Here is a 115,343-nt window from a genome sequence, read left to right as displayed (position 1 = left end):
TCAGGGGATTCGTTCTATGCTGGCAGACATTATTGAAGACGAGGGGTTAGGGGAGGTCGTTGGGGAAGCGGAGGATGGTTCCTACGTGAATAGCGGCCTGCTGGAGCTGAACCGGATTGATGTATTGCTGATTGACCTGCTAATGCCGCTTCGCGACGGCATTCAGACCGTACGTGCACTCGGTGATCAATTTAGCGGAAAAATCATTATGATTTCGCGGATTGAATCCAAAAACATGATCGGTGAGGCGTACTCGCTCGGTATTGAATATTATATTGCCAAGCCCTTGAATCGACTGGAAATTATTGCGGTTATCCAAAAGGTGACCGAACGCCTGCGCATGCAGCAGTCCATTACAGATATCCAGCGCACACTGCAAGGACTGTCGATGTTCACATCAAATGGTCCATCAGCGACAATGGAACCGACCCGAAACATTGTCAGCTCAGGGCAGTTTCTGCTCTCCGAAATGGGAATGATCGGCGAAGCCGGAAGTGTAGATTTACTGGACATGCTGGAGTACCTGGACCAATATGAGGAGGAAACAGGCAATCTTTCCCCGTATCTATTCCCCTCGCTAAAAGATATTTTTGCTAATATTGCGTCCAAACGGTTAGGAGAGTCAGCCTCAGCAATCGAGCTGAGCAAGGAAATCAAGGCATCGGAGCAACGTGTCCGCCGCGCCATTTTCCAGACATTAAGCCATATTGTATCGCTCGGGCTGACCGATTATACCCATCCCAAGTTCGAAAATTATGCATCCAAGTTTTTTGATTTTACAGAAATCCGCAAAAAAATGCTGGAGCTGCAAAACAATGTAGAGCCTTCCCTGTCCCAAGCCCGCATTAATACGAAAAAGTTTGTGCAAGTGCTCTATATGGAAGCCAAACGACTATTGCATTAAAAAAAAAGCACCTGCATCTCCCCATGTGGCTATCATCACACGGAGATTAATAGGTGCACATTTTGATGATTTAAATGTCCCTTGATTCGAGACTCTTACTCTGCTACTCCATAGCTTCCAAGAAGCCTACACCATCGGACAACAGACGTTTTAGAACATTTAGCTCCTCCGGGCTGTAGCGATTTAAAAATTGAAGTAACCGATGCTGTACCTCAGCATGCAGCCGCTCATGTACAAGAAAGAGCTTTTTTCCCAACGGGGTTAGCCGAAAATAAATTTCTTTCTTGTTGTCGTTCAGCTGGGTTCTACGAATCCAGCCTTCCTTGAGCAGCTTGGTGCTCACTTTTGAAACGGTACCTTTGCTCAGTTCCATTCGTTCAGCTAAGGTTGTAACATTGATCGGCTCATGCCTCCCGATACAATCCAGAACATGCACATCCGTCATATTGAGCGAAGTCATTCCATTAAATTGCTCCTGAATTTCTTCGAGAAAGGTCATGCTCTCTCTCTGCTGATGCTGCTCCCACTGGTGATTCATCTTAATAAGCAAATCATAGACATGCTGAACCGTTGTTGCCTTCTCCATACGAACAAGTAGTCACTCCTTTGGCGATACTCCTCCTTTCATTATAGCCCACATTTGTTTCACTGGAAACAATATGGTCATGTCATAACTAAACCCTTTCCCCTTTATATCAATGTGACAATGCCATCCTTAATCACACTCGATATGTCCGTTTGTTTCACCGAAATGGCCCAAGCGATATACCCATCAGGACGAATGAGAACCGTATGCACATCCCTCCATCCAACGGGCAATTCATCGGCTACGGCTTCGACGTATGAAATATGTGAAAGTGAGATATGGCGCAACTCATTCGATATCTTAGTATCCTGTGCAAGATGGAGCAGCACAAACCGTCCTTCATGTAAAAGATCGTAAGCATACGATGTCATTCCATCAGGCAACCACAATTCAAAATCAGCAAACCGTTTCCCGTTCAGTGGATGCTGCGGTACATTGCCAGCCGCTGGATAACATACATCCAGTGCACTAATTTGCTCTGCCATAGAGCGATTAATTTCCGGATGGCGGAACCATTCCTCGTGTAATTGGCGGTGTGCCAATACAGCAGGCGTAAAATCCAATAAGCGGGTCTGAACCTCGGTATTCCGCAAAAACTGCGTATTAACCGGATAACGTTCGTCATGATAGCTATTCAGCAGTGTGTCTGGAGCCCAGCCACGAATCACTCCGGCCAGTTTCCATCCCAGATTTGCCACCTCTTGCAAGCCAACATTCATTCCCTGTCCACCTGCTGGGAAGTGAATATGTGCCGCATCACCTGCTAGCAGGATTCTCCCTTTGCGATAGGTCTGCGCCTGCCGCGTTGCATTCCCGAATCGAGATAACCAGCGAGGATTGGATACGCCGAGATCTGTACCGAGCAGATCATACAGTCCTGTCTGCACTTCTTCCAGCGTCACAGGCACGTCCTTCGGAATCTCCATCATTCGTGGTGTAGTCAAAATAACCCGATAAATATCTGGATACACGGGGGCAATCATCACCCCACCTCGTTCACTATATTCGGAATGCACGCCACTTTCAGGCGGATTGGCTAGCTCTGCATCCGCCAATATAGCGGTCAGAGTCGTATCCGTGCCCGGAAAAGCAATCCCGGCTTGTTTCCGCACGATACTGCCGGCTCCATCCGCTCCTACGACATAGGTAGCCGTCATCACCGCTACATTGGCTTGTGGTCCAGATGTGCATACACTCACCACCTCCACACCCTGCTCCTGCTCCTGCTCCTGCTCCCGCACAGATACCACTTCCATGCCACGATGAACGACAACTCCCAGCTTGAGCGCATGCTCCTCGATCACCTGCTCTGTAATCACCTGTGGAATAAACAACGTATAATTAGAAGAACTATCAAGCACAGAAAAATCCAAGCGGGTATTCAGCATGGAAAAATGACCCGTACGTATAGGTCTGCCGAGCTTCATAAACCGCTCCTTCAATCCACGCATATCAAACATCTCAAGCGTTCGTGGATGTAGCGTAAGCGCACGTGACTGGTCACTAGGCTCCTCTAAACGTTCAATTACACATACGCTTACTCTTGCTAATGCCAACTCCGCAGCGAGCCACATTCCAACAGGTCCGCCGCCCACTACAATCACTTCGTAATTCATGTTCACACCCCTATCTAACTGCTTTATTTCCAACACCTAATTGTTTCACATGAAACAATATATACACACGTAAAGCTCCCCTTAACATTTCCGCATATATTAAACAATCCATTAAACTTTCGTATATTGTTTCATAAGAAACAATATTATTTTAATTTAATTGAGAACATTTATCAACTACTTTATTCTAACGATTTCTGTTCCTTAATCTTAAATCATGCACTCATTTCCATTTCATAAAATATAATTGTATAATCGTTAAATGAAACTAAGCTAGAACAAACTCTCCATAGAAGGGATGATTATACATGTCGGATGCCAACCAATTATTCGGTCAAGCGCTGGTTGAATCACTGGTCGGGGAACGTGGACACATTCGAGTCGCTCGCGCCCTGCCGGACATTGACGTCGAACTGGCAGGGAAGAAAAATGCAGAAATGCCCTACAGCATTTATCAACTGCTGAAGCATATGATTTACTGGCAGCAATTTATGTTGGAGCATCTGGAAGGGCGGAAGCCCCAGCTTCCGGGCGATGTCATGGAAAGCTGGTCCCAAGAAACTGGACCGCAAAGCGAAGAAGCATGGCAGGCTGTTATTAAAGAATTTCTACAGGGTATAGATCGGGCTGTGCAAATTGCCGAAACTGCGCAACTGGATGAATCTCTGGCTCATTTCCCAGGGGAAACAAAAGCAGGATTGTTGCGGAATATCGCCTCCCATAATTCATATCATCTGGGTGAAATTGTACTGCTGCGCCGCATTTATGGAGCTTGGCCACCACCAGGAGGCGGCTTTCCTGCATAAAGCGCGCTCATGGACCGTTTTAGCATTAATATTCCCTTTTATTACAATATGATGTTGGTCTTGATTGTAAGAAAAAGGCCACTTGCATAAACAAGTGGCCTCCTTTTGGGTCATCACAGCTCCAGCTCGACTGCAATCCCAAAATGATCGGATACAACGGGTCCTGTTTTTCCATTCAGTACAACCGTTGAGGATTGAACCTCTACTGCCTTACTGGAGAAAACATAGTCAATACGGAGTGGCTCCGCATTACTTTCCCAGCCAGCAATAGCTTTGATAACCGTGTGTCCTGCATCACGTACAGCAGCGTTCGAATAGGTGTCTGACCAACCGGATTGCATTACATAGTCATATCCCTCTCCGCGCATTTCAGCCGCGTTGTTAAAATCCCCCATCACAAACACAGGAGCCGGAGCTAAAGGATCGAGCAATTCGATTGTACGATCCCATAGTCCGCGGAAGGATTCCTCATCTTTCCACCAGTTGTAATGCCCACTGACAAACCAGGACTGCACTCCGTCCACCACAGTCTGAATGCCCACAATTTTACGCGAGCGGTAGTTGTCGTAATCCTGTATTGAGGAAACATATTCGCTCACCGTAGCTGTAATCGGTGTTTTGGACAGAATCGCCAAACCCTCGTCATATTTGGCAAAGCCAACATGCGCGGGAGCCCACGTCCAGTGATAAGCATCGGATAATAGACCGTTCAGCACATAAGCATAGTTATCGCGTTTAATGACAACTTCAGGGTCTGCACTATAGTAAGCGGCCAAATCATCCACTGACAATGGAGTCTCTTCTATAGACTGGTTGACTTCCTGCAAAGCAATGACATCAAACTGCTGCTCATTAATAAAAGCAGCCAATTGCTTCAGCTTATCGTGTTGGTTTTCTTCCATCCAAGCATGTGCATTTAAGGTTAACAATTTCAAGCTAATCACCTATTGAGTATGTCTTGTATATCTGATTTAAGCACATCGGCCTTTGGCCCGTAAACCGCCTGTACTCCATTATCTACTTTAATTAAGCCCAAGGCGCCTAACGCTTTCCACGTCTTTTCATCCCCAACGGCTTCTGTATCCTTCACCGTTACACGCAGTCGGGTCATGCAAGCATCCACCTCGACAATGTTCTGCTCACCCCCAAGTGTCTTGATGATATCCGCAGCCAGTTGATTTTGAGTTGAAACCGCTGCCAAACCATCGCCTTTTGTACTCTCTGCTTCGGAAGTCGCTTGAGGCTCTTCATCTGTATAATTCCCCAGTCTTCCTGGCGTAGCCATTTTGAATTTGCCGATCATAAAATAAGCGATAAAGTAGGTTGCTACCGCAAACACTACACAAGTCAGCACAAAGTTAATGATATCTTGCACCAACCCTGCATTTATAGACAATGGCAAGCGAGTCAGCAGCTCAATCATACCAAACGAATGTAAACGCAAATGTATAATATCAGCCATTCCGAAAGCAATACCGGTAAGAATAGCATAAACCACATACAATACAGGCGCCACGAACATAAACATGAATTCCAGCGGCTCCGTCACCCCTGTTAAAAAGACGGCTGCTGCTGCTGAGAAGATCATCGACTTGTACTTGCCGCGTTTATCTTTGTCTACACGTCGATACATTGCTACTGCCAACCCCATAAGGATGCCCGCTCCGCCGATCATTTGTCCTACCTTGAAACGGGCAGGCGTCACGCCTCCCAGCAAGTTGTTGTAGGCTGCCGGATCCGTACCACGAAGCGCACTGAGATCACTAGCCCAAGCCAGCCACAGCGGGTCTTGCCCAGCAACAACGCTTCCTGCTCCAGAACCCGTGAGCACCGTGTAAACGCCACCAAGTTGAGTATAGTTAATAGGAACGGTCAGCATATGATGAAGACCAAAAGGAATCAACAGTCTCTCCAGTGTACCATAGACAAACGGCGCTATAAAAGGAGCCGACTCTCCCGAAGTCGCCAACCAGACGCCAAATTGGTTAATCCCTCCTTGGACAAATGGCCAGACAGCAGACATGATCAAACTAACGATTACGGACCATAAAATCACAACAAACGGAACAAAACGCTTACCGTTAAAAAACGCCAGAGCATCAGGAAGCTTACGGTAATTATAATATTTATTAAACACCACGGCCCCGACGAAGCCAGATATAATACCGACAAACACACCCATGTTGAGTGCAGGTGCCCCCAAAATAGAGGTGAAATAACCACTAACCGGAATCGTTGCACCGAAGAGGGTATGGGTAGTTGCTCCCTCTTGGGTTAGCATCTTCGACGATACGCCCAAAATCGTTCCTGTTGAAATATTGATGAGAACAAAGGCAATTAAAGCCGCAAAAGCTCCACCCGCTCGCTCCTTAGCCCAAGAGCCACCAATCGCCACGGCAAATAGAATGTGTAAATTGTTGATGATGCCCCAACCCAGATTCTCCATGACCCCGCCGACAGTCACCCAGAAATGAATATCGCCAGCCAACATCGCCACTACTTTACCCAGTGAAATCATAATCCCGGCTGCTGGCATGACAGCAACAACCACAAGAAGTGCCTTCCCAAGCTTTTGCCAAAAATCAAATGATAGAAGTTTTTTCATGCTCGTTCAGTCTCCATCCCTTATAGTATGTATAGCATGGGTAGTGCTCAATAAAAAAATTATGCAATCGGTTGCACGATTATTATAATGATATCGCTTTCTATTGGCAATACCCTAGTTATAAATATCTTGGTGAATGATGATAGAAATACTCGAAAAAGCCGCTAATTTGTTGAAATTGGAGCAATATCGTATGATAGAACATAATATTTTCTGCTTGAGATAGCAAAAGGAGACGAAGACGATGGCAGTAACCATCAAAGATGTCGCAAAACGTGCTAAAGTTGCTACTTCCACCGTATCCCGTGTCATTCAAGACAGCCCCAAAATCAGCGAAGCCACCAAGGCACGCGTCCGCAAAGAAATGAAGGCGCTTGGCTATGAACCTAACTATTCCGCTCAAAGCCTGGCTAACCGTGTCACACAGTCGATAGGCATTATTATGCCTGAATCGGACGTGGCGATCTTTCAGAATCCTTTCTTTCCAGAAAGCCTGCGCGGGATCAGCGAATGGGTAAACGAGCACAACTATACACTGTCGATTGTCACAGGCAAAACGAGTGATGAATTGCTATCCCGCGTAAAGCTGATGACCCGGACCGGACGCGTTGACGGCTACATTGTCCTGTACTCCAAGCAAAAGGACAGCATCGTGGAGTATCTTCATAAAGAAAAAATCCCCTATACCGTCATCGGCAAGCCTCAGCAGTTTGTCAGTGAAACCACCCATGTAGATAACGATAACTACCAGGCTGCCAAGGATGTGGTCACGTATTTGACGGGGCTGAATCATGAGCGCATTGCTTATGTTGGCGGTGACCAGGAACACGTCGTGAATCTTGAAAGACTCCGAGGCTACCAAGATGCGCTACGAGAAGCGGGCTTGCCTCTACCGGAGGAATACGTGGTCAGGGAGCCTTTTAATCTGGGGGATATGCGCACGCTATTGCAGGCTACCCCGCCGCCTACGGCGATGATCGTTAGCGACGACCTTGTAGCCATGTCCGTACAGAAAATGCTTGCTCAGTTAGGCGTATCCATGCCAGAGCAGCTGTCCATGGTGAGCTTTAATAACCTGATGCTGGCTGAACTGATGAATCCCCCTCTTACTTCCGTGGATATTGATATCTTCAGCCTTGGTTATCAGGCTGCCAAAAGTCTGATCGAAAAAATTGAAGACCCGAAAGAATTGACCAAGCACATCATTGTCCCCCACCGAATTGTAGAGCGCAAATCAAGCCAGACACTATGAATCTCTAAGAAATGAACAAGAACTGATTTTGTGGATATCCATAAAATCAGTTTTTTTGCGTTGACAGGGCAAGCGGTTGCACTATATACTGAACTCGCTCATATATTGGTTCCGTTCAAACAACGATCTCATTTTCCGAGAGGGGTACGCAATCATGGTTTACAACCGATTATTTGACGTAGATAGTTGGAAGCTGACAACACACACTCTACATAGCACACACATGCGATTACAGGAAAGCTTAACGTCCATAGGCAACGGCTATATGGGCATGCGCGGCAATTTTGAAGAAGCTTATTCAGGTGATCATCATCAGGGGACGTATATCTCCGGAATATGGTTTCCTGACAAAACCAAGGTAGGCTGGTGGAAGAACGGCTACCCTGAATATTTCGGCAAGGTCATCAATGCCATGAATTTCATCGGCATCCGTCTGATTGTAAACCAAGAGGAAGTGGACTTATTTACGGCACACATCAGTGATTTTGTGCAGGAGCTGGACATGAAGCAGGGAATCCTGCGGCGCGCTTGTACTGTGAACGACCAGGTTCGTATCACTACAGAGCGTTTTCTGAGCGTTACTACACGTGAATTATGCCTGATTGATTATCAGGTCGAAAATATAAGCGATCAGCCTTTAAGCATTGAGCTTGTTCCTTATTTGGATGGCAATACGAAAAATGAGGACACCAACTATGACGAGGTATTTTGGCTGGAAGAAGCCCGTGAGGTTCAAGAGCAGTTCATCAGCCTGTCCGCAACGACGATAGATAATCCCTTCGGTATTCCGCGCTTTACCGTAAACGCTACCATGGGTATTGTCACCGAGGGACAAGATGAGCAGACGACGGAAGAGGGCTTTTTGTATGCTGCACGCCATTATCTATACAACGTCTTACCAGGTGACCGTATCCAACTGCAAAAAATTGTAGCCGTCACCACTTCACGCGATATGGAAAAGGATGCATTGATTCCGCAAGGTGAACGCATCGCTGTAGAAGCTGTGAACAAAGGCTACACCTCTCTTAAGCAAGAACATATCGACGCTTGGGCCAGACGCTGGGACAAGGCAGATGTTGAAATTGAGGGAGATACGGAGGCGCAACAGGGAATACGCTTTAACATTTTCCAGCTGTTCTCTACGTACTACGGTGAAGATGCCCGTCTGAATATCGGACCGAAGGGCTTTACGGGCGAAAAATATGGCGGTGCCACCTATTGGGATACAGAGGCATATGCCGTACCTATGTATCTGGCGCTTGCCGATCCGGAGGTAACGCGAAATCTGCTGCTGTACCGTCATCAACATCTGGAGGGTGCCAAGCATAACGCAGCCCAGCAAGGGCTTCGCGGGGCACTGTATCCTATGGTCACTTTTACAGGCGTGGAATGCCATAACGAATGGGAAATTACCTTCGAAGAAATCCATCGTAACGGTGCAATTGCCTATGCCATTTACAATTACACCAATTATACGGGGGACTTGACCTATCTGCATGACTACGGAATCGACGTACTGGTCGAAATTAGCCGCTTCTGGGCCGATCGGGTTCATTTCTCCAAGAGCCGTCAGCAGTACATGATCCACGGGGTTACCGGGCCAAATGAATACGAAAATAACGTTAATAACAACTGGTATACCAATACGCTGGCTGCATGGGTTCTAAAATATACGTTGTCGGTCTTGCCTCAAATCTCGACTGAGAAATCGCAGCGCCTGGCAGTTACAGCCGATGAGCGTGCACATTGGCAAGATATCATCAACAACATGTACTATCCTTATGATGAAGAACGTGGCGTCTTCGTACAGCACGATACCTTTATGGATAAGGATTTGCAGCCTGTATCCGCTTTGCATCCTAGCAATCTGCCACTTAATCAGAAATGGTCATGGGATAAAATCCTGCGTTCCTGCTTCATTAAGCAAGCGGATGTACTGCAAGGGCTCTATTTCTTTGGAGACCAGTTCACGCTGGAGGAAAAAGCGCGCAATTTTGCATTTTACGAGCCGATGACCGTTCATGAATCCAGTCTGTCTCCTTCGATTCATGCCGTACTGGCCGCTGAACTCAAAATGGAGGATAAGGCAGTCGAAATGTATAAACGGACGGCTCGTCTGGATCTGGATAACTATAATAATGACACCGAAGACGGACTTCATATCACTTCCATGACAGGAAGCTGGCTGGCGATTGTACAGGGATTTGCCGGGATGAGAACCTATAATGAAACACTCAGCTTTTCCCCTTTTCTGCCGAAGGACTGGAACAAATATACGTTTAAAATCAATTATCGCGGCCGCTTGCTAAGTATTCTCGTACAGGAGAGTGAAGTAGTCATTACCCTGCTGGACGGAGAACCGCTGACACTGGAATTGTATGGACAGCCGACGCACATTACCAGCGGGCAGCCGTTAATGGCGAGCAGTGCTTCATAAATGAACCAACCAGGGAGGTAAGCAAATGAAGGCAGTCATTTTCGACTTGGACGGAGTCATTACAGACACCGCTGAATACCATTTTCAGGCATGGGGCAGCTTGGCGGAAGCGCTCAGCATCCCTTTTGATCGGGAATTTAATGAACAGTTAAAGGGAATCAGCCGTACGGAATCGCTCGACAAAATTCTGGCACGTGGTAACCTGTCCAATACGTTTTCAGAAGAAGGCAAGCAAGACCTGGCCGTACGAAAGAACACCGAGTATCAGCGGCTCATCTCGGCTTTAACTCCCGCAGATGTCCTGCCGGGCATTCAGGCACTTCTGAAGGAGCTTCGTGAAGCAAAAATTGGCATCGCGCTGGCCTCTGCGAGTAAAAATGCAGCGTTTATACTGGATCGGCTGGAGCTGGCACACTATTTTGATAGTGTGGTGGATGTCACAGCCATTCGGAATGGAAAGCCTGACCCGGAAATTTTCCTCGCCGGAGCTGCGAATCTGGGCGTTCGACCTGCCGACTGTATCGGCATAGAAGACGCACAGGCTGGCATTCAGGCGATCAAGAGCGCCGGGATGTTCGCGGTCGGTGTAGGCACGCCTTCACAAATGCAAGAAGCCGATATCGTAGTAGCGACTACAGCCGAGCTTTCTTTGAGCATGCTGGAGGAACATTTTTACGAGTTTAAAAAATGATCGCATTCTGAATTAAGTTCATATGACGTTATATATGACTAGAGACGAACACCATGAGGTGTTCGTTTTTGCTTTTGCCAGAAAAAAGGACTAATGAATATTTATCACTATTTTACACATATTACATGCATATCATGCATTAGGCTTTTTGAAGGGGGAAGCATAATTAGTGGCAAGATCACTCGAGGCAAAATTAGATTATCTTGAAAAGACTCTGGGTCATCTTCCTGATATCGTCTTTAAAAAAATGAATGTGGGCCAGACGGGAATTCATGTCATTATGATCTATCTCTCCGGTATTGCGGATATAAGTCTGATTAACGAACAAATCGTCAAGCCGCTTATTTTAACTGGAATCCGTGAAAACCACTCCCCAGTTAATCCTGAGAAAATAAAGGAGGAGTTGATACAGCAGACAGCATTTACGATCAATATGAAAGAAGGGACAGACCTTGAGACGTGTGTAAGCAAAGTGTTATCGGGCGATACTTGTCTGATGATCGAAGGAACGGACGATGTTTTTTTTGCTTCTACAGGCAAATTCCCTTCGCGAAGTGTTGATGAACCCAGCACCGAAACTTTGGTAAGAGGGCCAAGGCAGGGCTTTATTGAGGATTTGGAAAGCAATCTGGCAATGGTTAGACGACACATCAAAGATCTCAGTTTTAAAATTGACAAAATAACTATTGGAAGAAGATCTTCTCGGGCATTAGCAATCTTGTACATATCAGATATCGCAAATCCAGAGCTAGTGCAAGAAGTTAAACGAAGAGTTGAAACGATTGATGTGGACGATGTTTCCGATACTGGGGTTATTGAGCAATGGATTGAGGAAAGTTCATTGTCTCCGTTCCCACAGATTCAAGCCTCTGAACGCTCGGATAAAGCTATAACGGCTTTAATGGCAGGGAGAGTTGTCATTATGCTAGATGGCACCCCCTTTGTCTTAATTGCTCCCATGACCTTCTGGATGTTGGCTCAATCCCCAGAGGATTATTATGAGCGGTTTCCATTAGGGACATTTTTCCGCATGCTGCGTTTAACGGCTTTGTTCATTGCAACATTCCTACCTTCGTTGTACGTTGCACTCATTTCTTTCCATCCTGGGTTGATCCCGCCTGAGCTGGTCATATCTATTGTTGCGTCAAGGGAGGGGATTCCCTTTCCCGTTTTTGTAGAAGCTTTAATTATGGAGGCATCATTGGAAATATTACGTGAGGCAAGTCTACGTCTACCCAAAGGAATAGGGCAGGTCATTGGGATTGTAGGCGGCCTGGTTATTGGGCAAGCAGCTGTTGAGGCGGCGGTCGTAAGTCCTATCCTGATCATTATCGTTGGTCTTACGGCCATCGCGTCCTTTGCGAGCCCACAGTATAGCGGCAGTATCGGAATCCGGCTTCTTCGTTTTCCCATTATGATGATGGCAGGGGTTTACGGACTATATGGAGTCATTTTAGCCTTTATTTGTTTAGGCGTACACATGGTTCAGATCAAAAGCTTTGGCGTTCCTTACATGTCACCGCTAGCCCCAGTTCGACTAAGAGATCAACAAGACACCTTGATTCGGGTTCCTTTTAAATACCTTAGAAAACGTCCTATCATGCTAAAAACACAGGACGAAACACACTCTAACAGGAAAAGGAAGTAAGCCTATGATCTCATACCTCTTTCTGCTTCGTCGAACTTTATGGTTACAAAAATGCTGTGCCGCATGGATCGCATGTGCTCTTCTCGCCGGTTGCTGGGATAGTAAAGAGATCGATACCTTGAGTATTATCCAGGGTGTCGCCATTGATACGGATCAGCAGGATATGCTGGAACTTACCTACCAGCACTTAATAGCGCAGAAATCCAGAAGAAATATGTACAGCAACGTAACCACTTTAGACAAGGATTCCATTCAGTCTGCTTCCAGGGAACAGGCCAAGCAGGTATCCCGTGCTCCTTTATATAGTTTTATTCGCTTGATTTTAATTAGTGACGAAGCTATACAAAAAAGAAGAATCGACCAATTGTTGGATACGTTTACTCGATCCTATAAACCAAGTCGAAAATCACTTGTTATGATCATAAAAGGCAATGCAAAAGAAGCGCTCAATAAGATCGGCAAGCATCAAGAGATCCCTTCTATTGACCTCGAGGCATTGGCTAAAAATAGCGATTTAAACTCAAAAATACCTTCTAGAATAACATTGGGGGAAATTTCTACACATATCTCACAAGGAGCTGACTTCCTCGTCCAATACATAGAAACCGATGGAGGCAACCACTTCTCAGGAGCAGCTCTGATCAGCGGTAAAACGAAGAAATTTGCTTATAAGCTAGACGAAGAGGATGTCAGTGGAATTAACTGGCTGCTTGGAAAAACAAAAGATTCCATTATTAAAACAGAGATGTCCAAGTCAAATCAGTCGATGGTGTTTGACGTTGAGGATGTCCACACAAAACTTATTCCCCACATGAACGGGCAGGATCTCTCATTCACAGTTCGTATTAAAGCAGATACCAAACTTAATGAAAGCACGGTTAATTCTGTAGACTTCCTGAAGGAATCATTCATCCAAACTGCCAAAGAAGCGGTGCAGGATGAAATCAAACAGACCGTATCCCAATCACTAAATACACTTCAAAAAAACATGAGAGCAGACGTAGTCGGTTTTGGCACAAAGGTAAAAGTAAATTATCCCGCTTACTGGGATCGGGTAAAGGAAAATTGGCAAGATACATTCAGTCAAATACCAATCGATGTTAAGGCTAAAGTACAGATCAAGCGAACTGGTGCTTATTCAAAAGAAGAGGGTGAGTAAATGTCTAACATACCTTCCATGAAACAAGAAAAAATTTCTACCCTGCAAGCCTTATTCACCGTCACTTCGACTGTATATGCTGTGGGTATTGTCAGTTTACCAAGAACCATTGCAGAAAAGACGAAAACGCCCGACGTGTGGCAGGGACTTTTGCTTGCAACTCTACTTGGGATCGTCGTTATTTTTATCCATGTTAAATTATGTCATCGATTTCCAGGAAAAACGTTCTATGAGTTCAATCCTGTGATTGCAGGTAAACTCATCGGCTTTCTGATCAATATCGCATTTATTGTATTCTGCATGATGATCTGCTCTCTTGTGTGTAGAATGATGGCAGAATTTCTCAAAGGTCTTGCACTGGAGAGAACGCCAATAAGCATGATTCTCATGCCGTTTCTTCTGCTTATTGGTTATTTGACCTGGGGCGGTCTCCATGCCATGGTTCGATTGATCGAGCTTTTTTTCCCTTTAACCTTTATTGTTTTTTTATTGTTGATCGTTTTTAATATCAACCATTTTAATCTTGATAATTTGCGTCCGGTTTTCCATAAAGGATGGCGTCCGATCTTTGAATCACTTAAAGTTATCCCTTTCTCTACCATGGGTTTTGAATCCATCCTTATCTTAACTAATGTAATGGCCAATCCACAAAAAGCATGGAAGGCTGGTTGGATCGGCTACTCGATTGCAATGGGGTTGTATATTTTAATGGTCACAATGGTCGTTGGCTGTATGTCAGTCGAGGAAGTCTCCCGACTGCAGTGGCCAGTCGTTTCTTTTGCACAGCAAATTGAATTCCCCGGCGCGTTCCTGGAACGATTTGAAATATTATTTATCATCTTGTGGACGATCAAAATTTTCATGACCGCCTCAAATTATTATTTCTATATTGTTACCGGGATCAGCCAGCTCACCCAGAAATGGAACAAGTATATCTGTTATCTCCCGTTAATTATATTATTTTGCCTGAGCATATACCCACAAAATTTTATTGAAATAGGCAACTTCGATAAAATAATCGGTTATTTTGGAATTGTTATAAATGCGGTAGTACCCTTGGTGCTTCTCGTCATCTCTATGGTTTTCCATCGAACAGAAAAAACGGATGGGAAACAGTAAAAGATATCTCCTCGTTCTTCCCAATGACTCTCCCCTTATGCTATAGCGTAAGGGGCTTTACTTTTTAATCAGCGGTTATCCTTCGAAATTTTCCAACTGCCTCCTCCACTCAATTACATTCGCGAACTGATATAATGGAAGAGTTAAGCTATTTCCAGATCAACTATTCTCTCTTAGGAGACTAATTATGAAACCAACCTATCTTATGGATGATATACAGTGGCAGCGGCTTATTCAAAATGTGGCTGACCATTTTAATGATGTGACGATCAAACGAGGTTTCCAGTATTTCAAGCAGGGAAAGGTAAAAGAATTTGCAATGCCTGATGCCGACCATATCGCGGCTGTCGTGGACGGGAATGAGCTTTATGAGGTAGATCTCCACTTGGCCGCTTTTGCTGCCAGCCGATGTACATGCCCTGTTCATACCAACTGCAAGCATATGATCGCCGTATTGCTGAATTACGCGAATGAACAGGAACGTTCCGTACATGCATTAGTGAATGCTCATTCGGCGGGATTCACACGGTTGACTGCAAAAGCAGACACCCGTATCCCACCTGCTTCCCGGTCGAACCTTTCGCTGGAACACAACGAAGCAGCAAGGCATGCTCTCAGTAAAACAGCCAGCAACATACCGGACATACCCGTTTCCGAATGGCACGATCTGTTTGATCAATGTATTGCCTTGAATCATGTACACACCCAAAATTCTCAATATGTTCAAAGCGCTCTAGCTTCGATCTATGCGGTGAAGCCGCCGCTCTCACCTGGCATGCAGCAGCTATATGGACTGCATGCTCATCTGCGTGTACTGGAAAAGCTGCTGCCTCAGGCCCCCATGACAGGTTACCCTACTCATACCTATATGGGCTACTACACCCAAATCGCCGCAGATGAGCTTAAGGAGGCAATCGAGCGTGATTTTGAGCGTCCCTTGGAACTGAATGATGAACCGATGCACGAAGCCCGTATGGCAGAAACCTTAGCTTATTTGCGCCGAAAAATGCTGACAGAGTCGCGGAACGGTACTTATTTTGCGGACGCATATTTTCAGTTTTGGCTGTACTGGGTGCATCCTGTAAGGCAGGATTCCAGCATATATACAGAGGAATTACAACATTTACATGCAGCTGAGGAAGACCTTGGTGCAACGCTGGCACGGCTTCCATGGATGCTGGCTCAGAGCTGGATGTATGTATACCAAGCGCAGGATCAAAAAGCCTGGGAATTGCTACAGGGGGCAGAACGAGCTTTTCCACTAAAAATCTCCTCCGGCCAATTGCTGTTGTTCTTATACGCGTTGCGACAGGCTGAAGATTGGGTACGTCTCAAAAACGGACTGCGGCATATCGGTCCCCTGCTCCACAGCCATCGGGATGATCATTTACAGGATTATATGCATTATTGGGAGCTGGTTTTGCAGCACCTTCCAGATACAGAAGAGGACATGTGGGACACGCTGATGGGTATGCTTCCATTTGCCGGGAGGATGTATGAAGAGGCCCTGCTTGCTCATGAAAAATGGCAACAATGGATTGACTATCAGCTAAGCATACGCAGTGAACCTTTAAGTTTTCGGGTGAGCATGCTGCAACCGATTGAAAAGAATGCACCCGAGTTGATACTACCTTTTTACCATCAAGCGGTAGAACGTTATGTGCTGGAAAAAAACAGATCCAGCTATAAAGCAGCAGTTAAGCTGTTAAAGCGATTGTCCAAGCTGTACAAAAAAATGAAGCAAGAAACACGCTGGGAGCTGTTCTTCACGACCTTTACCAGCCGTCACAGCCGCCTGCGAGCATTACAGGAGGAATTGCGGAAAGGGAAATTGTTATCATGAGCCAATATACCGAAACAATTACGGTGCATATCCAATTAACTACCTATGGAGATGCGCTAATCTATGGCGATTCCTCCATGAACTATAGCATTTCCGGCCAAATGCTGAAGCAACGTCTGTTTGCTTGGCATGAGGCTTCATTCTACGGCACCGAGCTGGAGATCCAGCATGTTCAAGACACCGATATTATCGTGCTGCCCTCGGAGCAAGTGATTCCTTTTTTGTCCGAGCAGGAGCTGCTGAAGCATATCGAATGGATCTGGGACGAGGCCAATGCCCCGTGGCTTCGGCTGATCCCTCTATTAGCTCACTGCATTGAGGCAAAAGCCTATGTGCCCAGCTTTGCGTCGTTTCAGGCAGGGAAGCTGCAATGGGAATGGGATACAGAAGCCTTGGAAAATATCCAACCGGCAGAGCTGACTTTGCTGGACCGATTGGATCAGAACGAGCGCGACGGGTTGATAGCGGCGTTCTCAGCCGCTATCTTTCAGCGCTGGTACGGCACCGAAGCGGAAGCCGCTGACCTGCGAAGAGAATATCCGATTCTCTTCGCCCCTAATCGCCAGGTCACGGCCGGTCTGGACGCTCAAGCATGGCTAATCGCCATTGGCTGGAAGGCTGATACCGCGCCTTTCCGCCCGCTTCTGCAACTACTGGAGCCAGAGCTGGAGGACGACGAGCCGTCCTGGCAGCTCAAGCTTGTGTTGCAGGACAAGCAGGACCCGGCCTTGCTGGTGCCTGTACAGCTTGCCGACGATGGTTACGCATCCGGTTCATGGCCCGATGCGTGGACGGCGCATGTGCGTGAGCGCTCAGGCGGATGGCTGGAACGCTTGACTGCCATGTTGCCCGCAGGCCAGCTTGCCGGAAGCCGCGACGATATACTGAGTCGCCCGCTCTCTGACGAAGCAGCATGGCAATTCCTGACGACCGACAGCCAGCGTCTGCTGGAAAGCGGTTGGCAGGTACTGCTGCCGGCTTGGTGGGAGGCAGCCACTCGCAAGAAGCCAAAGCTGCGGGCCAAGGTTCGCCCAGGCGAAGGGGCAGAAGCGCGCGCAAAGGGCGGCTCGCTGTTCGGACTGGACTCGATTGTCCAGTTCGATTGGCGTGTAGCCATCGGCGATGCCGATCTGAGCGAGTCGGAATTCGCCGAGCTCGTGGCTCGCAACGAGCGCTTGGTACGCTTCCGCGGCCAATGGATCGCGCTCGACCCTGCGCTGCTGGCGCAAATCCGCCGAGCCATGAACGGGATCGACAGCGCTCAGGGATTGTCCTTTCAGGACATCCTGCAGCTGCATCTGCTCGGCAACACCGACGAGCCTGAAGGCAACGCTTCAGGCGAGCAGCCGGAGGACCCGGCACGCTTCCGACTGGAGGTCGAGCTGAACGCTCATCTGCTGAAGCTGATCAGCCAGCTCGGACGGCAATCGGACTGGCCCGCTTTGGACGTACCGGACGGGCTGCAAGCCGAGCTGCGGACGTATCAGCAGGACGGGTACGCATGGCTTGCCTTTTTGCGGCGCTTCGGATTGGGCGCCTGCCTGGCCGATGATATGGGACTTGGCAAAACGGTGCAGTTTATTACTTACTTACTGCACCTACAGGAAATTGCCACCGAGACGGGTGTGCGCTCCAGTTCCCTATTGATTTGCCCGACTTCGGTGTTGGGCAACTGGCAGAAGGAGCTCAGACGCTTCGCTCCTTCCTTGAGGGTCATACTGCACTATGGAAGCAAGCGGGAGCAAGGAGATTGGTTCCGCGAAAAAGCCGCGCAAGCGGATGTCATCCTGACTTCTTTTGCTACAGCAGCTTTGGATCAAGAGCTGCTGCAAAGCATAACCTGGGATTCGATCTGCCTGGATGAAGCGCAAAACATTAAAAATGCACAAACCAAGCAATCCACTGCTGTTCGCAGCTTCCCTGCACGTCATCGTATCGCGTTGACAGGAACACCTATTGAAAATCGGCTGTCCGAGCTATGGTCCATTTATGATTTTATCAATCCAGGTTATCTGGGTAGCTCACGCGCCTTTAGCAACCGCTTTATGAATGCTATTGAGAAAGAACATAATGAGCAGCGCACGATGGATCTGCAAAAGCTGGTTCAGCCTTTCATGCTGCGGCGCAAAAAGAAAGACCCTGCGATACAGCTCGATTTGCCCGACAAGAACGAGATGAAAACGTACATTCACCTCACCTCCGAGCAGGGCGCGCTCTATGATCAGATTGTTAAAGAACTGATGGAACGGATGCAAAAGCTGGAGGGTATCGAGCGCAAAGGAGCTATTTTATCAGCTCTGACCCAGTTGAAGCAGCTTTGTGACCACCCTGCTCTCTTAACCAAAGAGGCGCTACCGGATGCAGCAGCTTCTGGTTATCGTCCATCCGATCTTGAAGCGATCATTAACCGTTCATCCAAGCTGGAGCGCATTCTAGCTATGGTCAAAGAGCTACGGGAGGAAGGCGATCGCTGTCTTATTTTTACGCAGTATATTGGTATGGGGCAGATGCTTCAGCAGGTACTCGCTCAGGAGCTTCAAGAACCCGTGCTTTATCTGAATGGCAGTACATCCAAATCTGCGCGGGACCGAATGATTGAGCAATTCCAATCTCACACGCTCCCTCCTGACGAACAGCCGTCCGTGTTTATTTTATCGCTCAAAGCAGGGGGCGTGGGTCTCAATTTGACAGCTGCCAACCATGTCTTTCACTTTGATCGCTGGTGGAATCCGGCTGTTGAAAATCAGGCTACAGACCGAGCCTACCGGATGGGACAAACCAAAGATGTGCAGGTCCACAAATTCATCTCGCTCGGCACGCTGGAGGAACGCATTGACGAAATGCTGGAGAGCAAGCAGCAGCTCAGTGATCAAATCATCACCAGTACCGAGGGCTGGATTACGGAGCTGTCTACAGAAGCGTTAAAAGACCTCTTCACGTTACGGCGCGATTGGGCATAATGATGTCTCATATCGGACTATCGTGTATACAGAGTACCCGTTCGGGTTTGTTATATGCCTATTTTAAGGTAGAGTAGTTTATAGCACGGTCCAACGCTCCTTTGTGTGCATTTAATATCTCATCACAACAAAGGAGTTGATTTTTAGTGGCCATTCGTCCTCCAAAAACGCTGAAATCTACGGGCAGAAAAGTTCCTATTACGAGATATCGCAATGTCAGCCCAACACAAACATTTCGTCGATTTACAGTTATCTGGGCTAACAATGATGGTGTACCTTTTAACACAACCGGATTTTTCGCTACACTTCGCCGTTTAGATGGAACTTTCGTCCAGGCTGCAGGCTTTGACAGTTTTGGTACTGCTCGATTCAGCAGGGTCCGCACACCTACGAACCAAGCTTATGTTCTGCGCACCTTTAGAGATGATGGAACGCTGTTCCGGATTAGATCCGTACCTGCTGGCGTGTCCTCATTTGTCGTAATCGGTTAAGTTCGTACCAAACGCAGCCTAGACGTAATTAAAAAAGAAGTCAGCAACAGAGCATATCTGTACTGACTTCTTTTTTGTTTACTACCTATATCTGAACTCCAACGAATTGCTGAGGAAAAGTACTATTGACAATGAATGACGTTATGAAAATCAGCTCCGTAGACAGAAGCTCTCTTGCGTCGGACCCGGTCAGTTTCAAGGCTGGAATAGGCCTAGCGGATCGGGGACTTGGAAAGCATTTAGCTCTTGAGCTTTTAAAAAGAGGCGCAAAAGTCTATACCGGAGCAATAAATCCGGATTCTGTAGTAGCTGCAACAGAGGTTGCGAAAAATGTAAGAAGCCTGAGAAACAACCTGCTTTCAACAGATCGTTTCTCAGGCTTTTATCTTTCTGTGAATACTCCGGTTAACTTCTTTTTCGCTTCGCTCTTCCCAAGCGCAAGAGGGAGTGAATCAAAAAACAGCGCTTATCGGTACTATCCAATAAATTGCCTCAACAAATGGTTGAACCTGTCACGCTCTTCCCAAAATGCGCCATGACCGCTGTACTGAAACGGGACAAGCTGTGAATTTCTTATGTTTTGATTGAGTTCCTCGGCCTGTGCAAATGGAATCACTTGGTCGTGAATACCATGGACAATTAACGTAGGGACAGATATTTGGGGCAGGTCACCATATACATTTTCATCCCTTAACATAACTATGACAGCCGCAGTTGACCAGCCTCCTGCCTGTAATCCCAACTGAAAAAACCAATCTGAGAGCGGATCTGTTATATACTGGAAGAAAAAACTGTCTATTAATCCCCGTATCATCTTGGGCCGATCCTTTAATGTTTCATTCAGCATTTGATTGGCGGCTTCTTTATCAGCAAAACCCACGGGAGCCGCAGCGTCTATGAGAACAAGCTTAGATACTCCGTAACCCTTGAACCTGGCCATATATCGAATTACAATTGCTCCACCTGTAGAGTGACCCACAAGTATAAAGTTATTTAATTGAAGGGCGCCGATTAGATTGCGAATATCATCTGCCAATCGGTCCAATGTGTAGCCGTGAAAGGGTTTATCTGAATTGCCGAAACCTCTCCAGTCTATTCCTATGCAGCGGTACCCCTTTGCAGGAAGAACATTAAACTGATATTCAAACTGTTTATGGCTCAAAGGCCAGCCATGTAAAAAAACGATGGTCTTGCTACCCTCAGGATTTAAATCTTCCACATATAAATTTACGCCCGGTTCTACATTAACATAGTATCCCACGCATTTTCCTCCAGTATTTGTTGAAGTGACTTCACCATAAAATACTCAGTCAAGCGAACATAGGTGAATATCTAACTGTCAGCTGCTCGTTAAAAGAGCCCCTATGAATCAGCGTGGCAAATCCTTTTACAATTGCTCTGCAAAACCGGTTATCCCGAAGGCTGTAATTTAATGCTAGAGTTTCGAATCCTGGCTAATCTCTTGACCGTGTCTACAGTCGTAAGTCCGCTTTCATTCGATAAGTATTCCATAATAAGCTTGTTCAAAAATAAAAACAATTCCCATTCATTTCCTTAAAGTTATAGTTCATTAGCAGCCCCCTTGGATTTTTGTGTGATTTGTCCTAAAATGTTCGTGTTAGTTCCGAGAATAGTAGTTCAACATCCCATTATCCACTAATCCTATGTTTCGCTAAAACCCGGCAGGAAGTATCTTCCGCCCTGTTGTCAAATACATACTTCAGGCGGTAGCTGATTAATGAGTAATACCGCTGTTTAATTGAAAGTCTGCTACTATTACTAACGAGAGTAACATCGACAATAGACAAACATGATATGGAAGGACTTCCTATGTTTAGATATATGATTGCGAACTTCGCCTTGTTAACAGCGTTCCTTTTTCTCTTCAACCATTTATTCAGGGGCTACTTGATGAAAGATCATCGGACCTTGCGATTCAAGCTGCTTATAGGAATTATGCACGGCTGCTGCGCTCTTTTTCTTCTGTTGTTCAGTTATCAGGTTAACGGAACGTCCTTTATCGATTTCCGGCATATCGTTGTCATCAGTTCCGCTTACTTTGGGGGTCTGCCTGCTTCTTTAGTGACCGTCGTATTTTTTGTGTTTGGCCGGGTAACCTTAATGGAAACCTTTACACCTCTGCTTACCAGCATCATGCCGTTGTTTTCGATTACATTAGCTGCCATCGGCAGCGGGATGATTATGCGTATTGTTAAAAGCTATAGTCTCCGCTGGTTGCTTTCAGTTCTGCTGAGCATGACGCTCATAACCGTTGTATCGCTCTTGAGGGGGATTACAAACGATACCTATTCCTATTTAGCATTTGTCGGTTTAGGCGGACTTTTTACAGCATCGCTAATTGCCTTCTTTTCTACGACAAATCAATTAACTATACAATTAGAGCACAGCGAGCGAAAGTACCGTTCCCTCCATGCCCTTCAAGAGGCGATTTTTCAATCCGCAGTAGGCACGGCTATAGTAGCCTTTGATTACCAGGGAGAGATAACACATGCCAATAAGGGGGCCGAAAAAATGCTTGGCTACCGGTCCGACGAGCTGATTGGCAAGGCATCCCCTCTGATCTTTCACGACGCGAATGAAGTCGAGACTTACGGGCAAGAGCTATCCGAAAAAATTGGGAAACCTGTTCATGGAATCAATGTGTTTTTTTATGGAGCGTCAGAACATGTATCTGAAGCACGTGAGTGGTCATATATCCGAAAAGACGGTGCCAGACTAACGGTATTGATGACATTATCGCCGCTTTTACTGGATGGGAAGATGGTTGGGGTCATTGGGAGTGCTACGGATATCTCCGAAAGGAAGAAAATGGAGGACCAATTAAAGCAGCTTTCCCTGCTCGATGGCCTAACCAAAATTGCAAATCGCCGTTTTTTTGATGAAATGCTTAAGCATGAATGGGAACATGCCATGCAGCATCAGACAGGGCTGTCTCTCCTTTTCTTTGATATTGATCACTTCAAAGCATACAACGATTTATACGGACATCAAGCCGGGGATGATTGCTTGCGAAAAGTAACGTCCATTGCCAAAAAGGCCCTCAATCATCCGGCAGCCACATTTGCTCGTTACGGAGGGGAAGAATTTACGGTAATCCTGCCAGCTATGAGTACCGGACAAGCGGTGCAAATGGCCGAAAATCTGAGATTAAGCATAGAAAATGCTGCAATCCCGCATAACGGATGCATGAAAAATGTGATTACGGTGAGTATTGGTGTCTCAATCTGCTATCCTGATGCCAACAGTGCTCCAGAGGAGCTCATCGCAAAAGCAGACGAAGCACTTTACTACTCTAAGTGGCATGGGCGCAATCGTATAACTAATTACAAGGAGATACCGACAAAAGCAAGTAACACTTCCACCCTATAACCTCATACCTAATTACACTGGCTACACAAACAGCAGGGGCAGTTGGGTCCTTAATTCCCCAGACTGCCCCTGCTGTTTGTTCACAAGATGCGAGTTTATAAACAATTGTGAGCGAAGAACTGGGTTCAGGTGAGTAATTCTTTTAAAGTTGAAATCCATCGCTTTACTTCTAAGCGCTCTTCACCTCGAAGACAAGCAACACCATAAATCACTTCTTCAGTGTAGCTTAAAGGAACAAACGAGATCTCGTTATCCTCAACAACCACGAAATTCGGCAGAATCGAAACACCAAGATCACTTTTTATCATGGTGTTTATTGTATTTATGGTATCTCCGTAGGTAAAACTTGAATCAGGACAATTCTCAATAATTTTTCTGTGCATGCTTTTTAGTGTTGGAGGGGATTGGTGCTCGTTAAATAAAATGATCGATTTATGATTTAATTGTTCGAAGTTTAGTTCACGTTCATTCGCAAGAAGATGATTTTGGGGCAAAACACAAACATACGAGCCTTTAAGAACGGGGTAAAAGCAAAAATCAATGTCCTTTCCTAAATTATCTTCTGTAGTAAATATAATATCAAACTTTTGGTTTAATAAGTCATCTTTTTCTCTAGTCAAATTGGATTTTTTTAACTGAATTTGAATCTGTGGATATTTTTCCTTAAATCGCTTAATAATATCCGGCAAAACTTTCTTCTCAAAAACAGTCTCGGTGTAGCCAATGATTAAGGTACTATCATATTTTTCCGAAAGTCGTTTTGCTTTCTTTATGGATTGGTCTAATCTAAATAGAAGCCCTTCAATATCTTCATAAAAACTATTGCCGGCTACAGTCAAATTGACAGTTCTTTTGTTCCGAACGACTAAAACGATTCCCAATTCATTTTCTAAGCTTTTGATGTTGTGACTCACAGCAGGTTGTGTCAAATTTAATTTATTCGCAGTTGTTGAAAAGTTAAGTGTCTCAGCAAGAGAAACAAAGCATTTTAGTTGTTGAATATTCATTTGAAACACCCTTTTAGTAATAAATGTTTTTTATAAATCATAACATAAGGTAATTACACACTTGCGGCAACCTATGATATTCTTTCCTTGTGAAAATTATCACTAGGAAAGAAGGTATCAAAATGCGTTATATTATTACAGGAGTAGATGGTCAATTAGCAAGTCGCGTAGCAGAAACTGTTCTTGATAAAGTAGATGGTCACAATCTAACTTTCACTTGCATGAAAAAAGATAGAATCCCCAAAGCTAGGGTTCAACGTTGGGAAAATGCAGGAGTAAAAATCTTTGAAATCAATTATGATGACATTCCATCAATGGAACGAGCATTCAAAAATGGTGATCGTATCTATATTGTCTCGGGTCTTGAAGTAGGCAAAAGAGTACAACAACACAAAAATGCGATTGATACGGCAATTAAAGCAGGAATCTCTCACATCACATATAGTTCTTTTATCGGTGCAACGGATCCAAAATATGCTCACGTTTTTGTAACTCCAGACCATACAGCGACTGAAAATTACTTAAAGTCAACAGGTATTGCCTATAATGCAATGAGAAATAATTTATATCTAGAGAACTATCTGACCATGTATCCTATGTTAGCACTAATGTCTGATAATAAATGGTTAAGCACTGCTGGTGAAGGCCGAGCCACTTTAGTTCACAAAGATGACTGTGCAAGAGCCGCAGCCGCAGCTCTCCTTGGAAAAGGCGAAGACAACAAGGCTTATAACATTGTAGGGTCAGAGTCTGTTTCTGTAAGAGATCTTTGTAACCTAATTAAAGAAATTTCTTGTAAAGATCTTGAGTACATTCCTGTCAATCCAGAGCAATATTATGAATACTTGAAAAAGTTACACATTCCCAAAGAAATTACAGGAGATTTCTCTCAATCACCTGTTCCATTCTGTGGCGAAGATCTCATGACAACTGATGCTAGCATTAAAGAAGGTCTTTTAAACGTCGAGTCTAATGCAATTGAATTATTGACTGGACAAAAACCAAAGACAGCTAAAGATATTGTCGAAAAATATAAATATATTTGGGAAGAAAATATCCAAAACTGGCGAGACATGAAATAAAATCTTTAAACACCATCTACACCGTTCTGCGCCAAGTAACGGTGCATTCTCTCTGTGCAAATCAATTGTAAATGCCAGGTATGAGCCCGCACAATGCGGGCTCAATATTTTTATTTTTGAATAAGACATACGGTTGTCATATTGAGAATGGTACATATAAAGGAGTTAGTATCACCCATATCATGTTAAGGAGCGATTAGATGTCCAGTTACGACTACGCTTCCAAACTGGAGTTAAAAGAAGCCATTCATGCGTCTTACTTACTTTTCGACAATGAGTTCCAAGAGATCGACGAATCCCTCAAGGATACTCGAATAGCCGAAGTAGATAAAACACCTGCCGAAATGATTGCCTACCAGCTCGGATGGCTTGATCTTGTCATGAGCTGGGACAGAGATGAACGGGAGGGAAAAACCGTCATCATGCCCGCCCCGAATTACAAGTGGAATAGACTAGGCGAACTATACCAAGCATTCTACAAGACCTATTCCCATCACTCTCTATATGAATTACGCAATATGCTCAAGCTGGCTGAGCAGACAGGGCTGGATTGGGTGGACACACTCAGTCATGAAGAGCTGTTTACCCAGGGCATTCACAAGTGGACAGGGACTAATCCAAATTGGCCTATGGCGAGGTGGATTCATATCAATTCCGTAGCACCGTTCAAAACATTCAGGGCCAAGATCCGGAAATGGAAGAAATACAACGTGCAACATTGATGAAAAAAAGCGTGCATTGTGCTACAATACTTGAGTTGTATCGGGATACATTTAGGGAAGGGTAAGTGAAACGCCATGCTAATTATTGGTATTGCCGGCGGTACAGGTTCCGGTAAATCGACGGTCGCACGCGCCGTCGTTGAGCGTCTGGGATCTAATAAAGTGACTTTCATATCTCAGGATAACTACTATAAAGACCATTCACATCTGAGTTATGACGAACGTGCTTTGGTCAACTATGATCATCCGTTTGCCTTTGACAACGACTTGCTGATTGAGCATCTCCAATGTCTGAAAAAAGGACAAGCGACTCAAGCGCCCGTATATGACTTTACGGTTCACGCCCGCTCCACGGACGAGACGGTAGAGCTTCTGCCCAATCATATCGTTATGTTGGAAGGTCTGCACGTACTGTCAGACGAAAAGCTCCGCAGCCTGCTTGATATTAAGGTATTTGTGGATACGGATCCTGATGTTCGCATTCTCCGTCGAGTTCTTCGTGATATTGAGGAACGTGGGCGCACCATCCATTCGATCCATGATCACTATTTGACGACGGTTAAGCCAATGCACGAAGCATTTATTGAGCCTTCCAAGAAATACGCCGACCTGATCCTGCCTGAGGGCGGACATAACGAGGTTGGCATTCAACTGCTGTCTATTTTGACTGAAAAATATTTGGCAGGAGATCGGACCTGGGGTACTGTATAAAATCCCGGTTGTCCAGGCTGTCGAGATCTTCTCGGCAGCCTTTTTTGGTCTTTTATATGCCATTGGAACTAAATTATCTTTGGAATCGCCGTGTCGTTTATGTTAGCATGTAAAGATTATATGATTTAGATTTCAGCTAAATTTGGAAGCGTTATCAAATGTGTCTGTCAGATGACAGGCCCTCGCCTTAATGGCGTCTTTTTTGAATAGATTTAATTATGGAGAGTGCTGCCATGAATGAGCTATGCAACATTTTGATTGTAGATGATGAGATATTGGTACGACAAGGGATCAAACATCATTTGTCGTGGGAACAATACGGATTTCGAATTGTAGGTGAAGCTTCCAATGGGAAAGAAGCCCTGGAGCAGATTGAAGCCTTGCGTCCTCATATTGTCATTACAGATATCGTAATGCCGATCATGGACGGCGAAGAGCTGACACGCATCGTCAGACAGAACTATCCAGATATCGAAGTCATTGTGCTCAGCAGCTACGGCGAGTTTAACTACGTGCGCTCCACCTTTCAGCAAGGTGTGGTTGACTATATTTTGAAGCCCAAGCTGGACACAGATGAGCTGCTTCAGGTGCTCCAGCGAACGGCCCGCAAAATTCCATCCATTCAGTATCAGGAAGATGCTGGTGGTAATCAAATTACGATAGACCATGTGATTGAAAAATTGATCTCCGGCTATCGCATAGATTATGACGCTGAGCTGCTGAAGCAAGCATTTCCTTATACCCGTTTTGCGCTCATAGGTATAGAACAGTCGGCACAGCAGAATACAGTGCGCTCTACCACTACCTCTGCTTCGGACCTATTTTCCAAGCTTACAGATCGAGTAGCCTCTGCCTGTGAACACGTGGTTCTGCGACAACTGCCATCTGATGTGTATGCGGCTGTTTTTTTAGCCAATCTGGAGCCGTGGGAAGTAGACTCCTGGATGGCTGCAGTTAGAGAAGTGGCTCAAGATACGAAGCAGATTGATTCACAGACAGGCTGGGCGGTCAGTCATTTATTTGATGATTTTAATCAAATTAGCAATGTCTATCAGGATGAACTACCGAAGCTGCTAAGCTACCGCTTTTATTTCCCGGAGACAGCACTGCTCATAGAAGATGAGCTCCCTCAGCCTGTTCAGGTGAACAGTTCGTTTAATTTAAAACAGTTTACGGAAGAGATGAAGCGCGAGCATTTTGAGACAGCTTTTCAGGATTTAAGATCCTATGTAGCCGCCATGTCTGGCAACTATTCCTCTACCGCCTTTGAATTCAAGTCACTGCTCGGAAACATCGTGTTCAACATTACGATTTTGCTCGGGAATCAGGGATATGATATGAAGGAGCTGGATGCGGCCAAATATTCCTATTTCAAAAAAATTAATGATGCTCCTCATGTACATGAAGCCGTGCGGCTGCTGGAGGCCTTTTTGGAGGAAGCGAACAGGCAGATCATGGCCAAAACACAGCAAGCAAGTAGTGCAGGCATGAAAAAACTGCTGGAGTATATCGAAGAACATCATGCTGAAACACTCAATTTGACGACACTCGGGCAATATTTCCATTTCAATCCCTCTTATTTGTCCAGTTATTTTACGGCACATCATACAGAGGGGTTTAGTGAGTATCTGAACAAAATCCGAGTTGAAAAGGCTGCTGAATTACTGCGATCAGGTACGATGCCCATTTCAGATATTAGCAGTACAGTAGGTTATTCGGACCCCAGCTATTTTACTAAAGTGTTCAAGAAACTGAAGGGGGACTCGCCCAGCCAGTACCGCCGGGAGCATCTCCATTAGAGAGCAAGGGCATATCTGCGAGCAGAAAAGAGATAGATAGCATATGAAAAGATATATTCACAAGATCAAATATCAAGGTCTGTTCTTCAAAATCTTTATTGTTATGGTGGTCAGCATCACGGCGGTGTCCTTGCTGACCTCTTTGGTGACGATTCGAATGTCTGAACGACTCTTCGCTGAAACATTCAGTATTACGAATGCCAAGGTGCTTAGCCAGATTCAGTCCAGCTTTGAATCCTTCAATGACTCTATCGTGAATGCTGTAACCCACGCTTCGGAAAATGGAACCGTCAAAAACTATTTGACTGGCGGTCAATCTGACTCGATTAATTCAGCAAGAATTTACTTTGGTATGGCACAGCAAATGAAGCAAATCAAATCGAACGTCGATGCTTATGATGTCGGTGTCACTGTAACAGGCATGAATGGACGGAGCTTCTACTCCGATTCGTCCTATTGGCCTGTAAGTGCAGAACAGCTTAAAAGCAGTGCCATTACAGCCCGAAGCGCGGCACGACCTGCCCAGCTTATGTACCAGATGGATACGGAGTTGTTTCATCGACAAATGAATAGCACTGCACAGAAGCCAACTCCCTATATTATCGCATCCAAAGTATTTATGGAGCGAACGAGCGGCACCATGTACGGTATGATCTACATCGCTATCCGAGAGCCGGAATTTCGGCGTTTTTATAACAATTTCACGAGTAACGGTAATGATGTGCTGATCTTGGACAAGACGGGACTGATTGTATCCAGCAACCGCCAAGACCTGATCGGACAACGCTCCAGTGAGCTGCTGGGTTATGCCACCAAAATCAATGAACAGGGTCTGAACTATATTAATGCGGACGTGATGAACAAGGAGAGTATCGTCCTTTCCAACTATATTCCTTCATTTGATTTTTATCTGGTGAACATGATCGATAGACAAACCGCGATTGGGCAAATTATTGACGTTAAATCTGTGGTATGGATCTGCATCGCCATTGTACTGATTGCTTTGGTGATTGTTTTCCTCATTTCCCGCCGCCTGATCCGTTCACTAACTCGGCTGGTCAAGCAAATGTCGACGATACGCGAGAAAAATTTTGATAATTATATCCCGGTTACAGGCAGCTACGAGGTCAGACAATTAAGTCATGCTTACAACTATATGCTCGATGAACTAAATGATTATATTCGTAAGCTTTTAGAAACGCAAAAAGGCCAACGCAATGCAGAACTTGCTGCACTACAACGACAGATCAATCCACATTTTCTGTACAATACATTGGCTTCCATCAAAATGCTAGTGCTCAAGGGAAACAAGGAAACCGCCGCCGAGACGATTAATGCACTCATTTCCCTGCTGCAAAATACCATCAGCAATGTGAGCGAAACGATCACTATCGAGCAGGAAATGGCCAACATGCAAAATTATGTATTTATTAATCATGTGCGTTACGGGCAGCGGGTACAAGTGAATTATTTTGTATCACCCGATTGTCTGGAGTATCATGTGCCCAAGCTCATTATCCAGCCTTTTATCGAAAACTCTTTCTTCCATGCATTTAATGAGAAAAATACAGGGAACATCTACATTTTGGTGTCCAAAACGGAGGATACCTTGATCTGTGAGGTAGTTGACGATGGAGACGGTATGGATTTGGATGGGCATACAGCGCAAGACGGACTGCCGAATCCTAAGAGCAAACGCCAACTATTTACGGGCATCGGCATCCAGAATGTACACAATCGCATTACCCTGCTGTATGGAGAAGAATATGGGGTGACCATCTCCAGTAAGAAGGGCGAGGGCACCAAAGTTAGAATGACCCTGCCACTGATCATAAAACCCGCCCCTCCTACCTCATAAAAATATAGGCTGAACTAAACAAAGAAGAAGGTGAAACAAAAACGGAGTGGGCGGAATAGTTCTGTACGCGATGGGAAACACCATCCGGTCGCGCAGTGGCGCTTCGTGAACAACTTTAGTTCAGTCTATAAAAAATACCTAAACCTAAAGAAAGCACAAATGTAAGCGGTACCTTTTTGGATAAATCATAATAATAAGACCAATCTGTATAAAGATATTCCTAACTGCCAGCAAAGCAAGGATGATAAACTAAATTCATAAACAAGGTAACCGCTTTCAATAGAAGTTTTACATCATGGTTAGCCACATATAAAAAAAGAGTAGGGGTTGAATAAAATGAAAAAAATGTCTTTCCTTCTGCTGATTGCAAGCTTGATCTTGCTCTCCGCATGCTCCAGCAATTCTGAAAAAGCAGCTACGACTACAGATTCAGGCAAGAAAGAAATTACAGTCTGGGCTTGGGACCCGAACTTTAATATCGCAGCCCTGAAGCTGGCAAAAGATCGCTATGTTGCCAAACATCCCGATGTAACCGTAAACATTGTTGAATATGCTCAAAACGACATCGTACAAAAAATGAATGCCGGCCTCAACTCCGGTTCTACCAAAGGATTGCCGAACGTGGTCCTAATCGAGGATTACCGTGCACAGAACTTCCTGCAGGCTTATCCCGATTCATTTCATGATATGAGCAGCTCGATCAAAGCCTCCGACTTCGCTGATTATAAAATCGGACCGACCAGCTTCAACGGCAAGCAGTACGGAGTTCCTTTCGACTCTGGTGTGATGGGATTGTATGTAAGAACGGATTATCTGGAACAAGCCGGCTACAAAGTGGCAGACTTGACCAATATTGATTGGGACAAGTTTATTGAAATCGGTAAAGCTGTAAAACAAAAAACAGGTAAAGATATGCTGACTCAAGATCCGAATGACCTCGGTCTGATCCGTGGTATGATCCAATCCGCAGGTTCCTGGTACCTGAAAGAAGACGGCAAAACACCAAACCTGGCTGGCAACCCAGCTCTAAAAGAAGCGCTCTTAACGTACAAAGCCTTGTTTGACGCCAACATTGTTAAAATGAATGCCGACTGGAGTCAGTTCCTGGCCGCGTTCAACAGCGGTGCAGTTGCTTCCGTACCTACAGGTAACTGGATTACACCTTCGATTAAGGCTGAAGCTTCGCAATCCGGTAAATGGGCTGTTGTTCCTTTCCCTAAACTGAAAAATATACCTGAATCCGTGAATGCTTCCAGCCTCGGCGGCAGCTCCTGGTATGTCCTCAACTCGGACGGTCAAGATACCGCTGCTGATTTCCTGAAAGAAACATTCGGTTCCGATCCGGAGCTGTATCAAGATATGCTGAGCAAAATCGGAATTGTCGGTTCATTGAACGCAGCTTCCAGCGGTAAAGCTTACGACGTGGAAGATGCTTACTTCGGTGGCGACAAAGTATACAAGAAGTTTGCTGATTGGACTAAACAAGTTCCAAAAGTCAATTATGGCCTGCACACGTATGCCATTGAGGACATCATGACCGTTGAAATTCAAAACTACCTGAACGGAAAAGATGTGGACACAGTTCTGAAGGACGCTCAAGGACAAGCGGAAGCACAGCTTAAATAAGACAGTCCATCTAGCCAAGGCTAAACAATAAAACGATAAGCACTTAAAACCTTGGGCTTGCGAGTTCAAGGTTTTATTGCTGCATAGGGAGTTGACATGGTATGAAGACAGCCGCGCCCAAAATGACTACAACACGTCTTAAAGCAGGTATGACAGGATGGTTGTTCATATCCATCGCAGTAATCATGATTGCCGCTTTTTATTTCTATCCGATGATCCAGGCGCTCATCTTATCCTTTAAGACGGGTACAGGTTCTAATCTGAGCTTTAACGGCATTGATAACTACAAGCGTCTGTTCACCGACAAAATGTTCATCACCGCCGTGAAGAACACGTTTATCTACTTAATTTTCCAAGTACCTTTAATGGTTATTTTGGCTCTGTTTATTTCCGTATTGTTGAATGATAAAAACCTCAAATTCAAAGGCTTTTTCCGCACCGCCATCTTCTTGCCGTGTATCACATCTCTTGTAGCCTATTCGGTTGTTTTCAAGTATCTGTTCTCGGCCGACGGCTTGGTAAACTCCTTATTGCTGAATCTGCACGTGATTGGCACGCCAATCCAATGGATTACAGATCCCTTCTGGGCCAAGGTAACGATTATTATTGCGATCACATGGCGCTGGACCGGGTACAACATGATCTTTTACCTGTCAGGTCTTCAGAACATTGATAGTTCTATCTACGAAGCAGCCCGTATTGACGGAGCTTCCCCGATTCGGCAGTTTTTCAGCATTACCGTTCCATTGCTTAAGCCAATTATCCTGTTCACCTCGATTACATCGACGATTGGTACACTCCAGCTCTTCGATGAAATTATGAATATTACCAAAGGTGGTCCAGGTAACGCGACATCTTCTATTTCGCAATATATTTATAATCTGTCCTTCAAGTATTCATCCGACTTTGGTTATGCGGCGACCGTATCTTATTCCATCGTCATTATGATCATTATCTTGTCGATTATCCAGTTTAAAGTGGCAGGTGAGAAAAAATGATGAAAACAAAAAGAGTATTTACGTACGCCTTTCTGATTCTTGTGTCATTCATTTCGATTTTTCCTTTCCTGTGGATGATATCCAGCTCCACGAATCTGTCGGTTGATGTGACGAAAGGCAGACTGCTGCCAGGCTCCCATCTGATGGATAACATGCACAATCTGCTAGAACAAGTAGACATCGTTACAGCACTGAGCAATTCTGCAAAGGTTTCCATTTCAACGACGTTGCTGGCTATGCTCATTGCATCACTGGCTGGCTATGGCTTTGAAATTTACAGAAGCAAAGCGAAAGACGTGGTCTTCAATATCCTGCTGATGTCGATGATGATTCCGTTTGCGGCCATCATGATCCCGCTTTACCGGATGTTCGGCAGCATTTCTAATGTCATACCGTGGATCGGCATTGACACGCTCTCTTCGGTCGTAATTCCGACCGTAACTACGGCGTTCCTGATCTTCTTTTTCCGCCAAAGCACCAAAATGTTTCCCAAGGATCTACTGGAAGCAGGTCGTATGGATGGATTATCCGAGCTGGGTCTGTTCTTCCGGGTGTATATGCCTACGATGAAAACAACCTACGCCGCTGCCGCGATCATCACGTTCATGTCCAGTTGGAACAACTATCTCTGGCCTCTGATTGTACTGCAAACGCCGGAAAATCAAACCATCCCGCTGTTGATCTCGAACCTTGGCTCCAGCTATGCGCCAGACTACGGCGTGATCATGATCGCCATCGTTCTGTCCACACTGCCGACTGCACTGGTATTCTTCCTGATGCAGAAGCACTTTGTTGCAGGTATGGTCGGCTCGGTAAAATAACAGATTGCTATGTACTGCCTTCATTCAATTTTAAAAATAAGGAGTGTTCGCCTTGACCATTCATACCCCTAGTTTGGACTGGCTCACCGATGTGACCAAGTTCGCGGTAAATCGTTTGCCAGCCTATTCCGATCACAAATATTACGCTACACTTCAGGAAGCAGAGCACCAGGCCGATATGGCCTGGCGCCACAGCCTGAATGGGAGCTGGAAGTTCAACTATACGACGAACCCAGCCACTCGCCCAGCAGAGTTCTATGCCCCTGACTTTGAGCATGGCGGCTGGAGCGATATTCAGGTACCGGGTCATATTCAGACGCAAGGCTTCGGCCAAATGCAGTACGCCAATACGATGTACCCATGGGACGGACATTCAGATGTTCGCCCGCCTCATATTCCACAAGACCACAATCCGGTCGGAAGCTATATCAAAAGCTTTGTTTTGCCCGAAAACATGGCTTCTGGCACGCAGCCTGTGTTCATTTCTTTTCAAGGCGTCGAGTCAGCCTTCTATGTATGGCTGAACGGGCAATTTGTCGGCTATAGCGAGGACAGCTTTACACCGTCTGACTTTGAGCTAACCCCCTACCTGCAAGCTGGCGAAAATAAGCTGGCGGTTGAAGTATACCAAAGAAGCACGGGAGCTTGGCTGGAAGATCAGGATTTCTGGCGTTTTTCCGGCATTTTCAGAGACGTCTATCTGTACACGATTCCTACTGTCCATGTACGTGACCTGCATGCCAAGGCCGATCTGGATGCTACCTACACGCAGGGCCTGTTGGAACTGAAACTAACTTTGGAACAACCAGCAGCAGCCCATACAACTGTCGAGGTGAAGGATGCCGCTGGTCATATCGTAGCTTCTTTAAAAGCTGACTTTACAGATGGCACCGCTTCGCTGTCAGCAACCTTGGAGCAAGTAGAGCGCTGGAGCGCGGAAAAGCCTTATTTATATACGTTGTTCATTCAAATTTATGATGCCGATGGAACACTCGTCGAGGTGATCCCACAAAAGGTCGGTTTCCGCAAATTCGAGATGGTGAACAAGGTCATGCATCTGAACGGCAAACGCATCGTCTTTAAAGGTGTAAACCGCCATGAATTTAACGCTCGTACCGGACGTGCGATTTCCCGTGAAGATATGCTGTGGGATATTCGGACACTCAAGCAGAACAATATGAATGCTGTACGTACCTCTCATTATCCGAATCAGACGCTGTGGTATGAGCTGTGCGATGAGTACGGAATATACGTGATTGACGAAATGAACCTGGAAACACACGGTTCGTGGCAAAAGCTTGGCGCAGTCGAGCCTTCGTGGAATATTCCCGCCAATCTGCCTGAGTGGCAGGATATCGTTATGGATCGCGCTATTTCCATGCTGGAGCGGGACAAAAACCATGCATCCATTCTGATCTGGTCCTGCGGAAATGAGTCGTATGCAGGTGAAGTGCTGCGCAATGTCGCCAACTATTTCCGGTCCACCGATCCGACTCGACTGGTGCACTACGAAGGTGTGTTCCACAATCGTACGTACGATGATATCAGCGATATGGAGAGCCGCATGTACGCCAAGCCCGCAGACATCGAGCAATATTTGAACGATAATCCACAAAAGCCGTATATCAGTTGCGAATACATGCATGCGATGGGCAATTCCGTAGGCGGCATGCACAAGTATACCGAACTGGAGAACAAATACGAGCTGTATCAGGGCGGTTTCATTTGGGATTATATTGATCAGGCGGTTATGAAAAAAGATCGCTACGGACGCGAGTACCTGGCAATCGGCGGCGATTTTGACGACCGTCCAACAGACTATGGATTCTGTACGGACGGGATTGTCTATGCAGACCGGAAGGTTTCACCGAAGATGCAGGAGGTCAAATTTCTGTATCAAAATCTGAAACTTACCCCGGATCAGGGCGGCGTAACCATTCGTAACGAGAACCTGTTCGAGGGTACGGGAGAATACGAGCTGGTATACAGCCTGCTGCATGAGGGTCAAGAAATCGTACGAAATGTGAGTCCTGTGGATGTAGCGGCTCAGACCGACGCCTATGTTCCACTGACGTTCCCAAGTACCGACGGGAAGCCCGGAGAATATGTCATTCACACGGCGCTTGTATTAAAGAAAGCGACGCATTGGGCTGAGGCTGGGCATGAAGTAGCCTTCGGACAGCATATTTTCATTGTGGAAGATCCAAATCCGCTGAAAGCTCCAATAGGTGAAGCCCTGCGAGTGGTGCATGGCGATGTCAATATCGGCGTTCACGGCACGGATTTCACCATCATGTTCTCCAAAGGAGCAGGCAGCCTGACTTCACTTCGCTACGCTGGGCGTGAGATGATTGCTACGCCTCCTGCCCCGTTGTTCTGGCGAGCAACCACAGACAATGATCGGGGAACTGCACTGGGCTTTGAAGCTGGTGGCTGGTTCGCTGCAAGTCTGACACGTAAATGCGTGGGCATCGAGGTTACGGAAGAGCAGACAGACCGTGTGACCATTACGTTCCGCTACACCCTAAGCATTCATGCTGACGTACAGGTAACGGTAGCCTACACTGTTTTGGCCGACGGCAGTCTGAACGTAAAATCCACCTATGAAGGAGTGCTAGGGCTGCCTAACCTGCCGATCTTTGCCCTTTCGTTCAAAGTTCCGGCGGACTATCGCCATCTGGACTGGTATGCGATGGGACCAGAGGAGAATTACATCGACCGGGCCTTCGGCGCAAGACTTGGCGTATTCCGCAACGAGGCTACGGATAACGTGTCCGGGTATGTCGTGCCACAGGAATCCGGCAACCGTACAGGCGTGCGCCGTGTCGATATTACCGACGACTCGCAGCGAGGCATTCGCATTACCGCACCTGCCACCACACCAGTTGAATGCAATATTTCACCGTATACAGCGTTTGAGCTGGAAAGTGCAGCCCATCTGTATGAGCTGCCCAATGTGTATTACACCGTTGTCACCGTAGCTGGCAAGCAAATGGGCGTAGGCGGCGACGACAGCTGGGGCGCCCCGGTGCATGAGGAATATCAAATTCCGGCCGATCAAAAGCTGGAGTTCGAGTTTACCGTGCAGCGGATATAAATAAACTCACCGTATAGATAAGTATATGTAATAAAAGCCCTTCCGTAGCTTCCCTGATGGAAAGCCGGAAGGGCTTTTATTCACCCGGCTAGCTTGTAGCCAGATTAACATACGTGCGCGTGAAATCGAGATTTTGCAGATCTCTTTGATCAATAAAAAATTCCAAATACCCTGCGTCCCACCAGCACATACCAACCTCATCCAAAGAAGATACCGAGAGCAGAACATGCCAATTTTCCGAAGCTAGATCGTGCTTTTCCCGGTTCGCCTGGTATTCTTGCAGCTGAGGCAGCACTTCGGATCGCAAATGCTCCGCATACTCCGTACTTCCCCTATGCGTAGCTTGCTCGGCTTCCTTAAGCATCTGATCTTCACTTTTATGCGAGTTAAACAGAAGGCCCTTTAGCCCGTTTTGGCACAGATAAGCATCGCGCCGAGTGTTCCCGGCAAAAGACTGATGCTGCCCCCACACCGTGTCGCTATGTTCATATAGAAGCTCATACAGCTCTTCATGCTCATCTAGCAGAATATCTCCCAGCTCACCCTCCGATGGCAGCGTCAAGATCGGCTGAAAAGAAATAGCATACGAGGTGAAACCCCTGTTCTCGGCACATACTTCAACCTTCCCGGTCGGCGGTAAGGTTTTCTTCAAAGCGCTGCTGTCACCATTATAGTAAAAGACTTTATGGTCAATATCATAAGCTGGCTCATCCAGCCCAAGGAAAAAGTATAATATGCCCTGATGAGGCAATCCCTCGTATGGGGAAAAAGGCATTTCACCCAAATTGATTTGAGCAATAAACGTATAATATTCTCCATCTGAATCACACGGCCACTCGATCGAGGGTGGCAAATCCGGGTAGCCCGCAATTCGGCTATTGCCAACACGCTCGTAATTTTCCTCATGCTCTAGATGAAATTGTATAGCCGCTTGAGCTTCCTGATCGATCTCTTTTTTTAATTCTTCATCAAGTGAATGCTCTTCGAGTATTCGAGTCAGTTCATCCCTTAATGGTGGTTGTAGCATCTGGGCTCGCCCCTTTTATCAAAGTATTATGTATTGATTGCTCTCATTCAAACTCTCCTAAATCAGATTATCAAATTATAGTCTGATAGGCTATGCCTGCCGTGAAGCGGAAATGAGCTAGACATTGTTCATAAATGTTTTGTGATAGGCATTCCGATACTGTGAAGGAGTCATATGGACGCTCTTTTTAAACAATCGCATAAAATACTTCTCGTCCGTGTATCCCGCTTCCTCCGCCACCTGCTTAATGCTCATATCTGTACGGGAAATCAATTCCTTAGCTTTGTTGATTCGAATGCTGTGAATGAACTCCAAGGGACGCATGCCTGTATTTTGCTTGAACAAACGAGATATGTAATCCTTGTTGTAATTGAACTTACGAGCCAGATCGACCACGGTCAGCGGTTCTTCAGCATGAATTCGAGTCCACTCGATAATCTTGTTTATGCTCACATTCCCTTGTGAATGGACGGGATTGGAGATCAGGCGACTGAGAGCCAGCTCAGAGATTTCGATCAGCAGTGAGGTGAACAAATAATTCGCACTGTGATACGTAAGATAATGCGAGTTGGCGACATGTAAAATTTGATTGACGATAATATGAATCCGATCCCCGTTATCGGCCTGTACACTTTGCGGCAAATAGATATCGCCTAGCACGCCATGACGTTGCATAAGCCCATCCATAGCACTTGTTTCCTGCTTCATCTCCTCATTAGATAATACATTCGGGGTCGCCGGCACATCAAAATGAAACCAATAAAATTTAACCCCCGGCAAAGACTCCTGGTATCCTTGGTGCGTACGACCGGGGTACAGCAATAGAATATCCCCTTCCCCTATTTCAAAATCCTCCTGTTCCTCCTGTATATATACCGTCTCTTGGACACCAAGGATCAGCTCAAAGTTCTCAATGGAACGGCTCATATGCTTCCATGACACCTCAGAAACGAACTCGCCTGCCGAGATCAGTTGGATCGGAGTATCTACATTCACTTTCAGATAGGTCATGTTACTGCCTCCTTTAGCTCATGTTCGGATTTGTCCACCTATTGTATGGTTAAGCTACTGACATACCGCGGCTGCAATGCTAAGGTAGTGGATAAATATACACTTTCATCTTAGCTAAGGAGCGATGACTTTGAAAGCACAAGCTTTTGATTTGCATAAAGTAAGCATTGATTCCGGCCCACTTTACCACGCCATGGAGCTGAATGCGACCTATCTGCTGAGCTTGGAACCCGACCGTTTATTGTCGCGTTTTCGTGAATATGCGGGACTGGAGCCCAAGGCGGCTCACTATGAGGGCTGGGAAGCACGCGGCATCAGCGGGCATACACTCGGTCACTACCTGTCTGGCTGTTCGCTAATGTTTGCCTCTACAGGCGACAAAAGATTGCTAGAGCGAGTAAACTATGTGATTGACGAACTGGAAATATGCCAAAATAGTCATGGAAACGGATACATTTCCGGCATTCCGCGTGGAAAGGAAATTTTTGAAGAGGTTAAAGCCGGGGATATCCGCTCCCAAGGTTTTGACCTTAATGGAGGCTGGGTTCCGCTATATACGATGCACAAGCTCTTCGCAGGCTTGCGTGATGCCTACCTGCTGGCTCATCATCCCAAAGCTTTAGCGATGGAAATCAAACTCGGCGACTGGCTGGAGGATGTATTCCAAGGGCTGAACGATGAGCAGATGCAACAGGTGCTTCATTGCGAGTTTGGCGGCATGAACGAGGTGCTGACCGATCTGGCGGAACAATCTGGAGAAAAGCGCTTTTTGAACCTAGCGGAACGCTTTTATCATGGAGAGGTGCTGGATGATCTGGCAGACAGCCGTGATACGCTGGCAGGAAGACATGCCAATACACAAATTCCTAAGATCATTGGTGCAGCACGCCAGTTCGAAGTGACAGGCAAACCTCTATATGCGGACCTCTCCCGCTTCTTCTGGGGCCGGGTGGTTCACAAGCATTCCTACGTGATTGGCGGCAATAGCTATAATGAGCATTTTGGCGAACCTGGCAAGCTGAATGATCGTTTGGGGGAAGGTACCTGTGAAACCTGCAACACCTACAATATGTTGAAATTAACAAGACATATGTTTGAGTGGGACGCTTACGCAGCCTATGCCGACTACTATGAACGAGCAATGTTCAATCATATTTTGGCTTCACAGCAGCCTGTAGATGGACGTGTATGCTATTTTGTATCACTGGAAATGGGAGGGCACAAGTCCTTCAATTCTCAATATGACGATTTTACATGCTGCGTGGGGTCCGGTATGGAGAGTCACTCTATGTACGGCACGGCGATCTACTTTCACACACCAAACACACTCTATGTCAATCAATATGTCCCTTCTACCGTGATGTGGGATGAGATGGATGTACAGCTCAAACAAGAAACTCTCTTTCCGCAAAATGGGCAAGGAACGCTGCGTGTCATAAGCAAGGAGCCCAAGCTCTTCACGATTAAGCTAAGATGCCCTCATTGGGCGGAGCAGGGAATGAAGATTAAGATCAACGGAGAAGAGTATGCCGCAGAGGCTTGTCCTACCAGTTATATTGTCATTGAACGGGAATGGAACGACGGGGATACGGTCGAGTACGATATTCCTATGACAGTAAGAGTTGAAGAAATGCCGGATAATCCGCGCCGGATTGCATTGATGTACGGCCCGCTTGTGCTGGCTGGAGATCTGGGTCCTATTGAACAGGAGTTCAATGAGGAACGTCTGCTGGCATCTGTTCTGATCGGATCGGCCGATTCCCTGACAACCAAGCTGATTGCTGACAGGAGCGAGCCGAATACATTCCATCTAAGCGATCTGGGTTATATCGGAGACTTGCAGCTTCGTCCGTTTTACCAGGTCTATGACCGTTCCTATACCGTCTATTGGGATCTCTTTTCCAAGGAGGAATGGGCAGCAACAGAGGCAGAATACCGCACTGCATTAGCGTACCAGCTTGAGCTGGAGCGACTTACAGTCGACGTTGTGCAGCCTGCCGAAATGCAGCCGGAACGGGATCATTCCTTCACTGGAGAACACGTAGGCCTAGGGTCCATTTATAATCGCAAATATCGCGACACATGGCCTGGGGGCTGGTTCTCTTTTGTCATGAAGGTTCTCCCGGATGAGCCTGTCCAGTTGGCGGTCACTTATCTGAAGGACTTGAGTCGCTCTCATCGTGACTTTGACATCACTGCCGATGGTCAGAATTTAGGAGAAGGCAAGCTGGAATCCGAGGAAATGAGTAAATTCGAGACGTTTACCTATGAGCTGCCTCTGTCTGTGACGAGCCAAAAGCGTGAAGTTACGATTCGATTCACAGCCCAGCCACAAGGCAAGGTAGCGAAGGTGGCCGGATTGCGAGTGATCAGACATTCTATTGTATGATCAAATGATCTATATAAATCTACTATAGCGCCGCCACGCAGGCGGATAGTGCTTCCCAGCGCCACCGCCCCCGGATTTCTGTAATAAAGTCTTTCATTGGTAGAAATCCGGGGACAAAAGCGACTGCTTCGCTTGTACAGCACTATTCCGCCTACTCCGTTTTGATGTTAGTGGCTGCTTCATGTTTGCTTTACATTATGTTCATTTCACGGAAACTGTCTCTAATCTTGCGCAGCTCTTGCTGTGCCCTGCTGTATCGAGAGGCGTAGGTCCAGGCAAGCACCTGATGATAATGCGAAGGTGTTTCAATTGTGGTCACGTTATACATGGCCAGATTCCCGTCTATTTCTCCTTTTAGGGTAAACTCAATGGCAGGATATCCGTTCACCACCATATCTGAAGCGGTCCCCAATTCAGGGTCCGTAATTCCTGACACCAAATGATCCTCAATGATTCCTTTATATTCTTGAAGAGTCATACTACTGTCAAAGTCGCTTTTTGGTTCAGACAATACAATCAAATATCTATCGGTAAATTCATTTTTAATGGAAATATCCGCTTCCTCATTAATCCTATTATCTCGTGACCAAGTCCACGGAGCTGTAACTGCAAACTGATTATCCTTACTGGTAAATACCTCAGGCTTCACGATTTGAGTAATGAGCGTAGAAATTAAGGATACAGCAAAGATAATCGAAGTGATCGTCATCAAGATGATTGCTCCTGCAAAAATCCCGGTTTTCCTTTTGCTCACCTTCCCCAAATCCCGTGTCCTAACTACATATGTGTTGGCGGCCATATCTCCAATTCGTTGTTTCCGAGGTGTCACCAGCACACATATACCGGCGGGCAGCCCCCAGAAAAGTAGCGGGTTCGTATCCACCAGATGTATGAGCGTACGGATCAACGATTTAATCATGCCTGGTGGCATTCCTTCTCCATTCACGACCTGAATACGAAGTACAAACTTGCCCAGCGTATAGCCCGTAAGTCCTTCCAGCAACAGATAATAACAGAAAGAGCCAATCAAGAAGAGAATCACTACCATACCCATATTGGGACTTTCTGTTTCAGATACTTTTTTCGCTATAAAATAGACCAGCCCTCCATACCCAAAAACGATAAGAATGAAGTCAATCATCCAGGCGGCCCATCTTCTGAAAAAGATGGAGGCTCCATATGTCTGCGATAATGACGCCATCTTATCCGGTTCTCGTCGATGGTAGCCGCCATTCCTCATAGGTTCTTCCGACGCTGATGCAGATGGATTTTTCGATAAAATAAGTTCTTCCAAATGATACACCCCTGATGTCAATTTAATCCCAGTTTAGTATAGCATCCTTTTTCATCCAGTGGAGCAAGCCTGACAGCGCACTAGAGTATACCGAATCCCGCCGATGAACAAACCACACCTCTAATTTACGATAGGTTTCGGGTAAACGATGTGAAGCAACCCTTCCCGTCTCCCTCGCCTTTGCAATTGATGAGTGTGGAAGCATGGATACCCCCAGACCAGAGGCTACACCCCCCAAAATAACTTCCAATGTCCCGAATTCCATAATCTGATACGTATCCACACCTGCTTCGCTCAGAAAGCTTTCCGCTCTTGCCCGATGTGTGCAGCCTACATCGAAGAATAGCATAGGCTTGGCAAGCAGCTTGCTCATATCGCTTTCTCCCGGTTCCGAAATAAGCACCAGCTCCTCTTCAAAAGCCTCCACATGCTCTATATTCGGATCGTCAACAGGGCCGTAGACGAATGCCCCATCTAATTCGTAATTTAGTACCTTTTGTACAAGAGCATGCGTCCCCCCGGTCATCAGCGATAGCTGCACATCAGGGTACTGAGCGTGATATCCCGTCAATAAAGTCGTTAGATGCGTAACCGCAGTCGTCTCAATCGAGCCCAATCGCAACGGTCCCGCAGGCTGGTCCGAATATTGGGTAGACTTCTCTGCCTCGTCGAGCAAGGTCAGTATGGATTCTGCATACTCCAGCAGATTCTCTCCTGCCGACGTTAGCGTCATTCCGCGATTAGATCTGCGAAATAGCGGTACGTTCAATTGTGCCTCCAGCTGTTGAATCCGCGAGGTTACATTGGACTGTACATAGTTCAACACTTGCGCAGCCTTTGTGATACTGCCTTCACGAGCAACCGCCCGAAAAATTTTCAAATCACTGCTTTCCATATATACATCACCTGCTTGGTATGATCATTTATGATACTGACGTTCGATTTTGTTCATTTTACCGGATGCCTGCCGCTCTGTACAATTCAAAGTACATGCAAATGCATCTAAAATCGACCACAGGAGGCTTTAAAATGAAAGCTATAATCCATAATGACAAAAACGGCCTTGAGGGCCTGATATATAAGGACGTTACGGACAGACAACCAGGGCATGGCGAAGTGAAGGTCAGACTCAAAGCTGCAGGCTTGAACCATCGGGATCTGTTCCTCATGGCGGATCGAACCGCCAACGATGCTCCACTCATTCTCGGATCCGATGGAGCAGGCCTGATTGAGGCTGTAGGCGCTGGCGTCCCAACCTCACTGGTAGATACGGAAGTAGTCATCAATCCATGTATCGGATGGGAGAAGACACGCCACGTTCCCTTGGTTCCTGCCATTCTGGGCGGTCCTTCAGACGGGACATTGGCCGAATCGGTTATCATTCCCGCCCAAAATGCCATCAGCAAGCCAGCTTACCTGTCCTGGGAAGAGGCAGGGGTACTGCCTCTGTCTGCCTTGACCGCTTTCCGCGCTCTCTTCACTAGAGGGCAATTACAGCAGGGGGACCATGTCCTCATCCCCGGTATTGGCGGCGGGGTAGCTACGTACGCCATGCTTATGGCCTTAGCAGCGGGTGCACGAGTCAGCGTCACCTCACGCAGCGAAGCAAAACAACAAGCTGCCCTCGCCCATGGCGCTCATCATGCATTCAACAGTGATAGCGATTGGAAAGAAAGCATGAACGGAGACACCGTAGATCTGGTCCTTGACAGCATTGGACCCGCTACGTTCGACAACTATCTGGATGTCATCAAACCAAATGGTCGGATCGTTACATTTGGCGCAAGCTCAGGTAATCAGATAGAGATTCCGCTTCGTTCCGTATTTTTCCCACAGATCAGCATCATCGGTACCTCTATGGGCAGCAGCGAGGAATTCGCAGACATGCTCCAATTCATGGAGCGCCATTCCCTTCATCCCATTATAGATAGCGTCTTCCCTCTGCAAGAGACAGCGCAAGCCTTTTACCATATGCAGCAGGGAGCACAGTTAGGCAATATAGGGATTAGAATGGAATAAAGCGGACGTAACTTTAAACGTCTATAAAAAAATCCACTACTATAAAAGCGCCTCATTCCGAGGTCAATTTGATAGTAGTGGACCTATTCAGTCGATCAAACGATGCTGGACCCATTTGGTGCCGCGGAAGCGCCAGAGGAAAACGATCCCCCGCACCCCCCATTCAATATCCATGGCCAGCCAGACACCCACAATCCCCAAGTTGAACACAATGCCCAACACATACCCGAGCACTACCCGACACAACCACATGGACAGCATCGAGGTGAGGGACGTAAATTTGGAATCTCCTGCTGCCCTAAGCGCAGAGGGTGTAATAAAGGCGATGGACCAGAGTGGAATCTGGGCCAGCGTATTAATCAGCATGACCATAAAAATGTCATCTACAATTTCAGCAGGCGGATGGAACAGCCCCACCATCGGCTTGAATAAAGGCATTAGGATTAGCCCCATTACAATAAACGAAGCGGACGACAGCCAAATAAACGATTTGGTAAACTTGCGGGCATCATGTACATTTCGCCGTCCCATGCATTGACCAACCACGGTCACAATCGTAAGAGCCAATGCATTCGCAGGAATTTGGAACACGTTAGCCAGGGAGGAGCAAATAGCATTCGTCGCCAATGCATTGGTCCCCAGGCTCACAATGAAAATTTGGGTTAAAATTTTACCTCCATTGAAAAACATCTGTTCCGCTGCAAAAGGAAGGCCGATAAACAGGATCTTTTTAAGCATGGCCAGATTAAAATAAAGCATATCTCTAAGCTGAACACGCAGGTCGTCATCCACCCTGACCAAATAGATCAACGCACAAGCAGCCCCTGCATATCTGGACACATTGACTGCAATCGTCATGCCCAGTACACCCATATCCAACAAATTAATAAACACGACATTCAGCAGCACGTATGAAAAGTTCATGATAAGCGAAAGAGCCAGCGATGCCCTCGTCTTGCCGATCCCTCTCAGCGCTCCACATACGGCCTCAACGATCGCAATTCCCACAAAAGACATACAGCTTCCCAGTAGATATACCTTGCCGTTAGCCAATACATCAGCCGAAGCGGAGCCAAACAGGACACTTAAAATGGGATTGTACAACAGGATCATAAACAGACTGATGCATAAGGCCAACAAGGAAACAGAGGATATAGTACCGGAGGTTGCTTTAGAGACCATAAGGTCATTGCCGCTCCCCTTATACTGCGCTACAACAACCGTACCCCCGGTAGACACTGCCACAAACACATTAATTAGAAAGATATTTAATGAATCAATCATATTTACAGCACTGACCGCCGCCATCCCCGACGAACTGATCATGGCTGTGTTGACCAAATTAAGACCCACGATAAAGGCCTGATCAATCAGAAGCGGGAGAAATAGGGCAATAATCTGCCGATAATCAATGGACTCTCCTGAAAAATGCCGATTCAGAAAGCCCTGCGTCCTCATCCTTACACTCAGTTGACTCATCTTATCACATTCTTTTTTATCAAATTGAAAAAAACCCTTCAACAGAAGAGTCTTTCATGGCGAAAAAATGTATAAAGTTGCAAGGCTAGATGTCTCTGGCTCTTGATTCTGTACACTTTTCTCTACATAGAAGTATTACTCTAAAAGAAAATCCTGTCAATGGCTTTACTCACACTTTAAATAGAAAAAAAACTTCAAAACTTGCTTTCTGAGCTGAGCAAGTTTTGAAGCAGGATTACACTATTTTCTAGTATTCATAATCCTTTGTTAAGAGAACAATTATGATCTTCTCGCAATTAAATCTTGCTGAATAGAAGCCTCATTTTTTTCGAATTTCTTATAGAAAAACATAGGAATAATTCCGATCAAGAAGATGATAAACGGCAGCCAGATGAAGCTGAACTGAATACCAGACAAAGCAGTCGGGGTTTGGACCTTTCCGGCAATATAGCCTGTGCTATCCATCACCCATGCTGGCAATAATCCACCAATTCCGCTACCCGCCTTAATACAAAATGCGCTTCCAATAGAAGTCAGAAACCCACTTGCCCGAATTCCATTTTTCCATTCGCCGTAATCAACCGTATCGGACAACATGGCAAATGGCATCGAACACGCAAAGCCTGATCCTAATGCACCAATGATCCAACCGGCAATAATAAGGGTTAAGTTTGTACTTCCCATTAAAATCACGACTTGACCTAGTGCAGCTAAGATCAATCCGATAATCATGATCGTATTTTACTTAATTTTCTGGCAAACAACGGAATCAGGACCATGGAGATTAATTGCAAGGACGTTAATCCATTGATTAAAGGCACCAAGTCCTTACTGTCCAGATTGTATTGCAGATAAAAAATGAGCGTGGCAGAACGTATGTTCAAACCGATCCAGTAACACAGGTTAGCCGCTACAACGAGCATCCACGGCCAGTTTCGCTTGATGGCTGCAAAGCTTTTGGCAATCGGGACAGATTTCGTTTTTACAGCCGCATTTTCGCGCAAATCGGCAAACGCTACGAAAAACATAATCATCGCCATGATGCCAAATAAAACGAGCGTTAGGGAAAATCCTTTTTGGTCATTTAAGGTCTGCTCTGGCCGTATTTCGATTTGGTCCGGTCAATCAGGATGCCCCAGATCGGGGCATCAATGGCATCGATAAAACGGGTGATAAATAGTAATGTCCCGGCAATCCCGATAGAAAGACCGAATACATCCGTATAAAAGTATAATAGATAGCTGGAAATGACACAGTATAGTAGATTGCCTGCCGTATCTGTTAACGAATAACTGATTTTACGATGAAAAGGAACGGTACTGGTTGCTTTCTCAGGTGGTTCCGTACTCACAATTCTCGTACTCATGATCTTTCCTCTCCCCATGCGAATAAATTATGATTCATAAACCCATACACGCATTTCCCCTTTGGCCCGATTGCACCAGGCGTAGTAAGGAATGGCGGTAATTTGTTGAGGAACAAGTTCAGGGGGCTCCGAGCTGTATAATGCATTTGAAGCTTTTACCCGATATCCCTCTAGGGTCAGCTTTACAATGCCACCCAGCAGATTTTCGCTAAATTCTTCTGTAACGGGATTATCCTTTGGTAATCTCAATCCTGCCAGGTTCGCCCCATTATCAGCCTCTTCCAGACAGTACACGACTGGGCCGCGTTGAAGAGCAACTTGCTGCTGGTTCATGGAGACAAGCGGGTTGCTCCGAATGCGCTCCACCGGCATAGCCAAATGCAATGTGACCACATCGCCATCCTTCCAAGTACGCTGAATCTCGACATAGCCCTTTTCCAGATGGTATAGCGATAGGACTTCCCCATTCACCTTGACCTCTGCCTGCTTGCACCACCCTGGAATTCGCAGCGCCCATTTAAATACGGTTGGCTCGGTTACATGGATCGAAAGGGCAAGATCCGCATCCAACGGATAATGATGAGTTTGTGTAATTTCAACCTCTTGGCCAGATAAAGTCACGTTGACCTTGCTGGCAATATACAGGTGCGTATACAACGTGTCCTCAGTTTGGGTGTACATATTGTCCTCCACCGATGCAATCATTCGCGCTAAATTAGGTGGACAGCAGGCACAGAAAAACCATTTTTGCCGCTCTGTTTTTACATGTTCCTGATCTTTTCTCGATTTTTGAAAAGGTTTGACTTCCAACGGATTCACGTAGAAAAACCGTTTCCCATCCAGGTCCATTCCACTGATCGTTCCGTTGTATAACGCACGCTCCAGGACATCGGCATATTTCCGGTCCGGCGCTATACGCAGCATGCGATTAGCCCAGAAAGCCAGCCCTACAGAGGCACAAGTTTCGCAGTACATGCTGTCATTGGGAAGATCATGATGGCAAGTGAATGCTTCCGCGTTCACCGTGGATCCGATTCCAGCAGTAATGTACATTTTATAGTTCGTGACATCGTCCCACAGCGTTTCACAAGCTTGTAGCAGAGAGGCATCTCCCGTTTTTGCAGCCAGGTCCGCCATCGCAATATACAGATACACTGCTCTTACCGCATGGCCGACAGCCTCTTTTTGTTCCCGCACAGGTTGGTGTGCCTGCTGATATTCGAAACCTAGGCCAAAATTAATGTTATTATCATCATTCCAGGTGGGCTCTGTTTGAATATGCTTTCTCTTTTCTTGCTCCTCCACAAAATAAACAGGATGCTGTCCCCGCTGTTCGATAAAATATTGCGCTAATTTGAGATATTGATCCTTAGCCGTTACGTCGTATAATTTGATCAGAGCCAGCTCAATTTCTTCATGCCCCGGATAGCCTTTCCGTTTCCCTTCTTCCGTACCAAAAGTCTGCTGAATCAGGTCTACGTATTTCTCCATAATGTTGAGGAATTTCGTCTTACCCGTCGTTTCATAATAAGCAACAGCCGCTTCTATAAAATGTCCCGCACAATACAGCTCATGATTGTCCCTTAAGTTTGTCCAGCGATTGTCAGGTTCCTTCAGCAAATAGTACGTATTCAGATATCCATCCTCAGCTTGAGCTCTCCCTAACAGATCAATAACTTCATCCGCTCGCTCTTCCAGCGCAGTATTTGGATGATCCCTTAAACTAAAGGCAACCGTTTCCAGCCATTTGGCAAGATCACTGTCCTGGAAAACGGTTCCATAATACTCCCCACTGGATTCCCCGGCCGCAATTCTAAAGTTCTCAATCGCATGACTGGGTTCTGTATCTGGTAATTCATCATTTAATGCTTGCCACTGATAAGGAATGACCTCTTCCGCTACAACCTGCTTATACTTTTTCCAAAAAGAATCATCGACGATGACATGCTTTACTGGCTTTGCCGTTTTCATTGGATAAACATCCCTTCCCTAAAAATAGAACGCTTTCATTTTTTTAAAAATAAGGATAAAGTAAGGATAATATCGAACAAGCTGACCTAAGTTCCTCTTGCTACAGTCCTTATTTTATCAACCTGAATTTATAAAAAAAATCGCGATCTTTAACTAAAACTTATACGATTTCACACACAAAGGAGCTGACTTCCATGAGCAAAACAGGCTTTCTATCTTTCCTTGTTCCTCCATTGCCTTATTTCATAGAAGGGAATTTTACTACATACCACAAAGGGGATTGGCATCCGAATCGCTATAACTTGGGTTATTTTGACGTAATCATTATTAAAGAAGGACTACTGCATATCGGTGAGGAGGACGAGTCGTGGAGAGTACCTGAAAATTATGTGCTCATTCTTGAGCCAGATAAACACCATTTTCCCATCGAGGCATGTACAGAACAAACCTCTTTTTACTGGTTTCATTTTCAAACCAATAGCATGTGGTGCGCCCAATCCTCGCCTGATCTTATTATCCCTAGCACCCCCATTCCTGAGTTGCATTTTCATTCAGAACATACCACCATCCATCTCCCCAAATATCAAAAACTAGTTAATCCCCATGAGCTGTTCTCTAAATTGGACTATTTACTAGCCTCTACTTTAAAAACTCGAAAGCTGGCTCTATGGGAGACTCAACAAACATTTGTGAATATTTTTCAGAGTTTGGAATATGATGAGAATTACAAAAGCAGTTCCTCAAAGTTAGCCGAACAGATCGAAATATTTCTAAAGCAAAACTACAGAAATGCCATCACAAATAAAGACCTGGAGGCACATTTTCACATACACCAAAACTATCTTGCCAGATGCATGAAGACCACCTTCCAACGCACGCCGCTAGAGTATTTAATGGACTACCGCCTGGATCAGGGACGCAGTCTTTTGCTGCAAACCGACTGGTCCATCCAACAAATTACAGAGGAAACAGGATTCTCCCAGGCCAGTTATTTTTCTAAGTGTTTCAAGGAAAGGTTTGGAATGTCACCGAAGAATTACAGACAACAATACTGGAAACCAGCCAACTGAATGTTTACGTCGCTTTTACATTTTGATGGTTTTATATTGATAATGTCGCTTTATACTGAGTCGGTTATATCATTTTCACTTTGGAAAAGGGGCATACATATGAAGGCAACTAAAATTGCACTATTAACCATGTTGACCGGGATTCTAGTATCACCCGCAATACCCCATGTGGCAGTAGCTCAGCCCACGGGGTACGAATCCCTTCGTACACAAGCAGATAAATTAGGGGCAAAAATTACGTGGGACAGTGATGACCATTCAGTGTTGATCAAGCTGAAAAATGGCATTGTTGGAACCTTTACCGTCGGTGAAAAGCAATATCGTCTAGCTGGTCAAACCGGAAAAGCAGACCGGGAGATCAAGATGATCAATGGGAATGTATATCTTCCTACAAAAGTGATTACTGCACTTGAAGCAGAAAACAGAAAATATGCAGATCCCAAGGATGCAGTTCCCACCTATAAAGTGCTTCCCTCTGTCGAGACAGAAGCCGTGGAGGATGGAGAAGATGCAGCTGACGATCCTGCGATCTGGCTCAATCCGGTTGATCCGGGTAAGAGCAGAATTTTAGCTACCAATAAAGGCGGCGGAATCTTAGTCTACGATCTGGATGGTAAGCAGCTGCAGAACATGAAAGTGGGAAAAATGAACAACGTAGATCTTCGTTACGGTTTCACATTGGGTGGTAAAAAGATCGATATCGCAGGCGCAACCAATCGCACCAACAACACGATCGATATCTTTGCCATTGACGGTGTATCAGGAACATTAACTAACGTGGTTGACAAACCTATTAAAGCAACTATGAAAGAAGTATATGGATTCAGCTTGTACCATAGCCTCAAGACAGATAAGTTTTATGCGCTCGCTTTGGGTAAAGAGGGTGAATTTGAGCAATATGAGCTGACGGACAATGGAAACGGCAAAATTGCTGGCAAGCTTGTCCGTCAGTTTAAGCTGGCTACGCAATCTGAGGGCATGGTTGCTGATGATGAATATGGTACGCTCTATATTGCTGAAGAGGATTACGCCATTTGGAAATATAGTGCCGAGCCAGACGGTTCATCCAAGCCGCTGCGACGGGTTGATATTGCAGATGGACGTAGACTTCACGATGACATAGAGGGACTCACATTGTATTACGGCAAAGACGGCAAGGGGTACCTCATGGCCTCCAGCCAAGGCAACAGTAGTTATGCCATCTATGAACGACAAGGCGACAATGCATATATAAGCAACTTCACAATCGGTGATAGCCCTACCGTAGATGGTACGTCTGTCACAGACGGTATTGATGTTCTTGGCTACGGATTAGGCAAGAACTTCCCTCATGGCATCTTCGTTGCACAAGATGACGAAAACCTTGAAAACGGCAAGAAGTTAAATCAGAACTTTAAAATGGTGCCTTGGGAGCGAATTGCCACAGGTGCGCCTACCCCGCTAACGATGGACGATGGCACCAATCCGCGTGAATTGGTAAACAGAAGCAGCAAGTAATGCCCGTCAGGAAAAGCGAATTAACAACGCTCTGACTTGATCCATAGAAAAAACCCGCTCAGTGAGCGGGTTTTAACTTTTCACATGAATATGTCCAGTGTAGAAAAACGCAAAACTCATCGCCTGACTTCTTAGGGGTACTACGCCTTTAGATCCAGTACCAGTACATTTACCGAGTTAGCTGGTAATTGTAAGAGGACAGAATTTGTATGCAGCGTAACCTGCTGTTCAGTAGGCACTATCTTTTCATCATTTTTCTTATTCACGTTGGGTACATGAACCAGCGAGGAATCGCCAGTTAATGTAATCAGCTTGGCGATCGACTCGACACTCATGTCTTCCAGATTCAGCTGCGTCGCCTTATCTACGTTGTCGGCATTCACAAGTTTTACATATACATGTTCAGCATCTTGGGTCACCGAATGGAACACGTCTCTGTTGTAAGCCTCCAGCTTGTAATCCAGCACTTTGCTGGTGGTTTTGCCGTCCGTGTATGAGCAGATCAGGTTATTACCCGTTTCTCCCCCATAGTTCACCGCAATGGTGTAGTCGGTGTTGTAGGACAGCTCTTCATAGCTCGCCGCTCTCAGGTTGCCCGCCGCGGTACTGGAAGAGTAATCACCCATCGTATAGCCTTCTATACCTTGCTTGTAAACCTTCACGCCAGTAGCATTGCCGCCATAGCCAATCGCGTATTCGATGACGTTCTTTTTCTCAGTGGTAATATCGGTGAGACCTGCGCCCACATAAAAACCGTCCGTGCCGGAAAGGCGGGAAGCAACCACCTCTACCTTGTAGTTGTTCCAGCTGTCGCTCAAGATGTACAGGCCGTTCAAACCGCTATCCTGGGCTTTGAGGACAAGCCCCTTGCCTTCCTCCACCGTAGATCCCACGGAACCGGGAATAACTTGCCAGGCTGGATTCAATTCCTTGGTAAAATCCTGATCCAGCAGCACACTGCCGTCCTTGTTGGAGGTAACAGTCACGCGTTTAACCACAATCTCGGCGTTGCCTGTCGCAATTTCGATTCCACCCTGAGGAATGAGGTCGATCGGCTTGCCGTTTTTGTAAGTAGAGAACGAAGTGGCCAATACTTTATTGCCCAAATACTGGGCATACATTTGCTGCACATAATAGTTTGGTGTAAACCACACGGTTTCGTCATCAAACCAGATACAATCCGGTGTCCATCTGTAAGTTCCGTCCGTCAGGACTTTGTTAAACAGCGGCGCATAGGCAGCCAGCCGGACGACATCGGCATTATTTTCGAAGCCCGTCATCACCGCTGCTTCTGCGACTGCGCCTGCCAATGTATTTTTATCCGTTGAAGCATACTCCCCAACGAAAACCTTCGACGTTTCTTTCCAGTTGATACTGCCATCCGCGTTATAAGCCCGATAGTAGTAATTATAGCGGTCCACATTATTCAACAGATACTCATTAGAGCGGTAATAGTGTTCATCGGCAATGGTGTCCATATAGTCTGTTTGCTTCTCATACCAGGTTACAGTCTCTTCCATCACCTGGTTACCGTCTGCAAAAGCAACCTTGGCTGAACCCTTCAGATTGCCGCTCAGGAACTTCCAGCCCTGCTGATAGGCATCATCGTCTGCTTGAGCGCCAACCGTAGAGATGATATGCAGCTCATGTCCCGGATAGTTTTTATCCATGTACTCATCAATCGATGTCTTGAACACTTCAAAGTTGGCGAAGAACTCTGTGCCCCAGTTTTCGTTGCCCACGCCTAGATAACGCAGATCGAACGGTGCTGCATGGCCCATTTTTTTACGCATGGCAGCCCATTCATTATGTTCAAAATCGACGCTGATCGCAAAGTCGATCAGATCCGTAAAATTCTTAATGTAGTATTCTCTCAGTGCACCTCCAGCCGGATGAGCATAATCCGAGCGGGCTTGGCAAAGCACGCCGCAGGCCATAACCGGAAGCGGAGCTGCATTGAGGTCCTCTGCTAACTGGAAATATTCCATATAACCAAGACCCATGGTCATCATATAGCCCCATACATTAAAGTTTTCCTTGCGCAGCTCGATATCCCCAATGGATTCCTTCCAGTCGTATACATTTTCCCATATAAACGATCCTTCGGATATACAACCACCTGGAAAACGCAAAAACTTCGGATGCATGCCGACCAGTGCGTTCACCAGATCTTTCCTCAATCGGTAGTTGGGGTTGCCCTGATAGTTGGCGTGTGCTGATGGGGATTGCTCTTCCTCGCCTGCCCCCCATACATTTTGTGGGAATAAAGAAACCATATCAATGGAAATGTCCCCTTCAAATGTAAGTGTCAGCTGTCCCAGCACCGTAGCTGTACCTGTCAGCACCAGCTTGGACTCCACACCATACTTTTTCCACGTGTTGCCACCCTCTACTTGTATGGTTACCGAATCACTGATGTCCTTTTCCTTCGAGTCTTGAAGTTGCAGTGTGATGGTGCCCGCCGATTCGGCCTTGGCCCAGATGGTGAACTCATACTTGGCGCCCTCCTGGATAGACATGGCACAATTCTGGTTAGAATCAGAAAAGCCTTTGTTCCGAATCGTTGCCCCATCCGCTACCGTCACATAATAAGAGTTTACATCCTTGTCTTTTGCGCCCAAAAACTCATTTAATCCACCGCTATGTTGTGGAATCATCTTGTCCGTATCACCAGACCAGGCGAACAGTGGATTGCGGTTCCGTCCTGTAGAGCAGCCGCATTCACCTGAGGCATGGGAATACGTATCAAACTCGAAGGATTCAAAGGAGCGATTTTGCACAAGTTCTGCATATATCCCACCATCTGCGGCGTTATTGATATCTTCGTAGAACAAGCCGTACATCACTTCACTGACATCCACAACTTCCTTATTCCCATGAATGGTCAGCGTGTATGGAGGCAGTTGTTCCGGGAGAACGGATACTTCAAAGCTTTCTTCAATCCGGCTTGAACCTCTGGTCAAGAGAGCCGTAATAGTAACCCCCTGTGCGGAAGTAATCGCCTGTACCTGTCCATGGTCAGAGAGTATGCCAGGTTGGCTGGATTTCCAGGTCACTTCCACTCTTCCCCCCATCAGAACCGTTGGCAGAGATATGTCTTTGGTGATAATTGTCGTTGGAAATGATAAATACTTATCGCGGGCAAGCTTCACGATCTCCTCATCTGTCAATGAATCGCACATGACCTCAATGACTTCATCCGCCGTCAAGCCTGCTTTATAAATTCGGAAGTCCGAAACCAAACCGGCAAAGTCTACATCCGCTGCATGTTGGGAACGTCCGATAAAATTGTTGCTATAGTTGGTCGAATCTGAAAATGTTTCGAACCATTTGCGCAGCTTGGCATAGTTACCACTGGAGGTTTGGCTGATGGAACCGTCTGCTGCCACTTCACCATTGACATATACGACCGGGCCTGCACTGCTTAATGTACCGCCTTTTGTGCCGATTACAGACAGAGCGATGTGCATCCACTCATCCCTGACAAAGCCTCTTCCTGGGTCTACGGATAAATCTACCTCAGTGAAAAGAGTTCCGCGCAGATTCCGTGTCATAAACATATAAGGTCCCGTATGGGATTTACCAAAGTCAAATACACGTTCCCACATATCTGTGAATCTGCCAAAGTTCACCCAAGCCGTCACTGTAACACCCGTGTTATCGCTTACATCTTTAAACAGATCGAAAGGTAGCTGAATATAAGATGTTCCGTTGGGTCCTCCTTCAAGTGCCAAAGCCGCTCTTCCGGTAGCATGGGAGATTGTAGGTGCTGCTGTGCCTGAAGGAAGCCCGTCATTACCTTGTCCGGAGCTATCCTTGCCGACGTTCTCTGCATCATCAAACTTGTACCGCGCAATGATTTGATCTTGGAATTTGGTCATCTTTATGGCTCCTATACCTATAGTTTATTAATATAATACCTAATTAGTTAATATAAATGTGTACCATATAGCTATAGTACCTTATCCTGTGTACCTTTTTCAATCCAATAAATCAGATTTATAAAGAAAATGCTTGAACAAACTGCATTAAAAAAGCAGTCATCACAGAGAATGCTCTGTAACAACTGCTGTTTATTTTATGAATTACTTAGCCAGTCGCCAATTTCCTGAAAGGAAACCGCTCAGCCGGTTGGCTATGGCTACCCGTTCAATTTCTGTCCACAATTCGGACAAAAGTTAGCTCCCTCGTTTTTTGTGCCACAATTCGGACAAAAATTAGGTCTTTTACCGTCACCAGAAGGAGTGGGAGCATTGGATGCAGGCTGAGTTTCAGCCTGGGGCTGCTGGCTTGGGTTCAAATTTTTCATCATTTCATTCGCTATATTCATCCCCATCATCATACTCGCCATGTCCGAAGCAGCACCGCCGCCTTTTACATTCCCCGATGCAATGCCATCCGTCATCGTCACTTGTTGGTACTTTTGTAGATTCCCGATCATTTCATGAGAAGCTGTCTTTGTAATCATATCCTGGATTTCCTGAGGATAATTGAAGCTCATCACATGAAAGCCTGTAATCGTCATACCGTTGTCCATCACTTGCATATCCAGGTCTTCTTGAATACCCTTCGAAATATCGGAGGCATTCGCCTGTAAATTAAACATATCCTTGCCTTCTCTGCTGATCCACTTCATCAATAACTGATCAAGCACGGAAGTAATCCGTATTTTAACATCCTCTACAAGATAACTGTCCTTTACCCCGGCAATCTTATCAATAAGCGTAACATAATCATTTACTTTAAAATTAAATGTACCATTGGCACGAATCGGCATCCCGCCTGGCAGTTGGGGAGTAGGGATCAAAACCGGATTTTGTGTTCCCCATTTGACCGTAAACTCCTTCGTATTAACGAATAAGACCTCCACCCGCATGCCGCTGTTAAAGCCAAATTTAAACCCTTTTAATGTTGATAGAAAAGGAATAATATCCGAGTCCATGTTATATGACCCTTCATTCTCAAAAATGCCCTCGATCTTGCCGTTATTGACAAAAATCGCGTCTTGACCGGAGCGAATGATTAATTTACTGCCTTTTTTAATTTCACGATTGCTCCATTTCCAAAAAATCATGTCATCCCTAAATTCTTCCCATTCTACTACATTTGCAAATTGATTTCTGAAGAATCCCATGTGCTGTATCCATCCCTTCCGTTAAAATGATCCTCTGCTGCCGCTATGCGAATGACCGCCGCTGGTGGTTCCGCCCCCTCCGCCAGATGAGCTGCTGCTACTGCTCTTTTCAATCTTCCGTTTCGTTGTCGTAGTGTGAGTGTACAGATCCTGATGTGCCAGAACCCCTGACGAGCTTGCATCTTCGTAGGTCTGTCGATTTACCGTAACCCGTCCGCCGGAATTGGAAACCATCTTACCCACAATAATCGACGCCAACCCTAAAGCAATCGCCAAGTGAAGCCAGCCTTTGAAAAATATACTGTCCGGATTCACCCCTGGACGGATGGCCAAATATTTGTACGCGCTGAGAATATACTTTTGAAAGGCAAGCCCATAGTTGCCGTTCATCAGATCCGGGGTAATCTCATGGCGGATTTTAGTAAGCCTGTCGTCATCCAGATAACGTTCTGCTTTGTAGAATCCAGCTAAATAAACCTCTCTATTCCTCATATCCATCGTTAAAATGACTGCATTTCCATGAGACCTGTCATAACCTGGGCCATGGTCGTCATAAAAATTCTGCGTCATTTTCATAACATCCATATTGTCGGGATTGTTGGTCGTATAAATAATAATGTCTGTTTCTCTTACGGCTCCGTATTGGTTAGCCATCGTGTTCAACACATCATACTCTTCCTGATTAAGCAGACCCGCCTCATCATAAATCAATGGCTTCATTTCCGTCGTTGCTGCTTCGCCCTTCACTTCCATAGGAACCGCTAGAAACACGGCAAAGAACAACAAAACAGCCACAATGGCTCCATATTTTTTCAATAGAATTCTCCCCCCATGATTAGCCAAGTTATGAACCTTAATGAAAAGAGAGTTATGCCGAAAATGCCTGCAAACCAAGCTGTCACTTTGAACTTGCTAATCGGGGGCTTGCCAACCACCTTGCCCGTCTGACCGTTCATCGCAAACGTATGCTCCAATTGATTGTAGTCATAGTGTATAACCCATACCGGAAGCAGGACATAATCCGCTTGTTTTAAGGTAGTATCAATTTGCTTTTCCGTGTAACTCACGGACGTATATTCTGACACCGTAGACTGGATATAAGCATCAATATATTCCTTCACTTTGTCTTTTACCCGCGGGAATAGTTCTTCTTCGTTATAACTGTACTTTTCCGCAATATAACCCGCCAGATATGGCGTTTTAAAAGGTTTGAGCTGATCATACGGAAAAGGCTCCAATTTATCCATCAGCTCATCATTCATTTTCTCCGCAGCATCAATCGGAACCTTCACGTAGTTCAAACGGATTTTCCGATATACATCAAAATGCTTCGTTTCTGTGTATTCATAATCTCCACTCGTATAGGTTCTTACTTGGGTACCTTCACCTTGAACTTCAATTTGATTATGTAGATCATATAACCAGAAGGGGACATACATACCGGTTATTCCCTTGATTCGGTCGGCTATCATGAATCGGTTCGGTGTCAGACGGCCATTCTTGCACCATTTTTTGAACGCAGCTATAGCTTCTTCCTTGCTGATCGAAAAAGGAATAACCTGTGCCGGAGCCAGCTTCCCGGTCAGCCGATCACCCAGCACCACGGCAGAGCCACAAAAGCTGCACACCGTTGCACTCGTCTCCACCTCAGTCATAATCACTGCCCCGCAGTTATTGCAATGATACTCATGAGCCTCATCCTCTGAAAAAACACGATTGGTCAGAGGATCAGGAATTGATTCGATGTTGTCCTCTCTTCCACAGCTATGGCATGATAACATGCCTGTCTCACTGTCAAAGACCATGCCACTGCCGCAGTTGGGGCATTTATATTCGATAACTGGCATCTGCTCACCTCTTATCTAAAAAGCTATTATGATTCTTTGGGATTGATTTTCTCCTTGATTGCAGCCAACTCATCTTCTGCATCGGTACTCTTCTCATATTGTGCAAACAACGTGTCCAAGTCGTCCTTTGTTCCTGTCCGGAGCTCGGCTATCGCCATCGCTTCATCATATGCCCTGTTCACCTTTTGTTCCAAGGCCCCGAAAACAGAGTCATGGTCGCCCATAGAATTCAAGGTTTGCTGTGCTTTGGCAACCGCCAGCTTTCCTTTAAGTTCAGCATGCCGCAGTTCCAGTTGTCCAATATCGGAAACCAATTTCTCCTGCATTTGTTTCATATGTCCGGCGTTTGCCGAAGCTAATTCATAGGATGTCTGTAACGATGCCAGTTTCTCTGCCTGCAAGACTTTACGCTCTAAAAACTTTCGAGCATCCTCTTCATTGCCTGCTTCCACAGACTTACTTGCATAACGCTGGAGCTTTTTAATCTCGTCTCTACATTCATCCAGTGCTCTCTTCGCCCTTTTCTCCTCAGCCAGCACCGAGGCGGTTTCCGCTTTCACCTTGCCCAGATCACTGTTCAAGTTTTGCATATAATCATCCATGGTCTTCTCCGGATCACCCGCTTTATCCATTAGGGCATTGATGTTCACCTTCATAATATCCTTGAACCTTGATAAAATTCCCATGGCAACCTCCTTTGAAGGGCTACATTCCCCCATATCATACCTCAAATCCGGTTAAAAATGTTCATCATTCATCATAGCTATGTACCGGACCAGCGAATACTTTCGGCTATTATTAAAAGCGAAGGGTTCAAAAAACCTTTCACAGATTTTTGAACCCTTCTCATGTACTCTTTTAGATTATAGCTCCTCATAGGACTTGGGGTCCTGCCCCCATATCTGTCCATCTTCCCTGCTGAGCGCCGAAATGACGTTCATTTCCTCTGGTGACAACTCAAAATCAAAAATGTCCAGATTTTCCGTCTGATGTTTTACAGAAGAGGCCTTGGATCGTTCATATTAACAGCCTCCTTTATTATTCTCTTATACCGTAGCACCTCTTCAATGCTCAGATAAAATACAGCGTACCAGTTCGGTTCTCCTATACTTATTACCCACCAGCTCGTGACTTTTCCTATTAAATTCTCTGTGTGCTACATCAAAAAGTGCCTGATCCCCGTTGAAATCATACTTGAAGTCAAGGGGTCAGGCACTTATATGCTACTACTACATTATATATTTCACTTCATGCTAGACTGCTTGGTTGTCCAACACAAAGCCGAAATGTACTGTAATTTTTTATTTCAAGCCTTCCCATACCCAGTTCTCTACCTCTGGCAGGTCAATGCCTTCTTCGCGAATAAATTGATGATGTTTCTTAACCATTGCATCCATCTCATCCACAATACTTGTGTACTTACCAGTGTCAGGTAAGTTTAGAACCGCTTCCTTCACTAAGTCAAAACGATCCATTTGGTTCAATACACGCATATCAAATGGTGTCGTAATATCGCCATTTTCACGGTAACCATGTACATGCAGGTTATGGTTGTGACGATCGAAGAACAGATCTTTGATCAGACCTTCATAACCATGGAAAGCGAACACAACTGGTTTATCCTTTGTGAAAAATTGATCAAACTCAGCGTCAGATAATCCACGACGGTCCAATTTTTGGCTTCTAAGCTTCAGCAAGTCTACTACGTTGATATAGCGAATCTTCAAGTCAGGCAGTTTTTTATGCAAGATCGAGATTGCAGCTAAGCTTTCAATCGTCGGCTCTGTACCGGCAGAAGCGATGACAATATCAGGCTCCCCACCTTGATCCGTACTTGCCCAATCGATAATCTTCAACCCTTTGTCCACCAATTCCTTCGCTTCATCAGCAGAGAACCATTGTGGGCGTGGGTGTTTGGACGAAACAACCAAATTGATCTTTTGACGGTCATTTAAAATAGTGTCAAAAACAGCTAGCAGAGAGTTGGCGTCTGCGGGCAGATACTCACGGATAAATTCTGGTTTCTTATCAGCCAAATGACCCAACAAACCTGGATCTTGGTGTGTATACCCGTTATGATCCTGTTGGAAGACCGTTGAAGTTGCTACAACATTCAATGATGGAATATCTGCACGCCATCCTTGATCCGTTGCTTTACGCAGCCATTTGAAGTGTTGAGTGATCATCGAATCAACCACACGCAGGAAGGCTTCGTAACTTGCAAAGAAACCATGACGACCTGTTAACACATAACCTTCCAGCAAACCTTCAGCTTGGTGCTCGGATAATTGGGAATCAATGACACGACCATAAGAGGATAAGAATTCATCATTAGGCTCAATAATTTGATCCATCCATTGGCGTTTGGTTACTTCAAAAACAGGTGCCAAGCGGTTAGACATCGTTTCATCAGGTCCGAAGATTCTGAAATTGCGATTCTCTTCATTTAAAACAACCACATCTTTAACGTATGTGCCCAAAACCGACATATCTTGCGCAATCACTTTACCAGGCGTGGAGTTATCCAGCGCATAGTTACGGAAATCTGGCAATTTCAAGTCTTTAATGAGGTTACCCGCATTCGCAACAGGGTTCATTCCCATTCGTTTATCGCCTGTAGGCAGAATTTCAGCAATCTCAGCTTTTAAACGGCCGTTTTCATCGAATAATTCCTCTGGTCTATAGCTATTCAACCATTCTAATAAAGCAGGTGCGTGCTGCATATTTTTTTGATCAACTGGAATTGGAACCTGATGGGCACGGAACGAATTTGTATTCGGTACGCCGTCCCATTCCTTTGGACCTGTCCAGCCTTTAGGTGAACGGAAGATGATCACTGGCCACGCCGGACGAGTAAGATCATTATTTTCACGCGCATTCTTCTGAATAGCTTCAATCTTCTCGATGGCAGTATCCAATACTTTCGCCATTTCTGGATGCATGTGGTTAGGATCTTCACCTTCAACAAAAAACGGTTCCCAACCCAAACCTTTAAAGAACGAGGTTAACTCTTCCTTTGATTGGCGAGACATAATTGTTGGGTTACTAATTTTGAAGCCATTTAAGTGTAAGATCGGCAGCACTGCGCCGTCCGTGATTGGGTTGATAAATCTGTTAGAGAACCACGAAGCCGCTAATGGACCCGTTTCAGCTTCACCATCTCCAATAACAACAGCCGAAATCAAACTCGGATGATCCAAAATAGCACCCACACCATGAGAAAGGGAATAGCCCAGCTCCCCACCTTCATGGATAGATCCAGGTGTTTCAGGAGCAGCATGTGAAGCAATACCGCCAGGGAACGAAAATTGTTTGAACAGTTTCTTCATGCCTGCGATATCCTGCGTGATTTGCGGATAGATTTCAGCGTAGCTTCCATCAAGATATGAATTGGAGACCATCACCTGGCCGCCGTGACCAGGACCCTCAATGTAAAGCATGTTCAAATCATATTTATTAATCACACGATTAAGGTGAGCATAAATAAAGTTTTGGCCTGGAATCGTGCCCCAGTGTCCAATAGGCTTCACCTTTACATCCGAATCTTTCAAAGGTTCTCTCAACAAAGGATTGTCTTTTAAATAAAGCTGACCTACTGAAATGTAGTTGGTTGCACGCCAGTAGGCATCCAGTTTTTTTAAATATGTTGGAGATGAGTATTCTGCTAACACGGGTGATAAGGCCATGGTGTCCACTCCCTAGTAATTTGTTTTGTAATCTTGTTTGTAATTTATTTCCGGAAATTTCATCTACATGTACATCATAACGCGACACCGACTAAATTCAACCTTTTTCACAAGTGATACGGTCCAATTTTGTGAAATTTTGAACATACTATGAAATATAAATTAAAAAGACAGTAAAATAGCTCTTACATTAAAATATATAGCAGTTTAAACCAATAAAATTTGTGATAAATGAAGAGTTCGCAGACTCTAATTCTTTTTCAAAACCATATAAAAAAGACCGGAGGATTCTCCAGTCTTTCGTTAGTGTACCGATACAAAAGTATTAAATTTCAAATATTTGTAGTGAAATCGCATATGCGAAAATTCAAATGGCGTGCCGTTATCCAAAAAGAAAACACCCTCCATAATGCCTACGGGCTCGTTTTCTTTCAATTGTAGTAGCTCTTGGTCATCCTCTTGAGACGGCTCTGCAAAAATGGATAAAAAGGATTTGGTGACGGCCAGGTTACGCGAATCTTCCAAATAATTAAAAATAGAACCCTCAATAATCGTCTGATTTAAATCCTGGACAATTTTAATGGGGATGTAGCCCGTTTCGATCATAAAGGGATCGTCATCAAACAGACGTAAGCGAACAATTTTATAAACAAAATCATGAATATCCAAGAACAAATCGCGCTGTAGTTCTTCTGTCGGTGGAATGACCTCAAAGCTCAATACTTTGATTTTAGGCTTTTTGCCATGCATTTGAAAATTATCAGTAACTCCTAGATTAGAGCCTTCGTAGTTAAAGATAGATTCATTTCTTATGTATAATGGATTAATAAATGTCCCGGAACCCTGCTTTTTGAAAATAATTCCGACACTCTCCATTTTAGTTAGAGCACGTTTTATGGAACTACGACTAACCTGGTAAGTCTCACTAAGACTACGTTCATCTGGCAATCTCATATCTGCAAACTTTCCAGCGAAAATTTTCATTTTAAGATCGTCAATAATTTGCTTATAGACAAATTGTGTCATAAAGTACTCCTTTTTCAGGTCTTCTATAACTCCATATATTTTACCATAAACATGCCCATTTGATCTCATGTTTGTTTGCGTCTCTTTTACTTTACATCCTTATGCATAATACTTACATGACATATACATCACACCACTGAGCATATCTGCAAAACAGTCGAAAATACAGACCCGACCTTAACATCCGATAGGACCAAGCCTGTTTCACATCTTCAGGGGTGTTTGACTAGACAAGGCTAAAATCCTTGAATACATTGTTATTATTTATCTTGTTCAAACGTGTTCTAATAAAAATGGTGGGGGGAGATCACATTGGCTATCCGCTACAGCGTCATCATTCCAACCTATAATCGAGCCCAGCAATTGCTGCTCACACTCACTTCATTTGAAACACAAACTTATCCGAAGCAACTATTCGAAGTCATTGTAGCTGATGATGGTTCTACAGATGGAACGAAAGAAATGGTCGAAGGCTTCAAAGCATCCTATCCTCTTACTTATGTATCACACCCGGAACAACGCGGTCGATCTGCCGTTCGAAATTTGGGAATGCGCCGTGCAAAAGGAATGTACATTATTTTCTGTGATGCTGATTTTTTGGTGCTGCCTCATTTCATTAAAACCGTGAGCCGTTATCACCGCAAGTATCCCAAATCCGTGCTTTCAGGCGTTCCTCACTCGTGGGACGATGCATTTACCCATTATCACCCCGACTTTTCTGTGGAAGAAAAAGAACATTGTCGGAGCATACTTACACAATCCGGCTTATGGAATCCCGGCTTTGAAACAGCGAATGAAATTACTCCGATCATCACCCCTGAGGATGTTCTTCATCAAACAGGTGCATTGTCTAAAGTCGTTAGCCCCACAAGGGTTCCCCCCAGTACTCAAAAACAATTTGCCTCCACGGACGTAGCGCCCTGGATGCTGCTGGTTACTCGTTGTGTGGTCATCAGACGCAGCCACTTGATTCGTGTTGGAGGTTTTAATGAACGATTTGTGCTATATGGACTCGAAGACTGGGATCTTGGCTATAGGCTGCATCGCTTGAAAATCCCCTTTTATTGCATCAAAGAGGTGGTCGGGTATCATCAAGAACATCCAACCCATCTTAGAGGTAACGTTTTAAATATGGAAAATCTGAGAATCATGTATGAAACTTACGGGTTCCATGACTCCTCACTAAATTTATTCGCTCTCATCCCTCCATCCGAGGATTTTGAGACCTACAAAAATACGCTGCGAGTATTGCGCAGGGGACTCCGTTCAAGGTTAACACGTTCATCGGCCATGTTGTTGAGAAGGACACTACGCATGGCAGCCAAGCAGTTTTATTATCACAATAATACCCCAGCATACCAGCAATCATTACAAGTGATAAAAAAGAAAGCAGAGCACCGGAAAAGCCGAGTCGCCCAAGTGTTACGAGAAATGCTGGTAAAGTCTGAAAGGCTAGAGTCAAATCAAAATATAAGCTAATTGCGGATGATTTCATTTTCACGAGGTAATTCTCTAATGAAAAATCCACAATCGAATGAGATTGTGGATTTACGTGACTTCATCTGGATGCAAAACAGCAGCTAATTCGTTTAATTTCGTTTACTTTTGTTTAACTGTTAATGTTCTCACTTCAATAGGATGCAGGTTTGCTTCGATCTGAGCCCGCTGTGGTTCATACCACTCTGGCAGCATTAATTTCTGCCCCAAAGATTCAGCAGGTTCATCGTTAGCAAATCCCGGTGGATCAGTAGCAATTTCGAACAGTATGCCGCCCGCTTCTCTGAAATATATCGCATTAAAATATTGGCGGTCGATGATTGGAGTTGGCTGATAGCCATAATGCTGGACTTCGCTTCTCCACTCTTCATGTTGCTCAAAATCTTTTGCGCGCCATGCAATGTGATGTACCGTGCCTGCTCCACCGAAGCCTAAGCCCATTTTGACGAGCGGAACATCCACAATGTTGCCGATTTCTCCAGCGGACTGATAACGAGCATATTCGGCGTCTTCGTCGATCTTCGTAAATCCGAGTATGCTCTCCAATGCATCCATCGTTTTCTGTGGGTTGACGCTAAATAGCACTGCACCTCCGAACCCCTTGATTGCTTTATCAGCCGAAATGCCATCGTAAAACCAAGTACTGTTCGCTCCCTCCGCACGTTCAACAAGCTCAAGACGTAGGCCCTCATTATCCTCGAATTGAAGATATTGTTCATTAAACCGGCTTGTTTTCGTCACTTGAATATCAAAGCTTTGCAAACGATGCTGCCAAAAATCAAGCGAACCTGGCGGTACTACATACGAGGTTATGCCTACCTGACCACCTCCGATGCGCCCTTTGGGAGTCCCTGGTGCAGGAAAAAAGGTAATGATCGTTCCGGGGCTTCCTGCCTCGTTACCAAAGTACAAGTGGTAAACCTCAGGGGCGTCGAAGTTGATGGTTTTCTTCACTAACCGAAGCCCAAGAATACCTGCATAGAAATCGACATTTTTCTGCGGATTACCGGCAAAAGCTGTAATATGATGGATACCTGTCGTTTGAAGTGACATATGAAACCCTCCTTATTCATTGTAGAAATCCTTATATTTCATCATTGGTCATTATTAATGGCCTAAGCTCATGTATTAATGAAGTATTGCATCGATGGAATATGAACCTGCTCCTGTCAACGCAATCCCGATGACGACAGCAATAAGGACCAGCGGATATTCATATCCATTAGCGGTTGCCCAGATTCCGTTTTGACCATGTACTTTGACAATCGCTCCAAGCATCGCCATCGTAATCAACAGTGCAGCCAGTGGAGTGAGCAGTCCTACAGTAAATAGAGCCCCTCCCAGCAATTCCATCAACCCAGCAGCCACAGCCATCAATACCCCGGGCTTGATCCCGATGGATTCCATCCAACCGCCTGTACCTTTTGGACCATAGCCGCCAAACCAGCCAAAAAGCTTCTGAGCCCCGTGCCCCACAAATAACAATCCAACCACCAAACGTATTAACAACAATCCACTCGCCAACATAAAATCACTCTCCATATTATATTTATTATTTAAAGATTTTTAAATTTGAGATATTAAACAAAATTAAAATCATGGTTTAACAATTTTGGCCTGCTCTCGTCTAAGTTTTTCAGGAGTTACATCATCTCCATTTGGATCATAAATCGTAGCGTTCAAGAGAATGCTTTGTACAGATCCCCGAAAGATTTGAAGGTATTCTTTGCGAAGATTCATTTGTTCCGTTTTTTCATTTTCAGTTAACCCGACATCTTTTGCTTTGTTTGCAAGCTGGTTAATTCTTTCTAAGATCGCAATCATGTGTATACCTCCCTATTCATAATTTGCTGTTGTTTTATCTTTAATTTATTTATCTTGATATAAAGATATAATACTTTTTTGTTCTTGTCAACCCTTTATTAAAAATGATTTTTTCTTTGGTTGCTTACATAGAAAAAAAGCAGCTATTACAGAGGAGACTCTGCAACAACTGCTTTATGACATTTCAAGTCCTATTAAGATCCATTCATCGACTACATCCCAAAAATTAAGATTGTATTCTGGCTCATCTTTTGCTGACCACAAAGTAGCATTATCATTTTCACAATTATTATAATCTATCGCAACATATGTGCCCATTCCATTACTGAAAAATCCAAATGAAGTATTTAAATTAATTTGCAAGGGTTCATCTAGGTCTTCAATAATACTCCATTCAAAATTATCATCGCCTAGAAAAGATACTTCTTCTAAGCATACTAACCCCATTGATCCACTAGCATAGCAATAAAAACCATTGTGTACATTTTCATAAAAAGAACGAACAGATACCGAAAGTTTGTCCCATGCTTTTTTTAATTCGTTATTTACGTTTTCTGTTTGAGGTAATCTTCCTTCATAATAAGCAACTTGACCTGAGTTATCTTTTACCGTATACAACACAGATATTCGCTCATTAACTTCAATAAGCTCAACATGTTCCAAATACTCTTTCAAATATGAGATTGTATTTCTCAATTCACTTCCAACATATTGCTCCCATCGGTGAAGAATAAGTTTAATTCTATTTTCAGTACTCTTTTCTTTAAATATTTTATACCATTCTTGCGTAAGTATATCCAAATAGTTTAAGTCGCTATCGCTTATCAGCTTTACAGATCCATTTCTTTTCTTAGAATATTTTTTTAGATAGTCCAATTTGCTGTTTTGTTCCATCTTACTATCAGCCCCTTTTTAAGCATTTAACTTCCTCTATAAGATAGCCTCCTCATCTAGATATCCATTCTGATACAGATGCAAAGCAACCTTCAGTTTAAATGTATACACGACCCGAAAGCAATTCCGGAAACTAGCAGCTTTGAAACAGACCCTTAATCCAGCTCCTGTCCATCATTTTCAATTTGAATATGACCACAATACAGACACTGATGAGTACAGTTTTGTGTCAAGGCGGGCTGTCCTTCGATCTTTACATCACTTTTCCCGTTCAACCACGGCATGGTCAGGACCGGAGCACACGGAGCCTTTTTCACGCCATAGATGTCCACCATTTCACTGGCCTGCACGGCCGGATTTAAAGGACTGGAGCAATTCCCAAAAGACTGAATGTTCACTCCTGGAACGTAATCTCCAATATTCATTTGTGCTTTATTTTTTACGTAGACGCCATGGCTAAAAGGTCTTTTCAAACGGGTAGGTTGTGTACCATAACTACAACTTAAGATCGCTCCCGCCACGACATAGCTTTTTTTTGCACCCGTCCCTGGTCTCACTTGCGCTTCTTCCACTTACCCCATCCTCCTTGGTGCTTCCATCTCAACTCTTTGCACTCGAATGCCTGTAAAAGATCGGCGCAGCAGGCTCTCTGCCACAGCCAAATGGATATAGATATGAGGTTCAATCAGTCCCTCAATCCGAAAAACAGGGGGCTCTATCTCCCCCTGTCTCAGTATCAGACGTTTCAACGTACCATTGGGGTACCATTCCGTTTGTGCGGACAAACAATCCACCAGCGGCGGACGAAGTACCCAGTATACCTCCTGTCTAGCCTGCTGGAAATCGGTTAGGATAGCCGCCTTCCATTTCAGTTCTGGCATATATTTCTCCAATAATACTTTCATCCGATCAGACACCAGTGGTAGAGGAAATTCCAGAAAATCCGGGTACACTGTTCGTGGGTCGGTATGTACAGCCAAAAAAAGCGGATCATCCTGCTGTTACTCTCCCTCAGCTTCTGTCAGGATTTCTTCTACTTGCAAAGGAGACAGCGCAGCAGGCTCCACCCGATGTTTTACCCGCTCGTCTATCATCAGTCGAAAATATCTCAATGCAGCCACTCCCTTTTGCTACCAACATCCCTCACCTGTGTAGACCACTCCAAACCAATAGCTCCTCTACGCTGTTCATCGGTAAAAATAACTCCTTGTACATTGGCACCTGTAAAATTAGCTCCGATCAAACAAGCCCCTTTAAAGGATGCACCTGTCACATTTGCTCCAACAAAGCAGGCATCGGTTAGATCTGCCCCGTCCAAGGACGCTTTTTGTAGTAACGCCTTTTGAAAAATGGCTCCCCGCAACTGTGCATCATGAAAACGGGCTCCTTGCAAGCTCGCACCTGTGAAATCTACACCAGCAAAACCCAATGGCTCCCAATCCAATGAAGCATCTGATCCATATCCGGCGTTCCCTATAACGACATCCAATATGGCCCCTTTCATCGAGCATCCGCTAAAATTGGCTCCATGAAGTAAACTGTATGTCAAATCAATTCCATTTAACTCACTTTCCTGCCACACTGTTCCCACTAGAACACAGCCATGTAGACGGCTATGCTCCATCCTGATTTGGCGAAAGGCTGTATAACGAAAATCCAACAGGCTATAATCCCCATCCGACAAATGAACTTGAGTCAACGCCTGATAGCTGTACGCATGTTCCTCTTTTTCCTCCAACCACGACCGAATCTCATTCGCCTCTATGGCTCTGCGATCTTCTCGATATACCGATACACTATGATCCCAATATTCCCCGACACGAATCTCGAATGTCTCTTCTCGCTCCAGCTCTTGAAACTCCGGTAAGTACACCGCCTGTTTCATCGCTGTGCGCACCACATTCACAACGAGCGCATGAATGTGTACCGCTGCTTCCAACATAATCTGCTCCCATTCAAGCTCTGATAGAGAAACTTGCCGCTTCTCTACCTCCCTTCGCAATTGCTGCTGCAAATCGGTCCAGTAGGAATATGCCCAGCTTGTGTTCCATTCAAAACGGATCGGCTGCGGATCAAGCATCCATAAAGCATCGGAAACCTCTACGAGATAAGCAGGCCGCTCTTCCAGCCATGTGGTACGTAGCATAGAGTACGTGATATAACCAATGCTTCCTTTTCTTCCTTGCAGCTGCTCTTGTCGAATGTGCTGGCAATAGCCCCGAAACTCTTCGACACAAGCCTGAATCCGTTGCTCCTGCGTCGTCTTAAACTTCAGTGCCCAGTCTCTGCGGATGAGAAACCACGCCTGATTCAATATAGCTCGCCATTGGGGTTCTAACTCATCAATAGGCTTCTCCATTTGTACTCAATCACCACCTAAAGCTCTCTATAAATTCATATCTTCAGGCTGGCGCCAATCATCCGCTGCCCTATAGCCTAATTCGACTTCACTTCACTACCCTTCATGTCCGCTGACCCACTCAATTGAATATGACTGCCATTGCAATCCATACGCAGCTCGCTGCCTGCGGACAAATTCATCGTTTTCCCTGCCGACAGGCTCAGATTACCCCCCGCCGAGATACTCACCTGTTTATTGCTCACAATATGAATGCCTTCCTTGTCGTCCAGCTTGATAAAAATAGCGCCATCTTTCCCCGTCACGACCAGTTCATCCGGTCCCAAACGAATTTCTTTTCCATGAGGTGTTCGCCATATTTTCATCTGCGGATTGGAAAACTTGTTATGCCCGCTTCCTCTGTCTGCACGTCGGACTGTACTGCCTGCTACACCATCTTCTTCACGGCTGCCCGGAAAATAGAGTGAAACCGGATCCCCTTTTTCCGGCATCACATACCAACCTGTATGCCCTCCGCCGCTATACACCGTCGAATAATTGAACCAATGCGCTTGATCGACCGCCTGCTTCTTGTCGCAATCCAGATGGATACGCACCTGATCCTGACGCACATCCACGACCACTCCGCCTAATGAAGCGCCCGCCAGCTTTTCCTGATAGTAGCCTTTCTGCCGTAAGCCTTTGTACGAGGCAAGCACATATTGATGCCGCAACAGCCCCTGTCTCATTTCCGTATAAGCCTCAATGACATACAAACTGTGTCCCTGAAAAGTCAACTGAGCGCCCAAATCCAGGACCTCGTCTGTCTCCACCTCATAAAAAATAAAATCATTTTCGTTCACCTTTGCCTGCTCATTTTCCTGAAAGTAGCGGAAAGGCAACATCTGCTTGCGTACCGTATAACGGGTATGATCCAGCACGGCCTGTGCAGGGCTGTCTTCAATGCCAAAATAAAATTTGGGACTGTCAAAACGCGACACAGGCATCAGGCTCGTATGATAGCGGGAAGCCATGCGTCTTAAAAAGGCCCAATCCGTCTCCTGATACTGGATGGCAATCCGTCCAATAGGCTCTCCACCGGTCGCTCCATCAATCACATCCAATCCCTCATAATCCTTACCAATCTGCTCCAGCATCTGAGGAATTGTCATTTTGGTATATTGAAAAGAACGGGTGCGTTGCTGGATATCCATCCGATAAGTATGAGAAATGGCCTCTACCTCCAGATAGTACACATCCCGCACAACCTTCACTTCGACCGATAGCGCAATCCCGCTGAATAGAGGCTTATTTTCACCCAATTCATTTTGCTGGCTTACCTCAATAATCGTGTTCTTTTCCGTCGTTTCCACATAGCTGTCCTGCATGTCTTCCGGGATGATCCCTGTAAAATAGAGACGAGTATGCTCGTTGATTTTCTTCGTGAGGGTAAGCTGCTCCAGCTCAACCAACTCGTAGGGATGAATTAGGATATTGTCGTAGCCCAGACTCATAGCGAATCCGCTCCTCTCTCAAGCGTAGGATGTAAAAGCAAAGAAACTGCATGAAGCGATTGTACTGTGTTTTCCGCTACAGGCAGCCATACCTCCATGTCCGATTCCATACAGTTAAACGTTCCCATCATCACCTGTCCTGCATGGGTGAACAGCAAGATTTCGTTGTACAAATTTGTATCCACGCCTGCAGCAACAAAACGGATCACACCAATGGACAGACCGGAATGATTTACGATCACTTGAGTGCCCAACCAGTTACGGATCGGTTGTACAGCTCGCAAAGTGTCCGCCATTTGCTCCACAAACTCAGGAAGCTCCTCGTCCTGCAAAGTGGATTCTGTCCGATTAAAAGTGATATTCACCGTCCCATCCTCTGAGGTGTAAATAACCTCTGGACGATACTCCGAAGGATACTTAAATTTGGCCTGCTCCAGTGGCATCAAACTAAAAGATTTCGGCACGCTTACCTGCATTTGTCCGTCCAAAATAACCCTCAATTCGAGCGTAATGAGCTCATCACCTAACCGCAACGCCTGATTTCCCCCGAAAACGGATTGATCTTGATCGGATATAGCAGTTTGAGAAAAGGTCGTAATTTCGTTATTAGATGCAACATCGTAATTAAGCTTATTTTTAAGACTTACAATGTGCTCGTCCATATAGTTCATAGGGTTAGTCCCTTCTTCGTAAAAAAGATAAGTATTAATTCAAAATATAAAAGCAAAAGGGCATATTTAACAATAACCCATCTTATGTATGTATCGGCCAGAATCGAGATTTTGTTTACAGAAAGAACCATAGCATGCGTTATTTTCAATGTATATTTCTGAAATTAATATGGAGAAGGGGATGATAGGAATGTACTATGGATCAACTAAAACCGTCTTGGCCTTAAATGAAAATAGATATTATTACTTTGAAAGGCTCCTGTTATCAGTGAAGCCTTATTTTCTTTTAGGAGGTTACGTTGTGCGCATCATACAGACCCAGCAAGACATCGACTCACTGCAATACTCTTCGCTTTCCCCCTCTTTTTTAAAACACATCCAAGAATACTTCACTCGGCTTCGCGACTCATTCCATAACAAAGACGATCCGTATTTCTCCCTCCAGCCTTCCGGCCCTATCTTCATACTAGAAGCAGGGGATAACCTACACGATCTTAGCCTCATAGGTTTTAGACGAGAAGACGACGGGCTTTTCGGTAGTTGCCCTGAATACGTCGAGTTGTACGACCTCGGCAATACCCAAATCTACAAAATCGCCGTCATGAACACCAATGACTACATCATCACTCTGTTTACACAAGTCGGAATTCATCACAAGGAGGCCGAGCAATGGCTAAAAGAACAAGCAGAAGTTTAAAGGCAAATGAGGAAAACATACTGAACAAGCTAAAGAGGTCATTGAATACAACGGGGATATTATCAATGATCCAGAATCGTACGGAAATACCTGGATCATGGCAGTGTCACTTAGATCATTCATTCACAATCAAAAACAGTTCCTACCCGCCTGTTTGGAAGAGCATGAAGTGCTCCATCCCGAACAGGCCTTTTTTGTGCGTGTGATCATCAAGACAACCGATCAGAGTGGGACAAACAGATACGTGGACAGTACGAATCTGTTTGTAACGATAGACCAGGATACTGGAGTTGTAGATATTTTAAAAGAGGATGAGGCACTGTCAGATAACCCTGTATTTCATGGCGGTGAAATTGCAGATGCCTTACGTTGGGTGAATGAATTAGCCGATCCTTGTTACATCGCGCTAGAAGACCCGTTCCTCACACCGGAGCAACGCATTCTGTTCATACAGAGTGCAAAAGAAGATGATTCCTTCTCCCTGTAAATGAATTTTTTTCAATCAAAAAGCGACAGTATCGACGAATGTGTCATTCTATGCCAGAGCCGGTACTGTCGCTTTTTTCCAACCAAAAAAACTCCACATTATTGAAAGTCGGCGAGTATTTAATTTTTATAAATTATCTTTAGCAACACACCCAGAATAGTCCAAACGATAGCAATAGTTGCTTTCATTTTAAAGGAGCTGCTCATTTTCCCCTTCTTATTCACTTTATTGGAAACCCAGATAAACACTGTCGCAAACAAATATCCTATAATTAAATCAATTATTATATAGATTACTGGCAATAAAATAGACACTAGTCCTCTTCACCCTTTCAGATTAATTCTAGGTACGTTGACAAAATTGTTACTTAGAGTACTAGGGCCATAACCCATTTTTTTCAGGAAAAAATCCACCCGACGTTTACTATCTTCTACCTCAATAATAGTAAACCATTTTTGAAAGATGTTAAATTCTTTTAATTGTAGTAGTGCTCTTAAATCCAACGCCCCCACTGCATATCTAGTCTTTTTACTTTTTCTCTCTAAGGTGAATGTATAAGTAGCAAGAGGAACCTCTGGCTCATCAGAAATATACCAATGGAAATTTACATCTGTTGTCGTATGAATTTCGGATAGCTGAACTAATACCTGAACGGACCCGCTCTGCTCAGGGTAAAAAGTATTCGTTATATTAATTGGTTTAAAATCTGAGGTCGTATCTTCACAGACTGTAATAGATTCTATATTCATATTCGTCCACCCGCCTTTCTATACTGTAAATCAAAAAACCAATACTCAAGTAAGCCAGTATTGGTTTTTTGATTCATCTTTAATTAGTTACCTTTACCCCAAATAGCCACACCGATACCATAACGTATACCACCCGTTATTGCTCCACCAGCGGCACCAATTGTTCCTCCTAAAATGGCTCCAGGGACAGCTCCTACACCACCAGCGGCTGCGCCAGCAATACCTCCAGTTACAGCTCCTCTTGCTGCACCGGTTGCAGTGGAGCGGCCCACAACATTTCCGTCATTTGGGAATGCCTTATGTAATACAGAATTAACAGTAGAATTCATACTCACACCTCCTTTCAATATACTTTATCGGTACAATAAGGAATAAATTTAATATTTAAATTAAAAATTTTAATAATAAATTTCATAATAAGCACTTTTGTACTATATTTTTAATAATTATCTTCCAGGTTCCACGGTATAATCTCACCACAAAGCAATAGTACCCACGAATGCGTCATACTACGCCAAAGTCAGTACCATCGCTATTCCCATTTAGAAATGGAGCGATACCATGTCAACGTTAACCTTCACGGAAAAAGAAAAACGCGCCCTTGTTGCTCTCATTCAAGAGCAGATGGACACGCATCTATCTCGCTTTCCTTTTGCCAGATACCCTGTATATCCTTTGAAAGAATGGAGGCGTCTTCTGTGCGATCCTGATGTAATCACCCCACCTCTTTTAAAGCAAATACTCGGTTGGACATTCGGGGGCTGGCAACGGAAAGACCTTTACTCTGCACAAAGTAGTGTGGTTAGAACCATCATCAAGTTGTGGCCAGAATTCATCAAAAAGATGCCCCCAACACCCGGAGACATCCTTCAATTTTGGGAAGAGCGACTGACAGACTGGACAAATGGATTTCAGGCTGTTTCCTTCCTTTTACATCTCATACATCCCATATCCCTGTTCTGGCTAAACAGCTTAATGAGTACTAAAAGCCCAAAGAAACTCATGTGAAAGCCGATCAACAACGCCTGAACAAAGAGTCTGGAAGGTGTAGAGCGCCAGATCGATAACATTGTAAATGCGGTGGCTGGCGGTCTGAACAATCCTACCATTCTTGGAAAGTTGTCCTCACTGGAACAGCAAAAGATTGAGCTAGAAACGAAACTGCTTGAGGCTCAGCAGGTAAAAGAAAAAGCAGCCATCACAGAGGATGCTCTGCGACAACTGCTTTCTGGCTTTCAGGACCACATCACCAGCCGGAATCTTCCTGAGATCAAGAAGTTCATCGGCAGCTATGTAGAAAAGGTGATCGTCTACAAGGAACATGTAGAAGTCATCTTTAAGCTACAAGTTGTGGATTTGATAGATGGAGGCGAGGGGAGTCGAACCCCTGTCCGAAGATAACGACACATAAGCTTCTACGGGTGTAGTCACAGTTTTGATGTCACCCGAGTATCGCCCCGTAACCGGCTATACGTTGGGTCAGCCTGATTGTCTTCTTCAGCACACCCCAGGCGGAGATGTGACAGCGTATCCCACTATAGGTTAGCCCCTACATCCGGCACATGGGCGATGCAGGAGAGGAGCACGCTCACAGGTTATTAAGCTGCGAAAGCGTAGTTGTTTTGTTGTTTGCCGTTTAATAGGCTTTAGCGTTGATGAAGTGGACGCGTCCCCACTACCCGCTACCCATGCTCGAACTATCCCCGTCGAATCCATAAACGCCCCCTTATTATAAAAGGGCTCCACGGATAAATCCGGAAATACCGGAGCATAAGTGCATAATATCAAAAGCTGAATCCTAAGATTCAATACTCGAATCAAGTTAAATTCAAGAAGCATTGAAAACTTACTACTTCGTTAGTATAACATATTACATGTCATAACGAAACGGATTAAAAGCCATTAAGGCTCGATAAAATAGCACCATTACAGGAAGAAGTAACTTATCCACGTAATTTGTACCATCCTAATCAGCAGACAGCTTATCTTGCAATTTTTTGCTTCTCGCGTAGAGCACGCTGGATATCACGCTGGGCATCACGTTTGGCAGCTGTTTCTCGCTTATCATACTGCTTTTTACCTCTACCCAGTCCAAGCAACAGTTTGGCATAGCCGTTGCGAACATAAATCTTGAGCGGCACGATGGTGTAGCCTTCCTGTTTGGACAGACCAATAAGCTTACGAATCTGCTCCTTGTGCAGCAGCAGCTTACGCGTACGCGTCGGATCGGTCGGATTATTACGATTACCTTGTTCAAAAGGGCTGATATGCATATTGTGAATATGAATTTCGCCATTACGGATCGTAGCAAAAGCATCGCTTATATTAGAGCGACCATTTCTCAGAGACTTAATCTCCGTTCCCGTTAACACCATGCCCGCCTCGTAGGTGTCCTCAATAAAATAGTCATGGGAAGCTTTTTTGTTCTGGGCGAGCACTTTCCCGTCTGCCTTCTTACCCATGAATACCACTCCTTATACATAACTTAATTCAATCTAGAAATCCAGCTACAAAGAGCTGCCCTAGAAATATATTGTAACAAATTTCAGATGGTAAAAGCAAGAAAGGTCAAGGCTACTACATTTCTAATTACCCCAATAGCACACTAAAATCAAGCGGCTTCTATCCATTACTACAGACAGAAACCGCTCAATACCTAAGCCTCCATTTAGCATGATATACTGCTCTTGAGAAGCTCTAGTCTCCTAAAAAGTAAGTTGTTTCAGCCTACTTCTTCTTTTTCCGTACAAACGCAGCGGTGCTATTCCCACCGTTACCGCCCTTTTTCTTCCGCTTACGACGTGGACCTTCACCGCCTGATCTAGCGTCACTACCTGGGGTAGCTGCATCTCCAATGAAGATTCCGCTGGCAGACGTCTTTTTCCGTCGCTTGCTTGTGCCCGTTACTGGCGAATTGTACCCGCCCTTGCCACTACCAAAGCCGAAGCTGCCTGTTGAGCCTGTTCCAACTCCGTTTCCATCACCACGACCTGTGCGACCTGCGATGCTGATACCTCCGTTGCCGCCCTCTTTGGGCTTCCCAGCCGCCTCACGACCGCCTTTACGCTCTCTACCAGCCTTCTCCTTACCGCCCTTGCGGTCATGTCCTTCTCGTCCTCTGCCTTTACCACGGCCCTCGCCACGTGCAAAATCTCCACGTTGTCCAGAGCCACCCGTTCGTTCACGGCGTTGCCGCTGCTTCATATCGACGAGTTCAAAGTCAATCGTGTAGTCATCCATATTTACGCGCCCGACACGAACCTTGACCTCATCCCCAATGCGGAATACCTTGGAGGTGCGTTCGCCGATCAAGGCCATTTGCTGCTCATCAAAATGGTAAAAGTCGTCCGTAAGCGCACTCAGACGTGTCAGCCCTTCGACTGTGTTGTCCAGCTCAATGAACATCCCAAAGCTGGTTACACTGCTGATAATTCCTTCGAATTCCTCGCCGACCTTATCTAGCATATATTCAGCCTTTTTCATCTGCTCTGTATCACGTTCTGCGTCCACAGCCACACGTTCGCGCTCGGAAGACTGCTGTGCGATATCAGGCATACGTGCAGTCAAATATTCCTGTCTCTCGGCTGTTAAAGCCCCACCATTCTCCAATACCTCACGAATGACACGGTGAATCACCAAATCTGGGTAACGACGAATCGGCGATGTAAAATGGGAGTAATACTCCGCAGCCAGTCCAAAATGTCCTGTAGACTCCGCATCATACTTAGCCTGCTTCATCGAACGCAGCATCATCGTGCTAAGCACCGTCTGCTCCTTCGTGCCCTGAATGTCTTCCAGCAATGTTTGCAGTGCACGCGGATGAATGGAATTTCCTCGACCTTTGATATGATGACCAAAATTAGCTGCGAAAGCCATAAAGTTTTGCAGCTTCTCTGGATCAGGGTCCTCATGAATCCGGTACAAGAACGGTACCTTGAGCCAGTGAAAATGTTCGGCTACCGTTTCATTGGCCGCGAGCATAAACTCTTCGATAATTTGTTCGGCTATTGTACGATCCCTTTTCACAATATCGACAGCTTTACCTTCATCATCTACAATCACTTTGGCCTCATCAAAGTCAAAATCAACCGCACCCCGGCGTATCCGATTTGCACGCAGCTTCAATGCTAGTTCCTTCATTGTGTGAAACACATCAACCAGGTCCTTGTACCGTTCCATCAGCTCTGCATCTTCCTCTTCGAGGATTTTGCGAACGTTAGTATAGGTCATCCGTTCCTTCGTTTTAATCACACTGGTGAAAATATCATGTTTTACGACCTTCATATGCTCATTGAATTCCATCTCACAGGATAAAGTCAGTCGATCCACCTGAGGATTCAATGAACAAATTCCGTTTGAAAGTCGATGAGGAAGCATCGGAATGACACGATCAACCAGATACACACTACAGCCGCGGTTATATGCCTCCTGATCCAGCTTGGAGTTCTCACGCACATAATACCCTACATCGGCAATATGAACGCCCAGACGGTAGTTCCCGTTCGGCAAGCGCTCTACATTAACCGCATCATCGAGGTCTTTGGCATCCTCACCGTCAATGGTAACAATGATTTTATCGCGCAAATCACGGCGTCCCTGACGTATAATCTCTTCTTCCGTAATCGCATCAGGAGCCTGATCCGCTTCTGCCATCACTTCATCCGGAAAAGCTTCCGGGAGCTGATGCTTGCGAATAACGGACAAGATGTCAACGCCCGGATCATCCTTATGGCCCAGCACCTCCAGCACTTCACCTTCCGCCGCTGCCCGTCCTTCTGGATAGCTCACAATGCGCACAACGACTTTTTGCCCGTTTACGGCTCCATTGAAGCTGTCCTTAGGAATAAAAATGTCCCGGTTAATACGTTTATCATCGGGCAAAACAAAACCGTATGCTTCGTGGCTCTGAAACACACCGACGACCTGAAGCACTGCGCGCTTCACGATCCGCACAACTTCGCCTTCTAAACGGCCACCCGCAGGTCCCTTTGATGTCACTCTTACCAGTACCGTATCTCCATTCATTGCACTCTTTAAGTCGTTGGCATGAATGTATACATCCGGGTGCTCCCGGTCCTCTGGAATCAAAAAGGCAAAGCCCTTGGCATGAGCCTGCAAACGCCCGCGCTGCAAATCCATCCGTTCTGGAACACCATAACGGTTTGTGCGGGTCAGCAGAATTTTCCCGTCTTCCTCCAATGCGTTCAAGAGCTTAAGGAATTCGCGAAACTCTTCTGCATCCTTAATGTCAAAATGCTGTTCCAACTCCTGGTATGTCATAGGCTTGTATGCGGTCTCGCGCATAAAATCAAGTAGTTGTTGCTCTGTTATCATAATTTTGTCCACCTCGGGTGACCTTTAATTTTCAGTAATAAATCCGCATGTTCCTTGTTCCTAATACAAGGCTCTTAATATACTCATACCCTAGTATACACGAATTTAATCGAAGGCATCCCTGCCTGTACAAAATCCAAAAAAGCCCCCGTTTCCCGTGAAACGAAGGCTTAAGGTTTGTATTTATCTTATTTTGCGAAAAATGCAACCAAAACGGCAACGATCATAAAACATGCACCTAAAACGGCAGTAATACGTTGTAAGATCAAATCCATACCGCGAGCTTTTGTCTTGCCGAACAGATGCTCAGCACCGCCAGAGATGGCACCGGACAAACCTGCGCTTTTCCCCTTTTGCAGTAACACAACTGCAATAACAGCAATCGAGAACACAACGAGCAGCACTTTCAAAAAGATTTCCATGAAAAATCCACCTCCTGAGCTTATACATCTGTTTTGCAAAACAACACAGCCTCTTTTATGAAAACACGCACTTATCATGCTATAAATAGCCGGGAATTAACGCAAAACACTATTTTCATTCTACCACAGCTTCCAGTAGATAACAACAGCTACAACAAGACATCTAGCCATCAAGCCTCTGTAGATTATATATGCATTATTTATAACAAAAAACAGACCTGCTTGCATAAAGCGAGCAGATCTGTTTTATTCATGCGCAAAAGCTTCGAGCGTTCTGACCCTATGATCCTAAATCATAGACCCGAGGCGCTATCAGCATTTTTGGCAATATTATTTTTTCAGGTTGTAGAAAGATTTCAAGCCGTGGTATTGAGCCAGTTCACCCAGTTGATCCTCAATGCGGAGCAATTGGTTGTACTTCGCAATACGGTCAGTACGGGAAGGAGCACCTGTTTTGATTTGGCCTGCATTTGTTGCAACAGCGATATCAGCGATTGTGCTGTCTTCGGATTCACCGGAACGGTGAGAAATTACAGCTGTGTATCCTGCGCGTTTAGCCATTTCGATAGCATCGAATGTTTCAGTCAGCGTACCGATTTGGTTTACTTTGATCAGGATGGAGTTACCAATGTTTTCTTCAATACCTTTAGCCAGACGCTCTGTGTTAGTTACGAACAGGTCGTCACCAACCAATTGGATTTTGTTGCCCAGTTTTTCAGTGAGCAATTTCCAACCTTCCCAGTCATCTTCGGAGCAACCATCTTCAATGGTGATGATTGGGTATTTATCAACCCAAGAAGCAAGCAGGTCAACGAACTCAGCAGAAGTGAAGGATTTGCCTTCGCCTTCCAGAGTGTATTTTCCATCTTTGAAGAACTCAGTGGAGGCAACGTCCATACCGAGGAATACGTCAACACCTGGTTTGTAACCAGCTTTTTCGATTGCTTCGATAATAGTGGACAGAGCTTCTTCGTTGGATTTGAAGTTAGGAGCAAAACCACCTTCATCACCAACAGCTGTGTTCAATCCTTTGGAATTCAGTACGGATTTCAGGTTGTGGAAGATTTCTGCACCAACACGCAGAGCTTCTTTGAATGTAGGAGCGCCTACAGGCAGAACCATGAATTCTTGTACGTCAACGTTGTTGTCGGCATGAGCGCCACCGTTAACGATGTTCATCATTGGTACTGGCAATTGTTTAGCGTTGAATCCGCCCAGGTAAGTGTACAGTGGCAAGCCCAGAGCTTCAGCAGCAGCGCGAGCTACAGCCATGGATACAGCCAGAATTGCATTTGCACCCAGTTTACCTTTGTTTGGAGTGCCATCCAATTTGATCATCAGTGTATCGATTTCTACTTGGTTCACAGCATCCAAGCCGATTACTTCAGGAGCAATAATTTCGTTCACGTTTTTAACAGCTTGCAGAACGCCTTTACCCAGGTAACGGGATTTGTCGTTATCGCGAAGCTCTACAGCTTCGTGAGCGCCTGTGGAGGCACCAGAAGGAACGATAGCGCGACCAATCGCACCGGATTCCAGATATACTTCAACTTCAACTGTAGGGTTACCACGGGAGTCGAGGACTTCGCGAGCGTACACGTCAGAAATAATAGTCATTTGTACTTAATCTCCTTTGTAATTCATAATTTATTGGTCAAGCCTATACTTATTAAATCAAGCTTACTTGCGGGATGCAATCATAGATTTTCCTGTCATTTCCGCAGGTTGCGGAAGTTGCATCAAATCCAGAAGCGTTGGAGCTACGTCAGCCAGAATTCCATGCTCACGCAGAACAATATTTTCATCAGTCAAAATGAACGGAACCGGATTCGTTGTGTGAGCGGTGAACGGACGTCCCTGCTCATCAATTTCCATATCCGCGTTACCATGGTCAGCAATGATAATTACCACGCCGCCTTTGGCTTTAACTGCATCTACAACACGTCCAACACATTCATCCGTCGTCTCTACTGCCTTAATTGTTGGTTCCAGCATACCGGAGTGTCCAACCATATCCGGATTGGCAAAGTTCAGGATAATCGCATCATGCTTGTCGGCTTCGATTTCCTTAACAGCAGCATCCGCTACTTCGTACGCACTCATTTCAGGCTTCAGATCATATGTAGCCACTTTAGGCGAGTTAATCAAAATACGAGTTTCGCCAGGAAGCTCCACATCGCGTCCGCCACTGAAAAAGAAAGTAACGTGCGGATACTTTTCTGTCTCAGCAATACGCAATTGCTTTTTGTTGTTTTGCACCAGCACTTCGCCAAACGTATTGTCCAGGTTTTTCGGTTCATAGGCAACAAATCCTCCAACCGTTTCACTGAACAGTGTCAAGCAAACAAAGTGCAGATCCTTAGGCCATTTTGGCCCACGGTCAAAACCACGGAAATCTTCATTGGTAAATACTTGAGACAATTGAATCGCACGGTCAGGACGGAAATTCAGGAATACAACGGAGTCATTGCTTTCGACCAGCCCTACAGGGCTTCCATCAGCCTTCACAATAACTGTTGGCTCCACAAATTCATCGAATACTGATTTTTCATACGATTCCTTCAATGCTTCGAGTGGGTCAGTATATTGAGGACCTTCCCCGTATACGATTGCACGGTAAGACTTCTCAACACGTTCCCAACGTTTGTCGCGGTCCATGGCATAATAGCGTCCTTGTACGGTCGCGATTTGGCCAATGCCCACTTCCTGAATTTTAGCGACCAGTTGCTGCATGAAGCCTACGCCGCTGTCAGGCATAACGTCACGTCCATCCATGAAAGCATGAATGTACACTTCAGTTAATCCTTCTTTTTTAGCCAGATCCAGCATCGCGAACAGATGGCTGATATGGCTATGCACACCCCCGTCGGACAGAAGTCCGTACAGGTGAAGCTTAGTGTTGTTCTTCTTCGCATGCTGCACTGCTTTAACCAGTGTTTCATTGTTGAAGAACTCGCCTTCACGGATGGACTTCGAAATACGAGTCAAGTCTTGATAAACAATTCGGCCTGCGCCGATGTTCAAGTGACCGACTTCGGAGTTACCCATTTGTCCTTCCGGCAGACCCACTGCTTCGCCAGAAGCCGTCAAGGTTGCATGTGGATACTGTTTTAAATACCGGTCGTAATTCGGCTTGTTGGCCTGTGCAACCGCATTGCCTTCCACAGTGTCACGCAGTCCGAATCCGTCCATAATAATTAAAGCTACCGGTTTTGGTGCTGTCATCTTACTTCGCCCCCTCAACAAGCGCGATGTACGACGCCGGTTGAAGACTGGCACCGCCCACGAGCGCGCCGTCGATATCGCTTTGACCCAGGTACTCAGTAACATTTTCAGGTTTTACACTACCACCGTACTGAATACGTACAGCATTTGCTGTATTTTCATCGTACAGCTCTTTAATCAGACTACGGATGTAGGAAGTCACTTCATTCGCATCCTGCGAAGTGGAGGATTTGCCTGTTCCGATGGCCCAGATTGGCTCATAAGCAACCACGACTTGTGCCGCTTGATCCTTAGCCAGACCAGCAAAAGCTGCTACAGTTTGCACTTTGACAACTTCTTTGGTTTGACCTGCTTCACGTTCTTCCAGCTTTTCGCCTACACATACGATTGGAGTCAGGCTGTGACGGAATGCTGCATGAATCTTTTTGTTCACTGTTTCGTCTGTTTCGTTGAAATACTCACGGCGTTCAGAGTGTCCGATTACAACGTAATCTACGCCCAGGTCTTGCAACATTCTGCCGCTGATTTCACCTGTAAACGCACCATCTTCTGCAAAATGCAGATTTTGTGCGCCAATTTTAATAGATGTACCTTTTACTGCTTCAACCAGAGCAGGAAGATTTGTAAATGGAGCACAGATAACGCTCTCCACTCCTGCAACCTCTGCTTTACCTTTGATCTCTTCGATGAAGGTTTTAGCTTCTGGTACCGTTTTAAACATCTTCCAGTTACCCGCGATAATCGGTGTTCTCAATGGTTTCAACTCCTAACTATTAGGTGCCCTAAAGCCTTTATTACGCGCAATGCGTTTGATTATTTATCGTTAAGTGCAACGACACCTGGAAGTGCTTTGCCTTCCATGAATTCCAGAGATGCGCCGCCGCCAGTGGAAATGTGATCCATTTTGTCAGCCAAGTGGAATTTTTCAGCTGCAGCCGCAGAGTCACCGCCACCAATGATGGTGTATGCATCTGTTGTTGCACAAGCTTCTGCTACTTCACGAGTACCGCCAGCGAAAGGCTCGATTTCAAATACACCCATTGGTCCATTCCAAACAACCAATTTGGAGTTTTTGATAACATCTGCATAGATTTTACGAGTTTTCGGTCCGATATCCACGCCTTCCCAATCTGCAGGAATGCCGTCGATATCCACGATGTTTGTGTTCGCTGTAGCACTGAAATCGTCAGAGATCACGATATCCACAGGAAGGTAGAAGTTTTTGCCGAGCTTCTTCGCTTTTTCAATAAATCCAAGAGCTACGTCCAGTTTGGATTCATCCAGCAAAGATTGACCTACTTCATAACCTTGAGCTTTGAAGAATGTATAAGTCAAACCGCCGCCAATAATTACGTTATCTGCAATGTTCAGCAGGTTGTCGATGACGTCGATTTTGTCTTTTACTTTGGAACCGCCAATAATGGCTGTAAAAGGACGATCTGGATTGGACAGAGCTTTACCAATGACAGACAACTCTTTTTCCATCAGCAAGCCGGAAACAGCCGGAAGGAAATGCGCGATACCTTCTGTAGAAGCATGAGCACGGTGTGCTGCACCAAAAGCATCATTCACGAAAATGTCAGCCAATTCAGCAAATTGCTTCGCCAGTTCAGGATCATTTTTCTCTTCTCCTGGGTAGAAGCGTACATTTTCAAGCAATAGCACATCGCCGTTTTTCAGTTCAGCCACTTTCGCTTTAACAGCCTCACCAACTGCTTCGTCCACCTTAACAACAGGCTTATTGAGCAGTTCTGACAAACGTACACCAGCAGCAGTCAGACGCATGGATTCAACGACTTGACCCTTTGGACGTCCAAAGTGACTCGCCAAAATAACTTTTGCACCTTTTTCAATCAGGTAGTTAATCGTTGGCAAGGTTTCGCGAATACGCTTGTCATCTGTAATTTTACCATCCTCAACCGGAACGTTAAAATCTACACGCACAAACACCCGTTTTCCATTCAGTTCTATATCACGTACGCTCTTTTTGTTCATCTCCATATTCCTCCGCACCCTTATAATTTTACGAAACAGGAATTTAAGGCACATTTTGATATATAAAGAGCGGAAACAATAACACCTGTTTCCGCTCTATGATGTTGCTCGATAAGAAAATTCTTATTTAGCCAATTTAGCGAAGTATTCCAACGTACGGATCAATTGTGCAGTGTAGGACATTTCGTTGTCGTACCAAGCTACAGTTTTAACCAGTTGTTTGTCGCCAACAGTCAGAACTTTAGTTTGAGTTGCATCAAACAAGGAACCGAAAGTCAAACCTTTGATGTCAGAAGAAACGATTTGATCTTCAGTGTATCCGTAAGTTTCAGGATCGGAAGCTTCTTTCATCGCTGCGTTGATTTCTTCAGCAGTTACGTTTTTCTCCAGAACTGTTACCAGCTCAGTCAGGGAACCTGTTGGTACTGGAACGCGTTGAGCTGCACCGTCCAATTTACCTTTCAGTTCAGGGATAACCAGACCGATTGCTTTAGCAGCACCAGTAGTGTTAGGGATGATGTTTTCAGCTGCTGCGCGAGCACGACGGAAGTCACCTTTAGCATGTGGAGCATCCAAAGTGTTTTGGTCGCCAGTGTAAGCGTGAATTGTAGTCATCAAGCCTTCAACGATACCGAATTTGTCTTGCAGTGTTTTAGCCATAGGAGCCAAGCAGTTAGTTGTGCAAGAAGCACCGGAAATTACAGTTTCAGTTCCGTCCAGAATGTCATGGTTTACGTTGTAAACGACCGTTTTCATGTCGCCAGTAGCTGGAGCGGAGATAACAACTTTCTTAGCGCCGCCTTTCAAGTGAAGCTCAGCTTTTTCTTTAGTTGTGAAGAAGCCTGTGCATTCCAGAACGATGTCTACACCCAGGTCTCCCCAAGGCAGTTCTTCAGGGTTGCGGTTAGCCAAAACTTTAACTTCTTTACCGTTTACTTTGAAGAAACCATCATGTACTTCTACTTCCCCTTGGAAAGTACCTTGTGTTGTATCATATTTCAGCAGATGTGCCAGCATTTTGGAATCTGTCAAATCGTTGATTGCTACTACTTCAATACCTTCCACGTCTTGAATACGGCGGAAAGCAAGGCGTCCAATACGTCCGAAACCGTTAATACCAACTTTAACTGTCATGAGTGAGTTCCTCCCAAAGTTCGTTTAGTTTAATTTTATATATTCAAGACAGACCCGAAAGCCCGTCAAGACAACACAATTAAAAAATCATATTAATTCCTTAAATAACGGCTTACAATCTCGGCAGCAGCGCCTTCGTCGGTGACAAGGATGTCTTCCTGCCCGAAACGCAGTACCGCATGAATAGCAGCCGCCTTGCTCTTGCCTCCAGCCACACCCAGCACCGTCTCCGTACGCCTGATGTCCTCCAATCGGAGTCCAAGCGTCAGCATTCTATGAACAACGACGCCGTCTTCGTTAAAATAATAGCCAAACGATTCGGCAACCGCGCCCTCATTGCTGATCTGGGCAAAGGTTTCAGGGTCAAGCTTGCGTCTGTGGGCCATTGCTATGGCGTTGCCTATCCCGTGAATGATAATACGACTCTCTCGAATCAGGCTCAATATATCCTGAATATTCGTATCCTCAAGCAAGGAGTTGTAAGCATGATTGCTGAGCAAATCCGGTACATGGAGCAGACGGTATTGAGCGCCGACCTTGCGAGCCATCGTGGAAGCAATTGTGTTTGCCTGCATTTCCATGCTCTCTCCCAAACCCCCGCGTGCCGGAACAAACCATCCACCCTTAAGCGGGCCGTTAGCAGGTAATGTCAGTTGTTCCGCTACATCTGCAATCGTCGTGCCACCTGTTACAGCGACCACGTCCTCGTCATCCATAACACTCAGCAGCGCCTTTGCGCCCGCACGGCCCAGTTCCTGCTTCGCTAACGGTGAAGCATCCGAATCCCCTGGAACGACAACCACCTTCCTCAAGCCGTAGGCTTGACGAATCTGATCCTCCAATTGGGACAGGCCGAACAAGTTGTTCGCTATCGGCTCCAGCTGTTCTAGCAGATCCAGTCCTGCTTTGCTCACCTTCATGCCCACACTCTCAATCTCAATTAACCCTTGCGCTTTAAGGAGATCGGTCTCAGCGCGCAGTACGCGCTCGGTCATGTCCAGTGAAGCTGCCAGTGTTCTGCGTCCAATCACTTCGGACAACATAATCTGATGCAGGATCGTGTACCTTTTTTTCAAAACATCCATGAGGTCGGGCAGAAGCTGCTTCTGTATTTCTAATATCTTTCGCATGCTTTCCACTCCCGCACACTTCTAAGTTCTGTCTCTATGCTATATCTCTAACTGGTCTTAAAATGTCCCGGGATAACTTTTTAAGTCCCACGTCTATCTTAACCAATATTTGCTTCACATGCAAGTCTATCTGATCCTATATTTCTCAACTTTTTATGTGAATATGCGCACGTAATAAAAGCTTGCAATTCAATGCCGTATATCATATAATCATTTTTGTTTCCAATTAATTAGTTAGTTGCTTGTTGTGATTCATTTGTGCGCCCGTGGTCCAACGGATATGACGTAGGCCTCCGGAGCCTGAGATCGAGGTTCGATTCCTCGCGGGCGCGCCACTTTATACAATTGACTATTGTTCCATATAATGTTTTTAACCAATAAGAGCGCTAAGTGCTCTTTTTTTTAATCAATAGTTTGACTTTCTTTGACTTTTTGTTTGAAATTGTTTATCATGTGGTTAATACGGTAACAGTTTATAAAAGGGATATGTAATTTGCATATCCACCAAATCCACTAATGATATTTAAGGGAGGTTTTTTGACGTGAGCTATGTTCCTATGGTAGTAGAGCAAAGTAACCGCGGCGAACGCGCCTATGACATTTATTCCAGATTGTTGAAGGATCGCATTATTTTGTTGGGCTCGGACGTCAATGACGTTGTAGCCAACTCAATTATTGCACAAATGCTGTTTTTGGCTGCTGAAGATCCTGAAAAAGACATTCACTTGTATATTAACAGTCCTGGCGGTTCCATCACAGCTGGTATGGCCATTTTCGATACGATGCAATACATTAAACCTGATGTATCTACGATTTGTGTAGGTATGGCTGCTTCCATGGGTGCTTTCTTGCTGAATGCAGGTGCCAAGGGCAAACGTTTTGCCTTGCCAAACAGTGAAATTATGATTCACCAACCACTGGGTGGGGCACAAGGACAGGCAACGGATATCGAAATTCGTGCCCGTCGCATTCTGAAAATGCGTGACAAATTGAACCGCATTCTCGCAGATCGCACAGGTCAACCACTGGAACGCATCGAAAAAGACACAGACCGTGACTATTTCATGTCCGCTGATGATGCCAAAGAATACGGTATTATTGATAAAGTGTTAACTAGCTCCTCTCCAGAAGGTGTATAAGATAAGTGATTCAGCTTTGAATAGCTGGTAAATAAAAAGGCTGCCTCAGGATTTTTATATCCGGTAGGCAGCCTTTTTATTTACTATTATTTTTTAATATAGATAATTCAATTTATTGATTTTGTCCCGCAAAAGGCTTCCCGCCCTGAGGCAGCAGTTGAGCAAACGAGTAGGTAAACTCCGGAATTCCATACGCGTATGGTGCATATTCGTACAAATCAAACACGATGGTTACGCCACTGTTGGTCACATAATAATTCTGATCTGCTGCCAACTCTTTAAATTTGTCAAAACCGTCTCCACCCTGGAGCCCATCAACCTTTTTCTTCAAATCAGCATTAAGGAACTTTTTGTAGTTCGGATTTGCCTTCAATACGTCAGATAATTGCAGCAGCTTACCATCAGCAAGCGAGAATGTGTACCCTTTACGTGCTGTCATGCCATGTGCGCCGCCTGTATACGAGTAGTCCTGCATAATCACACTCAGAATACCATCTTTGTTATAGGCAATCGCAAAATCATTCCCAAACTCATACGGTCTGTCTGTTGTAGCCCCTCCCTCTGCCATCATCTTTTTGCCTGCTGCCAATACTCCCTCTGCATGCTTTTTAAGCACATTATTAATGGCCTGTTGAGCCTCAGGATTCAGCTGGCTACCGCTGATTTGCGGGTACTTAATCTTATAAGACACCTTGGCATTACTCGAAGCTGGAAGCGTTTGAGATGCTATTGTGAGTGAATTTTGCTGAGCTTTACTTAATGTTACTGTTTTCTGAGCTGCATTCCACTGCGCATCAATACCCAGATAGTCTTTCAGCAGACTCATAGGAATGTACAGCTTCCCGGCGATCATTTTAGCGTCCATGCTACGCGTGCTGATACCGTTCACATTACCATAGGCATCTGAGGAGGAGACCACGATATAGAGTTTGTTGTACCCACTACCCACTGTATATGCCGCTTCTTTGGTGTCATAGCTTACCGGAATTCCCAAGCTGTCGCGCAGGGCTGCCACAGGAAGGAGCGTGTTCCCGTTGATCTGGATTCCTTTGGTCGTTAATGTTTTGCCATTCCATTGAATAGAGATTCCCGGTTGTTGTGAAGTTGTTAACTGTTTGGTCGATGCTGCCTCAATATAGGAAACGGGAACAACCGCAACCCCTGCCAAAATTCCCGCTGCCAGTAGAGCTGAGCCCCATTTTTTCGTATGCTTGTTCATCGTAAGTATTCCTCCCATTGTAAATCTGTGCTATCTATGTGTTTTGATCACTTTTCTCATTATATCTATACCCTGTTGTATGTAGTTTACAATATGTACACTCACTGATTTCAATCTGTACACCTAACAGCCCTCGGCTATGACAGACTCATTACAAAATAGTTTCAATAGACAAAAGAAGCCAACAAGTCATCCTGCAATGTTGCAGGTGCTTGCGGCTCCGTTTAATGTTCTATACTAGTTCATTTCATACTGGGCCGAAACTTGGACTTTCACCGTCACTTGACCGGACTGAATCTGTGTTCCACCACTCATATCCATAATTGATTTGGACATGGCATTCTCACGTTGTGTATAAACCTGAGCTTCCCCGCCATCTACTGTCACATTCACCAGAGCACCTAAACCGCGTTTAGCTGATTTTGCTACAGCACTAGCTTTGGATTGAGCGTTATCCAACGCTTTTGCAATAGCCGCTTCCTCATAGGTGGAAGGATCCTCAACGGAAAACTGTACATTATCTACGTTGTTTGCTCCTGAGTTTGTAGCCTCATCCAGCAGCTGACCGATTTTATCCAAATTGCGGTATTTCACTGAAAGTGTATGGTTGGCCATATAGCCTTTGAGCTTCTGCCCTTCTTTTTCGTTATAAGTATAGTTAGGTTGTACAGAGAACTGACTTGTCTGAATATCGGCTGCACTAATGCTCCATTTTTCTTTCAACAGTTGTGTGATCTTGTTTATTTTTGCAGCATTGGCTTTTTGAGCAGCAGCAGCAGTATTTCCTTCCGATTGCACACCGATAGAGAGATAAGCGATATCTGGCTTGGCCATTATCTCACCACTTCCACTCACGTTGATTACACCATTCGTCGTCGCAGCTGTTGCAGCATAAGCGCGATCAGCTCCCGTCCATAGCCCTCCTGCTACTCCTCCGACCAATAATGCTCCCGCAATCATTGCTGTGCTCACTGTTTTTGTCCAAACTTTCATCATATTCAACCTCTTTCTTGAAAATGTGTGTACCTTCCAGACGGAAAAGACGGGAAAAGGTTGCAATCGAGCATTTAAATTTCCGAGACAGAGCATTACCACAGAGGAATCAATTAAATGTAGCTTGGACTGAACGCAGTCGCTATATGCAAAAAAATATACATAAATAGCTTATATGGTAGGCTTGCTGAGCTTATTTTCTGGATACAAAAAAAGCCCCAAAGGGGGCTTTCCGCTAAGAGCATACATCATATTATCACAAAGCAAATGTTCGATTATTGATTTTCCAGCTCTACCTTACTAACCAGACTTACTAAAGCGTTTACAGCCTGTTCGGCGTCCGCACCTTCGGCACTAATGTTGATTTCAGTACCTGTACTGATGGCGAGGCTCATAATACCCATGATACTCTTGGCATTAACCTTTTTGTCTTCTTTTTCCACAAAAATCTCAGATGAATATTTATTCGCTTCCTGTACGAACAACGCAGCAGGTCTGGCGTGCAGTCCTGTTTTCAAGCGTACGACTACTGGATGTTTTGACATGTTAGCTTACCCCCTCATCAAATAAATCTGGACGCTATTTACTCCATTTTATTTATCACATTATAACATTAACCCGGGACAGACACTAGAAAAAAAACTAAAAAAACCGGGGCTAAGAGCCCCACAACCCCTCTTTTTACGGAATTAGGCCGTTTTCTCCTCTGATTTTGTCAGCCATCTCGTCAATTTTGCGAAGTCGATGATTTACGCCCGATTTACTCACGACCCCTTTGAGCATTTCTCCGACTTCTTTCAAATTCAAATCAGGATGAGCGAGCCGAATTTCTGCCACTTCACGCAGTTTATCCGGCAAGGTCTCCAACCCCACTTCCCTTTCCAGCAGCTTGATATTTTCAATTTGCCGGACAGCAGCTCCGATCGTCTTGTTCAAATTAGCTGTTTCGCAATTAACAATCCGATTTACGGAATTGCGCATATCGCGCATAATGCGTACATCTTCAAATTTGAACAAAGCTTGGTGGGCTCCAATGATACTGAGCAGCTCAATGATCTTCTCGCCTTCCTTGATGTAGAGAATAAAGCCCTTTTTACGCTCAATACAGCGGGCATTGAGATGGAACTCATTAGCAAGATCCACTAGCGCCTGACAATGCTCCTCATACATCGAAGAAATTTCAAGGTGGTAAGACGACCCCTCTGGATTATTCACAGAGCCACCTGCCATAAAGGCCCCCCGCAGATAAGCCCGCTTACAACAGTTTTTCCGAATGATATCACGATTAATCCCGTCAGTGAACAAGAAACCTTCTGAGACAATATAAAGCTCCTTTAGCAGCTCTTGTACACCATTGGGAATACGAACAATATACACATTATTTTTTTTCAAGCGCATTTTTTTCCGTACAAGCAGTTCGATGTGAAGTTGAAAATGCTTTTTGATCAAGGAGTAAATCCGCCTTGCAATCGCGGCATTTTCTGTGGACACGTCCAATATCACCCTTTTATTCGACAGTTGTACGGATCCGAGCATACGTATGAGCGCAGACAGTTCTGCTTTTTCACAGCAGGGCTGGCTTTCAATCATTGTAAGCTCTTTTTTCGTTTGTGCCGCAAAGGACAAGGGACTCACCTCCTTCTTAACATCCAGTTTTGTACCAATTGGTAAATATGCTGGCTCAATTTGTCGGCATCATGCCGTAAATACGTACGGAACAGAACTAATGTATCTGCCACTACTTTATATCCTCGATCAGCCAGCTCGCCCATGTCTACTTGAACGGGCTTAGCTCCCTGCTCGGCATACATCTCCTGTACTTGAGGTGGAATTTCCCCGTTATTTACTATGACATAGTCGAAGAGATGATGTCCTACATGTTCATAGATCGCTTGCAGGTGATCCCCCACCGTATAGCCGTCAGTTTCCCCTGGCTGTGTCATCACGTTGCAGACAAATATTTTGATAGCATCTGATTTCACCACAGCCTCAGCAAGCTTCGGTACAAGCAAATTTGGCAAAATGCTAGTATATAGACTGCCGGGACCAATCAAAATCGCATCGGCTTCATTAATAGCCTCTACGGCCTCAGGCAACGGCTCCACGTGAGTCGGTTCGAGAAAAACACGTTTGATTCGTCCGCCCGCTTCCGGGATTTTGGACTCCCCGGTGATTACCGTGCCATCCTCCATTTCGGCGTTCAGCACAACGCCTTCCTCAGCCGCCGGAAGCACACGCCCCCGGACAGCAAATACACGGCTAAGCTCGCGCACCGCCGTTACAAAATCCCCTGATATATCAGTCATCGCTGCTAGGATCAGATTTCCCAGACTATGGCCTGACAATCCTGATCCGGCACCGAAACGGTATTTTAGCATATCTGACATGACTGGTTCCACGTCAGCCAAGGCAGTCAGCACATTGCGGATATCCCCCGGAGGGGGCATCTGCAGCTCACTGCGCAATATCCCGGAGCTTCCGCCATCGTCAGCGACTGTAACAATAGCCGTAATATCCAGCGGCTTTTGCTTCAAGCCCCGCAGCATGACGGACAAGCCGGTTCCGCCGCCCATAACAACAATACGCGGGCGCTCCCGTTGTGATCCGGTCTCTTTCATGATTTCACCTCATTAATGCCGGTCCCGATCAGCATCCCGATGCGAAACAGAAACGGATTCTGTCTCGCTGGCACCCAGCATTTTTCCTAAATACTCCGATATTGCAACAGAACGATGCTTACCGCCAGTACAGCCAATACCGATAATGACCTGACTTTTACCCTCTTTGCGATACTGCGGAATCAAAAAATGCAACATATCCAGCAACTTGGTCAGGAACGCCTGAGTCTCAGGCCATTTCATGACATAATCATATACATCGCTATCCTGTCCCGTGTGTGGGCGCAGTTGGTCCACATAGTGGGGATTCGGCAGGAAGCGCACATCGAATACAAGATCGGCATCAATGGGAATACCATATTTGAAGCCAAAAGATGTAATGTTCACAGACAGCATGCTGCTCTCCAGATGGGAAAATCGCGAAATAATCCTCGCCTTTAAGGTTGCAGGCTTCATCACACTGGTATCAATAACCTGTGTAGCGGAGTTTTTGAGTTCTTCCAGCATCTTACGCTCCAACCGAATCCCATCCAAAGGCATACCCTCTGGAGCAAGCGGATGCCGTCTACGGCTTTCTTTGTACCGCTGTACAAGAACACCATCATTTGCATTTAAAAATAAAATCTCACAATGAATTGTAAAATGTTCCTTAATATAATTAAGCGATTCCGACAAGGCGGTAAAGAATTCCCGTCCGCGTAAATCAATGACAAGAGCCACCTTGCCTATTTTACCGTTAGACTGCTCAATCAACTCGGCAAATTTGGGAATCAGCACAGGGGGCAAATTATCAACGCAGAAGAAGCCCAAATCTTCAAGGCTCTGTACCGCAATGGTCTTCCCTGCGCCTGACATCCCTGTAATAATAATGAGCGTTGCCCACGGCGCAGCATTTTTTACATTGTCTGTCATATGGACTTCCCTCTCCTTTTGCTTCTTCGCTCTATGCCAGTATTCGTACTATCAACTGTGGATTAGGAGCGTAGCAGCAACCCTGCAGCCCCTACGATACCCGCGTCATTGCCTAGTACCGCTGGTACGATATATACCCCTTGTTGAAGCGGTTCAGGCGCCAGCTTGGCGTATACGCGACGCATCTCTTCAAACAAAAAGTCGCCTGCTTTAGACACACCGCCACCTATAATAAACAACTCTGGATTAAGCACAGCGGCAACCGCTGCCATAGATTTCCCCAAATAAAAGGCAGCCCGGTTCACAATGCGCAGCGCCACTTCATCCCCGGCTTTAGCAGCATCAAATACTTCCTTGGCGGCAATGTGTTCTTCCAGCGCCAGAGAGGTCCGGTCGCCACGTTCCACAGCATCCTTGGCCATACGAATGATGCCTGTTGCGGAAGATACCGTTTCCAAGCAACCCATTTTACCGCATCCACACTGAATGGCCTCCAGATCAGGTACGACACTGATATGACCAATTTCCCCAGCCATGCCTGAGAAACCTTGATATATTCTACCGTTTATAATGATACCGCCACCTACTCCTGTACCCAGGGTATAGCATACGCAGTTTTCTATGCCTTTGCCTGCACCAGCCCAAGCCTCACCTAGCGCAGCAACATTCGCATCATTGTCTATTTTCACTGGCTTGCCAATCCGGTTCTCTAGGAGCGCACGGATCGGTACGTCACGAAAGCCAATATTAGGAGCGAGGACAATAATACCATCACGAACATTCGTAAAACCTGCAACACCTGCACCGACACCCTTTAGTTGATCCCACTCATAAGGAGATTCCTCAACAATGTGCCGCACATATTTTTCGATATTACCAATGACAACGTCTACACCTTTATCGGTTTCAGTTGGTCCCTCATATGTGTGCAAAAGCTGTCCGTTTTCATTACAAATGCCGACTTTAATCGCGGTACCGCCCAAATCGACACCTACATAGATACTTTCAGACATGTTCCAAGCCACCTTTTATGTTTACTTAAAAATCTGGTATGAAATATAGCTTAAAATTCCTGCCTCATAATAGTATTCCTACGTTCCAACTATAATTGAAGCCCCCGTTACGGTCAAGGACACTTGCCTGTTGAAAAATGTACGATTAGCTGAACTTTTAACCTCATGTCCCCAAAAAAAGGAGAAAGCCTGTGCAAATGCACCAGGCTTTCTCTTACTGTACCAAAAGATCCGGCTTGGACGAGGGTTCTTTAGCCTCATATTAGCCACTTTGTGTATTATAGACACTCTTTATTGATCCAGTGATTCGCTCCAGTCGTGGACAGAGCTGCCTTCAAGATACTTTTCGCAATCCATAGCCGCCATACAGCCCGTTCCCGCAGCTGTAATGGCTTGGCGATAACGGTTATCCTGTACATCCCCACAGGCAAAAACGCCCGGGATGTTCGTTTCCGTCGTACCCGGCTTCACTTCAATGTAGCCGTGTTCATCGGTATGAATTTGTCCGTTCAGGAAGCCTGTGTTCGGTGTATGGCCAATCGCCACAAACACGCCATCTGCCTCGATCAGCTCATCTTGGTTGGTCTCATTATTGTGTACTTTCAGGCCCTTTAAGCCAGTTTCTCCCGTCACAACTTCCAGAGGAGTCCGGTTTAATGCCCAATGTACTTTTTCATTCTCACGTGCGCGGTCCTGCATAATTTTGGATGCCCGCAACTCGTCGCGACGATGGACCAAGGTTACGCTGGAAGCAAAACGAGTCAAGAAGCTCGCTTCCTCCATGGCCGAATCGCCACCGCCGACTACGATAATCTTTTTACCACGGAAAAAGAAGCCATCACACGTTGCGCAGGTACTAACTCCACGACCTACATTGTCCTGCTCACCTGGAATGCCAAGATATTTGGCGGACGCACCTGTAGCAATAATAACCGACTCCGCTTCAATGATGCCTTTACCCTCTACCTTCACTTTAAAAGGGCGCTTGCTAAAATCCACTTCTTCCACCCAACCGGAAGTAAACTCAGCACCAAAACGTTCGGCCTGCTTGCGCATGTTATCCATCAGTTCAGGTCCGAGGATACCCTGCTCAAAACCCGGGAAATTTTCAATTTCAGTCGTTGTGGTAAGCTGCCCACCGGGCTGCATTCCTTCGATGATCAGCGGATTCATGTTGGCGCGTGCCAAATAAATAGCGGCTGTGTAACCTGCAGGACCTGTACCAATAATTATGGATTTATACATACGTTTGTTGCCTCCTTTAAGTGATGTTTGGAGCAGGTCCTAGACCTGCTTTTTAAACGTGGAGAGCGGCTGCTTTAGCTTCTGCTTGATACCACACACGCTGTCAATTTGACGTGCGTAGCGGCTTACGGTCGATACGGAAATACCATAGCGGTCGGCTACTTCCTGATAGGTGACTGAATGATGATGCATCTTGGCTGTCAAATACTCCAGCGCAGCTGCCCACCCCTCAGTATGCTGAACCATCGGAACTTCTGGAGCAAGCCGATCCAAATACTCCAGCCAAAGTGATCTCAAATCATGCTGCATGGCCGGATCGGATGACTTGTTCGTGACGGTCAGTACCTTATCGAGCACGGCCTGCCATTGTGGATCAACTGGCGAAGCACAGCTATCACCTTCAGTTGCATATGGAGCCTTTTCAGCCTCCAACCGCTCAGGATGCTCTGTATCCGTAGGTGTATTCTGTTCATTCCGCTCTGCCAGCTCTTGCAATACTTGCAAAGCACGGCGTTTGAGTTCACTATCCTGATCCGGATCTTCTACAAAGGACTCCAGTGCCTGGCGAACCTCATCGTCACCGATCAGGCTTAACGCCTGAATGACCTGAAGCTGAGTCGCCCGGTCTCCGTGACGCAAGGCCCAGAAGAAAGATGATCGGATTAGCGGGTCCTTCTTCATACTGTCCGGTACCTGCTCAGCGCCAAACTTCTCCCACATGCGGAATTGCTCCTCAAACGGGAGATGATAATGATAGCTGAGCACTTGCAGCGGTGTACCTTCCTGCTGAAGCTCTTCCAATCTGGACAGGAAAAATCTCGGAACCTCCGAAGAGGCATCCTGCTTTTGCAAATGACTCCATAACCGCCGAGCTTCCGCGTATCTTCCCGTATTGCTGGCAGCTACCGCCGTGTAATGGTACAAAGAGGCGTCCGCTTTGTTCTCTCCACCGCCATGAAGCAATCTACGGAAATGTCTGTAGGCCTCCTCATGGCGTCCGAGAATCCCCATAGTAGTCGCCAGCTTGAATACCTGCTCCTCCTGAAACGGTATTGTGACCGCCAAGGTTTGAACCAGACGATCCAATTCCGGGCCGCCGCCTTCGTGCTGATAAAAAATCGCCAAGTTACACAATGCGTGTAAATTACCCGGCTCATCCTCCAACACTTGAATAATGGTAGCCTTAGCATTTTGGAACAATCCCATGTAGTAATACGCTAGCGCCAGATTATTCCGCGCAGCGAACATGTCAGGTTGCTCCTCAGAAATTTGCTTAAGCAGTTGGGCTGCCTGAGCAAACTTTCCTTCCTCCAGCAGAACACGGGCCTGATCATGCTCGACCACTCCCTGCCGGGCCTTAATACGGTTCAGCTTCGTTGGACGGTCCAGCTCATAATAGAGCAGCTCCATCATCTCCTCGGCTTCATCAAGAAACTGGCCTTCTTCGTCCTCCTCCAGGTACGTGACCAATGCTTTTTCCGCTTCTTCAAACTGCTCCATATTAGCGTAATTATTCGCCATATAGAAATAACATTCTGTCATTGACGAGTCTACGTCACTCAGAACAGAGGATAGGATCTCATTTGAACCTGCATAATCCCCCATCTCTGATAATATACCCGCCATATTGCAATGATTCACCGGATTATCCGGTTCATATTCAACGGCTTTGCGAAAATATTTCAATGCCTTGTCATAATGATTGCGATCAAGCGAGCGCACAGCTTTCTCAAAAAAGAAAGATGCGTCGAAACGCAAAGCAATAATCTTAGGGCTAGGTTCCGAAACTCGCAGATGTTTCCCTTTCATAAATAACCAAGGCACCTCCTTTAAAAGTAACTGACATGTTCATACCCTTCAGTATACCACAACTTCAAAACGACTTGACAGTCGATCCTGCCTTATTCCAAAAAACGGTTTCGTGCTCGTACCCCGATAGATACATATACAAAAATACGCTAAATAGCCGAGCGCATTTTCCCTGTATAAAAGGAGCGTTCGGCTAGTTACTGGATACAACATTTAATATAGTATTATAACGTCAGCGGAACCTGTGAACGTTCACGTTGCTCAAATACAGCAAGCTCGCGATAGCCAACCTCATATAAAAGCGCGCGCGCCTTCTCCAGGTGCTCAGCCAGCTTTGCCGGATCATGAGCATCCGAGCCGATGGTTAAAGGGATACCTAGCGTAAAAGCCTCCTCCAGCATGCGACGGCTCGGGAACATTTCAGCACAGGGTTTGGAAAGCCCTGAGGCATTCAGTTCCATAGCCCGACCGCTGCGGGCTACGGCTGAGAGTGCGGAGCGCTCCAATTCACGCAACTCCTCCTCTTCCTCTGGCTTCGGATGATAGCCGAAGCGCTTAATGACATCCAAATGACCCATGATGTCATACAAACCGGTCGCGGCCGCCTTGGAAACCGCGTCATAATACGAGCGGTACACCTCCAGCACATTTTTACCTTCCCAATGGTGTACCTGACGGAAGTCAGTGACATCCCACTCACCGAGGAAGTGAACGGAACCAATTACATAATCCCATGGGTATGCATGGATGATATTTTCGATTTCACGTTCCCAGCCCTCGATGTAGTCGCCTTCCAAACCAACACGAATATCAATTTGCTCTTTATAGCGCTCCTTCAGATCCAAGCATTCTTCCACGTATCGGGGCAGCTCATCCATAGGCATCGCCATTTCTGGATAATAGTTGGCCGGTTCTACATGCAGCAGCGGCATATGATCGGACAGGCCCAGCTGATCCAGCCCCAGTCGAATCCCCTGCTGTACATACTCCTCCAGGCTTCCTATCGCATGCCCGCAGCGAGAATGATGCGTATGATAGTCAATTTTCATGCAGCCCTCCCCTTTCATACAATGCAGCACACGTCCTAATCACGACGAGGGCGTTCATGACGTCGATTCAGCTCAGCCAGCACGTCATCGAGTGGTAGCTTGCGCTCCTGCAACAGCACCAACAGGTGATAAATCAAGTCGCTGACCTCCAGGCGCAACTCTTCATTATCTTTATTTTTGGCTGCAATGATGGTCTCGGAGGCTTCTTCGCCAACCTTTTTCAGGATTTTGTCTACGCCTTTGTCAAAGAGATAGGTCGTATAGGCTCCTTCAGGACGTGTCTCCTCGCGTTCCTTAATAATTGCCTCCAATTGGGCAAGCACCTCAAAACGACCTTCTGAAACACTGGAAATCACATCGGTACGATTTGTCAACTGAGCTCCTTCATTTCCTACAGCAGGTGTTACGGCTGTCCCTGGCGCGGAAATATCACGAGAAAAGCAACTCGTTGCGCCTGTATGACAGGCAGGACCGCTTGGAATGACACGCACCAATAGAGCGTCGCCGTCACAATCAAGCTGGATGGAAGAGATCTTTTGCGTATTCCCAGAAGTTGCCCCCTTGTGCCACAGCTCCTGTCTGGAACGTGACCAGAACCAGGTCTCTCCTGACTCCAAAGACAGCTTCAGCGACTCGCGGTTCATATAGGCCAGCGTCAACACCTGAAGCGTAGCATCATTCTGCACAATCACCGAGACAAGCCCTGCCTCATTCCAGCGGACATTATCCAATATCTGCTCCAGAGATAGCTGTTGGTTCAATTCACTGCTCATCGTATCTCCACTCCTCTGCGCTTCAAATCCCGTTTCAGCTCAGGGATTCCGATTTCTTTATAGTGAAAAATCGTTGCTGCTAATCCAGCATCCGCCTTGCCTGACGTAAACACGTCATAGAAATGCTCCTGTTTGCCTGCACCGCCGGAAGCAATCACTGGAACCCCTACGGTATCCGAAACCGCGGAAGTCAGCGGCAGGTCAAAGCCATCCTTGGTTCCGTCTGCATTCATGCTGGTCAGCAGAATCTCACCGGCCCCCAGCCGCTCTGCTTCCTTGGCCCAGGCCAAGGCTCGAATACCCGATGGCGTGCGGCCTCCGTGCGTGTATACTTCCCATTCGCCCCACGCCTCATTGTACTTGGCATCGATGGCAACAACGATACATTGTGAACCAAAGCTGCGCGCACCTTCTGCAATCAGCTGCGGGTTACGAACAGCCGCCGTATTTACGCCTATTTTATCAGCACCAGCACGTAAAATGCGTTTCATATCGTCGACATGAGATATCCCGCCACCTACGGTGAAAGGAATGGCAATTTCCCCGGCTGTCTGGCGAACTACTTCTTCCATTGTGGCACGGCCTTCAACCGAAGCGGAAATATCCAAAAATACGATTTCGTCCGCCCCTTCCCGGTCATAAAGCGCAGCCAGTTCCACCGGATCACCCGCATCGCGTAAGTTCACAAAATTAACGCCCTTAACCACCCTGCCATCCTTTACATCCAGGCAGGGAATAATACGTTTAGCCAGCATGCCTACTCCCCCTATGCCTTTGCTACAGCTTGTACGGCAACCTGTAAATCAATGCTCCCTGTATACAATGCTTTACCCACAATAGCACCACCTACGCCTTCGTTCGCATAGGTGCTCAGTGTGATTAGATCATCCATCTTGCTGACACCACCGGATGCAATCACGGTTCGGCCACTGCTTTTGGCAAGAGCTGCGATCGCCTCCACATTCGGACCCTGCATCATACCGTCGCGGGAGATATCTGTGAAAATAAATGTCTCCGCTCCCTTGGAGGCCAGCTCAGCAGCCAACTCATCTGCTCGGACCTCCGAGGTTTCGAGCCACCCTCGTGTGGCCACATAGCCATTCCGCGCATCCAGACCGATGGCGATCCGATCACCGTAGGTACCCAATACCGCTTCCGTAAAAGCACGATTCTCAATAGCTGCCGTACCCAAAATCACCCGGCTCACGCCCAGCGACAACAGCCGCTCCACATGCTCGCGCGTACGTAACCCGCCGCCCACTTGCACGGGCACTTGCACCGCAGAAGCGATCCGTCCAATGAGCGCATCGTTCACGGGTTGGCCTGCTTTGGCACCATCCAAATCAACTAAATGAATGTAGGAGCCGCCCAAACGCTCCCATTCTCGTGCTACTTCCACCGGGTTCTCGTTGTATATTGTCTCCTGGTTATAATCTCCTTGTACCAGTCGTACACATTTGCCATCGCGAATATCAATCGCCGGGTATATCGTGAACAAAGTATGACCCCCTTATGAGCTAATCAACAGCTATATATCCTGGCACCCAACAACGCCCAGAATTGGGCTTATCAACAACTTACGCTCAAGCAGCTATGCTCGCTTTTCCGCTTCCGCCAATTCCAAAAACCGACGAAGTAGACGCATTCCCATTTCTCCGCTTTTCTCTGGATGAAACTGCATGCCGTATACCTGTCCTCTCCCTACGATAGCCGTTACAGGTCCGCCATAGTCGGTTACTGCCAGCAGGTCACTTTCGATCTCCGGCTTTGCATGATAGGAATGCACAAAATACACATGCCCTTCCTCCAAATCCTGCAATAACGGGTGCTCTGGCTGGGTGATATGCAGACGATTCCAGCCCATATGCGGCACTTTAACGCCCAGATCAGGAGCAAACCGAACGACCTCGCCTGGTAAAATATCAAGCCCTTCGTGACTTCCATATTCTTCACCACGAGTGAACAATAGCTGCATTCCCAAACAAACACCGAGCAGCGGTTGTCCGGCACCTGCAACTTCCTGAATAACCCGATCTAATCCGCTGGAACGCAGATGCTCCATCGCGTCTCCGAAAGCTCCTACACCCGGCAAAATCACACCGCTGGAGGCACGAATCACTTGAGCATCTCCTGTCACTACAGCCTCATAGCCAAGGCGCTCAACCGCCTTGCTCACACTATGCAGATTCCCTCTACCGTAATCCACAATGGCAATGGACATGGACTACAGCACTCCCTTCGTTGAAGGCACTCCTGTCACTCGTGGATCAATGGAGGTCGCCTCATCCAATGCACGGCCCAAGGCTTTGAACACTGCCTCAATCATATGGTGGGTATTTTGCCCGTAATGCACAATGACGTGTAGCGTCATACGCGCTTCCAACGCAAATTTCCATAGAAATTCATGCACCAGCTCTGTCGAGAAGCTGCCTACCTGCTGAGACGGATACTCTGCACGATACTCAAAGTGAGGTCGGTTGCTCAGATCAATAACAACTTGCGCGAGTGCCTCATCCATCGGTACAAAGACGCTGGCATAACGCTTGATGCCTTTTTTATCACCCAATGCTTCCAGCAAGGTTTGCCCTAGACAGATCCCAATGTCCTCGACGGTATGGTGATCGTCGATATCCACATCCCCTCTGGCCTGTACGTTCAGATCAAATTGTCCGTGCTTCGTGAACAAATCCAGCATGTGATTCAGAAAAGGAACATCCGTCTCAATCTCTGCTTGCCCTGTACCATCTACTGCAAATGATAGCTGAATATCTGTTTCGTTCGTTTTCCGACTAACACTGCCTGTACGCTCTGCTTTGTTATTTTCGTTCCCCATCGCCATCCACCGCCTTCTTCTCATTGTCCAATCGAACTTGTATCGCCCGTGCGTGCCCTTCCAGTCCTTCATGCCGAGCAAGTTGCATAATGGTCTCTCCGTTGCGCAGCAGCGCTTCCTTGCTGTAATAGATCATACTCGACTTCTTAATAAAATCATCAATATCCACTGGCGAGGAAAAGCGCGCCGTTCCATTCGTTGGAATAATATGATTAGGTCCGGCAAAATAATCGCCTACCGGCTCCGAGCTGTACGCCCCGAGAAAAATAGCTCCTGCATTTTCGATCATCCCCATATGCTCCATCGGCTGCTCTGTCATGATCTCCAAATGCTCTGGCGCAAGCCGGTTGACTATACGGATGCCCTCTTCTAAATTGCTTACGACAATAACGGCTCCATATGCCTCCACCGATGCAGCAGCAATATCTCTGCGCGGCAGCTCCGCCAATTGGCGCTGTACCTCGACTGATACTTCTTCGGCCAGACGTTGCGAAGGCGTAACTAGAATGGCCGAGGCCATTTCGTCATGTTCCGCCTGTGAAAGTAGATCAGCTGCGACATAAGAGGGGTTCGCCGTGTCGTCAGCCAATACGACAATTTCGCTCGGTCCCGCAATACTGTCGATATCCACTGCTCCGTATACCTCTCGCTTCGCCAACGCTACATAGATGTTGCCGGGACCGCAAATTTTATCGACCGGTTCAATAGTATGTGTCCCATATGCAAGAGAGGCAATAGCCTGCGCTCCGCCAACTCTGTATATTTCCGTTACACCAGCCTCTGCCGCAGCTACCAGTGTATAGGGGTCGATCCCTGCCTTGCCACCTGTCGCCGGGGGTGTCACCATAACAATCTCCGGTACTCCAGCCACTTGAGCTGGAATAACATTCATTAATACCGAGGAAGGATAGGCAGCTTTACCACCCGGAACATACACGCCTACACGTTTCAACGGTCGGATGATTTGACCGAGCAAGCTACCGTCTGGCTGCAAATCCATCCAAGAGTTACGCTTTTGCTTGATATGAAAAGCACGTATATGGTCGGCTGCTTCTCGAATCGCCTGTATAAATGAAGGCTCTACTTTATCATAAGCCGACTTCAATTCTTCATCTGTCACACGAAGCTGCTCGGCTGTCAGCGATACACCATCAAACGTTTCCGTATACCGCAGGACAGCCTTATCCCCCTCTTGGCGTACCGATTGAATAATGGTACGTACAGCCTCATTTTGCTCAGGTGTGCCGTAATCCACCTCTCGTTGGAGACTGAAATCACGGGCTGCTATGATCTTCATTTGCTCATTCCCCCTTACCTGCAGCTTGCTTGCAGAATGCTCTTTAACCGTTGCTCCGTTCCTTTAATCCTTCGGTACTACCTCCGTTGGAATCACCCGATGCAATCGATCACACAACGCCTGAATCGAACTATTTTTCATCCGGTAACTGACCCGGTTGGCAATCAGACGACTGGTAATATCCAGTATGCTGATCTGCTCAACCAATCCGTTCTCCCGCAAAGTCTGTCCCGTCTCCACCATATCTACAATGCGATCTGCCAGACCAATTAACGGCGCCAGCTCGATGGAGCCATTCAGCTTAATGACCTCCACCTGCTGACCCTGCTCGCGAAAATACTGGGAAGCCACATTCGGATATTTGGTAGCGACCCGCTGACGAATACCTGGTTGCCAATCGGGTAAAGCAATCACCGACATGCGGCAACGGGCAATCCCCAGATCCAGCAGCTCATATACATCTTTGTTTTCTTCCAGCAAAACATCCTTACCCACAATACCGATGTCAGCTGCACCGTACTCTACATACGTAGGAACATCGACGGGCTTTGCCATAATAAATTCCATCCCCAGCTCAGGCAGTGGAATAACCAGCTTGCGCGTTTCGTCCACATCCAGTGGAATGGGAACTCCTGCCCGGCGAAACAACTCGGAAGCCTGCTTATAAATCCGTCCCTTCGGCATGGCTACCTTCAATGTTTCCGTCATGGCAATTCCCTCCTTTGTACTGGCTGTCTTCCTGCGGCTGTATAGCTGTATACCTCTGCGTACAGATCCTGCTGCTCATGACGTCGATCTTCCGGCCCTCCTGTGAGTCCTGTCACCACAGTAAAACCCTCTGCACGCAGCTGTGCCGCTGCAGATAATGCCTCCTGTCGTCCCTGCTCGTCATAACGAATAAGTACAGGGCGCTTCGTTTCAATTGCGATACCATCCACACCATCGACGATTCGGTTCGTCTTCAATGCGAATCCCGTTGCCGGGACAGATCGCCCAAACTGCTGAAGTAGATTGTCATAACGACCTCCGTTGCAAACTGGGAACCCAATTTCGGATGCATAGCCCTCAAAAGTCATTCCTGTATAATATGAAAAATCCCCGATCATGGTAAGATCAACTAGCACATGTTCAGATACGCCGTACGCCTCCAGCACTTCCCACACCTCGCACAAATGTGCAATGGATTGAAGCGTCTTCTGATCCACACTAAGGCGGGTAGCCTGCTCGCAAATTTCCTTCCCGCCACGCAGCCGAAGGATGGCCTCCAACTTATCCCGATGCTCAGAGGCCAAACCCAAAGCCTCAATTTCTGTTCGATAGCCCACTACATCACGACTGAGCAGCAGTTCTTTTAGCGCCTGCTGTTCAGCCTGGCGACCTGGAATGATCTCTTCAAATAATCCGTTCAGGAAGCCCACATGTCCCATGGCAATTTTAAAAGAGGTAACACCTGCTGCCTGCAATGATGCAATGGCCAATGCAACAACCTCTGCATCAGCCTCAGGGGAGTCATCGCCTACCAGCTCCACGCCTGTTTGGAAAAACTCCGCTTCTCTTCCTGCCTCTTCCTCAATCGCTCGAAATACATTGGCGTGATAGGAGAGACGAAGAGGGACCTCCTCATCCTTAAGCAACGAAGATACCACCCGTGCAATTGGAGCGGTCATATCAGAACGAAGTACCAACGTAGTTCCCCGATTGTTGAGCAATTTAAACAGCTTCCGATCAGAAGTAGAACTAGCCACTCCCACTGTATCGTAGTATTCCATCGTAGGCGTCATAATCTGGCGGTAGCCCCAACGCTCCATGCATGCGAGTACATTCAGTTCAATGGCCCGCAGCTTCGACACTGCTCGTGGGAGATAATCCCGAACCCCTATAGGAATCTCGAATCCTTTTGGCTTAGACATCTCTTTCACCTCATGATTTCACAGTATCTTTATCATGGTAAAGTGCTAACAAACTAAAGTATATTCGATATATTATCATGCCCTACTTAGGAACGTCAACCAAACGAAGCAGCCCATTTTTACAGATTAGGCAAGTCGCTGCCCCTCTCCATATTTTATCCAATGCAAAATACATGAATCCTAAAAAAAAGACTGTCAGCCTTAAGCCAACAGTCCAAATCAAAACAGTTAACAATTTACCTGCTCATCTTTACTCTGAAACGGAAACTTCGGAATCGTCCCCAAACCGATCCATGAAAATGGTACATATCGAAAAAACAATGTCACAATCAGCCATGATCCAAGCAACGCCAACAACCATCCGCCAGCAACAGAAAAGACATATTCTATCGGTGTACCATGCAAATCGAGTTTGCGATACACCCGTAATAACGCCGGATGAAGTAAATAAATACCAAAAGAACATGCTCCCAGCCAACTGATTAACATTCGCAACCTATCACTGGAGTGACGATATAATAAAACCGATAACTGAAACAGCACCAATGCAGATACGAGAGCATATGCATTATGTAGCAGTTCATAGACCAGCGAATCCGCATAAATGGCTTTACGGTATGCTACAAACCATATTTGTACATACACGATCCCTAGTAATAACCAGGCCACCCACAAGACCCACCAGCTGATCAATCGACCGCGACCCATTACCGTGCCTGGACTTGGAAAAAGCCACTTTTTAAACCCTTCATATCCAATCGCTACAGCGGCTCCCAAGGTAAAGTAACTGAAATACGTAATCGCAAGGCTTCCTCTCTCCTCTTGCCAAACGTATTTGTTCAGCAGTACAAACCCCCATTGAATGACCAACCCAACTGCCAAGACGATAACTGCTGCTCTCCGTGGACTCGATACCCATTGACGCAAACGCTGCACTCCCCACAACAACAGTGGAAAGACCAAATAAAATTGGATGATGATGATGACATAATACAGATGCGTATACGCCTTTCCCGTTAACAGCACCAATGGAAGATCACCAAACGGCATCAACCCACGTGCCACCAAGGTCAAATAGTAGATAAGAGAAAATAAAATGTAGGGTAACACAATAAACATTAGTCTTTTTCGAAAAAACAAAAGCATACTCTTTCCACGAAGCGGCCGATCGACATAATTGTAAAATAAAACAAAACCGCTCACAAAGATAAATACAGGTACCGCAAAGCTGCTAAACACATTTAAAAATAAAAAGGGATAAAACAATAAAGAATGACGCGCATCAATCAATGCCATTGAAGTTGCATGAATAGTAACGACGGCCGCAATCAGTATTCCCCGATAAATATCAAGCTCTGGTATACGTTCTTTTTGGATCAAATCAACACGCTCCCATATCGCCTTGCAAATATATCTATGATCAATTGTTAAACACAACAACGTGTATTACCCCACCTATTATACAGAAAAACAGCACAAGAAAGACCCCTTAATATATAAGGGGCCTTTCTTAAGGTACTATTTTACTACTCATTCACACCAGAGCGTCTTAAATCACGCAACGGATTACCGCCCACAAACGCACCTGCTGGCACGTCTTTATGCACGACCGCTCCGGCCGCAACTATAGCTCTATCACCGATGGTAACCCCCGGCAAAATGGTTGTATTCGCGCCGATCAGCACATGATCCCCGATTACCACCTTACCGATGCGATACTCCTGTATAAGGTATTCATGAGCCAGTATGGTTGTGTTATATCCAATAACCGAATTGTTGCCAATCGTAATATGCTCCGGAAAAAAAACATCTACCATCACCATCAGGCCAAAGGCAGCATGTTTCCCCACCTTCATCCTCAATATTCTGCGGTAAATAGCATTTTTCAAAGAAAGCACAGGACAATACCGGGCAATCTGTATAAAAATGAAGTTCTTAATGCCTTTCCAAGGGCTCACCGTCCGATAAATTTGCCACAACGCATTGGGACCTTCTACAGGATAGCGGTTCACCTTTCTCACGATACATTGACACCTTGCAGCTCCAGCTTCAGCAGATCCCTCATATCATATAGCATATAGTCTGGCCCATACCCGCGCAGAGTTTCTTCACCCTTGAGCGACCAGGCTACCCCAGCAGATTTCACACCTGCCGCCTGAGCTGACAAAATATCAAAGGAGCTATCTCCAACCATCAACGTATGTTCGGCTTTAGCATTCAGACCTGCCAAGGCCTTGAGCACTGGCTCTGCGTGAGGCTTCGGATGTTCCACGTCGTCTACCGTCACAATGTAATCCATTGACGAAGTCAGATCAAACAGGTTAAGTACACGCATCGTGGATGGTCGTATCTTGGTTGTCACAACCCCTAGCTTGATTCCTCGTGTACGTAGCTCCTGAATAACCTCAGTGACATGTGGAAATGGCTTCACCATTTGATCATGATGAATTTGATTATAGGCACGGTAGTCTTTAACCAGCTCAGATACATCCGTTAATCCCGTGAAAGTACGGAGCTGATCGTCCAGCGTTCCTCCCATATGAGGAATAATATGCTCCCGCGTCAGCGGATCAGCATCTGGATGTTTCAAAATGTGTAGAAATGTGCTGATAATCAGCTCATTCGTATCCATAATGGTACCGTCTAAATCAAACAAAATCGTATTTATCATAGATGCTCCTTCTTATCCTCGTCCGTGTCTTCCTTAGATAGTTTATCCACCGCAGCTGTTGAAGAAACCGCATCCTGCCCAGGACGGGACACCTGCTCTGGTGTCACATCAGGTACCTGATCAATCCCCGTCTTGCTAGAGACAATCGGATCGCTATATCTTGCAACGGCCGAGCCCTTCCGACGACGAACCAAGATGAAAATCACGGCAGCTACAATGATGAAAATAGCAAGCAACTGTGAAATCCGTACGTTGCCGTAACTCGGGTCCAAGTATCCTGGTTCAAACCCTAGCCACACCATTGGGGACCACAGAGCATTCACAAAGGAAGCCAACCAATCCGGTCCCTGGAAAGCTAAGCTATCTGTCCGCACTCGTTCAATGAAAAAACGACCGATTGAGTACCAAATGAAGTAAAATGCAAACAATTCACCCGCACGTACAAATTTCATCCGGCGAATCACAAGCAGTAAAATCACACCTACGATACTCCACAGCGATTCGTACAGGAACGTAGGATGGTGGAATACTCCATTAACATTCATCTGATTCACGATAAAATCCGGCAAATGCAGTTGATTCCGCAAAAAAGTCTCTTCCGTTGGTCCACCGTAAGCCTCTTGATTGACAAAATTACCCCAGCGTCCAATCGCTTGACCAATCAATAGACCCGGCGCACAAATATCAGCGATACGCCAGAAGTTATACCCTTTATAGCGGAAATAAATAACCGCACATATAATAGCGCCAATCAAGGCACCATAGATCGCGATACCGCCATTCCAAATTTTAAAGACATCCCATAGATTATCCCGATAGTCTTCCCATTTGAAGGCTACATAATAAATACGCGCTCCAATAATGGCCGATGGAACACCCAGAAGCAGCATATCCATAAAAAATTCCTGCGGAATACCGAATCTTTTCCCTTCACGGATGGCGAGATATAAACCCACAAGCGCCGCCAGCCCCAAAATAAGCCCATACCAATGGACCTTAATTGCCCCGATTGAAAAAGCGATCGGATTCAGCAGTAATGTTGCCGTTAACATATGTTTCTCTCACTCCTTGTTCTTCCTTACAACCGAACGAAGCTCAATCCATCTCTTCCATATCTTCGGATATCGTAGCCGTCAGCTTATTGGTAAATTGCAGAGCTGCATTAACGCCCATTTGTTTCAAGCGATAGTTCATGGCTGCCACCTCGATGATAACAGCCAGATTTCGGCCCGGACGAACTGGAATTGTAACGAGCGGAACATCTGTATCAATAATGCGTGTGGTTTCTTCATCGAGTCCGAGACGGTCATACTGCTTGTCCTGTTGCCATGCCTCCAGACGGACAACCAATGTAATACGCTTATTATTACGAACTGCGCCAGCACCAAACAGTGTCATCACATTAATAATACCTACACCACGAATTTCAAGCAGGTGACGGATTAGTTCAGGTGCTGTTCCATGCAGCTGAAAGTCGGACGTCTGCCGAATTTCTACCGCGTCATCTGCTACCAAGCGATGCCCACGTTTAACGAGCTCCAGTGCTGTTTCACTCTTACCAATTCCACTACTGCCTGTGATCAGCATTCCCACACCATACACGTCACATAACACGCCATGAATAGTTGCCGTAGGTGCCAGCTTTCTTTCCAGAAAACCTGTGATACGGCTCGATAAAATGGTCGTCGCCATATTGGTTCGCAATACAGGAATATCTCGCTCAGTACTTGCCTCCACTAACTCAGTCGGCACCTCAAGACCACGTGTGACAATAATACATGGAGTCAGCTCTGTACACAAACGCTCCATCCGATCCCGTCGCTCCTCAGGAGGCAGCATCCCCAGAAAAGCCAACTCAGACCTTCCCAAAAGCTGTACCCGCTCCTGTGTATGATATTCAAAATACCCGGCCATCTCCAGGCCTGGGCGATTCAAATCGTCCACGGTGATCAGTCTGCGCAGACCCTTTTCACCGGAAATAACCTCCATTTGAAACTGCTGTACAAGCTCGGATACCTTTACCTGTTTAGCCATTGTATTCTCCCCTTCATCTGCAAAGCCGGATTCTATACGCCATTTGATTTATGTAGCATTATTCTATTAACCATACAACCCCACGTAGTCTATCCTACGCGAGCCCACACTTCACTTGATTTAACAATAGGATTCCAGGCTACCCCTTTTTGACAGTCGGATGACCTTATGATTCCTCCAATGACGCTGATCTGAAACCAGACCTGCACCATTGTACACTCATCGTATCGGAATTTTCCATTGAATGCAATGCCGAAGCAAGTAGCTGTATTCGATATACAAAAGAGTCGCAGTTCTCCGCTTGGGAAAACTGCGACTCTCTTCCAGAGGCTGATCTTATTCGCCAACCAGAATGCTCAATTCCGATTCCTTATCAAAAATATGAACTTTGTTCATATCAACAGCCAATTTCGCTTTTACACCATCACGAGTATTGGATCTTCCGTCTACACGAGCAATAATCGTGTCATTTCCGGCACCGCTGAGGTACAACAGCATTTCATGACCGAGGTTTTCTGTTACATCCACAGTGGATGTAAAGATCGTATTTGGAGAAGCCTCCAAGAATACAGGCTCTTCATGAATATCCTCAGGACGGATACCCAGGATCACTTCTTTGCCTGTGTAGCCTTTCGCTTTCAAAATCTGTCCCTTACCTTCAGGTACAAACAGATCCAGGCCTGGTGCTGTGAAATGTAATGCACCTTCTTTTTCAACCAGCTTACCTGAGATAAAGTTCATCGTAGGAGATCCGATAAAACCAGCTACGAACAGATTCACCGGGCGGTTGTACAGTTCATCCGGAGATGCAGCTTGTTGAATGATACCATCCTTCATAACTACAATCCGGTCACCCATCGTCATGGCCTCAACCTGATCATGTGTTACATAGATAACGGTCGTTTCCAAACGCTTAGCCAGCTTCGTGATTTCCGCACGCATCTGACCACGCAGCTTAGCATCCAAGTTGGACAGCGGCTCATCCATCAAGAAGACTTGTGGGTCACGCACAATCGCACGTCCCAAGGCAACACGCTGACGTTGACCACCTGATAACGCTTTCGGCTTGCGATCCAGCAGATGTTCAATATCGAGGATTTTAGCCGCTTCACGTACGCGTTTATCAATTTCTTCCTTTTTAACTTTGCGGAGCTTCAAACCAAAAGCCATGTTTTGGTATACATTCATGTGCGGATACAAGGCATAGGATTGGAATACCATCGCGATATCGCGGTCTTTTGGAGCCACATCGTTCACAACACGATCACCAATGTACAATTTACCGTCTGAAATTTCCTCCAGACCAGCGATCATACGAAGCGTAGTGGACTTCCCACAACCGGAAGGACCAACCAATACGAGAAATTCTTTATCTTGAATGTCCAAATTGACATCAACAACCGTAGCTTTTTCTGCACCCGGATATTTCTTGAAAATATGCTCTAAACGTACGCCAGCCATAGCTTTTGCCTCCCCAAGGTCAAGTTTTGAAATCGAATACATTTTCTACTTGTATCTTACCCTAGTCCCCAAAGCATGGCTATTCGCAAACTGCACAAAAATGCTATTTCCTTTTTGTCACTTTGTACAATAACAGATATAGTTTGATTAAAACCGCATCATTAAACGTCCGCACGTCCAATCCGGTCTCCTGTTTAATCTTGTCCAAACGGTAAATCAACGTATTTCGGTGAACATATAGACGCTTAGCTGTCTCACTCACATTACAATCGAGTTGAAAAAAGATATCCAAAGTAGCCATCGTTTCGGAGTCTTCCAGTATGACAGATGACTTCATTACCTGCTCCAAAAATAGCTCACGTTGTTCCTTGGGAATGCGATTTAACAGTCTCTCCAAATGCAGCTCCCATGAAAGGTGGATGTGCTCTGTTACATGAAAAATTTTACCAAGATGGATCGTCTCCCATAATAAATTCAACTCGTTGGGAAGACTTTGCAAAGGGATGGAGGGCTTAGAAATCGCCAAATGAAATACACCGACCCATTCATTCGCGATAAGCTCATATAACCCCAAGCTAAAAGCCGTAAGAACCTCCTCCAGCGGTTCCACAAAGTCTGCATCCCTGGACTCAGGATCTTTATCCCGTTCATCGTCTGATCCTAATAAAAGCTCTTTTTTAGCCAGAATCAGCCAAGATTGTTCATCTAATGGAGTAAGCAGCACATCTCCTCCAAAATAGCTCGCTAACAATCGATGAAGCTGGGTATACGTAATAGCTCCATCCTGAGTTCCCTCGCCATTTAGCAAAAACGGCACCATACACGCTGATAGTGAATCACAAAGCTCCAGCTCAGCAGGAACCTCTTCTTCACTGTTTAGGTTGGCAGCCTGCTGTATGAGCCATTGTCCAAAACGATTCATCCGCTCTTCCTTGCTATAAGCCGGGGTGATCGACAATTGTGGACCATTCTGCCAGACTTGTTCCATGTTCCCGAGCAGCGCTTCGATCAACTTCCGTTCTCGATCCGTCAAATATCTGGCCTCTACCGCAAAAGCAGCCAGTACACCTGCCGATGCACGAAACGGAAAATATAATTTATTGTCACTGACAAACGATCTATCCGGCATAACTGAATCGGCTGTTTCTCCTTCTGCCATCATTTCTGGGCACCAAGGTACTATGGTAAAAGGCGCTTGAATTATATTCTGAAGCTGTTGCTGAATCCATTCTGTATCCAAAGTCACGCGATCACCACTTCACTTTTTTTAGAATATAGATAACACTAAGCGAACATAATGAACTCATTATAACCTGTCGATACCTTAAAATAAAAAGCCATATAAAAACATAACTAAAAACAATACAAAAAAGCCATCAACTATAAGTTGATGACTTCTGATGAGCCATGAAGGACTCGAACCTTCGACACCCTGATTAAAAGTCAGGTGCTCTACCAACTGAGCTAATGGCTCATAAAACTGGTGGAGGATGATGGATTCGAACCACCGAACCCGTAAGGGAGCAGATTTACAGTCTGATGCGTTTGGCCACTTCGCTAATCCTCCATATAAAGGTGGCTCGGGACGGAATCGAACCGCCGACACGAGGATTTTCAGTCCTCTGCTCTACCGACTGAGCTACCGAGCCATATCCATTAACAAAAAAATAAAGTGCGGAGGGATACCCCTTCCCACTTTAGTACGTCAAAATACTAAATTGAAAAATGGCGGAACTGACGGGATTCGAACCCGCGATCTCCTGCGTGACAGGCAGGCATGTTAGGCCTCTACACCACAGTTCCCTATATTTTTCAAAAAAATGGTGCCGGCGAGAGGACTTGAACCCCCAACCTACTGATTACAAGTCAGTTGCTCTACCAGTTGAGCTACACCGGCACAATGGTGGAGGCTGAGGGGATCGAACCCCCGACCCTCTGCTTGTAAGGCAGATGCTCTCCCAGCTGAGCTAAGCCTCCTGGGTATGTATGGTAGCGGCGGAGGGGATCGAACCCCCGACCTCACGGGTATGAACCGTACGCTCTAGCCAGCTGAGCTACACCGCCATAACATAATAATTTACTAGCTTGTCCTAAATGGCGGAGAGAGAGGGATTCGAACCCTCGCACCACTTACGCAGTCTAACCCCTTAGCAGAGGGTCCCCTTATAGCCACTTGGGTATCTCTCCAAATAAACGGACTCGCTTAGTAGTATTCTACAAGATATTCAAATTATCAACAAAGTGAATTTAAATATCAAACATAATTCCAAGGTGTTACACCCTGGAAACTGGATCCGAAACTTCCTTGCGTTTTATCTTTAGGATAAGCCCTCGACCGATTAGTATTGGTCAGCTCCATGCATTACTGCACTTCCACCCCCAACCTATCTACCTCGTCGTCTTCAAGGGGTC

Annotated in this window: 94 protein-coding genes, 9 tRNA genes, 1 rRNA gene, 1 other RNA gene and 2 pseudogenes (1 of these 107 running past the window's edge); 32 read left to right on the top strand and 75 right to left on the bottom strand. The window is 45.8% G+C overall.

Annotated features, from left to right (window positions below; all coding sequences use genetic code 11):
• Positions 1-904, top strand: partial view of a response regulator gene (locus tag FKV70_RS21160; RefSeq protein WP_063206799.1) — the 3' portion only. The gene continues 26 nt to the left of window position 1, outside the view; 904 of the gene's 930 nt are visible here — the last part of the coding sequence; its start codon lies beyond the left edge, outside the window; its stop codon occupies positions 902-904.
• 103 nt (positions 905-1,007) lie between these two features.
• Here FKV70_RS21160 and FKV70_RS21155 read toward each other — a convergent pair whose 3' ends face one another.
• Together FKV70_RS21155 and FKV70_RS21150 are read right to left on the bottom strand one after the other, a co-directional pair.
• Positions 1,008-1,490 carry a MarR family transcriptional regulator gene (locus FKV70_RS21155; protein WP_142614222.1) on the bottom strand — a complete coding sequence of 161 codons (483 nt, stop codon included), beginning with the start codon at positions 1,488-1,490 and terminating at the stop codon, positions 1,008-1,010.
• Positions 1,491-1,594: 104 nt separating this feature from the next.
• Entirely contained in the window at positions 1,595-3,106 is a 1,512-nt protein-coding gene (locus FKV70_RS21150; RefSeq protein ID WP_142614221.1) for a monooxygenase, read from the bottom strand.
• Between the two features lie 308 nt (positions 3,107-3,414).
• Here FKV70_RS21150 and FKV70_RS21145 point away from each other — a divergent pair, with 308 nt between their 5' ends.
• Positions 3,415-3,912: a DinB family protein gene (locus FKV70_RS21145; protein ID WP_142614219.1), complete on the top strand. Its 498-nt coding sequence runs from the start codon at positions 3,415-3,417 to the stop codon at positions 3,910-3,912.
• Between the two features lie 113 nt (positions 3,913-4,025).
• Here the strand turns inward: FKV70_RS21145 and FKV70_RS21140 are convergent, their stop codons facing one another.
• Entirely contained in the window at positions 4,026-4,847 is an 822-nt protein-coding gene (locus tag FKV70_RS21140; RefSeq protein ID WP_142614217.1) for an endonuclease/exonuclease/phosphatase family protein, read from the bottom strand.
• 5 nt (positions 4,848-4,852) lie between these two features.
• Positions 4,853-6,517 carry a PTS transporter subunit IIBC gene (locus tag FKV70_RS21135; protein ID WP_142614215.1) on the bottom strand — a complete coding sequence of 555 codons (1,665 nt, stop codon included), beginning with the start codon at positions 6,515-6,517 and terminating at the stop codon, positions 4,853-4,855.
• Between the two features lie 244 nt (positions 6,518-6,761).
• Between FKV70_RS21135 and FKV70_RS21130 the strand changes: the two genes are divergently transcribed.
• From FKV70_RS21130 to FKV70_RS21090, 9 genes are all read left to right on the top strand, one after another.
• Entirely contained in the window at positions 6,762-7,769 is a 1,008-nt protein-coding gene (locus FKV70_RS21130; protein WP_142614213.1) for a LacI family DNA-binding transcriptional regulator, read from the top strand.
• 154 nt (positions 7,770-7,923) lie between these two features.
• Positions 7,924-10,206 carry a glycoside hydrolase family 65 protein gene (locus FKV70_RS21125; protein WP_064795613.1) on the top strand — a complete coding sequence of 761 codons (2,283 nt, stop codon included), beginning with the start codon at positions 7,924-7,926 and terminating at the stop codon, positions 10,204-10,206.
• A 25-nt stretch (positions 10,207-10,231) separates the two neighbouring features.
• The gene (pgmB, locus tag FKV70_RS21120; protein ID WP_142614211.1) at positions 10,232-10,897 is read left to right on the top strand and encodes a beta-phosphoglucomutase; all 666 of its coding nucleotides are present in this window, start codon (positions 10,232-10,234) and stop codon (positions 10,895-10,897) included.
• Positions 10,898-11,066: 169 nt separating this feature from the next.
• The gene (locus FKV70_RS21115; protein WP_142614209.1) at positions 11,067-12,545 is read left to right on the top strand and encodes a spore germination protein; all 1,479 of its coding nucleotides are present in this window, start codon (positions 11,067-11,069) and stop codon (positions 12,543-12,545) included.
• Between the two features lie 4 nt (positions 12,546-12,549).
• Positions 12,550-13,704, top strand: a complete 1,155-nt coding sequence (locus FKV70_RS21110) for a Ger(x)C family spore germination protein (protein WP_142614208.1) — start codon at positions 12,550-12,552, stop codon at positions 13,702-13,704.
• Between the two features lie 18 nt (positions 13,705-13,722).
• On the top strand, positions 13,723-14,823 hold the full coding sequence (locus FKV70_RS21105) for a GerAB/ArcD/ProY family transporter (RefSeq protein ID WP_244310799.1): 1,101 nt from the start codon (positions 13,723-13,725) through the stop codon (positions 14,821-14,823).
• A gap of 187 nt (positions 14,824-15,010) precedes the next feature.
• Complete coding sequence (locus tag FKV70_RS21100) at positions 15,011-16,666, top strand: SWIM zinc finger family protein (RefSeq protein WP_142614204.1); 1,656 nt, start codon at positions 15,011-15,013, stop codon at positions 16,664-16,666.
• On the top strand, positions 16,663-19,626 hold the full coding sequence (locus tag FKV70_RS21095; protein WP_142614202.1) for a DEAD/DEAH box helicase: 2,964 nt from the start codon (positions 16,663-16,665) through the stop codon (positions 19,624-19,626). The genes FKV70_RS21100 and FKV70_RS21095 overlap by 4 nt, the downstream gene beginning before the upstream one ends.
• Positions 19,627-19,772: 146 nt before the next feature.
• A complete protein-coding gene (locus FKV70_RS21090; protein ID WP_142614200.1) occupies positions 19,773-20,117 on the top strand; it encodes a hypothetical protein in 345 nt (114 codons plus the stop codon).
• 475 nt (positions 20,118-20,592) lie between these two features.
• On the opposite strand, the gene FKV70_RS21080 is transcribed toward FKV70_RS21090, so the two are convergent.
• Positions 20,593-21,378: an alpha/beta fold hydrolase gene (locus FKV70_RS21080; RefSeq protein ID WP_142614198.1), complete on the bottom strand. Its 786-nt coding sequence runs from the start codon at positions 21,376-21,378 to the stop codon at positions 20,593-20,595.
• A gap of 554 nt (positions 21,379-21,932) precedes the next feature.
• On the opposite strand from FKV70_RS21080, the gene FKV70_RS21075 reads away from it, so the two are divergent.
• Positions 21,933-23,507: a sensor domain-containing diguanylate cyclase gene (locus FKV70_RS21075; RefSeq protein ID WP_331709492.1), complete on the top strand. Its 1,575-nt coding sequence runs from the start codon at positions 21,933-21,935 to the stop codon at positions 23,505-23,507.
• 125 nt (positions 23,508-23,632) lie between these two features.
• On the opposite strand, the gene FKV70_RS21070 is transcribed toward FKV70_RS21075, so the two are convergent.
• The gene (locus tag FKV70_RS21070; RefSeq protein ID WP_142614196.1) at positions 23,633-24,514 is read right to left on the bottom strand and encodes a LysR family transcriptional regulator; all 882 of its coding nucleotides are present in this window, start codon (positions 24,512-24,514) and stop codon (positions 23,633-23,635) included.
• A gap of 122 nt (positions 24,515-24,636) precedes the next feature.
• Between FKV70_RS21070 and FKV70_RS21065 the strand changes: the two genes are divergently transcribed.
• From FKV70_RS21065 to lacZ, 9 genes are all read left to right on the top strand, one after another.
• Positions 24,637-25,596, top strand: a complete 960-nt coding sequence (locus FKV70_RS21065; RefSeq protein ID WP_142614193.1) for an NmrA family NAD(P)-binding protein — start codon at positions 24,637-24,639, stop codon at positions 25,594-25,596.
• Positions 25,597-25,796: 200 nt separating this feature from the next.
• On the top strand, positions 25,797-26,318 hold the full coding sequence (locus tag FKV70_RS21060; protein WP_142614191.1) for a ClbS/DfsB family four-helix bundle protein: 522 nt from the start codon (positions 25,797-25,799) through the stop codon (positions 26,316-26,318).
• A gap of 75 nt (positions 26,319-26,393) precedes the next feature.
• Positions 26,394-27,029: a uridine kinase gene (udk, locus tag FKV70_RS21055; protein ID WP_013368919.1), complete on the top strand. Its 636-nt coding sequence runs from the start codon at positions 26,394-26,396 to the stop codon at positions 27,027-27,029.
• Between the two features lie 233 nt (positions 27,030-27,262).
• Positions 27,263-28,828, top strand: coding sequence for a response regulator transcription factor (locus FKV70_RS21050; protein ID WP_142614189.1), 1,566 nt, complete (start codon positions 27,263-27,265; stop codon positions 28,826-28,828).
• Positions 28,829-28,871: 43 nt separating this feature from the next.
• Positions 28,872-30,686 carry a cache domain-containing sensor histidine kinase gene (locus tag FKV70_RS21045; RefSeq protein ID WP_142614187.1) on the top strand — a complete coding sequence of 605 codons (1,815 nt, stop codon included), beginning with the start codon at positions 28,872-28,874 and terminating at the stop codon, positions 30,684-30,686.
• 336 nt (positions 30,687-31,022) lie between these two features.
• Positions 31,023-32,312 (top strand): ABC transporter substrate-binding protein, encoded by a 1,290-nt coding sequence (locus FKV70_RS21040; protein WP_063206738.1) that lies wholly within the window; start codon positions 31,023-31,025, stop codon positions 32,310-32,312.
• 101 nt (positions 32,313-32,413) lie between these two features.
• On the top strand, positions 32,414-33,310 hold the full coding sequence (locus FKV70_RS21035) for a carbohydrate ABC transporter permease (protein WP_016820161.1): 897 nt from the start codon (positions 32,414-32,416) through the stop codon (positions 33,308-33,310).
• On the top strand, positions 33,307-34,131 hold the full coding sequence (locus tag FKV70_RS21030) for a carbohydrate ABC transporter permease (RefSeq protein ID WP_142614185.1): 825 nt from the start codon (positions 33,307-33,309) through the stop codon (positions 34,129-34,131). The genes FKV70_RS21035 and FKV70_RS21030 overlap by 4 nt, the downstream gene beginning before the upstream one ends.
• Before the next feature lie 52 nt (positions 34,132-34,183).
• On the top strand, positions 34,184-37,228 hold the full coding sequence (gene lacZ, locus FKV70_RS21025) for a beta-galactosidase, LacZ type (RefSeq protein ID WP_142614183.1): 3,045 nt from the start codon (positions 34,184-34,186) through the stop codon (positions 37,226-37,228).
• An 88-nt stretch (positions 37,229-37,316) separates the two neighbouring features.
• On the opposite strand, the gene FKV70_RS21020 is transcribed toward lacZ, so the two are convergent.
• A complete protein-coding gene (locus FKV70_RS21020) occupies positions 37,317-38,255 on the bottom strand; it encodes a YwqG family protein (protein WP_142614181.1) in 939 nt (312 codons plus the stop codon).
• Positions 38,256-38,372: 117 nt separating this feature from the next.
• Positions 38,373-39,266 (bottom strand): AraC family transcriptional regulator, encoded by an 894-nt coding sequence (locus FKV70_RS21015; protein ID WP_064795599.1) that lies wholly within the window; start codon positions 39,264-39,266, stop codon positions 38,373-38,375.
• 130 nt (positions 39,267-39,396) lie between these two features.
• On the opposite strand from FKV70_RS21015, the gene FKV70_RS21010 reads away from it, so the two are divergent.
• Positions 39,397-41,655, top strand: a complete 2,259-nt coding sequence (locus tag FKV70_RS21010) for a glycoside hydrolase family 127 protein (protein WP_142614179.1) — start codon at positions 39,397-39,399, stop codon at positions 41,653-41,655.
• A gap of 190 nt (positions 41,656-41,845) precedes the next feature.
• On the opposite strand, the gene FKV70_RS21005 is transcribed toward FKV70_RS21010, so the two are convergent.
• Positions 41,846-42,949 carry an RDD family protein gene (locus FKV70_RS21005; RefSeq protein WP_425280373.1) on the bottom strand — a complete coding sequence of 368 codons (1,104 nt, stop codon included), beginning with the start codon at positions 42,947-42,949 and terminating at the stop codon, positions 41,846-41,848.
• A 22-nt stretch (positions 42,950-42,971) separates the two neighbouring features.
• A complete protein-coding gene (locus FKV70_RS21000; RefSeq protein ID WP_142614177.1) occupies positions 42,972-43,844 on the bottom strand; it encodes a LysR family transcriptional regulator in 873 nt (290 codons plus the stop codon).
• Between the two features lie 134 nt (positions 43,845-43,978).
• Between FKV70_RS21000 and FKV70_RS20995 the strand changes: the two genes are divergently transcribed.
• Positions 43,979-44,968: a zinc-binding dehydrogenase gene (locus tag FKV70_RS20995; protein ID WP_063212095.1), complete on the top strand. Its 990-nt coding sequence runs from the start codon at positions 43,979-43,981 to the stop codon at positions 44,966-44,968.
• A gap of 87 nt (positions 44,969-45,055) precedes the next feature.
• On the opposite strand, the gene FKV70_RS20990 is transcribed toward FKV70_RS20995, so the two are convergent.
• From FKV70_RS20990 to FKV70_RS20980, 3 genes and pseudogenes are all read right to left on the bottom strand, one after another.
• Positions 45,056-46,447, bottom strand: a complete 1,392-nt coding sequence (locus FKV70_RS20990) for an MATE family efflux transporter (RefSeq protein WP_142614175.1) — start codon at positions 46,445-46,447, stop codon at positions 45,056-45,058.
• Between the two features lie 279 nt (positions 46,448-46,726).
• Positions 46,727-47,813: pseudogene (locus FKV70_RS20985) on the bottom strand (MFS transporter).
• Positions 47,814-47,840: 27 nt separating this feature from the next.
• On the bottom strand, positions 47,841-49,784 hold the full coding sequence (locus FKV70_RS20980; protein ID WP_142614173.1) for a glycoside hydrolase family 127 protein: 1,944 nt from the start codon (positions 49,782-49,784) through the stop codon (positions 47,841-47,843).
• Positions 49,785-49,978: 194 nt separating this feature from the next.
• Here FKV70_RS20980 and FKV70_RS20975 point away from each other — a divergent pair, with 194 nt between their 5' ends.
• Positions 49,979-50,854, top strand: a complete 876-nt coding sequence (locus FKV70_RS20975; protein WP_142614171.1) for a helix-turn-helix transcriptional regulator — start codon at positions 49,979-49,981, stop codon at positions 50,852-50,854.
• Positions 50,855-50,953: 99 nt separating this feature from the next.
• Positions 50,954-52,351, top strand: a complete 1,398-nt coding sequence (locus FKV70_RS20970) for a phytase (protein ID WP_142614169.1) — start codon at positions 50,954-50,956, stop codon at positions 52,349-52,351.
• A gap of 140 nt (positions 52,352-52,491) precedes the next feature.
• On the opposite strand, the gene FKV70_RS20965 is transcribed toward FKV70_RS20970, so the two are convergent.
• The 7 genes from FKV70_RS20965 to FKV70_RS20930 form a co-directional block, all read right to left on the bottom strand.
• On the bottom strand, positions 52,492-56,232 hold the full coding sequence (locus FKV70_RS20965; RefSeq protein WP_142614166.1) for an alpha-L-arabinofuranosidase C-terminal domain-containing protein: 3,741 nt from the start codon (positions 56,230-56,232) through the stop codon (positions 52,492-52,494).
• 260 nt (positions 56,233-56,492) lie between these two features.
• Positions 56,493-57,485, bottom strand: a complete 993-nt coding sequence (locus FKV70_RS20960) for an SPFH domain-containing protein (protein WP_142614164.1) — start codon at positions 57,483-57,485, stop codon at positions 56,493-56,495.
• Positions 57,486-57,506: 21 nt separating this feature from the next.
• Complete coding sequence (locus FKV70_RS20955; protein WP_142614162.1) at positions 57,507-58,301, bottom strand: TPM domain-containing protein; 795 nt, start codon at positions 58,299-58,301, stop codon at positions 57,507-57,509.
• A complete protein-coding gene (locus FKV70_RS20950; RefSeq protein ID WP_064795591.1) occupies positions 58,298-59,332 on the bottom strand; it encodes a TFIIB-type zinc ribbon-containing protein in 1,035 nt (344 codons plus the stop codon). Before FKV70_RS20950 ends, FKV70_RS20955 begins: the two co-directional genes overlap by 4 nt.
• Before the next feature lie 26 nt (positions 59,333-59,358).
• Positions 59,359-60,018 (bottom strand): PspA/IM30 family protein, encoded by a 660-nt coding sequence (locus FKV70_RS20945; protein WP_142614159.1) that lies wholly within the window; start codon positions 60,016-60,018, stop codon positions 59,359-59,361.
• Between the two features lie 615 nt (positions 60,019-60,633).
• On the bottom strand, positions 60,634-63,018 hold the full coding sequence (locus tag FKV70_RS20935) for a phosphoketolase family protein (protein ID WP_142614157.1): 2,385 nt from the start codon (positions 63,016-63,018) through the stop codon (positions 60,634-60,636).
• 303 nt (positions 63,019-63,321) lie between these two features.
• Positions 63,322-64,044 carry a GntR family transcriptional regulator gene (locus FKV70_RS20930; RefSeq protein WP_142614155.1) on the bottom strand — a complete coding sequence of 241 codons (723 nt, stop codon included), beginning with the start codon at positions 64,042-64,044 and terminating at the stop codon, positions 63,322-63,324.
• Between the two features lie 312 nt (positions 64,045-64,356).
• On the opposite strand from FKV70_RS20930, the gene FKV70_RS20925 reads away from it, so the two are divergent.
• Entirely contained in the window at positions 64,357-65,523 is a 1,167-nt protein-coding gene (locus tag FKV70_RS20925; RefSeq protein WP_142614153.1) for a glycosyltransferase, read from the top strand.
• A gap of 120 nt (positions 65,524-65,643) precedes the next feature.
• Here the strand turns inward: FKV70_RS20925 and FKV70_RS20920 are convergent, their stop codons facing one another.
• The 9 genes and pseudogenes from FKV70_RS20920 to FKV70_RS20880 form a co-directional block, all read right to left on the bottom strand.
• Positions 65,644-66,594, bottom strand: a complete 951-nt coding sequence (locus FKV70_RS20920; protein ID WP_142614150.1) for a ring-cleaving dioxygenase — start codon at positions 66,592-66,594, stop codon at positions 65,644-65,646.
• A 75-nt stretch (positions 66,595-66,669) separates the two neighbouring features.
• Positions 66,670-67,068: a DoxX family protein gene (locus tag FKV70_RS20915; RefSeq protein ID WP_013368890.1), complete on the bottom strand. Its 399-nt coding sequence runs from the start codon at positions 67,066-67,068 to the stop codon at positions 66,670-66,672.
• Positions 67,069-67,137: 69 nt separating this feature from the next.
• Positions 67,138-67,365: a DUF896 domain-containing protein gene (locus FKV70_RS20910; RefSeq protein ID WP_142614148.1), complete on the bottom strand. Its 228-nt coding sequence runs from the start codon at positions 67,363-67,365 to the stop codon at positions 67,138-67,140.
• Positions 67,366-67,539: 174 nt separating this feature from the next.
• Positions 67,540-68,259, bottom strand: coding sequence for an SMI1/KNR4 family protein (locus FKV70_RS20905; RefSeq protein ID WP_142614147.1), 720 nt, complete (start codon positions 68,257-68,259; stop codon positions 67,540-67,542).
• A 155-nt stretch (positions 68,260-68,414) separates the two neighbouring features.
• Complete coding sequence (locus FKV70_RS20900; protein ID WP_142614145.1) at positions 68,415-68,831, bottom strand: DUF4280 domain-containing protein; 417 nt, start codon at positions 68,829-68,831, stop codon at positions 68,415-68,417.
• A pseudogene (locus FKV70_RS20895) lies at positions 68,832-69,353 on the bottom strand (hypothetical protein).
• 14 nt (positions 69,354-69,367) lie between these two features.
• Complete coding sequence (locus FKV70_RS20890; protein WP_142614144.1) at positions 69,368-70,618, bottom strand: pentapeptide repeat-containing protein; 1,251 nt, start codon at positions 70,616-70,618, stop codon at positions 69,368-69,370.
• Positions 70,619-70,695: 77 nt separating this feature from the next.
• Positions 70,696-72,111 carry a contractile injection system protein, VgrG/Pvc8 family gene (locus FKV70_RS20885; protein ID WP_142614142.1) on the bottom strand — a complete coding sequence of 472 codons (1,416 nt, stop codon included), beginning with the start codon at positions 72,109-72,111 and terminating at the stop codon, positions 70,696-70,698.
• Entirely contained in the window at positions 72,108-72,782 is a 675-nt protein-coding gene (locus FKV70_RS20880; protein ID WP_142614140.1) for a hypothetical protein, read from the bottom strand. The genes FKV70_RS20885 and FKV70_RS20880 overlap by 4 nt, the downstream gene beginning before the upstream one ends.
• Positions 72,783-73,083: 301 nt before the next feature.
• Between FKV70_RS20880 and FKV70_RS20875 the strand changes: the two genes are divergently transcribed.
• The gene (locus FKV70_RS20875; RefSeq protein WP_142614138.1) at positions 73,084-73,479 is read left to right on the top strand and encodes a hypothetical protein; all 396 of its coding nucleotides are present in this window, start codon (positions 73,084-73,086) and stop codon (positions 73,477-73,479) included.
• Positions 73,480-73,576: 97 nt separating this feature from the next.
• Positions 73,577-73,966 carry a hypothetical protein gene (locus tag FKV70_RS20870; protein ID WP_244310797.1) on the top strand — a complete coding sequence of 130 codons (390 nt, stop codon included), beginning with the start codon at positions 73,577-73,579 and terminating at the stop codon, positions 73,964-73,966.
• Positions 73,967-74,289: 323 nt separating this feature from the next.
• Here FKV70_RS20870 and FKV70_RS20865 read toward each other — a convergent pair whose 3' ends face one another.
• Both FKV70_RS20865 and FKV70_RS20860 read right to left on the bottom strand, forming a co-directional pair.
• Positions 74,290-74,715: a hypothetical protein gene (locus FKV70_RS20865; protein WP_142614136.1), complete on the bottom strand. Its 426-nt coding sequence runs from the start codon at positions 74,713-74,715 to the stop codon at positions 74,290-74,292.
• A gap of 83 nt (positions 74,716-74,798) precedes the next feature.
• A complete protein-coding gene (locus FKV70_RS20860) occupies positions 74,799-75,044 on the bottom strand; it encodes a hypothetical protein (RefSeq protein ID WP_063212121.1) in 246 nt (81 codons plus the stop codon).
• A 232-nt stretch (positions 75,045-75,276) separates the two neighbouring features.
• On the opposite strand from FKV70_RS20860, the gene FKV70_RS20855 reads away from it, so the two are divergent.
• A complete protein-coding gene (locus FKV70_RS20855; protein ID WP_142614134.1) occupies positions 75,277-75,723 on the top strand; it encodes a hypothetical protein in 447 nt (148 codons plus the stop codon).
• Between the two features lie 72 nt (positions 75,724-75,795).
• A complete protein-coding gene (locus FKV70_RS25965; protein ID WP_208738435.1) occupies positions 75,796-76,116 on the top strand; it encodes a hypothetical protein in 321 nt (106 codons plus the stop codon).
• On the opposite strand, the gene ssrA is transcribed toward FKV70_RS25965, so the two are convergent.
• The 10 genes from ssrA to FKV70_RS20805 form a co-directional block, all read right to left on the bottom strand.
• Positions 76,077-76,441: a transfer-messenger RNA gene (gene ssrA, locus FKV70_RS20850) on the bottom strand. The genes FKV70_RS25965 and ssrA overlap by 40 nt on opposite strands.
• Positions 76,442-76,697: 256 nt before the next feature.
• Positions 76,698-77,177, bottom strand: a complete 480-nt coding sequence (gene smpB / locus FKV70_RS20845) for an SsrA-binding protein SmpB (protein WP_007428162.1) — start codon at positions 77,175-77,177, stop codon at positions 76,698-76,700.
• 265 nt (positions 77,178-77,442) lie between these two features.
• Positions 77,443-80,049, bottom strand: coding sequence for a ribonuclease R (rnr, locus tag FKV70_RS20840; RefSeq protein ID WP_142614132.1), 2,607 nt, complete (start codon positions 80,047-80,049; stop codon positions 77,443-77,445).
• 188 nt (positions 80,050-80,237) lie between these two features.
• Positions 80,238-80,471, bottom strand: coding sequence for a preprotein translocase subunit SecG (secG, locus tag FKV70_RS20835; RefSeq protein WP_064797354.1), 234 nt, complete (start codon positions 80,469-80,471; stop codon positions 80,238-80,240).
• 330 nt (positions 80,472-80,801) lie between these two features.
• Positions 80,802-82,088, bottom strand: coding sequence for a phosphopyruvate hydratase (gene eno, locus FKV70_RS20830; RefSeq protein ID WP_142614130.1), 1,287 nt, complete (start codon positions 82,086-82,088; stop codon positions 80,802-80,804).
• A gap of 63 nt (positions 82,089-82,151) precedes the next feature.
• A complete protein-coding gene (gene gpmI, locus FKV70_RS20825) occupies positions 82,152-83,696 on the bottom strand; it encodes a 2,3-bisphosphoglycerate-independent phosphoglycerate mutase (RefSeq protein ID WP_142614128.1) in 1,545 nt (514 codons plus the stop codon).
• Position 83,697: 1 nt separating this feature from the next.
• Positions 83,698-84,450 carry a triose-phosphate isomerase gene (tpiA, locus tag FKV70_RS20820; RefSeq protein ID WP_142614126.1) on the bottom strand — a complete coding sequence of 251 codons (753 nt, stop codon included), beginning with the start codon at positions 84,448-84,450 and terminating at the stop codon, positions 83,698-83,700.
• Positions 84,451-84,509: 59 nt separating this feature from the next.
• Positions 84,510-85,691 carry a phosphoglycerate kinase gene (locus tag FKV70_RS20815; protein ID WP_064797356.1) on the bottom strand — a complete coding sequence of 394 codons (1,182 nt, stop codon included), beginning with the start codon at positions 85,689-85,691 and terminating at the stop codon, positions 84,510-84,512.
• A 123-nt stretch (positions 85,692-85,814) separates the two neighbouring features.
• Positions 85,815-86,825 (bottom strand): type I glyceraldehyde-3-phosphate dehydrogenase, encoded by a 1,011-nt coding sequence (gap, locus tag FKV70_RS20810; protein ID WP_063212520.1) that lies wholly within the window; start codon positions 86,823-86,825, stop codon positions 85,815-85,817.
• Between the two features lie 92 nt (positions 86,826-86,917).
• Positions 86,918-87,955 (bottom strand): sugar-binding transcriptional regulator, encoded by a 1,038-nt coding sequence (locus FKV70_RS20805; RefSeq protein WP_063212519.1) that lies wholly within the window; start codon positions 87,953-87,955, stop codon positions 86,918-86,920.
• A gap of 260 nt (positions 87,956-88,215) precedes the next feature.
• Between FKV70_RS20805 and FKV70_RS20800 the strand changes: the two genes are divergently transcribed.
• Together FKV70_RS20800 and clpP are read left to right on the top strand one after the other, a co-directional pair.
• Positions 88,216-88,290, top strand: a tRNA-Arg gene (locus FKV70_RS20800).
• A 207-nt stretch (positions 88,291-88,497) separates the two neighbouring features.
• Positions 88,498-89,094: an ATP-dependent Clp endopeptidase proteolytic subunit ClpP gene (gene clpP / locus FKV70_RS20795; protein ID WP_013368815.1), complete on the top strand. Its 597-nt coding sequence runs from the start codon at positions 88,498-88,500 to the stop codon at positions 89,092-89,094.
• Positions 89,095-89,206: 112 nt separating this feature from the next.
• Here the strand turns inward: clpP and FKV70_RS20790 are convergent, their stop codons facing one another.
• From FKV70_RS20790 to FKV70_RS20625, 34 genes are all read right to left on the bottom strand, one after another.
• Positions 89,207-90,313 carry a PdaC/SigV domain-containing protein gene (locus tag FKV70_RS20790; protein WP_142614124.1) on the bottom strand — a complete coding sequence of 369 codons (1,107 nt, stop codon included), beginning with the start codon at positions 90,311-90,313 and terminating at the stop codon, positions 89,207-89,209.
• A 237-nt stretch (positions 90,314-90,550) separates the two neighbouring features.
• On the bottom strand, positions 90,551-91,306 hold the full coding sequence (locus FKV70_RS20785) for an SIMPL domain-containing protein (protein WP_142614323.1): 756 nt from the start codon (positions 91,304-91,306) through the stop codon (positions 90,551-90,553).
• Between the two features lie 275 nt (positions 91,307-91,581).
• Positions 91,582-91,851, bottom strand: a complete 270-nt coding sequence (locus FKV70_RS20780; RefSeq protein ID WP_013368811.1) for an HPr family phosphocarrier protein — start codon at positions 91,849-91,851, stop codon at positions 91,582-91,584.
• A 136-nt stretch (positions 91,852-91,987) separates the two neighbouring features.
• Positions 91,988-92,932, bottom strand: coding sequence for a DNA-binding protein WhiA (gene whiA, locus FKV70_RS20775; RefSeq protein WP_013368810.1), 945 nt, complete (start codon positions 92,930-92,932; stop codon positions 91,988-91,990).
• Between the two features lie 5 nt (positions 92,933-92,937).
• Complete coding sequence (locus FKV70_RS20770) at positions 92,938-93,924, bottom strand: gluconeogenesis factor YvcK family protein (protein ID WP_063212514.1); 987 nt, start codon at positions 93,922-93,924, stop codon at positions 92,938-92,940.
• Positions 93,925-93,936: 12 nt separating this feature from the next.
• Positions 93,937-94,836, bottom strand: a complete 900-nt coding sequence (gene rapZ, locus FKV70_RS20765) for an RNase adapter RapZ (protein WP_063212513.1) — start codon at positions 94,834-94,836, stop codon at positions 93,937-93,939.
• Between the two features lie 62 nt (positions 94,837-94,898).
• Positions 94,899-95,849, bottom strand: a complete 951-nt coding sequence (locus tag FKV70_RS20760) for an ROK family glucokinase (RefSeq protein ID WP_063212512.1) — start codon at positions 95,847-95,849, stop codon at positions 94,899-94,901.
• Between the two features lie 291 nt (positions 95,850-96,140).
• Positions 96,141-97,094 carry a thioredoxin-disulfide reductase gene (gene trxB / locus FKV70_RS20755; RefSeq protein ID WP_142614122.1) on the bottom strand — a complete coding sequence of 318 codons (954 nt, stop codon included), beginning with the start codon at positions 97,092-97,094 and terminating at the stop codon, positions 96,141-96,143.
• 39 nt (positions 97,095-97,133) lie between these two features.
• Entirely contained in the window at positions 97,134-98,903 is a 1,770-nt protein-coding gene (locus tag FKV70_RS20750; protein WP_142614120.1) for a tetratricopeptide repeat protein, read from the bottom strand.
• Between the two features lie 224 nt (positions 98,904-99,127).
• A complete protein-coding gene (gene hisJ, locus FKV70_RS20745) occupies positions 99,128-99,952 on the bottom strand; it encodes a histidinol-phosphatase HisJ (protein ID WP_142614117.1) in 825 nt (274 codons plus the stop codon).
• Positions 99,953-99,987: 35 nt separating this feature from the next.
• Positions 99,988-100,725 carry a bifunctional phosphoribosyl-AMP cyclohydrolase/phosphoribosyl-ATP diphosphatase HisIE gene (gene hisIE, locus FKV70_RS20740; protein WP_142614115.1) on the bottom strand — a complete coding sequence of 246 codons (738 nt, stop codon included), beginning with the start codon at positions 100,723-100,725 and terminating at the stop codon, positions 99,988-99,990.
• Entirely contained in the window at positions 100,722-101,480 is a 759-nt protein-coding gene (hisF, locus tag FKV70_RS20735; protein ID WP_142614113.1) for an imidazole glycerol phosphate synthase subunit HisF, read from the bottom strand. Before hisF ends, hisIE begins: the two co-directional genes overlap by 4 nt.
• 11 nt (positions 101,481-101,491) lie before the next feature.
• Positions 101,492-102,223: a 1-(5-phosphoribosyl)-5-[(5-phosphoribosylamino)methylideneamino]imidazole-4-carboxamide isomerase gene (hisA, locus tag FKV70_RS20730; RefSeq protein ID WP_142614111.1), complete on the bottom strand. Its 732-nt coding sequence runs from the start codon at positions 102,221-102,223 to the stop codon at positions 101,492-101,494.
• Between the two features lie 93 nt (positions 102,224-102,316).
• Positions 102,317-102,946 (bottom strand): imidazole glycerol phosphate synthase subunit HisH, encoded by a 630-nt coding sequence (hisH, locus tag FKV70_RS20725; protein ID WP_142614109.1) that lies wholly within the window; start codon positions 102,944-102,946, stop codon positions 102,317-102,319.
• 3 nt (positions 102,947-102,949) lie between these two features.
• Positions 102,950-103,558, bottom strand: a complete 609-nt coding sequence (gene hisB / locus FKV70_RS20720; protein WP_013368799.1) for an imidazoleglycerol-phosphate dehydratase HisB — start codon at positions 103,556-103,558, stop codon at positions 102,950-102,952.
• Positions 103,542-104,855, bottom strand: a complete 1,314-nt coding sequence (gene hisD, locus FKV70_RS20715; RefSeq protein WP_063212504.1) for a histidinol dehydrogenase — start codon at positions 104,853-104,855, stop codon at positions 103,542-103,544. The genes hisB and hisD overlap by 17 nt, the downstream gene beginning before the upstream one ends.
• A gap of 63 nt (positions 104,856-104,918) precedes the next feature.
• On the bottom strand, positions 104,919-105,563 hold the full coding sequence (hisG, locus tag FKV70_RS20710; RefSeq protein ID WP_063212503.1) for an ATP phosphoribosyltransferase: 645 nt from the start codon (positions 105,561-105,563) through the stop codon (positions 104,919-104,921).
• Positions 105,560-106,765 carry an ATP phosphoribosyltransferase regulatory subunit gene (locus tag FKV70_RS20705; RefSeq protein ID WP_142614107.1) on the bottom strand — a complete coding sequence of 402 codons (1,206 nt, stop codon included), beginning with the start codon at positions 106,763-106,765 and terminating at the stop codon, positions 105,560-105,562. Before FKV70_RS20705 ends, hisG begins: the two co-directional genes overlap by 4 nt.
• Before the next feature lie 228 nt (positions 106,766-106,993).
• On the bottom strand, positions 106,994-108,145 hold the full coding sequence (locus FKV70_RS20700) for an acyltransferase (protein WP_142614105.1): 1,152 nt from the start codon (positions 108,143-108,145) through the stop codon (positions 106,994-106,996).
• Between the two features lie 146 nt (positions 108,146-108,291).
• Positions 108,292-108,786: an acyltransferase gene (locus tag FKV70_RS20695; RefSeq protein WP_064797366.1), complete on the bottom strand. Its 495-nt coding sequence runs from the start codon at positions 108,784-108,786 to the stop codon at positions 108,292-108,294.
• Positions 108,783-109,436, bottom strand: coding sequence for a pyrophosphatase PpaX (gene ppaX / locus FKV70_RS20690; protein WP_142614103.1), 654 nt, complete (start codon positions 109,434-109,436; stop codon positions 108,783-108,785). The genes FKV70_RS20695 and ppaX overlap by 4 nt, the downstream gene beginning before the upstream one ends.
• Positions 109,433-110,488, bottom strand: coding sequence for a prolipoprotein diacylglyceryl transferase (lgt, locus tag FKV70_RS20685; protein WP_142614101.1), 1,056 nt, complete (start codon positions 110,486-110,488; stop codon positions 109,433-109,435). Before lgt ends, ppaX begins: the two co-directional genes overlap by 4 nt.
• A gap of 43 nt (positions 110,489-110,531) precedes the next feature.
• Entirely contained in the window at positions 110,532-111,470 is a 939-nt protein-coding gene (gene hprK / locus FKV70_RS20680; RefSeq protein ID WP_063212498.1) for an HPr(Ser) kinase/phosphatase, read from the bottom strand.
• A 336-nt stretch (positions 111,471-111,806) separates the two neighbouring features.
• Positions 111,807-112,931, bottom strand: a complete 1,125-nt coding sequence (locus FKV70_RS20675) for an ABC transporter ATP-binding protein (RefSeq protein WP_063212497.1) — start codon at positions 112,929-112,931, stop codon at positions 111,807-111,809.
• A 103-nt stretch (positions 112,932-113,034) separates the two neighbouring features.
• A complete protein-coding gene (locus FKV70_RS20670) occupies positions 113,035-114,177 on the bottom strand; it encodes a PucR family transcriptional regulator (protein WP_063212496.1) in 1,143 nt (380 codons plus the stop codon).
• A 155-nt stretch (positions 114,178-114,332) separates the two neighbouring features.
• Positions 114,333-114,405: transfer RNA gene (locus tag FKV70_RS20665), tRNA-Lys, on the bottom strand.
• A 7-nt stretch (positions 114,406-114,412) separates the two neighbouring features.
• Positions 114,413-114,498, bottom strand: a tRNA-Tyr gene (locus FKV70_RS20660).
• A gap of 9 nt (positions 114,499-114,507) precedes the next feature.
• Positions 114,508-114,580: transfer RNA gene (locus FKV70_RS20655), tRNA-Phe, on the bottom strand.
• 77 nt (positions 114,581-114,657) lie between these two features.
• Positions 114,658-114,734: transfer RNA gene (locus FKV70_RS20650), tRNA-Asp, on the bottom strand.
• An 18-nt stretch (positions 114,735-114,752) separates the two neighbouring features.
• A tRNA-Thr gene (locus FKV70_RS20645) sits at positions 114,753-114,828 on the bottom strand.
• A gap of 4 nt (positions 114,829-114,832) precedes the next feature.
• Positions 114,833-114,908, bottom strand: a tRNA-Val gene (locus FKV70_RS20640).
• A 10-nt stretch (positions 114,909-114,918) separates the two neighbouring features.
• Positions 114,919-114,995 (bottom strand) — tRNA-Met (locus FKV70_RS20635).
• 31 nt (positions 114,996-115,026) lie between these two features.
• Positions 115,027-115,118: transfer RNA gene (locus FKV70_RS20630), tRNA-Ser, on the bottom strand.
• A 132-nt stretch (positions 115,119-115,250) separates the two neighbouring features.
• A 23S ribosomal RNA gene (locus FKV70_RS20625) occupies positions 115,251-115,343 on the bottom strand; the annotation flags it as partial.

This window comes from Paenibacillus ottowii, assembly GCF_006874425.1.
GTDB lineage: Bacteria > Bacillota > Bacilli > Paenibacillales > Paenibacillaceae > Paenibacillus > Paenibacillus ottowii.
The sequence above is the reverse complement of the archived record's forward strand: the minus strand, read 5'-3'. Positions and strand labels throughout refer to the sequence as shown.

Excerpts from the sequence above, each read along its gene's own strand:
- FKV70_RS20880 (WP_142614140.1), bottom strand. The coding sequence starts at position 72,782 with ATGAACTATATGGACGAGCACATTGTAAGTCTTAAAAATAAGCTTAAT.
- FKV70_RS21145 (WP_142614219.1), top strand. The coding sequence starts at position 3,415 with ATGTCGGATGCCAACCAATTATTCGGTCAAGCGCTGGTTGAATCACTG.
- FKV70_RS20980 (WP_142614173.1), bottom strand. The coding sequence starts at position 49,784 with ATGAAAACGGCAAAGCCAGTAAAGCATGTCATCGTCGATGATTCTTTT.
- FKV70_RS20780 (WP_013368811.1), bottom strand. The coding sequence starts at position 91,851 with ATGTCAAAACATCCAGTAGTCGTACGCTTGAAAACAGGACTGCACGCC.
- hisG (WP_063212503.1), bottom strand. The coding sequence starts at position 105,563 with ATGACGGAAACATTGAAGGTAGCCATGCCGAAGGGACGGATTTATAAG.
- FKV70_RS21110 (WP_142614208.1), top strand. The coding sequence starts at position 12,550 with ATGATCTCATACCTCTTTCTGCTTCGTCGAACTTTATGGTTACAAAAA.
- FKV70_RS20970 (WP_142614169.1), top strand. The coding sequence starts at position 50,954 with ATGAAGGCAACTAAAATTGCACTATTAACCATGTTGACCGGGATTCTA.
- FKV70_RS20865 (WP_142614136.1), bottom strand. The coding sequence starts at position 74,715 with ATGAATATAGAATCTATTACAGTCTGTGAAGATACGACCTCAGATTTT.
- FKV70_RS21030 (WP_142614185.1), top strand. The coding sequence starts at position 33,307 with ATGATGAAAACAAAAAGAGTATTTACGTACGCCTTTCTGATTCTTGTG.
- FKV70_RS20910 (WP_142614148.1), bottom strand. The coding sequence starts at position 67,365 with ATGATTGCGATCTTAGAAAGAATTAACCAGCTTGCAAACAAAGCAAAA.
- pgmB (WP_142614211.1), top strand. The coding sequence starts at position 10,232 with ATGAAGGCAGTCATTTTCGACTTGGACGGAGTCATTACAGACACCGCT.
- FKV70_RS21150 (WP_142614221.1), bottom strand. The coding sequence starts at position 3,106 with ATGAATTACGAAGTGATTGTAGTGGGCGGCGGACCTGTTGGAATGTGG.
- FKV70_RS20870 (WP_244310797.1), top strand. The coding sequence starts at position 73,577 with ATGGCAGTGTCACTTAGATCATTCATTCACAATCAAAAACAGTTCCTA.
- FKV70_RS21095 (WP_142614202.1), top strand. The coding sequence starts at position 16,663 with ATGAGCCAATATACCGAAACAATTACGGTGCATATCCAATTAACTACC.
- FKV70_RS20790 (WP_142614124.1), bottom strand. The coding sequence starts at position 90,313 with ATGAACAAGCATACGAAAAAATGGGGCTCAGCTCTACTGGCAGCGGGA.
- FKV70_RS21070 (WP_142614196.1), bottom strand. The coding sequence starts at position 24,514 with ATGAATATTCAACAACTAAAATGCTTTGTTTCTCTTGCTGAGACACTT.
- FKV70_RS20935 (WP_142614157.1), bottom strand. The coding sequence starts at position 63,018 with ATGGCCTTATCACCCGTGTTAGCAGAATACTCATCTCCAACATATTTA.
- FKV70_RS21060 (WP_142614191.1), top strand. The coding sequence starts at position 25,797 with ATGTCCAGTTACGACTACGCTTCCAAACTGGAGTTAAAAGAAGCCATT.
- FKV70_RS21125 (WP_064795613.1), top strand. The coding sequence starts at position 7,924 with ATGGTTTACAACCGATTATTTGACGTAGATAGTTGGAAGCTGACAACA.
- rnr (WP_142614132.1), bottom strand. The coding sequence starts at position 80,049 with ATGATAACAGAGCAACAACTACTTGATTTTATGCGCGAGACCGCATAC.
- FKV70_RS20805 (WP_063212519.1), bottom strand. The coding sequence starts at position 87,955 with ATGCGAAAGATATTAGAAATACAGAAGCAGCTTCTGCCCGACCTCATG.
- FKV70_RS21050 (WP_142614189.1), top strand. The coding sequence starts at position 27,263 with ATGAATGAGCTATGCAACATTTTGATTGTAGATGATGAGATATTGGTA.
- FKV70_RS20945 (WP_142614159.1), bottom strand. The coding sequence starts at position 60,018 with ATGGGAATTTTATCAAGGTTCAAGGATATTATGAAGGTGAACATCAAT.
- FKV70_RS21000 (WP_142614177.1), bottom strand. The coding sequence starts at position 43,844 with ATGGAAAGCAGTGATTTGAAAATTTTTCGGGCGGTTGCTCGTGAAGGC.
- FKV70_RS21135 (WP_142614215.1), bottom strand. The coding sequence starts at position 6,517 with ATGAAAAAACTTCTATCATTTGATTTTTGGCAAAAGCTTGGGAAGGCA.
- FKV70_RS21155 (WP_142614222.1), bottom strand. The coding sequence starts at position 1,490 with ATGGAGAAGGCAACAACGGTTCAGCATGTCTATGATTTGCTTATTAAG.
- FKV70_RS20760 (WP_063212512.1), bottom strand. The coding sequence starts at position 95,849 with ATGTCTGAAAGTATCTATGTAGGTGTCGATTTGGGCGGTACCGCGATT.
- FKV70_RS20890 (WP_142614144.1), bottom strand. The coding sequence starts at position 70,618 with ATGGAGAAGCCTATTGATGAGTTAGAACCCCAATGGCGAGCTATATTG.
- FKV70_RS21035 (WP_016820161.1), top strand. The coding sequence starts at position 32,414 with ATGAAGACAGCCGCGCCCAAAATGACTACAACACGTCTTAAAGCAGGT.
- FKV70_RS20915 (WP_013368890.1), bottom strand. The coding sequence starts at position 67,068 with ATGTTGGCGAGTGGATTGTTGTTAATACGTTTGGTGGTTGGATTGTTA.
- FKV70_RS21105 (WP_244310799.1), top strand. The coding sequence starts at position 13,723 with ATGAAACAAGAAAAAATTTCTACCCTGCAAGCCTTATTCACCGTCACT.
- FKV70_RS21020 (WP_142614181.1), bottom strand. The coding sequence starts at position 38,255 with ATGCTACAACCACCATTAAGGGATGAACTGACTCGAATACTCGAAGAG.
- FKV70_RS20930 (WP_142614155.1), bottom strand. The coding sequence starts at position 64,044 with ATGACACAATTTGTCTATAAGCAAATTATTGACGATCTTAAAATGAAA.
- FKV70_RS21045 (WP_142614187.1), top strand. The coding sequence starts at position 28,872 with ATGAAAAGATATATTCACAAGATCAAATATCAAGGTCTGTTCTTCAAA.
- eno (WP_142614130.1), bottom strand. The coding sequence starts at position 82,088 with ATGACTATTATTTCTGACGTGTACGCTCGCGAAGTCCTCGACTCCCGT.
- hisF (WP_142614113.1), bottom strand. The coding sequence starts at position 101,480 with ATGCTGGCTAAACGTATTATTCCCTGCCTGGATGTAAAGGATGGCAGG.
- lgt (WP_142614101.1), bottom strand. The coding sequence starts at position 110,488 with ATGTTAACGGCAACATTACTGCTGAATCCGATCGCTTTTTCAATCGGG.
- ppaX (WP_142614103.1), bottom strand. The coding sequence starts at position 109,436 with ATGATAAATACGATTTTGTTTGATTTAGACGGTACCATTATGGATACG.
- hisD (WP_063212504.1), bottom strand. The coding sequence starts at position 104,855 with ATGAAGATCATAGCAGCCCGTGATTTCAGTCTCCAACGAGAGGTGGAT.
- FKV70_RS21040 (WP_063206738.1), top strand. The coding sequence starts at position 31,023 with ATGAAAAAAATGTCTTTCCTTCTGCTGATTGCAAGCTTGATCTTGCTC.
- FKV70_RS20770 (WP_063212514.1), bottom strand. The coding sequence starts at position 93,924 with ATGAAAGAGACCGGATCACAACGGGAGCGCCCGCGTATTGTTGTTATG.
- FKV70_RS20750 (WP_142614120.1), bottom strand. The coding sequence starts at position 98,903 with ATGAAAGGGAAACATCTGCGAGTTTCGGAACCTAGCCCTAAGATTATT.
- FKV70_RS21015 (WP_064795599.1), bottom strand. The coding sequence starts at position 39,266 with ATGACCTATCTGAAAGTGAATGTAGATACTCCGATCCAACTGATCTCG.
- FKV70_RS20815 (WP_064797356.1), bottom strand. The coding sequence starts at position 85,691 with ATGAACAAAAAGAGCGTACGTGATATAGAACTGAATGGAAAACGGGTG.
- udk (WP_013368919.1), top strand. The coding sequence starts at position 26,394 with ATGCTAATTATTGGTATTGCCGGCGGTACAGGTTCCGGTAAATCGACG.
- hisB (WP_013368799.1), bottom strand. The coding sequence starts at position 103,558 with ATGGGGAACGAAAATAACAAAGCAGAGCGTACAGGCAGTGTTAGTCGG.
- FKV70_RS20965 (WP_142614166.1), bottom strand. The coding sequence starts at position 56,232 with ATGACCAAATTCCAAGATCAAATCATTGCGCGGTACAAGTTTGATGAT.
- FKV70_RS20885 (WP_142614142.1), bottom strand. The coding sequence starts at position 72,111 with ATGAGTCTGGGCTACGACAATATCCTAATTCATCCCTACGAGTTGGTT.
- FKV70_RS20960 (WP_142614164.1), bottom strand. The coding sequence starts at position 57,485 with ATGGGATTCTTCAGAAATCAATTTGCAAATGTAGTAGAATGGGAAGAA.
- FKV70_RS21065 (WP_142614193.1), top strand. The coding sequence starts at position 24,637 with ATGCGTTATATTATTACAGGAGTAGATGGTCAATTAGCAAGTCGCGTA.
- FKV70_RS21075 (WP_331709492.1), top strand. The coding sequence starts at position 21,933 with ATGGAAGGACTTCCTATGTTTAGATATATGATTGCGAACTTCGCCTTG.
- FKV70_RS20905 (WP_142614147.1), bottom strand. The coding sequence starts at position 68,259 with ATGGAACAAAACAGCAAATTGGACTATCTAAAAAAATATTCTAAGAAA.
- hisJ (WP_142614117.1), bottom strand. The coding sequence starts at position 99,952 with ATGAAAATTGACTATCATACGCATCATTCTCGCTGCGGGCATGCGATA.
- smpB (WP_007428162.1), bottom strand. The coding sequence starts at position 77,177 with ATGGGTAAGAAGGCAGACGGGAAAGTGCTCGCCCAGAACAAAAAAGCT.
- FKV70_RS20975 (WP_142614171.1), top strand. The coding sequence starts at position 49,979 with ATGAGCAAAACAGGCTTTCTATCTTTCCTTGTTCCTCCATTGCCTTAT.
- FKV70_RS20785 (WP_142614323.1), bottom strand. The coding sequence starts at position 91,306 with ATGAAAGTTTGGACAAAAACAGTGAGCACAGCAATGATTGCGGGAGCA.
- hprK (WP_063212498.1), bottom strand. The coding sequence starts at position 111,470 with ATGGCTAAACAGGTAAAGGTATCCGAGCTTGTACAGCAGTTTCAAATG.
- rapZ (WP_063212513.1), bottom strand. The coding sequence starts at position 94,836 with ATGACAGACAATGTAAAAAATGCTGCGCCGTGGGCAACGCTCATTATT.
- FKV70_RS20995 (WP_063212095.1), top strand. The coding sequence starts at position 43,979 with ATGAAAGCTATAATCCATAATGACAAAAACGGCCTTGAGGGCCTGATA.
- hisH (WP_142614109.1), bottom strand. The coding sequence starts at position 102,946 with ATGTCCATTGCCATTGTGGATTACGGTAGAGGGAATCTGCATAGTGTG.
- FKV70_RS20855 (WP_142614134.1), top strand. The coding sequence starts at position 75,277 with ATGTCAACGTTAACCTTCACGGAAAAAGAAAAACGCGCCCTTGTTGCT.
- FKV70_RS20990 (WP_142614175.1), bottom strand. The coding sequence starts at position 46,447 with ATGAGTCAACTGAGTGTAAGGATGAGGACGCAGGGCTTTCTGAATCGG.
- FKV70_RS20675 (WP_063212497.1), bottom strand. The coding sequence starts at position 112,931 with ATGGCTGGCGTACGTTTAGAGCATATTTTCAAGAAATATCCGGGTGCA.
- FKV70_RS20950 (WP_064795591.1), bottom strand. The coding sequence starts at position 59,332 with ATGCCAGTTATCGAATATAAATGCCCCAACTGCGGCAGTGGCATGGTC.
- FKV70_RS20920 (WP_142614150.1), bottom strand. The coding sequence starts at position 66,594 with ATGTCACTTCAAACGACAGGTATCCATCATATTACAGCTTTTGCCGGT.
- FKV70_RS20705 (WP_142614107.1), bottom strand. The coding sequence starts at position 106,765 with ATGTCTAAGCCAAAAGGATTCGAGATTCCTATAGGGGTTCGGGATTAT.
- FKV70_RS20860 (WP_063212121.1), bottom strand. The coding sequence starts at position 75,044 with ATGAATTCTACTGTTAATTCTGTATTACATAAGGCATTCCCAAATGAC.
- FKV70_RS21130 (WP_142614213.1), top strand. The coding sequence starts at position 6,762 with ATGGCAGTAACCATCAAAGATGTCGCAAAACGTGCTAAAGTTGCTACT.
- secG (WP_064797354.1), bottom strand. The coding sequence starts at position 80,471 with ATGGAAATCTTTTTGAAAGTGCTGCTCGTTGTGTTCTCGATTGCTGTT.
- FKV70_RS21100 (WP_142614204.1), top strand. The coding sequence starts at position 15,011 with ATGAAACCAACCTATCTTATGGATGATATACAGTGGCAGCGGCTTATT.
- trxB (WP_142614122.1), bottom strand. The coding sequence starts at position 97,094 with ATGTATAAATCCATAATTATTGGTACAGGTCCTGCAGGTTACACAGCC.
- hisIE (WP_142614115.1), bottom strand. The coding sequence starts at position 100,725 with ATGAGCAGTGAATTGAACCAACAGCTATCTCTGGAGCAGATATTGGAT.
- gpmI (WP_142614128.1), bottom strand. The coding sequence starts at position 83,696 with ATGACAGCACCAAAACCGGTAGCTTTAATTATTATGGACGGATTCGGA.
- gap (WP_063212520.1), bottom strand. The coding sequence starts at position 86,825 with ATGACAGTTAAAGTTGGTATTAACGGTTTCGGACGTATTGGACGCCTT.